A 115,343-nucleotide genomic window follows, 5' to 3' on the forward strand; every position below is an offset into this window, starting at 1 on the left:
TTCTACCTTGCCAATTCCTCGGGATTCAATCCGATTGCCCACAATGTACGGTTGGGTCTTCGTTGGCATAAAAGGCGGGTCCAAACGTCCTCCTACCATATAGCTTGCAAAATTAGCACCACTGGACAACGACTACACCGCCCTTACATAATCAAGAGTCAGATTTTTGAACAAACCATTTTCACGAATAATGCTTCCACGTATAGCGTTTAACGATGGAATATCAGCCTCTTCTTCCATTTCTGCATTCAGGGTTGTGGAGGCTTCAAATTCAATGAAAAATCCGGTCACCTGCAACAGATCGTCCCGATACAGCGTTAGCCGTTCCAGCAAGCCGTTATCATAGGTGTATAGCACTGACGTTACCAATGCAGGATATTGAAGCATTTCACGGGCCACGTCAATGGTCATGACATTGGGCTCCTCCGGAGCCTTTTTTTCCAACAAGTCGTCCGTCTGACCCGCATGTACTCTTTCCTTACGAACTTCACGTCGAATCAGATCAATAATCGGGAATACCTCGTTGGAGTTCGTAAAATTCTGGTTCTCCAAAGTTCACACCTCACCTTCTCCTTCAATATAAGAAAAAGGAAATGACAATTAACGCAGGTTGCGTAATGCCATTTCCTTTTATTATGTTATGGATCATACCGTCAAAATCAGGATGTTGCAGGAAGAGCGGACCAGGTTAGCTCCAGATAGTTAATCATGCCGCATTCATTACCGACCAGCCTGTTGCCCTTAATCAGATAATATCCTGCATTACAGGTATGGTTGTCATACACATAACACCCATCCAAAAGCTCTATGAGGGGGTTACCGCGAATAACAATGTTTTTGGTACGGGCTTGTCTTTTCATATCAAAAAATACTTTATTCGCTATCTGCTGCTTGAGATCACGCATGGATGCACCATCCTGCTCTTCAATCCACGGTAGCTGTAATCCGGCGGTTCTCATATTCCCTTTGGTGGCGACAATCAGGCTTTTATCCAGAAAATGCTCCGTTAACCCCTCAGAACCAGAAATCATCAGATGGTTGCGAACACGCGAGTAGTCGGTAGAAGACGTCATTTCAAGCAAATGATCATCTGTAAATTCCCACTTGGAACGCGCTATCTGATCCCAATCCGGAGTATCCAGAAAATTCATTCGTTTCAATCTAAACGTTCCGTAACGATCGCATCTGACATCATAGGGCAAATCCTGTATGAGCGATTGTATAGCATCTGATGCCCTTGTTCCCGCCTTGAAGGAAGCCGTTGCTACGAAAGGATTTTCCCAGCCTTCTGCTGTTTTCATACGATCTTGATCTTGGGGAATCGTCTGAAGCTCTCCTGACTTGGGATCAAATCTCATGTAGGAGTGCCTGCCCTTCTTCACATCAACATATACCGTTTCGTCTATATCCAAATCGGGATACTGGCAATCTTCACCGTGCACACGCCATGAATCAAGCCCACCTGCGACCACAATATCCTTTACAATACTGGATTTCATCCAGGCAAAGGCGCCGCCGTCCCCAGCATACGCTTCCTCTGGAGGGTAGATCATATCCTTATAAAATATAAATTCTTCCAGCATGTCATAACGGTCTACACAGTGAAACGTAAGCGTTCTTCTTTCGGCATCCTCCTCAATTTCACCCTTGATCATGCCTGTAAATACACGTACCAGCTCATCGCCGTAGCCTGCATAAATACGGATGGGAGTCCCTTCACTAATCAGATGTCGTCGCTCACCCTCCTCCCAATAGGTAAATTCGTTAGGTGGCTGCTTCCTCCCATCAGGAAATGCAGCGTAACGTTCCAGGGATAGGGAGTAGATCCCTTTGGCATTATTTAAAGTTACAGTGGCTGACGTCGAGGACATATCCATGTGAGAATGAACCTCCCAGTTCATCACATCCCGTTCCAGTGAAGCGGTATCCTCATACTGAAACCCTCCGACGTCATACCATTTCTCCTTATACGTATCTGCGATATGGGTGGCAAACTGCTCAATAGAGTAATCATGAAAGGCATATTTTACCTCTGCAATATACAGACCACCGCTGAATACGGAAAATCGAAGTCTGTTCGTCGTATCATCCTCGGATACGCCGCGTACCCGGGTATTTTCCCATTGTTCGTTTCCCCCCGGCAGTATGCTTTTTATATATACATCCATATCCGTTTCGTTATGGCAGGTTACTACATAATCGGTGTACTCGCTCATATGGTTATGGCTATAGGAGCTGACATTCGTAGAAACCCCTTGATCTGTAACCTTGACCACAAAGGCTTTGGAGCCATTGGACATTATTATTTTCCCTTGTGTTCCCTGATCGGCCTTAATTCGGAACTGCATCGTAAATGGAAATTTGTTTATCTTCCCTGTCCGTTCAATACCAGCCTCTTCCCGTGCTGTGGATATCTTCTGCTGATCCCCCAGATCCGTCACCACTACCTGCTGATCGGGAGTCCAATCATTTATTGTGCTCATCGGGTCTTCGAACGTCCAGACTGTTTTGGCTGAGACGGATTTCACATCAAATTCTCTGGCTTTCAGGAAAGTGATCCCGAAATTGCCTCTTGACGCCTTAGAAGGATTGGACATGGAAAATTCGATTTTGTGGTGCCCACCAGGCACCGGAATAGAGGGAGGATAAGCCAGTCCGTTTTTGGCATTTACCCCTTCAATGGTCGCAACTACCTGGTCGTCCACCTTCACCTCTACTCTGTCCTGGATATCCATATCCGACACATAGGCCCAGCTTAAACAACCTGCCTTGAACCAGTCGTGAACAAACGCGAATTTCTTCACCTGACCTGCCCCGTCTGTTCGTTGAAAGCCTAAAACATTACGGACCTGATTAGGCGTTTCATTCGTGAAAAATTGTGTGGCACCCACGATATCCACGTATTTCAAAGGGTCCAGACTTGTTTTTTGGGCCGTAAAATCCTTGCTATACGATACCTTCTCCGTGGTCCGGTCGATCTGGTAGGATGGAATGGATTGATCGACTTCTGAGTTTGCGCTGCGAGTTCTTCCGTCCCCCCACTGCTTGATTTTCACAATGACAGGTTTTCGTCCAAACTGGAGGCATTGCTCCGCATTTTCCATTAAAATTTCAATACGTTTGCCCTTCGTGGAGCCAGCCGTATCATCAGCCACATATTCGCCCCAATTGTTCCCGTCTACCAACAGCTCAACCTTACTTCCCAACGGAATGACAGAGGGATCGACAGCGATAATTTTGTAATCCTTCCACTGCCGTACATCTGTTCCGCCTCTTGTAATGCCTTCAGAGTTTGCAGCATTTACATAATAAGCCCACGCTTCCATACTATATTCCGTGTAGGAATCGACGGCGCTATCTTCCAACGATGGAGTGACTATGCTTTTATTCTGAACAGTCGTATCCAGCAATCGAATGGGCAATTGTATGGATTTTTCCCCGCGCAGGAAAGCTTCGGGGTTCAAATCCTCGCCATCCTTGCGAACCTCAAAATGAAGATGTGCTCCATCCCCACCTCCACTACTACTCTTGTGACCCGAGTTCCATCCTATAGCAATCGGATCTCCAGCCTTCACATGATCTCCAACCTTGACCATCATCGCATTGGGTTTCAAATGAGCATACCGGGTCGTCCAGCCGTTGCCGTGATGAATATATACAGCGTGACCGTAGCCCTTTACAGCACCAGCCGCAGTAATTCTCCCATCCCATACGGCATGAATGGTATCCTCCTTGTCACAATCCAGGTCCACTCCCTTGTGAAGAGGGCGCTTGGAATTCACTGAACGGTGACGGCTGGTAACCAGCATGCCCTGAATATGATTCGAATCGGTAACATGTTCACACATTTTTGAACTTGAAAGAATAGGCATGGACATGGGCAAATTGGAGAGGCGGGCTATCTTGCTAGCCTTTGTTTCTTTCTTTTCACTTGTTAGTTGTGTCACACCATCAATGGACAAAAAGTCTTTAACGACCGTATCTTTTACATATTGAACAACGTCTTGGTTTGGCCGCAAGCTGCGGACATAGGACATTTTGTCCAGCTCTACAATTACGCGTGGCTGATGACCCCGAGCCTGTCCGTGCTTATTCATGGATTCAAAAGTCATTTTCATCACCTATCTGAATTTTTCTAGGGCCCATTCTATGAATCGGTTTAAAAATACGACAGCTTCCGCACGTGTAATACATTTTTCTGGCTCCAGCATATTGTTTTCATAGAGTGGAAATACGTAGCTTTCGTCTAGAAACTGCTCACTCATCAAGTCCATAACATCCTGCTCATACCATTGGCCTGAGAAAGAGCTTCGGTCCTGCAAGGTTCTCGGCGGATACATATTGCTCTCCAATCCACGGTCGGTATATCTGTTATAGATATCCACCCGCATCTGTTGAAGAAGAATAAGAAACTGTGCTCTTTTCATACGAACATTCGGAAAGAAACGGTCATGATAACGAGCGTGTGCAGTGCTTACAACGACCGTCTCCTGTTTAAATTGCACACTTCCGGCTTCACGATAGTTATATCCGACAGTCGCGGGAAATCCGTTATAGTTGAAGGGGAGATACACAATTCCTTGATGAATCACAAATGCATCCTGCCTGAATTCAAATGCTTTCTTAATCACTTCCCTTGGATCTTCCTCCGATTGGATTTTTACAGGCAACCGCTTGAGCTTGGTTCCCAGAACCGTGACCGTCTCCGGCTGATATTTCGTTTGGCTCTGATAATCAGCTGCCATGGACAAGGTCGCAGAAGGCAGGGTAATCAGACTTTCGTCCGTATCCATATAAGGTTTTTGAACACAGCCATCTCCCTGATAAGCGGGTCTGCCATAAGCGATACATACCACCTCAAGTCCGCCGGATAAAGGATGGGGCATCGTTATTTTTTCGTTTTCCATTCTTTCAGGCTGTACCTGAACTCCAGCGACGAAAACAAAAACTGGATTTTCAATATGCATCTGATAGCCGGGAATGGCAAATTCCTGCTGACCATCGAACGTTACAAAGCGCTTGACAATGCGTTCATGTCCTTGTTCAAAAGTGTCGTAGGGCATCCCCTCGATAAAGCTGTGCTCGTTGCGGGCATCCAGACCTAAACGTGCCATATCTAACATATCTCTATAAAACCAATCCAGTGGATCTACATCAATCCAACGTTTCATCTCAATACCCCCTTAGAATCCGGTCCACATACCTGTAGGACCTCATCAAAAAGGTGATTCCCTCTGCCCGGGTACAGCCCTCGTCCGGTCTGAAATAAGGACTGACTTCGCCTTCATCCGCAGGGATGGTAACCATACCACGCTGCTCCATTTCCTCGATATAGCTGGATGCCCAATGGCCATCGAGGTCCATGAATTGGCTTTTGCAGCGGTATTCATCACCTTGCTTGCGAATAAGTGACATTTGTACTTGGATGATATATTTAGTCTCCATCTCCGCCGTTTGAATATCCGGTTTACCTGTCACTACCCCCAGATAGATCGTACCTTTTTCATCATAATATTTGTGCTCTGAGCCTATAAAAGATAGCCAGTCTGCGTATTCCTTTTTACTGTAAAATAAAAGTGTTAGGGTAGCTGTATAATGTGAAGTTCCACGATTGACCAAGCCTGCTGAGTAGGAAAACGTTTCATTAACATGGGATTTTAGAGTCGGAGCTGGTGGCTTATATTCGCTGATTAGCTTGGCCTTAACCTCGACAAAGCGAATTCCATTATCATAAAATAATCGCTTTTTGTAGATCACATCTTCTGATTTATTGGGGCTTTGCTGAGTCAAATGTATACCTCCTGCCATTAAAAATGATGTTTACTCCGGTTCGACAGAGTATGGATTAATATGACGTACTGCTACGATAAGCAGTGGTCGGATTCATAAGAAGCTGATCCCGCAAACTTCCCACTCTACCGTTTTTAAGACCTCTTCCCAGCCTGTTACCCATCGTCTCCAGTTGAGTCGGACTTACGTTATTCGTGACATTAGGCAATGTCATATGGACAATAACGTCACCGGAGTTGATCATATACGATGGGTGCATGTTTGCACGTGTCAGATATTCATTGCTGGTCAGCTCTGTAACGCCCCCTGGCATATGAAACGTTCCAGCTAATGGCTCCACCCCACTCCAAATCCCCAATTGGGCTTGCAGGGACTGCCCTCTCCATTCGCTGTGCTGCTCTTGGAATTCCCATGAAGCTTCCGACTTCATATGAAATGTACGCTGATGACGGAGTACACTTTGCAAGTCCTGAGTTTGGTGCTTGCGCATACGGATATACTCCATAGAGCCTGTTCGTATATCTGCTATTTCAGCGTTTAGCGTCTTCCTGCTTTGATCCCTCTGCACCTTGCCCACGTATTCATTCATGGGGAAGGTCAGGGGCTTCGTTTTACCATTCATATCATGTTGCAGACTTTGACTCTCATCTGCGGGTGGCTGATCTGGTTTTTGCTGGTTTACTTCGGGCCTTGTCCTACAATCTAATAAGGTGCTTAATGTGTGCTTGTGTTCCTCCAAACACCCGAAGCGTAAAACTAGCCCCTGCTTCTCTTCATTAGAAGAATGCCTTAGTGTCTGAATAAATGCCTGTAGCTCCACAAGCACATCAGCCTCTATATTGCCCATACATTCACCGCCTTTTATAAAATGAAACTCCCGCCCCTCCATACGGAGCAGAGCAGGAGTGCCTTTCATCCAAGCATATTAGCCAGAAATGCCATATCTTCTTCGTCCGCTATCTTATAGCTGCCCATATATGAGCCGTCTTCCCTAACTTCTTCACGGCCTGTATGGCGGGTATCCGAACGATCCATTTGATCAGTCCCGCTCCATAGCCCACCGGCAGACATGGAGGATACTTTAATTGTAAATTCGATATGGTCATGACACTGCTCCAGATAGTAACCCAACTGAGGGAGCGTAAGGTCCCAAACCTGATGCTTATCCAGGTGACAATAATGGGCCAGCTTAAAAAAAAGATTCGCCCAGTCAACGGGAGCTTGCCGGTCATACTCCAGCTCCTCATCCTCAGTGGCTACATGGACTTTTTTATTCCATTCAGTCCGATCATGGCATCAATAATTTGCTTGGCCGTTTCGAGGTCAACATACTCCTCCAGATGCTCAGGAGTCATCCAGCTATAATAAGGCTTGAAGCCCATCATCAGCACATCTATCAGCTCATGATAACGATCCGCACCTTCCGGGTCATCTGGAATCAGATTTGCAATAATAAAGCCGGAATCAATAGCATTCAGCTTTTTAATCAGCTTACGAGCATCCTTTAACCCAAGCGGGGGTAAATAATACGTTTTACCGTCACGGAGACGCACCTTTTCATCTTCTTCAAAGAAAGCTTTTTCTTTGATCTGTGCTTCCTCTTCTGTCAAAACCTTCTTTGTACTTTCTACCACCGCATCTGACTTGGAAGGCTCATTTTTAGATGGAACGGTGAACTCTCTTTCATTCATTTCGAAAACACATCCTTACGTATCAGTTGTTAGCAGATGTTGTTGCAATCTCATAACGCTTGATCGTGCCGAGCTTGTTATCAAAGCGTTCCGGGTCAATGACCGTCAAGGTTACACTATGCGTAGACGCCTGCTGGCGTTGAGCATCAATCGTGAAATTGGATTTCACACGACATTGATACAATTCCGTTTGGTATCCTTGCACAGAACCGTCCTTTTGCTCAAAACGGCCATCATGAACCAGGTGAACCGTCAACGGTAAATCCCTGCTCGAAATATCCAGAACATCCACCACTTCATTGCGTTTGTAGTTTACATAAATGGCTACATCCTTCAACGCCGCATTGAAAACCAGCTTTCCCCCTTCAACAAGATATTGCTCCTCGGTAGGGGTTCCGGTGCGCGAACGTTTGAGAAGCTTGTTTCCATTTAGCGTACGCACTGAAATTTCAGGCGTGGTATGCAGCGAGGTACCAAAGACAAGCTCTGCCTCACACTTCCCGTTTACTTCCTGAATAACGTGCTTCTCTTCCAGCTCCCACACAAATCCATCATCATCCTGCTGAATTCCACTCAAAGCGACAGGATAGACAATCACTACTTTTTTCCCGGCCAACGCTGCATCGAACACCGCCTTATTACCTGTCACGGTAACTTCTGTGGTTACATCTGTGCCTGTAATTACATCCTCGTAGGCCTTCATAGCAGGGCTTGTCGCTGCGTCTTCTGTGAGCAGCACCCGGTATGGTGATTCCCCCGGAACCGTCACGGTTTCCGTTGTCAGTCGGTAAGACGCTCCGCTAACACCTTCACGAAGCTTGGAACCGAGGACGAGACGGACCAGATTTAAGTCAAATTTGGCATCTTGAGCTGTAATATCAATCGTTTTTTTACGAAGCAATGCATCCAAGGGCACACTGGAATCTCCACCCTCGATATCCTGCATATCCAGTTGGATGTCCAAAAGCATGTTGTTCAGTGTTCCAATCGTGATGAGTTCATCACTATTCGGAATTTTAGCCATAAACTTGCCCGCACCTTTAATCAACATTTTTTTGTTTTTCGTCATTCCCATCTTCAAAAACCTCCAGTTTATTATTCCATTCTAATGGTATCCCGATTGGAATGGAGTATTTATATGTGATCTCTAGGCCCGCGTCATGATCTGAACCCGTGACAACTTGACCTTTGAGCAAACCACCTTCCTGACGATTTCAATATAAGTGAGGTATTGGATGTTTTAACTGTATCGATGTACTTGATCTCTTCATCGTCCTCGTTTCTTCATACAGGGTCTACACCCCTCAATAGACGACCTCGGAATATGCTGCTGCCGATTAGACTGTTCAACCTCATGAGGATAAACAAGTTTACCGAACTGATCCATTACTTTACCTGTAAGCTCGCAGATACAATGCAGGCATAGCAAGGGTTCTCCTGCCATTTTCCCTGCCATAAAATTTTCTCTAGCCTTTTGTGTCACATAACGAAATTTACACCGGATACATGGGGTTAACTGCATCATTCCTGTAGCCTCCTTCATAGTACAAGGTTTGATTTTTTTCTTTACATGGTGTCCAATATTACAATTCATCTGACGATCTCTATACTGCAATATAAGCAACTGTAAGCTTCATTGAACGATTCATGGGTTATACAAAAAAAAGAGGAGCAACCCCAAGCCAAATTACGGCTTGAGCGTCTGCCCCTCCTCTTCTGCAAAGCGGAAGTTGCGTGCGATGTACAATATCGGTGTACCCGCCGCGGTTAGTACAAATTTTAAGATATAGGTGGTGAACAGTAGCTCCAGCCATATTCCCCATTCATAGCCGTAAAAGGCGATGCTGCAAAAAATGAGCGTATCAATAAACGAGCTAATCATCGTACTGCCATTGCCGCGAATCCAGAGCTGGTGACGTTCCGGGAAAAACTTGCGAATCCACGAGTATAGACGAACGTCCAGCAATTGGCTAACCGCATAGGCCGTCAGGCTGGCAAGCGCAAGTCTGGGTAATAGTCCGAATAATTGCTGCATCGGCGCCTGGGCAAAATCGGTTGCATTAGGCTGAAACACCAGCGCCATCTGCATCGTTAGCGTCGTCATAATTAAGGTGAAAAACCCGAACCACACAGCTTTACGCGCCTCTTTAGGCCCATATTTCTCATTCAGCAAATCGCTGGCCATGTACATAGAGACATACATTGTATTTCCCAATGTCGTCGTAATACCGAGCAAATCAATGGTTTTGGTTACCTGAATGTTGGCAAGTACGGTAGCCACACCAATCCAGGCGTACAACCCTTTTTTACCGAACAAACGATAACATAACAAAAAGAACATAAAATTGACGAGGACAAAGGCTGCCCCCCATAGCAAATTAAACATGAAATCCTCCTAGTTTTGATAGCGCGGGATGGTTGCGAACCGCGGTTCATCCGGAGTAAGCCGGAAAAACATTATTTTAATGTATCACAGATTACGATTCGTGAACAGATATAACTTAAATCAATAAAACAACACAAAGAGCCGGCCTTATGACCGACTCTGAATATTGACATACACGCAGATACTTCTACCCCACACGCCTCTCCCTAAACTGCGAAGAGAGTCCCTATCGTCCCAATTAGGAGCTTAGCGTCGTATCTAGATCCATACCCTGATCGTTGAACACATCCTGATCATTCTCCTTGAGCACCTTGCCTGAAATGAGTCCTGCCGTAATAGAATCATTGACATTCAGCGCTGTGCGTCCCATATCGATCAGTGGCTCAACCGAAATTAGCAATCCCGCCAAGGCTACAGGCAAGTTCATGGTCGAAAGCACGATCAGAGAAGCGAAGGTGGCACCACCGCCTACACCCGCTACGCCGAAGGAACTAACCGTAACGACCAGAATGAGCGTGAGGATAAAATCCCAGCTCGTCGGATTTATGCCCACAGTTGGCGCAATCATGACCGCCAGCATGGCCGGATAAATACCTGCACAGCCGTTTTGTCCAATGGTCGCTCCCAAGGAGGCAGACAGATTCGCGATGCCGTCTGACACACCGAGCTTTTTCGTTTGCGTTTCAACATTTAGGGGAATCGTTGCCGCACTGGAACGGGATGTAAAGGCAAAAACCAGCGTAGGCAATACCTTTTTCACATACGTTACCGGGTTATAGCCGAACAGAGCCAGCAAAATAAGATGAATGACGAACATGACCAACAGAGCCACATAAGAAGCGAGTACAAACTTGATCAGCTTCAAAATTTCATCCGGATTCGTCGTGGCTACAACTTTAGTAATCAGCGCCAAAATACCGTAAGGCGTCAATCTCAGCACCAGCGTCACAATCCGCATCACCACCGCGTACACGGCGTCGATTACTTTACGGAAGGTTTGCGCCTGCTCTGGCTTTTTACGATCCAGTCCAAGCACGGCTACCCCGATAAAAGCCGAGAAAATCACTACTGCCAGCGTCGAAGTACGACGTGCTCCCGTCATATCCTCAAAAGGATTGGATGGGATAAATTCCAGCACCTGCTGTGGAATCGTCATATCCTGAACTGTTCCAAGACGCTCCTCCATCTTCAAACCCTGTGCTTGTTCCTTTTCCCCACTTTGAATCTCAATCGCTTTAAGATCGAACGACAAGCTGGTCACAATACTGACCGAAGCGGCAATAGCCGTTGTAATCAGCAGTACTGCAATAATAGACACGCTTATTTTGCCAAGATTCTGTCTTCCCTTCAAATTCATAATAGCCGAAATGATCGACACCATGATGAGCGGAATAACTACCATTTGCAGCAAACGGACATAACCATTGCCTGCGAGGTTGAACCAATCGACCGATTTTGTAATGACCTCTGAGCCCGCCCCATAGGCGTATTGAAGAATAGCCCCGTAGATCAGCCCGAAGCCCAGCCCGGCAAATACCCTTTTTGTAAAGGAAATGTGCTTTTTCTGCATCCAGACCAACACGCCGAGCAGTGCAAGCAGCACAAGCACATTCAAAATAATAAAGAAGGTATCCATATATTTTTCCTCCAGACAGATGATGTTTTATTAAGTGACCCTTCAATCCGTTAATTACTATATCACAATACCAACTATCTTTGTAGGTTTTGTTTTAATAAATGGGTTGAAGCCAGTATAGCTTTGGGGGATTACATTGAAAACGCAAAAAGGCAAGTCTTCCTGTTTCGAAGACTTGCCTTTTGTTGAATACAACGATTGATCTTAGATTATACGTAAAATCTTTTGTTGTCGTTAGACGATTACTGTATAAAAAAGCTCCTGTTCCTTAATCACTTTATGCTGGTTTCCAGCAGGCTCCAGCTCACTAAACTGAGCTACGTTCGTAACAATAACAGGCGTAATCGTTTCGTAACCAGCCTTGCGAATCTCCGCCAAATCAAACTCCAGCAAGAGGTCGCCTACCTTTACTCGATCCCCTGCTTTCACATGAGAAGTAAAATGAAGGCCTTTCAGCTTAACCGTATCCATCCCAACGTGTATGAGCATTTCAAGCCCGGAATCACTCACCAAACCTATGGCATGTCCACTTTTGGCAATGGAGAATACTGTACCTTCAACTGGAGAAACAACGCGACCTTCAGATGGCTCAATAGCCCAACCTCTACCCATGATTTCCTGAGAAAAAGCAGGGTCATTGACTTCACTGAGCGGCTTCACCTCACCCATAATCGGGCTGTATACGGGGATTTTCTCGCCTTTTGGCAGTGAGGCCACAGGAGATGGTGCTACTTCCTCAGTAGAGATGTCTCCAGCAGCACCTATTGATGAAGCTTCTTCTTCCTTCACATCTTCAAAACCGATCAAATAGGTTGCCACTGTAGCAGCCGCAAATGCGATAATGATACCAAGAATTGCGTACAAGAAAGTTGGTCCGATAAACATTGCCAAGCCAGGCAAGCCAGCCAGTCCACCCATAACATAAGCTTTTGTGCCAAACAAGCCCATGAATCCTCCGCCAACGGCACCTCCGATCAACGCTGCGATAAATGGTTTTTTAAACCGCATGTTTACCCCATACATTGCAGGCTCGGTTACACCCATAATAGCTGTCAAGCTTGTGGAGAAAGCCAACGTTTTGATTTTGGCATTTTTGGATTTCAAGAATACACCCATTGTAGCGCCAGCCTGAGCCAAGTTAGCTGCTGCCATAATCGGAATCATGTAGTCATAGCCCAGCGTGGCGATAGAACCAATCATAATAGGAACCAATGCATAGTGCATACCTGTCATGATGATCAGGGAGAAGGTACCGCCAAGCAGCAGACCTGCAAGTGGACCTGTATTTTCAAACAACCAAGAGATACCGCCCGACAGGCCATCACCAACAATAGTGCCCAGTGGTCCTACAGCAATCAACGTCAAAGGTACAATAATTAATAGAGTCAGTGTCGGAACAACAATCAGCTTCAATGATGCATGCGTATACTTATCGATGAATTTTTCAACATAGGACGCCAGCCAGATGGCGATGACGATGGGAATAACAGTCGATGCATAGGTTGCCGCCGTCACCGGAAGACCGATAAAGCTAACCTTCACATTGGATGCCAGCAATGCCGTAATCGTCGGATGCAAAATAGAGGCACCTATCGCAGCCGCGATAAACATGTTACTTCCCAGTTTTCTAGCAGCACTCACAGCCAGAATAATCGGCAGGAAATAGAATGCTCCGTCTCCTATTGCCGCTAAAATCGTATAGGTTTGGCTCTTATCGGACATCCAGTTCATTGCCACCAATAGAGCAATGATCCCTTTGATCATACCTGCACCGGTGATCGCCGGCAAAATAGGTGTAAACATACCAGCTATAAAGTCAAACAAACTGCTGATCGGGTTTTGTTTTTTCTTAGATGTATTGCTTGCGCCTGTCTCACTTTGCGGCGCCTTGGACATGTTGCTCACCAATGATTTGTACACATTAGCTACATCATCACCGATAATAACCTGAAACTGGCCGCCACTCTCCATCACTCCCATGACGCCATCCGTTTTTTTCAACTGCTCTTTCTCAGCTTTCTTATTATCATGAAGATTGAAGCGCAAGCGGGTCATGCAGTGAACTACCTGCTCAACGTTTTCTTCACCACCAACCAGTTTAAGTATCTCTTTGGATAATTGATTTCGATCCATGAGGGTTTCCTCTTTTCTTTTAAGATATAAAATGTGTAAATTGACAATAAAAAAACCTGAATACAGAAAGCAGACAGCTTTATAAAAAGCCAATCTTCTTTCAGCATTCAGGTTTTGCCTTCTGGTTTAGAAGTAGCAATCCTAAATCCCTGATCATCCATGAAATCATTGATTTTTAATGATACGCTCGATATGAATGGTGAGATATAGCATCTCATCCTGGGACAAGCTCCGACCATAGATTTTAGTCGTATAATCTCTTATTTTTTCAGCACAGGCGTAGGCATTCTTGTACTGCACCTTAACCATATCATGAAGGGAATTATCTGCATTTTGTACAGGGGTCCCATTCATTACCCGTTGAGCAAAAAATTTGAGATGTGTAATAAAGCGGTAGTAGCTTAACGACTCTTCATCCAGCTCCATTACAAAAAAGCGGCTTACAATGTTCATGATATCCTTGACGATATTAGTCAGGGCTATCGTTTCGCGCATTTCGCTGTTGAGCTGAGCATTCACCAGATGCAGAGCAATGAAGGCTCCCTCATCATCCGGAAGCGTAACTCCCAGCTTGTCCTGAATCATGTGCAGTGCTTTGGTCCCAATCGAAAATTCCTTGCGGTACATTCGTTTGATTTCCCAGAAAAGGGCGTTTTTTATATCCATCCCCAAACGATAACGCTCTATAGCAAAATGGATATGATCCGTCAGCGAAATGTAGATGCTGTCATGTAATTCCACACCGAGTATCGTTTTGGCATATTGAATGATCTCATCAGAAATTTCAACATATTCAATAGGGATATCAGACATCAGGGTCATCAGTTTGCGGGAAACCTCGGTGCTTTCAAGCTTAAAGATTTTCTCGATATGCCCTTCATCAATCTCATCGCCTGCGCTTTTTTTAAAAGCAATGCCTCTTCCCATAATGACTAATTCTTTCTGCTGCTCATCAATGACCGTTACGACATTGTTATTCAGCACCTTTGCTATCTTCATTCCATCACCTTAGGCCGCTTGGAGTAGTAAAAAAAGGCAATACCAAAACTGACACTTAGTGCCTGCTTATGGTTTTGCCTGATACAATCAGTAACAATCCACGAATGTGCAGTTTTGAATAACTGCCATCATAATATCATATAAGAACTGAGCTGACAAGTTTTTTTTGTAAACACTTTCATAAGGCCCCTAGGCGATGGGAGCACCAAATTACTGCCTCTAATCTGCACGATAGTGCTGCAGCGTGTCCGCTTTTGGAGTTAGAAAACACGATCCCTCCACTGGGGGAAATGACAAGTCCTTCGATGGTTTATTCGAAGCCGCCTAGTTGTTGGCGCTCTTTTCCACTGCCAAATCCGAAGCAGTGCTGGTGCCAGATGTGGATGGTCCTTTTGAATGTTCCTCTTTTTCCTCCACAAAGCCCATGAGATACGTAATTACACCAGCCGTCACAAACGAAATGACCATCCCCAAAACGGCATACACAAGCGTGGAGTCACTAAACAGCGGTAAAGTCATTAGTCCGAATAAGCTTACCAGAGCAGTGATCGCCGTTTCAAACAGGCACACAAATGCCCCACCAATGGCCCCGCCGATCAACGCAGCAAGAAACGGTTTTTTGAAACGTACATTAACACCATACATGGCCGGTTCAATGATTCCTAGCATGGCTAACAAGCCTGTGGTTGCGGCCAGCGCCTTGACTTTGGAATTTTTGGATTTAATACATACGCCGAACGCCGCCCCCGCTTGAGCCATAACCGTCGCCACCATGACAGGAGCAATGTAATCATAGCCCGTCGCAGCAACGGATTCCAGCATATCGTTCACCAGCATATATTGCATGCCCGAAAAATGAAGCAAAGGTATAGTGCCTCCATACAGCAGACCCGCCAATACTTCCGAATTGAAGAAGAACAATGAAGAAAATTCTTCTGACAATGTATGAGCCAGGGTAGTCCACAGCGGACCAAAAACAAACAGCAATAAAGGCATGATAATGATGAGTGTCAACGTTGGGGCAACCAGCAGCTTAATGGCATAGCGATTTAATTTGCCCAATCCTTGCTCAATCTTCGCTGCAAGCCAAACGGCAATAAGGATCAGTATAAAAGAAGAAATATATTGCGGCTCCGCCACTGGTAAACTGGTCGAGCTGATCTCTTTAGCGGACTTCAGCATTTCTGTAAGGTCGGGAAGAAATGAGCATCCCCCGATGACCATGGCAATGAATATATTGCTGCCAAGCTTTTTGGCCGCACTTACCGCTACCATAATAGGTAAAAGATAAAATACTATTTTGCCAATGTACGATAGAATAATAAAAATTTTAAAATTAGAATGAAGATCCAGATACAACAAGACAGAAGCAATCACCTGAATGATTCCCGCCCCGATCAGTGCCGGCAGGATTGAGGTAAATACGCCCGAAATAAAATCAAACAGTCGACTTACCGGATTCCTTGCTGTGCCAGCTTTTCCATTGCCGGAAGCAAGCTCCTGTTTGTTTTCTCCTCCTGCCTGCGAACTCATTTCTTTGGAAAGTAAATCCTGATTCATAAAAGCCTTTTCCCCTTTTTTATGTATATTGAAGGCCACATTCGTACTTAATATATAACTGCTTACAGGAAGTACATGGAAAGTGACATTCCTTATACTACTTTCATTCCTTCTTTTTTACAATAGTCTTAAAAGAAGGAATGAGATATTCATTTTCATGCTCTGATGATTTCACATCAAGCTTACATCTAATAGCCCACGACCATAGTTACATTTTTTTGTTTGTTTTTGGGCAAATATGACTATTCAACCGCCTGTTAATTATGTAAAATAGGTCTAACCTACTTTTTAGTAATTCATGGATTGCTTCCCTTTCTTGTTCTTGCCCCTTGAATACAACTGAAATATACATAGAATCCGAACATTTTCAGTTTTCTCTTCAAGCAGAAAAGGAAATTAAGTAGATCATGACGTGTCTAATGTAAATTGGACAAGCGACCTACTTCAAGCAGGGAAATCTGTATATTTTCTTTTTAATACCAACTTATCATTATCATGTGAGAGGAGATTTTCCATGCAACGTTTTAATCGTTCCATTGGCGCAAGATTGCGGATTATGATTGTATTGATTCTGCTCTTCGCGTCCCTTCTGTTCAGTGTCAGTTTTTATGTAGTATCCATGAGTATCATTAATAACAGTGTCATTCCTCAGGTGGATCAAATGCTGGAAACCGGGGCCAAGAGTGTGTATCAGGATCTTAATATTTCTTTGGCAGTCCAGGCACAGCAAGGAAATGGTTCGGATTCCGGGTCTGGTATGCAGATGGAATCTTATCTTCAGGATAAGGTTAACACTCTTAAGCTTGAATCGGCATATATCGCAGTGGTGAAAGATGGTAAGGCCGAGGTTATCGCACGAAATGAAAAATCGTTATATAAGGTCAAGGATGCACTGGTTCCTGTGGAGGATATCAAAAAAGCAAAACAAGGCGAGATGAATGTTAGCGATATTTACAGCGATTCATACGGAGTACACAAAACTGCCTTCTTTGCCATATCGGGCAGTAACCTGGTCCTGGGTGTGAACGAGGACGTTGGCTTTGTGCAGGACAAATCCCAACAAATTTTATGGATTTGCATAGGTATTACAATTGTAACGCTCCTGCTGGGTGGAATTATTTCCACCATTGTCGTGCGCAAGGTTGTAGAGCCTATTGCCGAATTGGTTCGTCATAGTGAAAAAATTGCTCAAGGTGACCTGTCACAAGAACCGAACGTTATCGGTAACAACGAAATTGCGCAGCTTGCCCGCAGCTTCCAATCCATGTCTCACAATCTGAAAGAAATGATCGGTCATGTGCTTTCCACATCCGGTGCGGTTGTACAAGGCTCGGACGAGCTGCTTCGCCGGACTGAAGCCATGGGTGTAAAAGTACAGGACTCTACCGTTGCCGCAGAGGAAGTGGCAAAGGGTAGTACCAGCATAGCTTCTGCTGCTGCCGAAAATGCACAGGCTATGGAGGAAATCGCACAAGGCGTTCAGCATATTGCCTCCTCTGCCAATGATGTATCCGATCAGATCAGTGAAGCAACCGAAGAAACAGTGAACGGCAATACACTCGCTCAAAATGCTGTAGCTCAAATGTCGCAGGTAGGACAGGCTGCCGATGAGTCGCTTCGATACATCCATAGTATGAATGAGCGCTCCGAGGCCATCGGAAGCATCGTTTCGGCTATTTTTGACATTACAAAACAGATTCAAATGCTGTCTCTGAATGCCTCCATTGAGGCTGCTCGTGCAGGTGAACATGGACGCGGCTTCGCCGTTGTAGCCGGAGAGGTTCGCAAGCTCGCCGAGCAGTCAAAAGAAGCGACACAGCAAATTTCCGATTACCTGGTAACCATTCAGGAAGTATCGCAACAGTCCGTTGACTCTGTGACCCGGGTCAGCCGTGAAATTCATTCGGGAACGGAAATGGTGCAGCAAGCGAGTACAGCCTTTAATCAGCTAAGTCAGCTCATGCAGACGATCAATGCAACGATTCAGACGGTATCCGCAGCAACAGAGCAGGTATCCGCCAGCTCAGAGCAGGTATCGGCATCCGTGGAGGAGACAGCTCTCATCGCTGCCAATGCCCAGCATATGATTCAGGAAATCGGTTTTAATGCCGATGAGCAACTGAATGAAATGGAAGGCCACAGCGAGGTCGTACGGCAATTAAGCAAGCAAGCGACCGAACTGCAAACAGCCGTACAAAAATTCAAAATCAACTAAGATGAACTACAAGGAAAGAGGTATCTCTCGGCCACGATCACGGCTGTGGAGATACCTCTTTATTTTTTAAAGCGTGATGTTATACGATCATCTATAAAGGTTAAGAGTCCATCCCCATAATGCGGTAGATTCGGTCCATGTCCAAATGGGCCCGTACCACCTCTGCAACACGGTCAAACTCACGTTCCTTGGCTTCACGTACGGTAAAGGTGCTGTCCATCGCTGCCAAACCCTTGGCTTGTCTCAATCCATCCAACCAGGAACGACGAAAACGATCGTTATCAAACACCCCATGCAAATAGGTACCCCATACTTTACCATCCGCTGTTCCCCAACCCTCCTCAAAGGTTGTTCCCTCGCCGCGACGAATATGGAATAACGTGTGCATTGGGTTCATTTCCTCGGCACTATCTGTAGGCGCGTGTGGTTCCGTAACACATTCCGTAACGCCCATATGTATTTCATAGCCTTCAATCATCGTCGCGGGAGCAGAATCCGAATCGGGCGCAATTAGCAACAATGGGCAGTGATTAGACAAGGTTCCCTGTACGCGTACCGTTTGCTTTTCCTTTAAAAAGGTTGTGGATAGCGCCAGCCAACCTAACCCTTCTGCCTGCTGCGGCATACCAGATTCGACGGCTTCGGGATCAAACAAGGCTGTGCCGAGCATCTGATAACCTCCACAAATGCCAACTAACTGCGTGCGTCCCGTAGTCATAGCCTCCCGAATGTCCTGCTCCAGACCTCTTGTTCGCAATTCAAGCAGATCGCCAATCGTGTCCTTCGTCCCCGGTAAAATAATAGCGTCAGGTACACCCAGTTCTCCGGCCTCCGTGACATAACGTACACTCACATCCGGCTCTGCGGCCAAAGCATCCGTGTCTGTAAAATTGGAAATACGCGGATAACGAATGACCGCGATGTCCAGCGCTTTATCCTTTGCAGACAGCTTGGGCTTCTTGTCCAGCACCACAGAATCCTCTGCCTCAATGCGGATATCCGGTAGATAGGGCAGCACGCCGAGTACAGGAATACCGGTTCGTTCCTCCAGCCAGTCCAGTCCCGGCTGAAGCAGGGACAGATCCCCTCTGAACTTGTTAATGACAAATCCACGGATACGCTGCACCTCATGCGGCTCCAGCAGCTCAATCGTTCCTACCAGAGAAGCGAAAACACCGCCCCGGTCGATATCCGAAATAAGCAGCACTGGAGCGTCCGCCCAGCCCGCAAGATTCATATTTACAATATCGCGGTCCTTTAAATTAATTTCTGCCGGACTGCCTGCCCCTTCCATAAGCACAATGTCATAGGTATCACGCAGCCGATTCAGCGCGTCCATGACCGTCTGTTTGGCTTGCGGCAAAAATTTCTTTCGATAATCGGAAGCACTCATATATGCATAAGGCACACCGTGAACAACAATTTGTGAATGCATATCCTTGACCGGCTTGATCAAAATCGGGTTCATGTCAGTCGTCGCTTCAATACCGCAGGCTTCTGCCTGCACACCCTGAGCGCGTCCAATTTCTTTGCCGTCCTCGGTGACATAAGAATTTAGCGCCATATTTTGTGACTTGAACGGTGCAGGATGATAGCCATCCTGCGTGAATATACGGCACAGTGCAGTGGTCACCACGCTTTTGCCCACATCCGATGCTGTGCCCTGAAGCATAAGCACTGCTGCGGGATTCGTGCGGGACGGTTCGAAATTTGACAATTGCCTCTTCTCCTTTTACCAATTCATTTAAAAATCTGCTTACAGTCCGCGCAAAATCACAATAAACAGCAATAAAACGGTCTCCAGCAATTCGTTCAAGGCTCCGTAAATATCCCCTGTCAGTCCACCCAAACGGCGGTTAATACGGCTTGCTGTGAAGCTTCCAACAGCATTGGCCAGCAGCGGCAGCAGCAAAAAGCCTGTCCAGATGGCTAATTCGCCCGGATGGGAAAAGATTGAATGCCCATACGCTGTAAAAGATGTATTGCCCATGTCCATGCCGCCTGTTCCTGTGAACCATCCGGCAATGATACATTGCCCTGCTGCGGCACACACCGTAATGAGTACAGCCCAGAACACAGCCAATCCGGCACGTCTGCTACTCATATCGGCAAAACGCGCTGCCAGTCCATCATCATTACGAGCTTTCGGCCAGCGCTTCATCGCGCTTACCATAAAACAGCGGCTCCAAACCATCGGAAGCAGCAATAAACCGGACAGATCCCGTTCAGCCAGCACCGTATACAGCAAAGAAGCCTTGAGCATAAGCAACAACACACAAGCAATGACGCCCATCGCTCCTACACGGCTATCCTTCATAATCTCCAGCATCCGTTCACGGGAACGGTAGCTGAATAAAGCATCAGCCGCATCCATCCAGCCGTCCAGATGCAGTCCACCCGTGAGCCACACCCAAACGGCAAGAGTAAGAACTGCACATGGCAACGGTGGCAATACCAGAGAGGCAAGCGCTGCAAAGCACCATACGATGAGGCCGATGACCATCCCTACCAACGGATAATAGCTTGCACTACGTTTTAGCAGCTCTGGCGAAAAATCCAGCTCTGCCTTAATTGGAAGACGGGACAAAAATTGAAAAGCAGCCGCAATCGCCTGACGTTCGCCACTCATAGCTTGTATTCCAACTGTTTTAATTCTACGGGAATGCCAGCCGTCACCAAAAATACCTCATCACAAAGGCGGGCGATCCGCTGATTCATCACCCCGCTTAAATCCCGATACAGCCGTCCAAGCGGATACTCGGGCACAATGCCATCACCGACCTCATTGGTCACGATGACGAGTGGCCCCGGATACTGCTCCACAGCTATCGCCAGTTCATCCATGGCGGCACGGGCCGCAGCTTCGTCGTCCTCACCTGCGGCCAGCAGCACGTTCGACAGCCAGAGGGTCAGGCAGTCGACCAGCACCATCGGCGCGGACGCTGGCTGCGGTGTTTGACTGGCGTGCAAGTTGGCAGGATTGCTGCCTTGCGCAGCCAGCCGTGGCTCTACGCCGCCGCCCAGACGCCGCAGCAGCTCCGGCAGCGCCTGCGCTTCCTCCAGCGTCTGCCAGTCGTACCCGGCAGACTCGCGCTGGAGCCGATGAAGGGCGATACGCTCCTTCATCTCCACGTCATAGGCTTGCGCCGTTGCAATGTAGCAGGCGCGCGGGGCGCGCGACATGCACAATCGCTCGGCAAAGCCGCTTTTACCGCTGCGTGCGCCGCCGGTCACGAGCGCCTTCATCGCTGCGCGGCTCCCTGACCGTCCGATACGCCTGCATCGGCAAAGGTCGCCATTTCGCGCATAATGCGGCACGCCGCATCAATCAGGTGCAGGCTAAGCGCACCGCCTGTGCCCTCCCCGAGCCGCATGTCCAGATGAAGCATCGGCTCCAGCTTGAGCTCGCGGAGCACCGCCGCGTGCCCGCGCTCGTCCGAGGCGTGCGAAGCGAGCATGTACGCTGCGCTTGCAGGCGCAAGTGTACGCGCAGCGAGCGCAGCTGCGCCAGAGATAAAGCCGTCCAGCACGACCGGACAGCGATGAGCGGCTGCGCCGAGGATGACGCCTGCCAATGCGGCAATTTCCAGACCGCCGACCTTGGTCAGTACATCTAAGGCATCGTTCCCGTCTGGCTGGTTCACGTCCAATGCGCGGCAGACGACCGCTATTTTACGGGTCAGTCCAGCCGAATCTACACCTGTTCCCCGTCCAACGATCTTTTCCGGCTCCAGCCCGGTAAGGGCACATACGACCGCAGCGCTGGCCGTCGTATTTCCAATGCCCAGCTCTCCGGTTACGAACAGTCGTGTGCCGCCTTTGACTGCTTCCGCCACGGCTTCAGCTCCAGCCAAAACCGCTTGCTCGGCTTCCGTACGCAGCATCGCCGGCCCCTTCGCCATGTTCGCGGTACCCATACGCACCTTACGGTTCACCAGATCCGCATGAGCGACATCTGCGTTCACACCCACGTCTACCACTTTGACATCTGCTCCTGCATGACGTGCCAGCACGTTAATGGCCGCGCCGCCGGACAGCATGTTATACAGCATTTGCTGTGTAACCTCAGCCGGGAAGGCGCTGACCCCCTCTTCACACACACCATGATCCGCGGCCATCACCATAACGGTTTTACGGTCAAACTCAGGCTTGTCCACCCCCGTAATGTCTGCCAGTTGTATAGCCAGACTTTCCAGCTTTCCCAGACTTCCCGGTGGCTTCGTTAATTGATCCAGATGCTCCGAAGCCGCCAAGGCTGTCGCCCCATCCGGCTGTGCAATGCTGTCTATTAACTGTCGTAATTTTTCGTTCATGCCTTCCACTCCCTGCTCCGTATATATGTGTTTAGCGATCTCATCGTAAATTCTGTTGCTTCAGCACTTGACTCAAGCAAGCTACTCAAGTCGCTCACCCTGACCAGATACATCCCGTGCACTTCTCCGCAGTAAAAGCTGCGGCACACCACTATCCGGATGAGGCAACATTACAGGCTCAACACCATACACATGGCGAATTCGTTCCTCCGTTAACAACTCTGATGAAGCTCCTAACCCCTCAACCATCCCGTCCTTGAGCACAAGCAAATCATCACAAAACTGGGCAGTCAAATTGAGATCGTGCAGGACAGAGATAATCGTCACGCCCGTTTCCCGCCGCCATTCCGCCAGCAGCTCCATAAATTCAAGCTGATAGCGTAAATCCAGATAGGTTGTAGGCTCATCCAGCAGCAAAATCTGTGGCTCCTGCACCATCACCTTCGCCAAAGCCACGCGCTGCCGCTGTCCCCCGCTCAAACGGTCTAACGACCTGTCCGACAAGTCGGTAAGATCCAGCCTCTCCAGCACACGATCCGTAATGATTCCCGGGTCCATCCCTTTTTCCTTATCCACCTTTTCTCTACCAAACCAGTCCTGATGGGGAAAGCGCCCCATTTCCACGACTTCCCTTACCGTGTAACCCACCGGGGGGAGCCCCTCCTGCTGGAGCACAGCTACAAGACGGGAAAGCTCTTTTCTGCCATAGCTGCTGACCCTTTTACCATATACAAGAACGTTGCCCGAAGTCGGGTGATCCACACCGGAAAGCAAATGCAGCAGCGTCGATTTTCCACTCCCGTTCGGGCCGATGATGCCCCACCAATCTCCTTCATCCACGCTCCAGCTTATATTTTTCAACGCATGGAATTCCCCAAAATCACGAGTCAGACTGGCAATCTCCAACGCTCGGACCCGCGTCTCCTGTGGTTCATTTGCTTCTTTCACAGCAATCCCCCCCTGCGCAGCTTCTTGTTCCGGTACAGGAGATATGCGAAGAACGGTGCGCCGACAAAGGCGGTCATGACACCAAGGGGAATTTCCGTCGGAGCCAGCAATGTACGCGCCGCAGTATCGGCCCAAGCCATAAAAATAGCCCCGCCCAACGCGGATAACGGAATAATCATCCGATAGTCGGGGCCCGTCACCAGACGGATGATGTGCGGTACAACGAGTCCCACAAAGCCAATCACTCCGCATACCGAGACAGCCGCGGCTGTCAGCAGCGTGGATATGATCAGAACAGATAACTTCGTTGCATCTACATTAACCCCCATATGAGCCGCCTGACGTTCACCCAAGGCCAGAATGTTCAGCACTCGTGCCCGGTTCCACAGAAACACCACCCCAATGACCACATAAGGTAAAAGGATGCCTGTATACGACCAGCCGCGCAGACTGAGGCTTCCCATTGTCCAGTACAATATTTCATTGACCGTCTCCCTGGACATGGCTGTCAGGAAGGAAACGACGGCTCCCAGAAAAGATTGCATCACCACGCCCGACAAAATGAGGCTCTGCGTCGGAATTTTGCCGCCTTCCCTGGCCAGCGTCAGCACCATCCACAGCGTCAGCATTCCGGTCGTAAACGCAACCAGCGGCAGTGTCCATACGCCTACAAATGAAAATTGAAGCCCCCAATAAATCAGTACCGCTGCCCCTACCGAAGCCCCCGAGGATACCCCCAGCGTGTACGGATCAGCCAGCGGATTGCGCAGCACACCCTGAAATCCGGCTCCCGCCAGCGCAAGCGCTGCGCCTACCAGCATACCCAGTAACACACGCGGCAGTCTGACCTTCAAAATAATCTGCTCTGTGGATGGATTCCAATCCGGTGTAACCGTCTCACCTAACCACGGCAGATGGTTGACCAGAATACCCGTGATTTGGCTGACGGGAAGCTTGGCCGAGCCGATGCCGAGACAGAGCAGCAGCGTCAGCAGCAATAAGGCAAGACCTGCCCCTCCAAAGCCAATCAGCCTACGATTCATTTGAAAATTTCAGGATACACGCCCTTGGCCACTGCCTTGAGACCTTCCGTTACGCGCGGACCCGGACGACTAATCAGATTATCATCCACGGCAAACACCCGGTTGAGACGAACAGCCGATATTTGATCCCATCCACTACGGGCTTTGATAATATCGCCGAGCGTCTGGCCTGTTTTGTCGTCCCTGATATTTTTGCTGTATAAAATCACGTCCGGATTGGCCGCAATAATATTTTCCTCACTGATCTGGTACCAGCCCTTTTGCGTTGCAGCCACATTTTCGCCGCCCGCCAAAGAAATCAGCTCGTCCATAAACTCGCCCTTGCCGACCGTCCAGCCGGGTGAAAATTCGACGTAGACTCTCAGCTTTTGCCCTTTACCGATATTTTTAACACCGTTTTTCACTTCCGCTACATCGGCTCTCATCTTGTCGGTTACCGCTCTCGCTTCTTTCTGATGATCGGTAATTTTCCCATATAGTTCGATGTTAGCCATGACATCTTCAACCGTTTTCGGCTCGGTTTTAAAAATCATAATTCCCAGGTCACGCAGCTTGGTCGTCGCCTGCTCACTGAGCGATATCCCTGCAAAAACGACTTCCGGATTCGCGGCGATGATCGCCTCTTCATTCGGCTTCATAATACCGCCCACTTTGGGCTTCTTCGTAGCCGCTTCCGGGTAATCGGAATAGTCGGATACGCCGACAATTTCCTTATCCAGTCCAATGGCGAACAGCGCCTCGGTTTCAGCCGGGGAGACGGAAACGATTTTGTCCGGCGCTTTTTTGAACGTAAACTCCTGCCCGGTCGCATCCTTAATGGTCAGCGGGTAGACCGTTTTGCCCGGAGGCTCCTGAGCGGTTGCTGTCTGTCCCGGTTGCTGTGAGGCTTGATCCCCTTTATTTTCAGCGTTCTTTCCGTTAGCTCCACATGCACTCAGCACAACCGCCAAGACCAGAGCCAATAAGCCTGTTGTCCAGACCTTTATTTTATTCCCTGCCATGATTTACACCCCTCCATATAAATTCTTTAAGAGCGTCACTTGAACATCATCCGATATCTGCTAAATCCAGCCTTCTTTTCCTTTCAAAAAACCCCTGCATCCTCAGATAAGGATACAGGGGTCACGTTAGCGCAGCTCATATGCAGGCGGCAGTTTCTTCCGCATGGACAGTCACTGCGAACACGTCATCCTTTCCTCGAAGGACTATGGTGACAGGCGGACGGGCAGGTATCCTGACTTACAGAACCATGCGACAGCCTGTTGCTCCTTCATGTGCTTTGCGGCACATATAGCTGGGCGGGCTGGCATTTTTCCATTTACAGTGGCGGGACCGCGCCGGATTCAAACCGGCTTCCCTTTTAACAGCACACCGGAAAGAACCCAAGGGTTTCATTCCGCTGCACCGACCTCGTCTGCTGGATATTTGATGTAGTGTTGGTCAAGCCGTTCTTTTACTTGATGATTATAGGTTAAAAAAGACTGGCTTACAACCCAAACCGCCTGTTTGACCTACCCTATGTCTGTGATCATGAGAAGTATAGCGTAGTTAGTTCATCCGGGTTATTCAGGAGTAGCGAATGCGGAGCCAGAGCTATAAACATCATGTCTGCTCCACCAACCATCCGGTGAACTTGTGCCCTGTAGCCAAATCTGGATGTGATTGTGTAGAACGGGTGGCGGTTAAATCTGCAAATGGCTTTTGTGCCAACCTCAACCGAATCGTAATGGCCGCTCCCGGCTTCGGATTCAGGCTCCAAAAATCATGACCCGGTACCAGCATACAAGCCAACTGACGAATCACTCCACCATGCGTGACGACCAGAACAGGAGGTGGAGCATCAGACAAACCTATTTTTTGAATCTCCATCATTTTACGCCACTCATACAAGGAGTCTAGAAATTCACCAAGGCGGTTCACAAAGTCTTTCCAGGGCTCTCCACCCGGCGGCGTAACCCGTTGCGGCTCATCAATCCACGCGCGGTACAACGCCACATCCTTGAGCATATCATACGTTTTTCCATCCCATTCCCCAAAATGAAGCTCTCTCAGACGTGGTTCCATGATGGCAGACCAAGCAGACATATTAGAAAGCAAACGTTCAGAATCCAATTTCGATGTCAGCTCCAACCGCGATTCCGGTTTCGATTCGAAGTGGGCTCCCCCTTCAAGCTCTGGTTTCAATTCTGGCAAAATGATCTGCAAGGTCTGACGACAACGTATCAAGTCACTACAATAGATGCGGGCAAAGGAATGTCTCTGTAATTTTTCCCGCAAAGGCTCTAATTCCTGCTCTGCTCCTGGTAGCAAGCCCAGATCGGAGTGCCCCAGGTATCGACGTTCCCTGTTCCATAAGGTTGTGCCGTGCCGCACCAGCACAAGTTCCAAGTCCCACTGCTGATGTTCTGTAAAATAATGCTTCAAGGTCATATCGCTTCCTGCTCTATTGGCAGCGTTCGGTGTGTCACGCTTCACTGTATCCACCCCAGTGCATAGCATCCGGCGGACACGAACAGACACAATCCCGCAAACATACTGGACACGGCAAACATCAGCCGGATCGTATGCCGGATATCATCCGGCTCCATCGGTCGCACCAGCTCTCCCATATATGCACGAAAAGAGTGCACGCCATGATATACATTATAGCCCCCGAGGCGAATCCCCAATGCACCCGCAACAGCTGATTCTGGAAAGCCACTGTTCGGACTGGGATGCAGCCGCGCATCTCGCCTAACCGTACGCCAGCTACGTCCAGCATCATGCCGATAAACCCACGCCGCTACTACCAGCATCCCCGCTGTCAGGCGTGCCGGGATGTAATTAGCGACATCATCCAGACGTGCCGAGGCCCAGCCCAAATGCAGATACTTTTCATTTTTGTAGCCAACCATGGAATCAAGGGTATTCACGGCACGATAAGCCAGAGCTAAGGGTGCTCCCCCGATCAGGGCATAAAAAAGCGGAGAAATAATCGCGTCCACGATGTTTTCAGCCACCGTTTCGACGGTACCGCGTACAATCTCAGGCTCATCAAGCTGCTGCGTATCCCGCCCGACGATCATCCCCAGCTCCCGGCGTGCCGCAGGCAGGTCACCCGCCTTCAATTCGCGATACACCGCCATTCCGGCATCCTTTAGTCCTTTGGAAGCAATCGTGGTGGCGATCAGCACAATTTCCGTGCCGACAGATAGCCACGGATGAATCCAGGCAAGCAAGCGCAGTAGCGCCCAGGCAAGCGCGAAGGAGCCGCCCACCACAATCAGTGGCAGCAGCAAGCCAGCACGTTTCAAACCACGGTCACTGTGAACCCGGCGGCGAATCGCCTTTTCCAGGGCAGAAATGGCATGTCCCATGCCGATGACCGGATGTGGCAACCACCTCGGGTCGCCGATCAGCCTGTCCAGAAGATATGCAGCCATCATGATCAAGCTAACTGTCACGCCGCCGTTCCTCCTCCAGCACTTCGCCCAATACAGACAGCAGCATGCCGTTGGCTTCCGCGTCCTTGACCGCAATTCGAAAATGGCTCGTCGTCAGCCCCGGGTACATGGCACAGCTCCGTATAAGAATCCCGCGCTGTCCAAGCGCCTGTTGAATGGCCGATGCGCTCCACGTCCCCGGCGCCCGTGCCAGGACGTAATTCGCTTCACCGGGGATGACACCGCAGCCCCATTCCGCCAAAGCGGTCAATAGACGGCTACGCTCCGTAGCAATCAGCTCCTGCGTGCGCCGCTCGTACGCCTCACCACTCCGCAAACACGCCTCTCCGGCCAGCAACGCCAGTCCGTTCACGCTCCAGGTCACCTGCTTGGCGGTCATTCGCCGGATGTAGTCCGGATGAGCAATCGCATAGCCCAAGCGCAAGCCCGGAATCGCATAAAATTTCGTCATCGACCGGATCAAAATCACATGAGGATACCGATCCAGCACAGGCAATAGTGAAATTTGCCGCTCCTGCGGGATAAAATCAATAAACGCTTCATCCACCACCAGCACGGTGTCCGTTTTCCCCGCCGCCTCTGCCAGCTCGCGCAGCTCCTGATCGCCGTATTGCACACCGTTCGGATTATTCGGCTGACCGAGAAACAGAACATCCACCTGCTCCATGAGCTGGATTATGTCTTCCACGTCCGCCTTCCATTGAAGCGAGGCCTTGCCGTACACCCTGCTTACCTCGGCTCCAAATTTGCCTGCCAGCTCGGCATATTCCGAAAAGCACGGCTCCACCGTGCCCACACGCTTGGGAGCCAGTCCCAGTAACAGCAACGCCATGCTCTCAGCCGCACCGTTTCCGATACTCAGCGACTCTGGTGGAACATGAAGTCGCCGCGCCAGCATATTTTTAAAATTCCGGTGTCCGGGGTCTGGATAGCGAACCACAGTGTCCAACGCACTTTGCAGCACCTCAAGCACCTCCGGTGGCGGACCCAGCGGATTAATGTTCGCGCTAAAATCCACAAAATCCGCAGCCGCCCCGCCGAATGTCGCCGCAGCCGTCTCCCTGTCCCCGCCGTGACCGTAAACCTCTATCATTGCCTATCATCCTTTCCGACCGTTCCGAATCATTTAGCTCCATTATGGGGCTGCTTTTCGCGTCCCGTCAATGCAAATGAGCTTTTGTGTACGTCGCTCACTTGGGTTACAATAGAAAGAGCTACACATAAAACTACACAGTTTGTATATACGGAGGAATGGACATGCTGTTCATCGACAACCAGGGCATACACGATCCAGCCATTAATCTTGCCATTGAGGAGTACGCGCTCAAGCATCTTCAGCTGGACGACAGCTATCTGTTGTTTTACATTAATCAGCCTTCTATTATTATAGGCAAGCATCAAAATACCATTGAAGAAATCAACGCCGAGTTTGTCAGAGACAACAACATTCAAGTCGTTCGTCGCCTGTCTGGCGGCGGGGCTGTATATCATGACCTCGGTAATTTAAATTTCAGCTTCATTACCAAAGATAACGGGGAGTCCTTTCATAATTTCCTCAAATTCACGCAGCCTGTCATAGACGCCTTGCGCCAAATGGGTGTGGAAGCCGAAATGACTGGACGCAACGATCTTCAGGTCGGTGAGCGCAAAATTTCAGGGAACGCCCAATTTGCTACGCGCGGACGCATGTTCAGCCACGGTACATTGATGTTTAACCTGAACCTGGACAATGTGGCTGCATCACTGCATGCCAATCCCGAAAAGTTTAAATCCAAAAGTACTAAATCTGTCCGTAGCCGCGTCGCTAACATCAGCGAGCTAATGGACCGTGAGATGACCATTGAGCAATTCCGCGAGGAGCTGCTGCGTTACATATTCGGTGCAGAGCTGGACCAGGTACCCCAATATACGCTAACCGATGCCGACTGGGACAAAATCCATGAAATTTCTGCTGAACGCTACCAATCGTGGGACTGGAACTACGGTCAATCCCCTGAAAGCAATATCAAGCACACACGTAAATTTCCGGTCGGCATTATTGATATCCGTATGGATCTCAAGGAAGGCCACATCCGTGATATTAAAATCTACGGCGATTTCTTCGGTGTGGGTGACGTCGCTGATATTGAAAATATTCTGCGCGGCAAACGCTACGATGAAAATGAGGTTCGTCAAGCCTTGTCCTCTCTTGATTTGAAGCATTATTTCGGAAATATTGAGCTGGACGATTTTGTAGGACTCGTATTTTTGGAAGACTAACAGCCACTTTTTCCCATTGATTCAATCCAATTCTTCAGTGGTTATAAGGGGACAGGCTCTTAAGGGAGTCGTCCCCTTTTCATTGTGATATTGTCATTTTGAATATTATAAGATACAATTTGGACATTGCCCCATGATAGAGATAAAGGAGAGAATACCGATATGTATAAATTAATTGCCATTGATATTGATGATACACTCATTAACGATCAGAAAGAAGTTACTCCTGCAACGCAACTGGCGCTTGAAGCTGCTGTAGCCAAAGGTGTCGTGGTTACACTTGCAACAGGACGTGCTTATGCATCTGCCAAACAACTCGCCCGCCAAACTGGCTTGAACGTTCCGATCATTACGTACCAAGGTGCCTTGATTAAAAACCTGCTGGACGAAAACGTGCTGTATGAGCGTTATGTTCCACTCGTGGCTGCACGTCGCTTGTATGAATTCTGCGTGGAACGCAATCTGCATCTGCAAACGTATATAGATGACAAATTGTACACACGTGAAGATAATCAGAAAATCAAAGATTACACCGCGCTAAACAATACGGAATATTTTGTAGAGCCTGTATTCAGCAAATTGGTAGAACTTCCTACGCCTAAAATGCTGATTATTGACGAGCCGGAAGTGCTGGACAAATTGATTCCAGAACTGCGCGAGCTGCTTGGTGATGAAGTGCATATTACCAAATCCAAGCCTCATTTTCTGGAAATCATGCATCATGAAGGCACCAAGGGTCACGCTCTTACGTTCCTTGCTAACCATTACGGCTGTGATCTGTCCGAAACGATTGCAATCGGCGACTCCTGGAATGATCACGAAATGCTCGAATGCGCGGGTCTCGGCATAGCGATGGAGAATGCCATTCCTGATTTGAAAAAGCTGGCTGATTACATCACTAGCAGCAATAACGAAGACGGCGTTAAGCACGCCATCGACAAATTCGTGCTAAATGCTGAATAATTTGCAATAAATGAAGCAACACAACAAAACCTCCAAACGTCGCATGTTCAGTAACACGCGATAGCTTGGAGGTTTTTTCTGTCATATCATAGGATGCCGAACGGCTTCAAAATATCAGGCAGCAGAACGCACCTTTCGCCTGTTCACCAGACGGATAATTCCATTGTTCATCAGCATTAATCCGGTCACAATGAGCAGCACCCCCGCCAGCATCCACCAGCTTACATGCTCTCCGTACACCAAGGCTCCCAATCCCACCGCAATCGGCGGTGAAATATACAACCACGTCGTCGGGAAAAGAGGATTTGTACGCTCCATGAGCCAGTAAAACAGTGTATGTGCAATCATCGAACCAAACAGAATCAGATACAATAAAGAGCCCATGGCAGGAAGGTACTGCCACCCCTCAGAACTCCACGGCTCCGTGATCGCAGACAGTAACAGCAGCATCCATCCCCCATGGAGCATTTGCGCCGCATTCAGGGCAATCGGGTTCGTTTCCCGAAATACATCCATCACCCGCTTGGAATAAAGAGCGCCCCCGGAATAACACAGCTCCCCCAGCAAAATAACAAGACATCCTGCCAGCCACAGGCCGCTGATCTGAACCGCCAATCCGGGCAGCACCACCAGCACCACGCCAAGAAAGCTGATCATGCAGCCAATGACCGTAATCCGTGACGTTTTTTGCCGCAGCAGCACCGATTGCAAAATAACGATCATCATCGGCCCCGTGGCTGATAAAATGGCTCCGATGCCCGAACTGACATATTGCTCTGCCCAATACAAGGCCGAAAACGTACCGAAGGTCGTTCCAGCTCCAATGAATACCATTTCCTTCCGCCATAATAACGACCAGCGAACTTTTCCCATCAGCTTCATGGCGATAAACAATATAGCCCCTGCTGCGAAAAAACGTACGCCTGCCGACAAAAACGGCGGGAGTCCCGCTTCTACTCCCACTTTTATAGCCAAAAACGTTGTACCAAAAATAAGACACATTATCGTAAACGCGATACCAATCATGATACGTCCCTCTCCCTTCAGTTGCTTTCAAGCATACAGGGAGACGAACAGAACAGATGTATATCTACAGAACAGTTGTATGCGGTTTTGAAATGTTTTATAGTAAAATACACAAAAGGAGTGTGGACCGCGTGGGCAAGAACAACAGCGAATTACTTTTTCCAGCCGATCATGCCTTAAAGCTGTATGAACAGGTCATCCATTATGTGACTGTGCGGATTGATCGCGGGGATTGGCAAGCAGACACGAAGCTGCCGTCCGTACGAAGCCTGGCTCAGGAGTTGGGTGTACATCGGCTAACCGTTTTCCGGGCCTATCAGGAGTTGAAGCAACGGGGGCTGGTCTATGTCAAGGACAAATCAGGATATTACGTTCATGCTTCCCCAGCGACCGGCCATGCGAAATATGCTGGCTACTCGGGGCATTCATCCATTGACCTTACGTTTCACTCCGAATCCGCCCATGCGGCAGATGATCCGTCAGTTTCAGCCTGGAGGGGAATGGATGGACTTAGCCGCGTTCAATCGGTGAATGCGAATTTTCAGTTTTCCAAAGCGCTGATTGACCCGTCTCTCCTGCCCAACCGATATTGGGGTGAGCTGATGATGCAGGTATTTGAAAAGCATCCGAAAGTAGCGGCCACTTATTCCTCTGTACAGGGCGATTCCGAGCTTCGGGATGCGATGGCGCAGCATTTTAGCGTCGATAAGCATTTTGCATTGTCACCAGACGAAGTACTGATTACCTCCGGCGCACAGCAGGCTATCGACCTGATTTCCCGTTCTCTGATCCGGACAGGAGACCGCGTATTGACCGAGCGTCCCGCCTATGGCCCTGCTATGGAAATATTCCGCAGACAAGGTGCGCGCCTGACCATGACCGATATCCGACCGGAAGGCTATGATATGGAACAAATTGAATGGTGCATGAAGACAGAAAAGCCACGTGTGTTCTATATCAATCCAACGTTTCATAACCCGACTGGCTTCACGGTACCCGATGAACAGCGCAAACGTTTGCCCGAGCTGGCCGAGCGCTACGGTTGCCTTATTGTTGAGGACGACAGTACCTATGACATCAGCTTTGGGCAAAAGCCGCCGTTACCTATTTTCGCTTATGATATTTCGGGAAGCGTCGTCTACATTCGCAGCTATAGCAAATATGTCGCGCCAGGTCTGCGAATCGCAGCCGTGACCTGCCGACCACAGCTCATGAACAGCCTACTGAACGTCAAAGCACTGGTAGATAACGGCTCGCCACTGCTGAATCAAAAGCTGTTCCTGCAATACTTTCAATCTCCACGCATGCAGCAGCATCTCAAAAAGCTATGTATAGCGCTCCAGATTCGTAAGGAAACGATGGAAGACAGCCTCCGCGATTCCGGCTGGACATGGACCAGCCCGGCAGGCGGCCTCAGTCTGTGGCTCCAGTTGCCTTCTACGTTGAAACCTAATGAACTGCTCGCCAAATGCGTGCAGGAGTCGGTCACCTTCGTACCAGGTAATGTATTCGATCCGATTGGCGAGGAAGGCGAAACGCATGTGAGATTGTCCTATTCGTATGCCAACGAGCTGCAAATCAAAGAAGGCATCGCGACCCTTCTCCGCATCAGCCGGACGATGTAAGGAACAGCATTATTCCAATGGCAGGCTCATGCCGGTCCGTGCCAGGCTGATCCCTTCCAGAAGCCCGTAGTTGCGTGTGACATCCACATCATGAGACATATGTGTAAATACCGTGCGGTTGGGCTGGAGTCTCCCTATAAGCTCCTGAGCCTCCAGCATGTCATATACCGAGCGGGTTGCATATTCGGCCTCCTCATGATAAAAGCTCGTTCCCAGCACGAGCAAATCCAGATTGTGCAGGGGCAGGATTTCCGCATCATTTAGCCCAATCGAATCCGAGCAGTAGGCCCACGAGAAGTCGTCTTTTTCCAGTCGATAAGCGTAAGCATAACCGTTCTTCCCGTGATTCACACGCCATCCCCGGATATTCCACCCTCCAAGCAAGGCCCCCTGATCGACAGGGATTAGGTCAAGATGCCCCGGAAGCCAGGAAAATTGACGCAGGATCGTGTCGATCACCTCCTGTGGAGCGTACAAACGACCTCTGTTCCCGGTCCAGCGACAGGCATCTGCCCATTCCGGTAGTCCTCCAATATGGTCAAAATGTGCGTGCGTCACGAGGATCGTACCGATGAAGCGAAGCCCGCGTATTTCCATCTGCTTGCGCCAGTCCGGGCCGCAATCAATCATAAAGTCCTCCGTCTCGCTTTCGATCAGCACAGACGACCTCAGCCTCACATTTGCCCCTGTCGTGCGGGCCTCCGTACATACGAGACAATCACAATACACACGCGGAACGCCCATCGCATCCCCCGTGCCAAGAAAAATAAGCCGATTCATGGTTTAGCTCCTATCTATCTGGGTGTTTTTACTACTATTATATCGAACACACCAACCTTGCGTAAATCCTTCACTCCCAACGCCAAAAGGAGCATGCCCCAAACCCCTGAATACAGGCGGACATCCCCTTATGTTTGATCGCGTTAAAATTTTAAATCATAATAGGCATTGGATCTTTCTTGAGACGATTTTCCATCATCCAACTGGACTGGTCGTTATACAGATAAGCCCGATGCACCAGCACGCGCACCTGCTGGCCAGGCTCCAGCGTGGACTTCTCCAGCGAACGGTACGTCATGAGTCGATGATCCCCGACCTGTACTTCAACCATCCATTCACTCCCCCGAAAATGCAAATGCTTCACAATGCCTTCCTCGGTCGCCGACAGAAGCGCAAACTCCTCGCTTGGCCCGACATCAATATACTCCGGACGGATCAAGGCACATGCTCCCGTTCCGGCAGCTTCCTCGAAGCCTTTGAGACTGCCCGCCTGTTCGATCACTGTCGATTCCCCAATAAAGGAAGCTACGAACGGCGTCCCCGGCTTTTTATAAATATCCCAAGGTGTTCCCTTCTGCTCCAGCCGTCCCTGATTAATCACCATAATTTCATCGGCTACTTCAATAGCCTCATCCTGATCGTGCGTGACGAAAATCGAAGTGATCCCCACCCGCTCAATCAACTCCCGTAGCCAGGTACGCAGCTCCTGGCGAATCTTAGCGTCAATGGCTGCAAAAGGTTCATCCAGCAGCAGTAATTGAGGCTCCGGTGCCAAGGCGCGTGCAAAAGCAACCCGCTGCCGTTGTCCACCAGACAACTGATGCGGATAACGATGCTCGAAGCCTTTGAGTCCTGTCAGCTCGACCAGCTCTGTGACGCGTTCCTTGATGCGGGCTTTGGAGCTTTTTTTCACTTTTAGACCAAAGGCAATATTGTCGTACACGCTCATGTGCTTGAACAAAGCATAGTTTTGAAATACAAATCCGATTCCGCGTTCCTGCGGGGCCAGCTCGTTTACCCTTTTTCCGTGAAAATGAATTTCTCCCGCATCCGGTTGTTCCAGACCTGCCAAAATCCGAAGAATGGACGTTTTACCGCCACCACTCGGACCGAGTAAACCAATCAGATGACCCGCTTGAATATCAAAGGATACGTCCTTAACCGCATGAAAATTACCGAAATGCTTGTTTAAACCCCTTACTTCCACATGCATAACCGTACACTTCCTTTCCGCTTCTGAACCTGTGCAGGAACAGCAGTAGCCTTGCTTACCGCAAAGCGCGTACCTCATTCTAAATCATACTATTATTCCAATGTATATACTATGTTTTTCTCATGTGATACTTTATCAAAGGAAAGCTTTCGTCGTCAACTCTATATATTACGTCAGGTGTAAAATGGGTAAAGTAATAAGAAGAAGGGAGAGGGTAAATAATGTTGCATACTTTAGAATTATCCACTAGCGGACGAGATGAGATGCGTGATATTACACGCGAGGTCGCTTCATTGATCGAAAAAAGCGGAGTCCAGGAAGGAACCGCACTGATCTATTGTCCACACACAACGGCGGGAATAGCCATTAATGAAAATGCAGACCCGGACGTCAAACATGATGTGATTTTAAGGCTGGATGAGGTTTATCCGTGGGAGCATCCCCAATATCGCCATATGGAAGGAAATACGGCATCCCACCTAAAATCTATCACCACAGGTCCCTCTCAGACTGTCATTATTCATGATGGAAAGTTGTTGCTCGGACGGTGGCAGGGGCTTTATTTTTGCGAATTCGACGGACCGCGCAGACGCCAGTACCATGTGAAAATCATGAAGGGCTGACCATGTAAAAAAACAGACCATGATGTTCTCCTGCTGGATGCATCATCGTCTGTTACAATCTTAGTCGCTTTCGCAAAGTACCGTAATGATAAGGCACCGTCATGAAGTGAACATATCCAGAAAAGCGCCCTACAGATTCATAGCCGAGGCGTGTGATCGCAGGTACGCTCATAGGTTTCTGCACAGCAGCTTTACATGTGCCAAAGCAGCGGGCCTGATTTCTTCAAATGTCAAACCATCCTGAATATAAAAGGACACAAAGCCGTGCATAGACAAAAACAGACTTTGCGGTACTCGTGAAGAATCTTCCTCTGAATGTCCCTGATCACTCAATTCCTGACGGATCATGGACGCGAATAATTCCACACAACGGTTTTGCTCCGTGCGACAGTAAGCGAACAGTTCTTCATCGTGCATCATGAACATAATTTCGTATTGATAAGGATTTTCCAAGCCAAAACGGATAAACTCCAGCATCAAGTACTCCAGTCTGTTCAGACCATCCTCTGGGGTGCCTGTTGCTCCTTGTAGTAGAATTCCGCGTAACGTATTAAAATCCTCAATTACAATGGCGTAGAACAGTTCAGCCTTCTCTTTAAAATGATAGTATAACGAACCATGACTGTAACCCAGATGCTGGCCAATGCTGCGCATTGAAATAGCACGGTAGCCCTTGGTAATAAACAAGTGCCTGGCCGCTTCCAGAATCCGCCCTCTTGACAACTCCTGTTCTACTGCTCTTCTAGCCATATTTTTTATTCCCCTTCAATAAAGTAAAGCTGCTCTCCCTCCGACACAAGCGATTGCCCCTGTGTCAAGTCTGTTATCCAGTTGCTGAAGGATTCCGCATCACCAGCCAGCGGCAGACAGGTTAAGGTAACTTTATCCGTAAACATGGTTTCTCCTGTACGGATGCTGCGATTTCGCAATTCATTTTCCACTTTGCCCAACCAGGTGTAATCCAATTCCACAAAAATTTCACGATGCAGCACACGCGTAATCGCATCCCCTGCCTCAATGGCTGCAACAGCACCATCTGAATATGCACGAATCAGACCGCCTGCTCCCAGCAAAATCCCCCCAAAGTAACGGGTAACGACAATTGCCACATTTTTCAGCTTCTGGTTACGGATAACCTCCAAAATGGGCTTGCCCGCCGTACCGCTCGGTTCACCGTCATCCGATTGCTTCTGGATTTCGTCTCGTTCCCCGATCATGTAGGCAGAACAATTATGGGTTGCGTTCCAATGCTCTTTTTTAATGCGCTCGATAAAAGCAGCCGCTTCTTCCTCGGTCTGAACAGGCTGGATGTGACCGATAAAACGGGATTTCCGGATCACAATTTCCTTGCTGCCGGAGCCACGTACAGTTCGGTATTGTTCCAACATATCACGTATAACCTTCCTTACTTCATTTTACAAGAAAGCAGTCCCCCGCTTCTGGCAGCCGGTGAACTGCTTTCCTGTACTTTATTTGGTGCTATACGCTATAACGCTCCTATCTGAAATCCTGTTTCAGTCAGGAGTTTACAGCTTCCTTATTCGGACAATCTCGCTTCAAGCTCCGCTTTTTGCTCTTCGAAGCCTGGTTTACCCAGCAGAGCAAACATGTTTTTCTTGTAAGCTTCTACGCCCGGTTGATCGAACGGATTCACACCCAACAGGTAGCCGCTGATGCCGCAAGCTTTTTCGAAGAAATAAGCCAGGTACCCGAAGGAGTAAGGGCTTAAGTCAGGAATGTTCACGATCAGATTCGGTACTTGTCCATCTGTGTGAGCCAGCAATGTACCCTGGAATGCTTTTTTATTTACAAAGTCCACCGTTTTGCCTGCCAGGAAGTTCAGTCCATCCAGATCATCCTCATCTGCTTCGATGGTGATGTGGCTAGGTACATTTTCCACTTGGATAACCGTTTCGAAAATGTTACGGCTACCTTCCTGGATGAATTGTCCCATGGAGTGCAGGTCAGTCGAGAAATCAACAGAAGCAGGGTAGATACCTTTGTAATCTTTACCTTCGCTTTCGCCGTACAGTTGTTTCCACCACTCGGAAACGAAATGCAGGGACGGCTCATAGTTCACGAGAATTTCAATAGCTTTACCTTTGCGGTACAACGCGTTACGAACGGCTGCATATTGGTAAGCCTCGTTCTCAGCTACATTCGGATTGCTGTATTCCTTGGAAGCGTCTGCCGCCCCTTGGAGCATTTCCTCAATGTTAATACCAGCTGTAGCAATCGGCAGCAAGCCTACTGCTGTCAGCACGGAGTAACGGCCACCTACATCATCAGGAATAATGAAGGATTCGTATCCTTCCTCGTTAGCCAGTTTTTTCAGAGCGCCGCGTTCTTTATCTGTAGTTGCATAAATGCGTTTGCGCGCTTCTTCTTTACCGTATTTTTTCTCCAGAGCCGCACGGAATACACGGAAAGCGATAGCTGGCTCTGTTGTTGTACCTGATTTGGAAATGACATTCACGGAGAAGTCTTTTCCTTCAATCAGTTCCAACAGATGATTCACATATGTAGAGCTGATGTTGTTGCCTGCAAAATAAACAGCCGGGCCTTTGCGCTTGTCTTTAGGCAGTGCATTATGGAAGGAATGCGACAGCATTTCAATCGCAGCGCGTGCGCCAAGGTAAGAACCGCCGATGCCAATTACGATCAACACTTCGGAATCACTTTGGATTTTAGCAGCAGCTTTTTGGATGCGTGCAAACTCTTCTTTATCATAATTGGTAGGCAAGTCAATCCAACCCAGGAAATCGGAACCTACACCGGTTTGGTTATGAAGCTGCTCATGAGCCAGCTTGATCGGTTCTGCAAAATAATCAATTTCGTGCTGCCCTATAAAGGAGAGCGCTTTGGTGTAATCGAAAATAACTTTTTTAGACATGTTTGGAACCTCCTGTTTTGTATTGCTAAGACCATGAATACGAACATAAGGACTTAGGAATAGGATACTTTAATTTGCAGGGCCTGACAAGCTTGCGTTACCTGTGCGTCCGGTGCCTTGCCAGACCCTAGTGTAGATAGGGTGGGATACCCATGCTACAATAAATAGAGATCAACCTATATTTAAGCAGTCAATTCAAGCCGAACTCGCATCTGCATCGGACGGCAACCTCCAACAAGAAAGGTGATTAGCTATGAAAAACATCGGATTTATCGGACTGGGCACCATGGGCGCCCCGATGGCATCCAATCTGCTGAAGCAGGGATATGGAGTCACGGTCTACAATCGCACCGCCTCACGCTGTGAGCCACTTGTAGAGCAAGGCGCGCGTACGGCTTCAACGCCCCGTGAGGCGGCTGAAGGCCAGCAACTGGTCATTACCATGGTCAGCGATGATCACTCGATCCGTGATATCTACTACGGCGAGGACGGCGTGTTTGCCGGTCTTACGTCTGGTGTAACCGTGATGGACAACAGCACCATTTCACCTGAGCTGGTCAAACAACTAGCCGCCGAAGCGGACAAACTGGGCTGTTCCTTCATTGATGCTCCGGTAACGGGCAGTAAGCCTGCTGCTGTGGACGGTACGCTCGTGTTCATGGTCGGCGGTGACGCGGAGGCCATTGCCGCACAGTCGGACGTTTTTGATACGCTGGGCAAAAAAGTGCTCCACATGGGACCGAATGGCAGCGGGGCCGTAGCCAAGCTCGCACATAACACGATGGTCGGTATTAACAATCTCGCTCTGGCTGAGGGCTTTGCCATCGCCGCGAAATCCGGCATTCCGGCGGACAGCTTCCTGGAGCTGGTACAGCTCGGATCGGCAGGCAGCAAGGCTGCTGACCTGAAAGGACGCAAAATCATCGAGCATGATTTCAGCAACCAGTTCTCACTGGCCTTGATGCTCAAAGACTTGAAGCTTGCAGCCTCGCTGACGGATAGCCAGTCCATCCCAGCACCTATGCTGTCCATTGCCAAAAGCCTGTTTCAAGCCGGGCAAACGCAAGGCTACGGCGACGAGGACTTGTCCGCTGTCGTGAAAACCTATGAGGCGTGGATCGGCCGCACTATTGGCGGTAAGCCACTCGAATAAGCCGCATCCTTCTTTTTAACCATGTTGCTGTGCTTTTGTACATATCGCATAGCTTATAGGGTAAGCACACTTGGCTTAAAGTCGAGTGTACTTACCCTTTTTTCACTAACTTATTCCGGGTAAGAACAGCAGTAATCCGTTACGCTTCGTACTTCCAGCTTGAAGGAAGATTGCGCAGGCACGTGGAACGTTGCCGTTCCCTGTATTTCCAGCCATTCCTCAGTCCCTGGAAGCAACACCTTCAAATCCCCTGCCAAAATCTCCATAATCTCACGAGAATCCGTTCCGAATTCATACGTTCCCGGCAGCATAATACCCAATGTAACCTTACTGCCGTCACCCAAAATAACTGTACGGCTTGTGACCTGACCGTCGTAATATATATTTGCTTTTTTAACTACGCTGACTCCATCAAACTGTGTCATTCGTTATCCCCTCATCTGCTCATCAATGGTTGAATGAATATTTATGGATCATAACATAGTTTTGATCCAAGCCTCAGTATGAAAATACACAAGGCTACAAATTTCCTCAATCTATTAAACAAACAGCCGTAAGCCTTACTCAGGTTACGACTGTCTGTTTAATAGGTTGTTTTATTTCAACAAAGCTTTTACACGATTAACAACGTTCTCTACCGTAAAGCCATATTCCTTAATGACGCGGTCGCCAGGTGCGGATGCGCCAAATGTGCTGATACCGAGAATGTCGCCTTGGTCGCCGACATATTTTTCCCAGCCCAGTGGATAAGCCATTTCTACAGCCAAACGAGCTTTTACTTCAGGCAGCAGAACGGAATCTTTGTATGCTTTGTCTTGTTTTTCGAACAGATCCCAGCTTGGGAAGCTGATAACGCGTACTTGGATACCTTGCTCCGCCAGTACTTCCTGGGCTTTAACAGCCAGTTGTACTTCAGAACCCGTAGCCAGAATTTGAGCAACCGGCTTGCCTTCTGTCGCATCTGCAACGACATAAGCACCGCGTTTGATACCTTCGCGTGCATGTTCAGCAGTAGCAGCCAGGATTGGCAGGTTTTGACGAGTCAATACCAGAGCAACCGGGTTTTTCTTGTTTTCCAGCGTGTAAGCCCAAGCAGCGGAAGTTTCATTGCCATCCGCCGGACGAATGACTGTCAGGTTCGGGATAATACGCAGGGAAGCCAATTGTTCGATCGGCTCATGAGTCGGGCCATCTTCACCAACAGCAATACTGTCGTGAGTCAGAACGTAAGTTACAGGCAATCCCATCAGAGCTGCCAGACGAACCGCCGGACGCAGGTAATCCGTAAACACGAAGAATGTACCGCCGAATACTTTTACCCCTTGGTGCAATGTCATACCATTCATCGCAGCAGCCATACCAAACTCGCGGATACCGAAATAGATGTTACGGCCGGCATAGTCTTCTGGCGTAAAGTTCGTCAGGTTGTTCAAGTGTGTCATCGTGGAGCTTTCCAGATCGGCAGATCCGCCAGTCAGGAACGGTACGTTTGGAGCCAATCCGTTCAGTGCATTACCGGAAGCCACACGAGTCGAAACTGCTTTGTCTTCAGTTGTGTACTTCGGAAGGTCACGGTCCCATCCTTCTGGAAGGTCGCCGTTTACGGCTGTTTCGAACTGAGCTGCCAGGTCAGGGTGAGCCGCTTTGTATTTCGCAAACTGCTCATCCCATGCTTTGTTCGCTGCGATGCCGTGCTCTTTTACTTTAGCAAAATGCTCGCGAACTTCTTGCGGTACGTGGAAGTCCTCTTCATATACCCATTTGTAAAATTCTTTAGTCAGCTTGGCTTCGTCTGCACCCAGTGGGGAACCGTGAGTACCGCCATGTCCGCCTTTACCTTGTTTGTTCGGGCTTCCGTAGCCGATGACTGTTTTCACTTCAATCAACGTAGGACGTGTGGAGTCCCCTTGTGCTTCCTCAATCGCTTTTTGGATCGCTGGAAGATCGTTACCATCCTCTACGCGCAATACTTGCCAGTTGTAAGCTTCAAAGCGTTTTGCAACACTTTCGGAAGAGGACAGGTTCAGCTTGCCGTCCAGTGTAATGTCGTTAGAATCAAACAATACGATCAGCTTGCCCAATTGCAGACGTCCAGCCAGCGAAGCCGCTTCGTGAGACAGGCCCTCCATCAGATCGCCATCGCCGCAGATTGCATATGTGAAGTGATCCACAACTTTGAATTGATCTTTATTATAGGTTGCACCCAGTTGAGCTTCAGCCATTGCCATACCTACGGCCATAGCTACGCCTTGTCCCAGAGGTCCGGTTGTAGCGTCTACACCAGCAGTGTGTCCAAACTCAGGATGACCTGGTGTAAGGCTGCCCCATTGACGGAATTGTTTCAGTTCTTCCATAGGCAGATCATAGCCGCTCAGGTGAAGCAGGCTGTACAGCAGCATGGAGCCGTGTCCTGCGGACAGTACAAAACGGTCACGGTTAATCCATGTAGGGTGATTCGGGTTATGATTCATTGTTTTAGCAAAAAGTTGGTAGCCCATCGGCGCGGAACCCATCGGCATGCCGGGATGTCCCGAGTTTGCTTTCTCGATAGCATCGATTGCCAACGTACGGATTGTCGTAATGGACAAATTGTCGATCGTGGAGTTTTCATCCTTTTGAATCGCTTGATTCTGGTCAGTCATAGTTAGCCTCCTCATATTGTAAAAAGTATGCCAATTGCATTCGGTCATGCTCTCCAATACCGCCGTCCGATATAGTAACGACGCCCATTGAAGTGAGTGAATCTGCTTGAATGTTTCAATATGACTTATACATCCTTAAATATTGTACCATTTGCCGTGCAGGTTTGCCAGATCGTTTATAAAGATGGTTGTCGAAATGTCGTACCGAGTCCTCATATAAATATACCCGTAAAGTATTAACCTCATGTGAACTACCCTCCACTTACGCTAACGCTTAGAGGTGAGGGCTTCTAAGGTAATCGTACCTAACGGTACGAAATTTACTTAGCTATCAAGCCTGAACCATGCTCTATTGTGGGCTACAATTGTTCTAACAGCCGCAATCCTTCGTTTCTGATATTGATAGAAGCGTTCCCATCCCTATCTGACACAAAACCACATTCACAGTGGAATATACGTTCAGAAAGGGATAGAGATTCCTTTACTTTACCGCAACACGAGCAAGTCTTAGACGATGGAAACCACTTGTCTATTTTTATCAGTTTTTTTCCTTGCTCCTCTAACTTGTATTGGAGAAATGTCGTGAACATTCCCCAAGCATTGTCAGCAACGCTTTTGCCAAAATTCAGGGCTTGCGACATTCCTTTCATATTGAGGTCTTCAATGACCACGCCATCATACCGTTTGGCCAATTTGTGTGATTCCTTATGTAGAAAGTCTTTTCGTTGGTTGGTGATTTTTTCATGAATCTTTGCTACTATCATCCTTTGCTTGTTCCAGCGAGAAGAACCTTTCACACGTCTGGATAAGGTACGTTGTGCTTTCACTAAACGATCTAACATTTGACGGTAGAAACGAGGATAATTGGCTTTCTCACCCTCACTACCGACATATAGTTCAGCCATTGTAAAGTCTAACCCAACAACGGTTTCGACTTGTTTTTGAATACGTTCCGTCTCATATTCAGTGAGAATAGACACGTAGTATTTCCCAGTGGATGTCATCGAGACCGTACATGACTTCATGATATGTTCAGCAGGGATTTCTCTATGTTGTTTTACTTTCACCCGTTTGAGCTTTGGTAATTTGATATAGCCATTCATAAGCATAATGTTTCCGTTCACAACATGGGTTGTGTATGATTTTCTTGCCTTCTTACTCTTGAATGCAGGGAAATTAGTCGTTCCACTATAGAAATTTCTGTAAGCAGTCTGCAAGTTTAATTGGGCATTAGCCAATGCCAAAGAATCGACTTCTTTCAGCCACACAAACTCATCTTTGTACTTAGCAGGGGTAGGGAACTTTCGCTTTTTCAAGGCTTCTTTATCGTCCTTGAATTGTTCGTATACTTCCTTGCGTTCAGCTAACATTTTGTTATACACAAAACGAACACAACCAAAAGTTTTACGCATAAGGTGGGCTTGTTCCTCTGTTGGATACAAACGGAACTTATATGCTTTATTATATTTAGCCATATATTCTCACCTCACTTTTGACCTTGATTTTCTATATACTTCTTTATTACCTCAACAGGCGAGCCACCTGTTGTAAGTAAGCAAAAACTTCTTGACCAAAACATTTCTTTCCAAAGCTTCTTTCTGACTTGCGGAAAATCTCTTTTGATGAGTCGAGAACTTGCACTCTTATACGCATTTATGAACTTTGTCATTTCAGTGTTCGGATGTGCTTTGAACAGAACGTGAACATGGTTATTGTCATGATTCCATTCTATTAGAGTTATGTTGTAACCCTCCGCAAGTCGCACAAACATGTCTTTTGCATAATCGGATATTCCATCATCAAATACATTTCTTCTATATTTCACGACAAGTACGAGATGATAATACAATAGGAATACTGAATGATTATTACTATCTAATTTCATTGATATACCAATCCTTATACTCGATACGACTGATTATAAACCTATCCAAATAATAAGCAAACCTTTTTGGCTACGCCAAACTGAAATTCATCTCCACCTTACCGTTGGAACTAACGTTCCTTAACACGCTTGAAGATGGAGACTTAATTTAGAAAATCGTTTAAAAATCATAAAATTGCGAAAAATAATGCATTTTGTCCGGTTTTGACACCCGCAGTCTGTAGAAAAAAGCAAAAAACCCGTCATTTTGACGGGCTTTGCTTGTAAGAAGTATGAACTCTTATATTTTAAAAAATATAAAAATCAGTTAAAAACGACCGTTTTATTTTCATGAACCAAAATTCGGTCCTCCGCATGCCACTTCACGGCTCTTGCCAAAACGACTCGCTCAATGGTGCGACCGATCCGTTTTAACTCATTGACATCATCACCGTGGCTTACCCGCTGTACGTCCTGCTCGATGATCGGGCCACCGTCCAGTTCTTCAGTTACATAATGCGCGGTTGCGCCAATAATTTTCACACCGCGATTATAGGCTTGGGCATATGGCTTCCCACCCACGAATGCAGGCAGGAACGAATGATGGATATTAATGATCCGGTTGCGGTAATGCTCAATAAACTTGGGTGAAATAATCTGCATGTACCGGGCCAAAATAATGACGTCGATATCTTCACCAATGACCTCTAGTTGACGGCGTTCCGCTTCCGGTTTGGTATCGGCTGTCACCGGAATATGGTGATACGGAATGCCGAACGATTCCACATACTCCTTCATATCTGGATGATTGCTGACCACCAGAGAAATATCCGCGTCCAGATCCCCTGCCTGCCATTGCCACAATAGCTCCACCAGACAATGATCTTCTTTGGAAACGAAAATGGCGAGCTTTTTCTTGCGGCTGACCGCTGAAATCGTCCACTCCATCCGGAATTGTTCTGCAACCACGGCAAAATCCTGCTCCAGTTGGGGCTGGGTTTCACTCAAGTATGGCAGATCAAATTCAACCCGCATAAAAAACATACCGCCGGACGGGTCCATCGTGTATTGATCAGATTGAACAATATTGGCGCCATGCTCGTACAAAAAGCGAGACACGGCCGCTACAATACCCGGGCCATCAGGACAGGATACGAGCATACGCGCACGGTTTTCATGCGCAGATTGAGTACTGTTTGGCTGATGTTTTACGTGAAGTTCCATGTGGCTACAAATCCCCCTTGGCTTATACTGTCACTGGCAAATGACTGCCGGCAAACCAGGCAATCAGACGATGATTAATATGTTCTTCGCTCAGCTCTGGAAACAGGGCTGCTTCCGTTATCATGTCATACAGACGTTCCAGCGGCTCGCGCGGATCGGCCTTTTTCGCTTTGGCATCATTTTTCAGCAGCGTCCAGGTGTCTAGCACAAATTTTCGTACATCCACATCCTGCTTTTTGAAAAACGAATTCAATTGCTCTACCTGACCCAAAAATTCATCGCCAAAACGCTCCTTCATATTCCCGCGAAGCAAAGCGATTTCAACCTCATACATTGGACGCTGAGTTTTGGCTTCCTTTCCGATCCATGGCGTTTCCAAAATAAATGGACGTCCTTGAAGTGCTTCATGATGCACCACATTATGAATGGTCTGATAGCCAATCCAGCCCGATCCAATCGGAGTATGACGATCTTTATGAGCGCCAACCGCATTTTTACTGTCATTAACGTGAACCACAGCGATACGATCCAGCCCGACAATACGATCAAATTGCTCCAGCACGCCGTCCAGATCATTCACAATATCATAGCCCGCATCGTGAATGTGACAGGTATCCATACAGACAGTAAGACGCCCGTTGTGCTCTACTTTATCTATAATGGAGGCAATTTCTTCGAAGCTGCGGCCCATTTCGGTACCTTTGCCTGCCATCGTTTCCAGCGCAATGTTAACATCCGTCTCCTTCACACCGTTCAGTACCTCGTTCAAGCCATCAGCAATACGCTGAATCCCGTACTCTGCATCCTTATCGGTAAAAGCGCCCGGATGAAGCACGATATTTTTCACGCCAATCGCGTGGGTGCGACGAATTTCCTCCTGAAGAAAGCTGACTGCCAGCTCATAGGTATTTTCCTTGTAAGAGCCGAGATTGATAATATACGGGGCATGCACCACGATATCATCCATCCCTTTTTCAGCCATCAACTGCTTGCCTTCCTCCAGATACATGGATTCCATCGGCTTACGACGCGTGTTTTGCGGTGCCCCCGTGTATATCATGAACGAGCTGGACCCGTATGAAGACGCTTCTTTTGTAGCGCTGAGCAGACCCTTGTCCGAAAAGGACACATGAGAACCAATTTTCAGCATGATTCGGTTTCATCCCCTTATCCTTGTTATTCTGTTATGCTTATCTTATTTTGATTTAATCATTTTAACGTGATTATTGAAATCAAACAACATGGCTTTTATGGTAGTCCACACACAAATCAGGATTACACGAAGGGAAACGGGGTAAATGAAAGCATGGATTGACATCCTTTAACGTATACAGGTACATTCGAATGAGGTTTTTTTCTCGAAAAGGGTTATATTCTATAACATACATATTTTTTTGCGAATCGGAAGGAGAGTCAAACTCCATGAACATCGTCATATGCGGAGGTACTGGATTAGTAGGGTGTGCGCTGACCAAAAGCTTGCTCAACGACGGGCATACGGTGAAGGTAATCACCCGTAAACCCATGGTAGGTCACGAAGCGAGCCCACGCTTGCAATATATGAGCTGGAACGAACTGAAACAAAAGCCGGAAGCATTAGAGGGTACAGATGTGGCCGTTAATTTGGCAGGAGAGACGCTGAATCAGCGCTGGACGGACAAGTCCAAGCAAAAAATTCTCCAATCACGCCTGTTGTCTGTTGCCAAATTGGCCCAAGCACTAAATGCTCTGCAAAAAAAGCCGGAAGTTATCATTCAGGCTTCGGCTGTCGCCGCCTACGGTACGTCCCTTACTGAAACGTTCGATGAAACCAGCTCGTGCCGTTCGGAAGACTTTCTGTCTCAAGTGGTCGAGCAGTGGGAGGAAGCCGCCAACGCCTACCCTTCCGATGCCCGGTTAATCAAACTGCGCATTAGTCTCGTACTGGACAGCAAACGCGGTGCATTTCCACTGATGAAGCTGCCTTACAGCTTCGGATTCGGCGGTAAAATAGGCAGCGGCCATCAATGGATGAGCTGGATTCATATTAAGGATATCGTCCGCCTGATCACCCACTGCATCCATGCGCCGGATATCACCGGGGCTGTGAACGCTTCATCACCACACCCGTTGACGAACGACCAGTTTGGTAAAACCGTGGCTGAGGTATACCACCGTCCACACTGGTTTCCCGTTCCCGGCGTTCTCGTACAAAAGCTAGTCGGTGAGATGAGTACCCTCATATTGGACGGTCAAAAAGTAATCCCGCGCAAGGCGCTGGAGCACGGATTTCAGTTTAACTATCCTTCACTGAAGGAAGCACTGGAGGAACTACATTCTCCCCATAAGCGGCATTGAATTGATTTTAAAAAGAGGAACTCTGGACTGATAAGATCTTTATCAGCTTAGGGTTCCTCTTTTATTAGGTATGAAATATTTTCACACAAGATGATTAATTAAAATAAACCATAGAGCCCTTCCTTATTTCGTCTAACTCGCACTTTGTTCCATCTAATTTATCAAAGGTTTTTCAAGTTTATATTGAATGGCTTTTTCACACGTACCATCAGCAGTTTCCCACTCCCAAAACGCAATAATGTCAACGGGTTCAAGGAAATATAAAGTTAAGGCATTCACTGGATTTGCAGTGTACAATTTCATAAACTCTTCGTCTGAAAGTTGATTATACGTAAGATATTGCTCTTGCATCGCTCTTAGGAGAAGAAGCGTACTTTCCTCGTTCACATTAACAATTCGATTAACAAAAGCATTTCGTCTTTCAACCGTATTCAGTATAATTTGCATAGCATTTCGAGTGTGCGAAGCATCAGAACTAATACTGAGCATACTAATTAGATCATTAGTAGTGAGATCAGGATTATATGGGGCTTGCTCTATAATATACGTCCATTTATCGTCACTTCCATTTTAAAATACTCGAATAGCGTCTGAAACATTATAGCCAATCGTTTGCCATTTTCGATTAAGCACGTCAATAATGTGGTAATAATACAACTCTGTTTCTTCACTACTTACTTCTTGTCCCCAAACTTTTAGTATGCAAATAATGTTTTTAATGTCTTGTTTGTTGAATTTATATCTTGTAATCATAAGTATCATCTCCAGTTCTATTCTGGTAAAATGGCCATAGCAAAGCTAAGGGTGTTGTACACCCCATTATTAAGATGATATAATCTTTTGACGGATATAGACATCTAACGACCATATAAACAATATAAGACTATACACATCTATTGTTAATAATAATTCAATATGTTCTTGGAGGCTATCCATTGTCATGAAGATTAAATTCGAATTAACCTGTAACTTGGAAAGAATTCTTAAGAAAAAAAACATTACACCTTATAAGCTATCAAAAGATACAGGAGAGAGAATCGGAACGATCTATAAATTAGTGAATAATCAGGGTCTGGATAATTCACGTCTTTCGACCTCATTGCTTGCCAATATCTGTGGATATTTAGGAATAACTTTAGGGGAATTATTTGACGTTATTCAAGTGGAAGAAACTGAATAAACCTCCTATCTTTTAAAATACAAAAGAAGCCCAGAGCATTAATCGGGCTCCTTCTTTATACATATCAAACTACCCTTCACTCAAGAGGCATTGGAAGAAGATTTAAAAGATTCCAGCCGATAAGTATAGGATACTCCGGCTATTTTAAAAGTATCTCCGTCCTTCATTGCATACTCCTTGTAAGGCACCATCGGCTCTCCGTTCAGAACGCTTCCGTTCGTCGAGGACAAATCCTTGACGATGTGACCTTGTCCTTCTGCATCTATACAAAGCTCAATATGAGAACGGGACGCTCCCTCCGTTTGTTCTACAAACTGGACCAATTGCGGGTCTCTTCCGATGAAGAAGCTGCCTGCAACAAATTGGTCCGACTGCAATCGGATGCGCTCGGCCGCTCCACTTCCCGGTGGCTTACGTTCCAGACAGGCAATCGGTGATTTTTGAACGTATGGAATATGTACCCCTTGATCTGCACGAAGCAGCACCGTTTCCTGCCTTGATGTAGCATTTAGCAGTTCCGTCACACCAGACAAGGATTTATAATATGCCTCGCTGGTATCACTGGCTTCCAAATCATTCCTCCGATCCGCACCTATCTCCTGCGGCTCATGCAAGTCGTGACGTGCAGAAGCTTTACCTCTTTCTCCCGCCTGGCTACCCATATTTTCAGATTCCGGGTCAGGAAAAGACCAGCGCCAGCTTTCCTGTCCTTGATCACCTGAATTGGAAGAGTGCTTATCCTTATTCTGACGTCCTGCTACGAATCCGGTTAGCTTATCGACCTGATAACGGTCATTTTTCCACTGTGCAGGAGAAGCTGCGCCAAGCCATTCCGAATCCAGCACAGGGACTGAATCAGCATAGGTATGCGACGAAGCATCCTTGCGTCCCCATTTTCCTGTCCAGCTCATATAAGCAACGACTGCGAGTACCAAGGTAAGCACTACGGAAATACCAAGCGGCACCGTATCTGGATGGTCCAGATAAATATATCGCCACACGATGGCTGAAGCTAGCATACAGCCTAAAGCAATGTACGTTTTATATTTCTGCAATGCAGGCTCCGTTTCTTCTATTTCTACATCTGCCTCATCATTCTCCTGGGGCTTCACGGACGGCTTGAGCCGATTGATCCGTTTAAGCTCCTGAATCTCCTGTAGCGTATCCTGATCCTCATGCATTTTTTTCTGGATTCTCGGATCCCTTGAGGCGAAAAATTTGTATTCCTCTCCTTGCCCACTTCCTTCTTGACTCGCTGAATAATCACGCGTTGACGAATGACCGGATAAGGATTGATCAGCATACGGAAAAGATTTTCCGTATGCTGTTGAATGCAATCCATCACGCTCTCCTCGAACTCCCATTCGAACACGGGTATCTCTGCTGCGTCCTTCTCCATCTTCACTTTGAGAGCTAAAGCTGTCTGCGCCGACCGCCATCCCTTGCAACAGCAGCTCCTTCAACGCTCCCGGATCAAATTCGTTCCTGTCGCACAGTTCAAATATGCGCTGCATAGGGGCCCCTTGAAAATGAACCACACGTGTCATCAAGCGAATAACCAATTGCTTAAATTGGCTCCCAGCCTGTCCTTCATACAATACACCCTGCAAAGGGACATAGGTTAAACTGACGTTTTCCCTTGAACCTGAACCGCTCATAAAAATATAATCTTCGTGTAAAATAAATTGCCGCATATCCAGCATATACCGCGGACTACGATGGAGAGCATCCACTACTGCAAAAAGAATACGATAGAAATCGGAAGTCGACACTCCCCCTCCCTTCCATACCTGGGACAGCATACGTTGACCCGAAATATCGTAGTGCAGCTCCACCTGAAAATCGACTTCCTTGATTCTCAGCTCCAGAAGACCGGGAATCCGATTGCCAGTCATCATTCCGGTTTGCACGGAATTTAAATCATCGGTCTTAAGCCCGCCTTCCTTGTTTAAAATCATAAATGTCCCGCCGTTGCGGGCAAAATCCCTGCTTAAACCAAACAAATCATGACCTCCTTAGCATTTTCCCGATCTCCGTGAGTACCCTGCTATCTACCTAACCGAACCTGTTATGGCAAAAAATAAAGATAAGCACTGATCGCTCCCGGAATGACGGCGGTCATAAAAGGAAACCTGAGGTGTGCCTCCCTCCCGTTCGTCAGCGCCTTGCCGCTGCGAAACAGAAAGAATCCTCCCAGATTAAAAGCCACACGCCGCAATCTCATTATGGTTTCCCGTCTCCACAGAAGGATCACCAAACCAATAATACCCGCGAAAAAAATCGAATAGAGAGCCGACTGCCATGCAAAAGCAGCCCCCGTCCATGCTCCGATCAAGCCAAACAGCTTCACATCGCCAGCACCTACAGCTCCCATCCAGTACAGAATCAACATGAAGCCGAATCCCGTCCCCAATCCAGCCGCTGCAAATAAAAATCCATGCCATCCCCCAAATATCGTATTAAACAGCAAGCCCATTGCCATGCCGGGCAGCGTAAGCTTGTTAGGAATTTTCATACTACGTAAATCCGTGACCAGCGCAATCGCCAGTAAAGCACCACATACGATATACATCCACGTCAATGCAATTCCCCCTTAATGATAAGCACGAAGCGTTTCAAACCTTTTCCATCGTTATTTTCTCTATCTATTCGCATCGTTCCCATATATCCGTGCTATCGTGATCCATGTGTGTTCCTCTCCCCGTCGGTCGTCTTCTCTACCGAAAATGGAACCTCGATACGTTGTCCATCGTCCGTTTCGATCACAAAGCTCCATTGACCGGGTGTCGTTTTTGTACCTACAAACCAGTTCCATTCAATAATCCCGTCCGCATCGGCAGAGGTCCAGCCCAAGTGTTGAGCCGTGCTTTGGCCCGACTTATAAAGTACAGAAAGATTAGCTGACGTTCCGGGTTCCACTTTGGCCTTGATCAAGTTATATACACCCTTCACGGCAGGCTCAGGCTTGACAAGCAACTGTATGGAGCTCTGGGCATTGTTAGCCGCTGTAGCATCTCCTGTACCTGTTCCCTCTCCCGTGTCACCGATCCAGAGACGTTCCTCTGCCGCTGTCTGGAGTACAATACTACGATACAGAAAAGGAACCTTCATCGGCAGCTCATAAGACAGCTCCACCCTAAAATAAGGGTCCTTAGTTCCCGCAAGAGACGGCACATACACGCTCGTTACGTGTATACGGTCGTACTCGAGAATGCTATCCTCTATAAAAGGCTTTAACAGTGGCTTTAGAACAGGATCAAGCGCGGCTTCTGTCAAGCGCCCACGTAGCTCCTCCATGGGCTTTTTTCCCCCCTGCACAGCGCTTTCTACCCAATCACCGATGGGAGGTGGCAGCTGGGTAGCGAATTGGCTTGCATATTCACTCACAGATAACTTGGGCAGCTCATCCAGCGGTTGGCGAACTGCATCTATTTTCGCAGATGCCGCATCCACCGCCAGAGTCACCGGATAGATTTTAGCCGAAACCTGTTTTACCGCTTCTGAAGCGGTGGTCTGCAAGGCTGTAGATACCAGCGTCATCTGTACCATATAAATTAGAAAAATAATAAAAAATAGAAACAACGGCAACACTAGCGACGCCTCTAAAACGATACTTCCTTGTTCACGGCGACTCCGTCCACCAATCCGCTGTAAATACCGATTAATAAGAAAAATGCGCTGTTTTCGTAACATAGTACACACTTCCCTTAATGCTTTCGCCTTCCTCTGAGGCAGTGCCCAGCATCTTCATCACCCCAGGTAAAAACAACAGCCTCATCCCGTTCTTAACCTCGCCCCTTACATACGTTTGCCGTTCAGCAGGATTGACATCTGTATTCAGGCGGATCAAGGCCAGCATACGGGACATTTTCCGTTCATTATTGCTATGGAGCATGAGGAACAATCTCAAATGATCCTTGTACGTCATTCGAAATTTCAGAAAATCAGACAGAGGCACATACCCCTTCTGAGCCAGCATAATCATATCTTCAATCGCCTTCTCTACCCCATATAAAAGAGCTGCCGCCAAAACAACCAACGGATTGCCCTTGGAGCTATTTTTGACCAAACCCTCCATCGTGCGAATGGCCAGCCTCATAGCAAAAATCTCGCCATAAGCGGAGGCCAGGTTTCCGGTCGGGTTATGGAAACCGTACAGAATGTACTCGACCTCCTGATTATTCAACTCCAGTTGATCTCCCAAAATTTGCGCTGTATTCCCCACCCTCCCACCTGATCCGGCTAAACTGCCAAATCGGCTAAAATCTACGTGATTAAAGTAAGAAAGCGCATATTCATTCTGGAAAAATTCATCCCCTAGTTGCGTCAGCAAGCCGGATGCCGCCCCGTATAGACCATCCATACTGTCCATGGAAGCTCCTGCCGCATCATAGGTATCATAGGACAAATCAGCCGATACAGACGGGCTGGATGCAGACTGGTTAAAGGAGATACTTTCATTGTAATACTGCTCCAGCTTTTGAAATGGTCCGGCACTTTGCGACCCTTTGGAAAGCATTTCAATGATCTGATAGGCTTGCTTGAGCTTGCTCTTCGCCTCTTTTTCCATTTTTTTGCGTTCTTTATCAGGTCCACGTCGCGTGTCCATTGCTCTGGCTTCACCATCAAGTACATTAGAAGGTCCTGACCAGGCATATGCATTCAAATATTGATCCATTTCCTTGAGCGTTGAGATCACTTCTTGTCTGAACATATCTGTATTGAGATTCGGATCTGTATAAAAGGATAATGTGCGGATCATACTCGTTAATCTGTTGTTAACCGTATGAATAGCTATTCGTTGCTTTTCTATAGTCGCTTCCATCTGATCAAATTCCTTATCTGGAATCAATAAATCGTCAGCCTTCTGCCTTGCGCTTCCTATAGACGGATCAGCACTGGAGCTCCCTCCACTCGGAGTAGGGGCTGCGGAAACCTCATCATACCCTGCATTGGCAGCCCTCTGTTTATATTGAGCAATGACTTGACGCATCTCTTCGTTAATTTGCCTTGCTTCATTCAGCGGCTCCTTAGCCTCTACAAGCAGCTCATCATGCTCTTTTCCTACCTTGGTCATGGCTTGGCCCAGACGATCAAGTGCCGATCTCGCCCTTCTCGCATATTTCTCGATCTGCATGATTTTAACGTCGTCTACACTCTTTTTATTATCCTCATACACATGCACGTAATGCTTATATTGGGCGGCAATATCGGCTACAACCTCAAGCGAATCCCAAATATACTGATTGGGGATATACGCGCCCCTCTGTTTAATGATCCGTTTGCGAACCTCTTCCATATAAGCTCCTGCCTCACGCTGCTTCTCCAGCATGTCATCCAGCTTAGCCTCGCGTTTGTCATACAGCTTTTGCAGCCGTTTCAGCAAATCGACCGTGTGCGAAGCCTCTTTCATATTCTGAGAGAGCGGCTTCAGCTTTTCGAGCACTTCCACTGTAAAATCGACAGGCGCTTTATACTTCATTTCTTCACGAATCTGCTCGTTAAATATGGCATATTTACCAAGCTCTCTTTCCATGTGCAAAGAGCTTGAATCCAGCTTCGTGTTCATAAGTGGCAGTGTGTCTGCACGCGGCGTGCGCTTGGCGCTGTCGTTCAGTACTTTGACCATAATTTGCTCTCCGCTGCTCTCACCATAGGCAAACAGACCATAATCCTGTTGTAATGCCGGATCATAGGCAGACATGACTGAACGAACCGCCGCATGGGTCAACCGTTCAGTTTGCACATGTAGCGCGGCAATTCGTGCATAATCAATAAAAACAGCAATAAAGCCAAACATGACCGCTAAAATCAGAATCAAAAAGACCGTGACGGCTCCTAACTCGCTATCCTTAGCATTACGTCCTTTTCCAAACACTCGCTTCCTCCCTTCCAGTCCATTCGTGTTCTCCGCTTCTTACGGACCGTTCTGTCCATATTGCGTTAATACTTGTCCTGCAACTGCCGGATTTATCTTTTCACCTGAGCCTCTGCCCATAAATTTTGCTCCGTAATATCGAACCAGCTCTACCGTGCGAATCCATTCCACAGGCTCTACCACACCCGAGCTCATTGTTCCCTGTAAATCTGTCTGATCCAGAAACTGATTCAGCAAAGGCACTTTCACTATTTTATTCAGCTCTGTCGTCACCTTACGGTTGATCAGGCTGTTCTCATATGTCATCTGTCCCTGCATACCGGCAGGCATGCCACTCTCGGCGTGGGACAGCTTCTGGGCGGGCAAATCGCCTCCTCCACCGCCACCGGGCACCTGCACACTTACCTGATTATTGGCTCCAGCCCAGCCAAACAAGGCACCCAGCATGGCATCATCCTTCAAGCGCCAATAAAGCGAATCTCGTTGTCCTTGGGTGAATGCGCCTGTACGCGGTTCCTTGAAGCTGTTATCCCAGCTATAAGCGGCTCGTTCCGAAGCTGTAGAAGCAACCTGCACCAAGATGGATTTTTGATATATGTACAGGCAAAAAAATAACATCACAAAAATGACCAGCAACAGTATGGGAAAGACGAGGGAAGCTTCCAATGAGAAGCTCCCTTCCTCTTTGTGTGCCAAATTGCGCAGCATTATGAATCCATGAAGTCGTTACTCTTTTTATCCGCTTTTTTCAACAGACCTTCTACAATCTTCTTGATCTGATCCTTGAAAATAATCGCCACCGCAATCAGAATCGCGATAATCAGAATCATTTCCAACGTACCCAAACCGTCCTCATCCTTGTACAATTTACGAATACTACCTGTTACTAATGTCATCATCGTTGTATTCCTCCTACATATTCATCATCATTAAGGCGGGAGCACCCACCAGCACAATAACCGTTAGCAAAATCAGCGCCATCGGAAATACCAGCTTAGACGAAGCCTGCTCCCCTCTTGTGCGGCTAATCGAAGTCCGCTTGTTCCATAACGTCTGGGACAACTCACGTAAAGCCATTACAAAATCGCTCCCGCCGCGTCTCATATTCAGCAACACTGTTGTCGTAAACACCGTCATTTCCTGAATGCCGCAGCGCTTGCTCAAATGCTCAAATGCCTGTTGAAAGGAATAGCCGCTTTCCCATTCCCCCACCGTCTGACGCAGCTCCCGGTACAACGGATGTACCGTATCCGCCCCTTTGCGCTCCACGCAATGAAGCAATGCCCGCTGTACCGTCTCGCCTGCGCCGACCAAAAGCATGATTTTACTCAGTAATTCAGGCAATTCCATTAAAATTTGCTGATCCCGCTTCTGTACCTTTCCGTGCAGATCCTTGACCAGCGCGATGGGTACCAGAATACCCAGCCCCAATCCGAGCACCAGCCCGGTCGCATCCCCGCCCATCATGAGCGATATTAAAGCTCCACCAGCCGCCATCATGTATCCGTAACCCACCATTTCGGCCAGAAAAAGCATCGTTTTTTCCCCACTGTTGCGCATACCGTACAGCTTTTGTACTGAGCGCTGGAGCTTGAACATCAGCAAAGGCAGTCTTTGGGCGGCACGTGAAGCATGGATCATGTGTACGAAAGGAACCGAGAGCCTTTGCAGCCGCAGTCCTTCCAGCTTCATATGGCGAAAGCTCGCATACTTAGCACCGTATATCTGGTTCAGCACCACCCAACCTCCCACTTGCAGAACCAGCATGACCAGACAAACCAACATCACCACGCCTATCTCTCCTTACACCTCAATTTTCATAATGTGGTTAATCCATACGAGGCAGCCACCAAGCACCAATAGGCAAAAGGTAGACAAAATCATACCTGTCCCGCTGTATAACGGCATCATGTAATCTCCCGCAGTCATGGTCATAAACAGTACAAACAGAAAAGGCGCCGCAAACATAACCCTCGATTCAAAACGTTTCTGCGCGATCATCACACCGATCTCTTGCTGAATTTCCAGCTTCTCCCCTATAACACTTGAAGCCCGTCGCACGACCTCCACCAGATCACCCCCGGTTCGTTTGCAAGCTGCAAACACGTCCGCAAAATTCGTAATGTCCTCCATCTGCGCCCGACGAGCAAAATCCTGCAAAGCCGTCTCCACGGGTTGTCCAATTTCCAGACAGGCTGTAATAATGTTAAATTCAAAAATCAGATCATGATCTCCATCCGGGCTAAGCAGCCTCAAATCCTCTACGGCCTCACGAAAGCCGTTCTCCACCGACCTCCCCGCCGAAAGGGAAGACGAGAGCGAATATAAAGCCTGCTTGAATTGAATGCCCAGAGCCGACCTGCGCCGTTGCAGCAAAAACTGACGAAAATAACGAGGCGTCACCAAAGCTCCAGCAGCGCACAGCAACGACAGTATCCATTGATGATAAAAAAGATAGCCGATCATCGCGAAGAGCACACCACTAAAGAGAATACACAGGCTTTTTTGCACAGGTGACAATGTATATACCGTATAGTCCGGCAGGGAAGTAGCCTGACGGGATGCTTGCTCCGGCTTCACAGCCGCTTTTCCTGGCTTCATACCGACTCTTCCCCCCTGCTCCAGCTTTCCGGCTTCATCCCGGCCATTTGCAGCTTCAGCGTATGTTGCAGACCTTCACCGCAACGCTCCAGCCCTCCGACGATGCGTCCTTTACTTTCGCCCCGTTCCTGAAAACGATAGAGCGGATTGAGCACCACTTCACCATTTTCAAAGCCAGTTACTTCGCTAATTTCCAGCACCCGTCTGGATTTGTCCCGCAATCGTGACAAATGCACGAATATATCAATGGCCGAGCTGATCTGCTGCCGTACCACACCTAGTGGCAGCTCAGCCCCGCCCAGCACCATCGTCTCCAGTCTACTGACCATATCGCGGATATTATTTGCGTGTCCCGTCGATAGCGATCCATCATGTCCTGTGTTCATCGCCTGTACAATGTTTATAATAAGGTCATTAAAAAAACAAAAAAAGTGAAGGATACCCCCTCACTCTCCATACTGCTCCATAAAGGCTATTTCCTCCTCATAGAGCATTTCCTCTTCGTAAATCTCTTGCTTTATAGTTGGGTTGTTATTTATAATGTCATCCTCATCAGAATCAAGAAATCTCCAGTTGATTTCTCTAAAAGTTTCATCCTCATAAGTTGTTATAGTAATTCGTTGAAGAAATTTACGTAATACCACATTACTCAAATCATTCAAATCGAGGCTATTCAACTCTTTATTGAAATCTTCAAATTTTAACTTTAAACTATATATTTCATCATCAATAAAATTCAATCTTTTAATTTCATTTTGTAACTTTTGCATTTCCGAATCAATAGATTGATTTCTGGTATTATATTCTTCGTCAGAAATAAATTTTTTAACTACCAACCTAAAGTTAGTCTCCTTCTCTTCAGCTAATTCAGTCAACCTTTCAGTATGTTCCTTTATTGTTTTAGCAAAGTCAACTGTTTGATATCTATTTTCAATTAGCTTTGTGTAGTACCAATCATTTATTTCTGGAGCATTGACACGTTCCTTTATCTCTTCTTTTATCCATTCAAGCATTTCTTCTTCTCTTACTAAATTACGATATTCACATACAGAATTTCCGTATTGTTCATGATTACGACAATAATAATAATGGTGTGTCTGACGAGTTGTTTTTTGTACTTTTTTTCTCATCATCCCACCGCAATTTCCACAACATAATAAATTACTAAATAAATGAGAGGTTGAATATCTTCCCCTACCATTTGTCTCAGCACCTGTTCTAACTTTTTTCCCATCATCATGTTTTGTGTTGTATGTGAAACTCTCAATATGCGGTCTACTAGCCATTTCAGCCTTTGCCCTAAAGAAAATCTCGTCATCTATAATTCTAAGTAGTTGATCATCATAAATAATCTGCTTATCGATTGGTATTTTCTCAATTAGATTAGAATTAATATCAGACTTTCTTGTTCTATGCTGTCTAACTTTACCTAAATAAATTTCATTTTTTAAAATCTTAGCAACATGTGATCCAGTCCATTTACCTCCACGCTTAGTTGGTATTTGATCATCTACATACAGTTTTTTAGCTATTTTATTCACTCCATATAAATCATTAATGTATAACTTATATATATTTCTGACTACTTCAGCTTCATACTCATTAATAACTAGTTTGCCCTTAATAATATTATAGCCGTATGGTTCTCTACCTGACCAAATGCCTTTTTTAGCCGCTTCTTTCTTTGCCCACTGTATACTATCACTTTTCGACGTACTTTCCGCTTCAGCTAAAGTCGCAAACAGTTGAATCTTAAGCATATCGGCGTTGTTTAGTGAGAAAGATTGTATATCTTCAAACCACACGCCTACACCAATTTTTTTTAATTCGTCAATGTGAATCAGCATCTCTTTTACATTACGACCAAATCTGCTGACAGATTTAGTTAATATAACATCAAAGAATCCAGCTTTAGCATCTTTCATCATTTGAAGAAAAGCTTTACGGTACTTAGTTGATTTAGCACCGGAAAAACCTTCATCGACGTATCCCTTATATGGAATATTTCCTCCATCCCTGCTACTGAAAACACCAGATTCAGACAATATATAGTCATGATCCTCTGCGTACTTCATTAAGCCACTAATTTGATTATCTATTGATTGCTTTTGCTCTTCTTTGTCTGTTGAGCATCTAGCATAATATGTAGCAATTCTCTTCATAAGCACCTTCCTTATAATGAATACTATGTTTATATAAAGGTTATCATTAAAACAAAAAAAATAATAGCTTAATTACGTATCAGACACACTACAGCATGTTAATTGTAGATATTTTTTTTATTACCACATAAAATGTATTTATCAAACATAAGGAAGTGTACCAATGAAATCATTAAATCAGCAAACAACGGTAATTTTATTATTACTCTTATTATCTGTATTCGGAATTTTTATATTATTTTTTCCCAAATTCGAAATGGCACTCTTTATCTTCTCATATGCTACTCCTGTTCTTTTTTTAATAATACAACTACTACAAATTTTTTATTCTAGGAAATTCATTAAGCTTCCTGCCAAGTGTCAATACAACTGGTTTAACCGAATTGAAATACACATTGGAAAAAAAATAAAATACCGAAGAGATTTCATTAGGCAAATGCATAAACTATTAGTTATATCGAAAAAAAGAAAAGCGAAAGTAACTGCATATACTTGGCTAGTTTCATCTAAAAACATCAAAAATTTATTAGGAGATTGCGCAACAGTAACAACACCTAGTCCTTTCGAAGAGTTTTCCCAAAAATTTTTAAATAAGATATATAGAAAAGTTCTAAAAGAAAAGAAGAATATCCTCCTACCTTTCATAAAGGTTGAGATAGATACTAATAAAATAACTCAAAATCAGTTAGATGACATTGCGCTTAAATATAAATTATAACCTGCGATATCCTTCTATTCTATTTGTTAAAAAGTTCAGACAAGATTACGAGGAGATAATTTATATGACATTTACTGCTTGGATAATTCTCACAATCATTATTCTGATTATAATTGACATTAATGTTCTCGACAGTTTTGAAAAGACACTTATACAACCAATCAAACAGAAATTTAAATCTAAATCCACATTTTATAATTACAGAAAAACCAAATTGCTGTATCAGGCATATCAAAGTGAAGCACCCTATGACTTGAAGCTTCATAAAGATTATTTAGAATATATCACCCCCAAAAGTAATTTCTTTTTAATCCTTATAGATTCTTTTATAAAGCTGATCTACCCTCTATTCACCTTTATTATTCTATTTCTTTTAACGTCTAACAGCACTTTATTTCAAATGAGGATTAATAAATCTGATAACAATGATACTCCTACTCTCATTGAGAATTTCATTAAAGTAATCAATAATATTGTTGAGAATAACGTAACAAGCATCTTGCTTATTACTCTTTTTGTAGCCCTCTTATTCATTTGCACAAGCTTAATTCATGACAGAAAATCAAAAATTGTTGAGCTTCACAAAAATCTTATTGACCGAATAATTGAAGAAAAAGAGAAAGATGATTCTTTAGATTAAGATAAAAAAGTAAAATCCCAATTCTTCAGGTAGAAGAGTTGGGATTTTATCTATAGAAAAATATATAGATATTTATAAATGGACTAAATAATATCCAACTTATTAAAATATTCATCAATATTTAGGCGTAAACTTATGATGTTACCCGCAGTATTTCCGTTTTGTATTTCTAGATTTTTCACAAATCCTATACGTTCATTAGTGTAGAACGCTAATCTATGTGGAAAACAATCGAGAGTAATAAATTTGACTCCAGCAATTTGTTCTCTCATATCGAATGCTTTTAAAATAGCATACTGTATTAGCCATTTACCAATGCCTTGCTTTTGGAAGTTCTTATGTACCGCCAATCTAGCTATTTTTACGGAAGGAAAAATCTCATAGCCAATTTCTCCGTTATTTCTTTCTGAATAATTAAGTCGAATTCCATCAGCACATAAAGACAAGTAACCTATAATAACTCCATCATTGTTTTTAGCTAAAAAAGTTGTGTTATAACCTTCAGCTTGTTCAGCTAAAGATTCGTCCGCTAAGAATTTATTCATGTCTTCCGAATGGCGACGAAGCTCTTTTCTTTTTCTGTTATGGATCGAACGATATTCATCTTCATTGATACAATCAAAATTAGATAGGTTATCTAAATCATCCTCAGATAGCCTATCTATAGTATATCCTTCATAAGACATATTATTTTCCTTTTCCTTCAAAAGACTTAAAATATTCTTTAAGTTTAAGGGCATTCTGTCTGGATTTTTCGGTTGGTTTATTTTCGAGTGATTTAAGCAATCTTTGTGCATCACGTCCGTACAGTGTCGGGGTCGCAGCCATTTGAGTAGCCATCTTTTTTCCCTTCTTTCTTTTGTCCACTTTTCATGTCATCTCCTATCAACTTAGATAGAAGATATATATGACGAAAAACAAGAAAATATGTTTAATAGGTTTACTAAGTAAACTCTATTGAATTTCATTGTATCATATTGCACGTGTTATATGCTACGTGAAACGAAGAAAAAATGGTACGATTTTCGTCTGAAAATAGACGATACTTTGAGGTATATTTCAAGTTAAAATAAGTCACAAAAAAGTTGGAAAGAAAAACGCCTAGAAATAGGAGCTTGGAGTCAATCAAATCCATTAAGTTTTGGACTAATTTTAAGACAAAATATCTAACAATCAATTAGTTTGTGAATTCTTTTATTCTTATACATAATTTTTAGGATTCCTAACCTAACTCTAAACTTTCTTAACACAGCCTTTACGTTCGTCTGAAGCTACTTTTATGTACATGCTCACTCTGCTGGTAGCTTTTTAATACAACCACTAATGTTAAAATGCCAATTTTATAAACTATCCATTGAATACTAGCCAGATGAATCCGTAGATTAAAGCCATTAGTCCTATCATGCACGACAAGCAAAAAAGTAAAAGCATGAGAACAAATTTTTTACCTTCCATAATAAACACCTCATTAAAGAATATAAAACAGCTAGAAGAAGTCGGCTACGATCCAATCAACTTTACATAAGAAAGGAATATGTAAAGGATACTATAGGTCGTTGTGTCCAAACACGCTAACCAATCAAGCGCATCACCTCCCCAATATATCAAAATCTCATATTATAAGCTTTTTATCTATTTAAACTAATTTTAAATTTGGCTTATTCATTTTCATGTCTGTGATATTCCCAAACTCGTCCACTGTACTTGTGAATGATGGTAGCGGCTTGCCAATGATCTCCTGAACCATATCCAGAACGTCAAAGCCCTGTTGCTTCATCAATTTAATACATTCATGCATGAGGTATCCCGATACAGCACTGTCATTCAATAAAACACTATCTGTAGCAGCAAAATCTAAGAATGCACTTCCATCAATTACATCTGGCAAATCCTCAATTGCTTCAATCGTTCCTTTATAGTTCAATCTGCTCCAATCGTCCCTATCTTTATCCCGATTGAAGGAAAACAATCCAAGGAATTCGTCTTTCGTAAGAGGGTGCATATCGAAAAAGATTATATAGTGTTGTAGGCTAGGATAATTCTTCTCAAAAGCTTCCTTTAAACTGGAATCAATCTCAAGCATCATGGCCTTCTTATTTTCAAAATCATTCTTAACCTGTTTGGTTACTTCATCCAAATTATCACGAATATATGTACAAATACGTTTAGCTTCATTTGATGCCTTTCTAAAAACTCTTTCATATTGATTAACTTTATTACCCATATTATTCAGATAAATGATAGCGCTAGTCGTCTTTATTTTTGGTATTCTATAAGATACATCTGTCATTAATTCTACGGCTTCCTTGGATGTTCTGATTAAACCAGATTGAGACACTGTGAACTTACGATCTGCCTTTAAATCCTCAAAAGCACTAATCATCTGCATCATACAGTCATCAAGCTCGTTGAGCTTTTGTTTAATCTCAAAGTTTTTGTCCATTTCTACTTTCTCCCTTTAAATATGTATTGGTATAACCGATCTATTATTTGATTTTACTTCTCAACCTATTAAATTATTTTCTACAAAATTTATTCATTAAATCTAAGTAATCATCTATGAGCTTTTCTTGTTCATCAATATATTTATCAAAAACTCCTGTAAAATTCTCCAAGTCGTTTAGAGTTAAATTTAAATCAATTGATCCTTTAATCATCTTCTTCAATTGAACGGTCATGCTTTCTGCCACTTGTTTCCCTTTGTTGCGTAGCATTTGCAATTCATCATTAATAGAAAAGTCTGCCTTTTGCATAACATCTTCTGTTGTTTCAATAATTCCCAGGAATTTCTCATACATCACACCAGCATCGACCTGCATTTTAACAGGAATTTCAACTGTATTATTCATTTAATCGCTCCTTTTTATATGTATTATTTTATATAATTCTGGCTGTATTTCATGTGAAGACAATCCAACACTAGCTCAATCCACATCACCCCTTTCAAGCCACTTCATTCAATGAACAATCGTTTGCGAATGTACACCCTCAATTTCGCTGATTTTTAAACTAGCCATGTCAAGGCTAGAGCGCATTGAATCTAGCCTTTTAGTGGTATCATCGGTTATTTCTTTAACATCACTAATATGCGCTCTTGTCATAGCTTGAATAGTATTTTTGACCTCCTCTACATATTCCCTAATCATCTGCTGGCTCTTCTTTGTCTTTAAATGAGAACTACACATCAAATCGACACCTTTCTCAAGTACTTTTTCAGCGTTATCAAAAGCCTCATTAAATTTATTCATCTCATATTTTCTCCTCGTATATGTATTGGTGTTAATTCTGTTGCTACTTTTATGGCTCCTACTTTAAGCATATGACAAAGGAAATAAATCGTTAAGGTTTGTTATACTTTTTTTATTTTCCGTGCCTTCATCATCTAATTAGACGTGCATCTAATTAATTCAATCAATCTATTTGCTACTTCTGCAACGGGTAACGATTAGAAAACTCCCCTTATCGGGTCGTGTTCTAACATTTACAGCATGGCATACGCCACATTGTTCATCTCATACACTGTTAACCTTATCCAAATCAAACGACTCAGATAATTAAACCAATTTTTACATCTCACCAATCTCGTCAGTGTATTCAAGAGTTTGATCGAAATATAGGCGAAAAAGGCATGTTTTTGACTATAACTTACAAAATTAAATGTGCAAAAAGCATAGGTAAACATTGAGTTTTTCATCAATCTCGTCAAATTTCTATATATTATATATAGGGAGATTGGATAGATTAATATCTGACAAGTTCAAGAATCTCAATTAGTATATCCTCGTATGAGGAGAGACAAGGTATTGGAAATGTTTTCTCCAATATCCTTCCCTCGCATAAGTAGTTGAAAGATCACAATCTAATGATTGAGCGGTATTCAATTCGAATCTGCTTTGTGTTTATGTACGTTTGGACGAGAATTAAATCTTTATTAAAGTGTCTTGCAAAATTAGTGCTGGAAATATTGAATTGCTTACCAATATCTTTCTTTAGATACGTTCCCGGTGGCTGTTTAAGTAACCAATCAACAATTTTCTCTGTCATTGTATCTTCATTTGATGATCCTGAAACACCATTTAATTCATGTCTGCTAACAAAATCATCTACAGCTAATAGGATTGGTTTGGCTATCTTGATATGTTTCAATTGTTTGGCTACCCCTCCATAAACCTCTTCTTCATTTGTCACAATATATATTTCTGCTTGAGGTTTGGGATTGCGTTGTACCCGTTTCACTGTCTGATACATATCAGATATGATTGTGGATTGCCTAATTTTCTCTAGGTCAGCATTTTTGAAAGACTTAGTTTTCCCATTCTTAACAACACCAAATCCAATTCTCCAATCATGCCTATCCGTGTATTGGCATAAATGTATTACATGGGCCTCAAACCGTGAATTAGGTGTACCAAGCAAATAGCAACAGTCAAAGTCACGCCAAGTATTTTTTCCAATTAGATTCCCATACCAGTTAACCGATATAGATTCGCCATTATATTCATCCCCTATGGCAATATCCGTGAATTCAATTTGTCTGAGTTGACGAATAAAATCACCTTCATCACCGTTAGCAGATAACACGAACTCCTTATGTAAGACAATCAAATAGCGCTTATCAAGCTTAAAGTTACGCTTAATGAAATTTGATACTTTCTCGAAATAACCATTGTTGCCTGTCTCAGTGTTCAGCTTCTTATGAATGCTGGTTTTGCTGGTGCTGCATTTAATGTGCGTTATCGTTGAGCCTGAATGGTCAATAAGCTTGGATTGTTTATCCAAAATAAATTTGATATTCCCGTTCTTCACACCGTATAGGTGATCTATCTGCCCGTTAGCGTCTAGTATTACATTGTTGTCTAGACAAAACAATCTGTGCTTTCTGTTATATGTACTGAGCGAATGATAATTATAATAGCATGTGTTTTTATAAAATAATTCTAGTTTTTGTACGATGCCTTTGAGATTATTATAGACTGGTAATCCTTTGTCACGGATAATCTCTGCATTGTTTTTATTTATGACATTACACAACTCATAGACAGGCTCCAAGCTATCTATTTTGGGATGACACCTTATGATCCCTGTGCTTGAGAGCTTTTTCCCTTCACTCGTCTTCATTCGCTCACATGCATTAACCTGATCAAGCAAGCCTTTGGTCGCATCATACAACAAGGGATGAAGAGTATGCGGTAAAATAGAAAATAGATTATTATACTCCGACCTACTGAAACTGGCAATATCAAAGTCGATACGTTCATCTATAATTTGTGTATGTCTGCCCTCTGTGAACGATTGCCTCAATTCATCATCTTCACACAGCATTTTATAGCGTGAATGCGTAATAATGAGAACATCCGAATCACGTACAACCTCAAGATTATGGCGATAATGCTTCTGCCAACTTTCACTTGTAATCCCAATAACATGCTGACCTTTGCCTATAATTCGTACGCTACTGTCTCCAAATCCTTGGTACAATCTGTCTACATTTTCACCTATGTACTCTTCTGAATCTTCAACGTCCTTAGCAAACCGCTTCACCAACAGAAACTTCCTGTGTGGTTGCCCATAATTGATACCTGTAAACTGATAGGACTCTATATAGTCTCTCAAAATCTTATTTGTTTCCACAGACTTCCCTAATGAAGCCTCCAAATCAATGACCACAAATGTATTCGGGTCTGTTTCACCATCTAAAATCCTCCGTTTCATATTTAAAATTTTATTTGTATACTTCTCACCATAAACGTCAGAAAATGTTGGAATAGAACGATTGGAATGTATTAGTTTAGCCCCTTACTGGCATTCTGCTGGCATACTCATGAAACTCATGATCGGTTTTATAATCTGCCATTGCCTGTTGTAAGCGTTCACTAGAGCAAAACAAATAAACATTCCTGTCACTCTTTAAATCATCACCAATCGCAACCAGCATAAATCCCTTTAATTGAAGGTAAAGAGATAGTTTGCGCGAATGAATGACAGTTGTCTCCTTAGATATATAGACCACTCCCGTTGTTTTTCAGTTTTCAAAGATCACACAACAAATAAACTTAACGATTCATATCAGAAAGAAAAAATAAAACAATATTAAGTTGCCAATCCTAAAAATAATTTCATTTCTTCTATCTAATCTAGTATTCATCTCATCTACTTACTGTGTTGTAAATCTACTTTGTTGATTGTATTCGTGGTAATGCATATGTATTGTCTACTACTTAACTTTCATTCCCTTTGATCCCGTTTCATCTTCGCTTCATTTTGCGTCTCCTTTTCTTTGTGATTCCAACTGAATTCGCTACGTTCAAATGGTGTGTTTATAATATAGCACCGTCCTACAATACTGTCAAGAATATTTTTCAAAAAAAAGATATTGGAGGAAACTTACGTTTTACCAGCAAGTACAATCAGAGATACTTATAATGAAGAAATAAATTTGATCCGCTATTATTTCAGTCTAATTGATCCTACTCTATTCATTTTCGCCAATAGATTCTGCAATGTCTTTCAGATGGACATTTCGCCATTTTATCGGGCGCTCTGATCGCTTATCCAAGTACAACAATTTGTCACGGTTTGAAGCATGGTGTATGCAAATATCATCCCCCTTATTCTTATAGGCTAGCTATGAAAAAGCTCACTCCCATTTTAAGAAGTGAGCTTAGTTGAAAAAGTAAATTCACAGAAGTTATAATTTATTCCAAGAGACCTCAGCAGCCTCAACAATTAATACCACTACATCTTCCTCACCATTAAGAATAATTTTTATACGCTCCTCTTTGCTGTCAGATGCAACTAATTCAACCTCTAATATTTCATTACTATCTAATGAATAATTATCAGGTTGAATTTCATAGAATACCACTTCGGTAAATTTTAGAATACCAAGCTGCATCTCTGGTTCTGTTTCAATATAATTAGGCTGTTTCCACTGACACAATTCTAACGTCAATTTCAGGTGTTTCTCTTCTTTATCATATAATATATCTTCTACAAGGCTATCATGAAGCGTGTAAGATTCGATAAATTCTGATGATTTCATTCTTATCCTCCTAAGGTACTATGTGAGATGCTTTTGAGCCTTTTGGTACAGGGTTTCCATCAACATCTAAATAGTAATCATTTTTTCCAGTGCTATTTGGATTGTGTATATGGTAATGGTCTTTGCCTTCAAATCCATTTGCTCCCGGTTTTCCCGGATCAAATCTTACCTTCAATCCTGTTTCAGGATCAATATACTCTCTGGATTGAGTGTTTTTAGCCATACCTTCCGGTGTCGCATCTCTCCATCCACTACTCATCAATTCTTTTGGATCTTTTGGCAAATTGTTTGTAGATAACTTACTATCACCAGTCCCCTCAGTCACTTTCACTTGTAACTTGCTAGGTTTAACAGGATGAGCAGCTTCCGCAGCCTTAATCAAATCAGTCTTTGAGAACCTATACGATCCCGACTTAAGTTTAAAACCTCTATTGATTTTAACACGACCACCGCCATATCTCCCAATCGCCGCAAAGCTGGAAAATACGCTGCTGGCAACCAATAAGTTGGCATGCCATCTAGGCAATTGTTCTCCCGTCCAAGGATTATATCCTTCTTTGAAGGCTTCCATTTGCACCAAGTTAATGTCTACATCATCTGATCCATTATTAATCTTGATGTCCCCATTTTTGAGTGCTTCATTGTAGGCAAGGGTTGCTTTTGCTGCTTCCTGATCTGTCTTACCGTCTTTACTGAGAATCCACATATTCCCCACAAGATTTTTGTCATATTTATCAAAATTGTAAGATGGTTTGCCTTGTTCAGAACCTTTTGTAGCCATCATTCCTAACGTAGTGGCAAGTGGAGGAAGACCAGCACTGGCTAAGGACATACTCCCTTGTTCAACATCAGCTAATCTAAATTTATCTGCATGGTGGCGTAGTTCTTTAGCAATGGAGTCCGTAAGTGTAACAAAGTCATTCATATTCTTCTGAGAGATCTGGAAGGAATAGTAAAAATGTTCTTTAGTCAGTCCTTCCCACAATTGCCCCATAGATGAAATTTGTTGTACTAAATTACTATTCATTTGAGTTGCCGTTTGCTGTGCTAACTTAAATTTCTTAGAAATGGATATAAGCTGTTCAGGTGTCACTTTAATGGTTGTCATAATATACCTCTGTTTGAGTTCGTTATGACATAATAACACTATTCAAATTTATGGAAAACGACCTTAATTCCTAATTGTTATGAGAAGGATTAACCTTTCTACCTACGCCTAAAGACTTAAATCCTCTCTAACTCAACAATACATTTAGCAAGCTCCAGCCATACAAATCAAAAAGGCTAGACGGACAATCCCATCTAACCTCTTCCTAAACTGATTATATGATTTAGTGTTCTGCCTTGTTTCTCAATGTGAATGATTAAATTCCCCCGTGGTGACCTGTTGGTTCGTAACTAGATCCTTTGTCTTGAAATTGTGTGGGTGTGGTCACCACTGCTACTAGCATAAAACTGGTCACGAATAAGGTTAGAATTACTTTACGTTTCATCTTCATCCACCTCATTAATCAAATTTCTGTATGCTGCCTTCGTCTCAGATGATGCATACTGCTTATAGGACTCATACAGCTTTACACATTTAATTATATACGATTTATTATTGATTAATGTAGATTTTGCCAAACAACTTAATAAAAAAATAAAGCCAACTGAATATATCCCTTTATTTAAATAGTAATTTGCTAATTCCTTGGAAAAATGCATAAAGCGTTCTGAAATAATTTGTTTAGTGTATACGCCTACCTGACTTTGTTCATTCAAAAAAGATTGAATTTCTACTTCAAACAATTCAAGGATGTGATCTACATTTATATTATACAGATTAGCCGCCTCAACTATGTTATCTATTGCTGAAAGTACTTCATCTTCCTTTGTAGAAAAATAAGCTACATAATCAGGGAGTACACTTAAATCACCTGACATAAGCCTATTCACATAAGTATTAGCGCTTGCCCATTCCCTAAATTGATTTTTCCATTTTAGAGTCTTTTCATCTTTTTCTTCTACCCAACTTAAATCAGCGTATTTTTGGATATGCTTAAAGCTCGTTGCATAGTCTTTTTTAGCATCACAGACTTCTGCTTGAATTAAATGAGCAAATGCCCAGTACACAAATAGAGGGTAAACCGGCTTTTTTGTATTTTCTTTCTGTGTTTTTTGCTGCTGAAGTTCCAACTTGTATTGAATCTCTGCTTTAATCCCCAAAGCTTTAGCCATTTCGTCAACCTTGTCCCATTCACGCAAAGAACGGTACACATTCCCCAAATCTTTCAGAGCATCAAGTTGTACTACTTCGTCCAACCGTTCGACAAAAGATTCAAAACGTGTAGCTGCCTTGAGATTTCGGTTTTGATCGTCTCCAACCTGAATCATAAACAAACGATACTGACAGGTGGCTAGACGTTCGGAGTGTTGCTGCTTCTCACCCTCAGCGATATTCTCGTATAGGTAAGCCGCTGCTTCCTGATAACCTTCTTCATAACAATCCTCAGCTAATTCAAAGAGATAATGGAGATAGTTCGGTTTATCCAGTAGTATACTTACTACTTTTTGCAAACAGTCTACGCGCCGAAACTGCACACAGCGATACAAGAACGGACTAATTCTTTTCCAGTTCAGCGGTTCTTCCATAATGCACTCTTCAATGTAACGTTCATAAAAATAATCCGGTGGTAAATCCATTCCTAATGTGATGCGATCCAATTGGTGCATCGAAATGGTACGATTGCCCGTCACAATGCTACTAACTGTACCTACATTCAAATCAATAATGCGACCAAACTTGGTCATACTCAATCCTTTCCGTCTCAGGTAGGTTTGAATTTCTGTGCGTATCGTGGGTGTGATTTTCATGGATAAGCCACCCTTTCAGCATAAAATCGTCATATTATGCATAGTAAAATAAATTATGTAATTGAGAAACAAGTAGTAAAATAGGTTTGTTTTATTGCTCATGATTGTACCATCTTTTGGAACAAAATCATATACCTCTCAGATATTTACTTAAGATACCTTTTCAGATAGTTTTCAAAGATTTCTTGATTAAGGGTATCATCATGTAGCCAAGCGATTTGTTCTATACTTGATAATCTATAGTAGAAAATAGCGGTACTACTCAAACCATACAAAGTTACCTGATTGAACATTGATACTCATTTTCCTTTGTAATTTATCTATAGATTCACCTTAAAATTGATGTGTGGAGCAGTTGAACAACCGTCCACAATTTGTGTAAGCTATTGAGTCAAAAAATAGGCTAAGTCGGGGAGTGGAAGTGCTATGCCATTATTTGTGGAAAATGAATGTTAATTTGATTTTAAATACCCCCCCGTTCCGGAAAATTTTCCGTATCGGTAAAGATGTAACCATGTCATTACAATAATCGAATAGCTGAATCGTTCGCTTATAAAATAACTTCAGTGTGTAGCTGGATGTGCTAGGGGCAATTCTGGAAATTAAATAGGCGTTTTAGGTGTAAATACACCCCCCTCATTTAATTATTCACCAACATATGGATGTTAATAACAAAGAACCCAGACATAATCATCTAGGCTGTAACAGTGTACGTAGTGTACACATGTTTATTATTTTATCCTACTTGTTGCTGCTGTTCATATTCTTTAACTCTACGGTAGAACGTGTTAGGCTTCATATCTACACGTTTCATTGCTTCAACTGCTGTTATGCTGCCTTCCTTCCATTCCTCATATACCATAATGAAGTCATCACTTATTGCCTGTTTAGGACGACCAAACACAACGCCATTATTCTTAGCTGCTGCTATGCCTTCAGTCTGTCTGCCGTTGATCTTCTCACGTTCACGTTCAGCCATGTAGCTAAGCAGTTCAAGTACAATACTGGATATAACTTTCTCTAAGCCATTATGATATTGTCTAGTATCAAGGATAGGCATATCCAGAATAACAATGTGAGCGCCTATCTCGTGCGTTATGTCTTGCCATTCACGTTTGATTTCTTCTGCATTCCGTCCAAGTCTGTCCAGTTCCTTGATGAACAGGATATCACCTCGCCTAATTACACTCTTCAATGCCTGATATTGTGGTCTGTCAAAATTCTTGCCGCTTTTCTTATCAATAAAGTAATCACGTTCCATGATGCCTAAGTCTTGCATTGCTTCCAATTGCCTAGCTTCATTCTGATCTTTCGTTGATACTCTTATGTAACCATAGTGTCTAATCTCACTCATATGGATCATCCTTTGCTATGTCATTGATTATATTATAGCAAAAATATGTCAAAATGTATATCTATATATATGAAATGTTTCAAAATATTTTATATACTATTTGACATGTATCATAACCACTTATGACATACACCAGACTACTATTGCAAAAGGTATACTTTATGACATAGAGTTAAAGTCTTTCTGCTGGATCAATTCACCATGTCTGAAATAACCATCTTGAATTTCAAGACAGTATTAACCAAGTTGGTTAGCACTGATATGGATAGTTGGACACAGCGTCCAACCCAATGTGCAACTTAGAAAATATCGAACTCGATATGTGTATTAGGTTGACGCTGTGTCAACCATTATAAGGGTATGCCCAATTCTGGACATACTATAGAGGATAACCTATATCGACACCCATATCGAAATTCAATCGTAATATTTGACCATATACTCATAAATACTATATTCCATATAGCTTTTTGAGTCATCGTGGTTCGAATTTGTCTGAGAATATATTTACATCGTGCTGCATCGAGAAAACAACTAAAACATAGATAAATAAAGGGATTTGTTAAGAATTGCTTTGCATCGTGGTTTCAATCGTAGGTATCGAGAAATAATGTGTAAAAAAGCTTGATGCATCAAAGGATATTTAAGTTTTTACAGATTAAATTGTTTAAAATATAAAATCGGAAAACCCTCTATTTATCTATGTTTTTGAAAACAGCAAACACGTATCGTAATCGTAACAAAAATCGCGGAGTGGAAGACATATTTTCATGTTTTTTCACTCTATCAAGTTGGTTCTATATAAATAGAAGAAACCCAACTTTATCTCACACAGCTCACGCACAGTCATTTCATCCACTGTTTTCTGTTCACCAGTCGATGGGACAGTGTGTTCTTGATTAACAAACTCCAGACGATCAATCGATTCAGGTAATGATAGCATCTCAAATATTTTGCCCATTGGCAAATCGTACGACGTCGGATGGTTTCCAAACTGTTCGTAGACTTATAAACTTTCAATCCTGCTCCTCAGCCATTAATGTCCAACTTTCACATTTAATTTCATCCGATTTGCTGCCTACACAGTAACACCTTTAATTGATATTACCTTTTCACCAAATTTCATTTCATCTTTCCTTTGAGTCTTTATACGCCTCTACAAGCTCTTCAATATACACCTTGCGATGATTATTCTTTATTGATAGAACCGAAAGGTCAAAGTGAGACATTTTAGCTAAGTACTCCTCTGGTAAGTTCTCGCAGACTTCATCTAGTACTTCATCAAGAATCTTATCAAAGTCATACTTTTCATCGTGGCGGTTGTCATGGAACCATGTTCTATAATAGTCCTCGTAAAGCTGTCTATCTTTTATGTCAAACGGCACACTTCCCATTAGATCATATGCAGAGTAGCCTTCAGAGTACTTTCCGTTTCGAGTATCCTCGTCGGATTTCCATTTAATTTTGTCATGATATCTCTCTTTAAGCTCATCCAATCTTGAATCATCATTCCAGTACAAACACAAAACATAACCACTTGAGGGTGTCTGAGGTTCATCGACTACTTTGGCCCAATAGAATCCATTATGCCTTATTTCTGTTTCAGCTATCTGAGTCAGTGAGCCTCTATCGTTTGAGAAGAATAGATACTTTCCATGCGTTGCTTCATTGATATTCTTGTCTTTATAACTGCCAGAATAAATGTGCTGCCATCTACCATATTGCTTATATTTCAGCACCCTCGTCGCTTCCTTTGCGATAAAATGTATGATTTATATCAAAGACAATGACTTAAGAAACCTATTTCTTTCTTTTTCGGCCTCCACCATCAAGTCCATCTTTTCCTTATCTTCCGACTCACCTTCGGAATTTATATAATTGTTTCTTGCTATAAGATAGGCACAGTTACTATTGATCACACCTTCTTGCTGGTTTTTAGTTAATTTACTCAAGTCAATTATTAATGATACCTCGGCCTTAATCTCTTTAACTTCTTCTGTTCTACTGTAATAAGCACGATGATTTCCTTCGCCATCAACAATTAAATCGCCATTGGGTAGTTTCCACAACAAAATTGTTTGCGGGTTTATATCCGTCCAACCATCGTCCTTTACACTTTTACGCAATCGTTCCAATTTTCTATCGTCGATAGGTCTTGAGAGGGCTACTATCTTCTTTGGTTCAACTTTTTGAATTCCTAAATCCACCTTATAATATTTTTGTTCTTTGCTCTCGGTAATCTTTTTTTGGATTTTCTGAGTGCTCTTCCATTTAATTTCTTTCATTATGTAAGTCCCCCCAAATGAAATATTTGTTTCATTCAATTAACTCCAACTTGACTAGAACTTCTTTTAATTGCTCAGGATACACCAACCTAACTGCTCCGTTCTTCTGAACCCATAACCTTACTATTCCCAAGGCATCAAGCGCTTCCGCTAATTCATCAACTCGCTTATGTATTCTGGGTATGTCGGGATTAGCCATAAACAAAATGCTGCTGTTATACTTACTTTGATATTTCTTCATAAGATAATGTACTTGTTGACTAACATGAGTAGTTAACTGCCCATGCTCGAATACAAATTCATGTTGATTGTTTACCATAGAGCCTTTAGACTCAATAATCAATGTCTGGCCCATCTTCAGCCCAAGCACATCTATTCCAGTCTCTTTATCAACTAGAACGTTTTTCACTTCTACTCCTCTTTGAAAGAGATATTCTGCAACTGCCAAATTAACTTCATTTTCGTTCATAAAAAATGGATCGGTTGATTTACTGATTGGAATTTTTCTCATGGATCTTCTCCTCTCTTTTAAAAGTCATATTTTACTACATTGGATCATAAAAATTTCTTATCTTGAGACATTTTTCTTCTGCTTCATTCAAAAACTTTCTAATTTTATATTGTTCGGAACTATCTATAACTAACTCAGCACTACCAATTAGCTTTTCGATTTCAATAACTAATTTCAACACTTCTTTCATCTTGCCGTTTGGTTTCATTCATATAGAATCCTTTCTTTATAAATCTACATTTCACATTCAATTAAACCTTAATTGAATAGTCTTCTATATTATCTAAATCAATGACAACATGGCTTGGATACTTGTCAGATAAATATTCTGAGAAAGAACCTTTGTTCACATCCTTTTCTAGCCAATTGATGTATTCAGATTTAACAACTATTTTATCAATATCACTAATAAGCTCTACGTCATCCCACTGATCAATTGTTCTTTTCAGTATGAATCTCATCATTTTTATATCCCCTCCCCTGATAAATCTCACATTTTACAAAGTTTCATTAAGACTATTTCTCCAATTCTGATTTGCCAATCTCTTTCTCTAACAAAACATTTCTGCCATTTTCGGAATAAAGATATCCATTTTTTTGTAGTGTTCTGCTAATAACCTCTAAAAAAGGGTTCGTTTTTTTAACTACAGCCAATATTAGTGTGGCTTTTGTATAATCACTCACCACTAAACTACTTACCTGTTCAATTAAGGAATTTAACATTCCTTTTCGACGATAATCTTTCCTAAAGCAAAATGAAATTTCTGCGATTTCTGCTTGTTCCTCATAAAACATTTCGTCTTCTTCACATACTATCCATAAAAGACCAGCAATCTCACCATTAATTTTCAAATACCACCAATCTGCCCCCATTTGGTCATTTTCATCAGCATCAATGTTAAAAATACCATCTTCTACATCTTCCAATATACTTTTTATCTCTCCAGACCACGTTGGATTATCTATTTTTTCAATATCTATGTCATTCACCCTCCATATAAGCGTATCTACTTAAGTTTGACATTTATTTTGCCATAAAAGATTCGGTTTACATAGAGTTTTCGTTTGACTTATTCCGTGTTCGTCTTAATATTTCCCGTTTGATTTTATTGCGATATTCCTCATGTTCCCATTCACTTAAGTTCTTTTTGAAACCACAATGTTCACATTCTAGTGTATTAATATGATAGGAGTGTCTATTGTCTATAAGATATCCATTGCAATGAATACATACCGCGTCTATTCTGTTTGAAATGCTGTATTTTCCATAATAACTAAACCATTCCCATTCCCAACGGATTCCTTCAATGATATCACTTTTGTAATTCAGAAAATCAGGGCTACTATTTTTATTAAAAGAATTTGATATCGGATTAATAAGTTTGAAGTAGATTATGAGAATTAACAGTAACATCCAAACAGGGACACCAAAGGTCAAAACTGAGTGAAACAATGATATGACCCATTTCCAAACCGTTATAGAAGCACTCATAAAGGATTCCGATTTTATGTAGGCTACTATAAGAGCACTAATTGTTGAGCTGATAACACCGGAAGAAACAGCAATTCCGATTGGATGCTTAAATATCTTCTTGAAAATCTTCTTCAATTAAACTCCCCATTCCCACTTAAACTCACATCACTGAATTACTCGTCAATCTTCGCCTCTCTTGATGAAAGACTAATTTGATTTACAAAATATGAAATCAAAAATGCTTAACCATGCATTCGTGACCCTTGTACTCAAGTTGATTTCTCATCGTTCCCTCTTCTTCAGAGGCATGCAAAGAACCGACAATGATAATTCCCCACTCACATCTATTCTCTTCAACATAAGCAAAGATTGTGCTTGCAAACTTAATATCTCTTTCTATAGTCGGAAGATCCGAGCACTCGCTCTTTTTTAAATTTCGACTCAGTTCTTCAATAAAGTTAAACTTCGCATCGTTGTTACAATGCATTTTCAAAGTCTGAAGTCTCAGTTTTGCAAAATTGTCAACAGCTTCTTGATCCACGACTCTCGAATCGTCAAGCCATAGAACATTTACATTATCAAAGATACCTTTGTGGCTATCTCCTTCATAAGCCAATGTTTTTGAGATAGATTCAATTTGTTTTTGATTTAAATCTGGCCACTCCTTTTCTAATAATTGTGAAAGATATGGCCTTTGAGCAGCTACCTTTGTATATACCTCTTCGTCCCATTCTGAAGCAATAAAGTCGGGCTTAGTTTGGTTTTCAGCTTTAATCTCGTGTAGCCATTGAATTAGCCCTGTCCTTGAAACAGGGTCATTGTGGTTGATCCCAGCAATATACAACTTCATATAGACATCTCCTATAAAAGAATTTTTTTATCAATCATTTAACATATCTATTAAATAACAAATCAATTATTTCCATATAAAATGCAAATATCACTGATAGAAGTGCTAGCCCCATACCCCACGTTAAAATAAGTACAACAAAAAATAAAAAAGAGAGATCCAAATTAAAATTCTTCGGAGTTGATGCATAAACCATACCGCCGATAATTAGTAATGAGAATACTATTAAAAGTGTTGTCAGTAGAAATAGAATAGAAAGTTGAAAAAGATCTAAATTTAATATTTTTCCTATCGAAAGATTTGTGTAAAAGAAAGCCCCAGATACACCCGATACAGTAAACAAACTACTCACGATTCCAAGTTTATTCGACGAAGTCCCGTTAGAAAATTCTGTCCATAATTCTTTGAAAAATCTTGCTTTTTTTGTTTCCACATTCATATGTTAATTCTCTTTTCTTTAATTTTAAGAATCTAAATTTCGATTTACTCCATTGAGTTTTAAAATTAAATAATCAAAAAACAAAATACATCTCAAAGCATTCATTTTATACCCATATTTAGTATCCGCTCCATGCAAGATAGCATGTCTACTTAAAGGTGACTTAATTATCTGACCATGTTTAAATGAATCCAACACACAATCTATATAAAAAAGTTTAACCGCATCATCTAATGAAAAACTACCTGTATCTTTTAGAACTTCCTCACCTAATCTTTTCATTTCCTTTTGAGAGACATAACCTGTAACATTGCCCCTTTCTATAATTATCCCTTCAATTTGCGGTAATAATGTTGAGATTGCACTGTGATATCTGCCTTCGAGATAATTAGTAATTGATTCATCTAATATTGCTATCCTTTTGTCTAACCAACCTATTGTTTTCCAATTTTCATAATAAGACTTAATTTTCGAGTCAAAATAGTTATTAAGTATTAGTTGATATATTTTTTCTTCCACCTCTTCTTCGCCATTTGCGATATAAAATTCATAAATCCCTTTAAAATCTTTATAATCCATATCATGATGAGGGGGGAAATTCAGTTTTATCATTAGCTTCTTATATTGTTCAAAATCTTTAGAGGCCTTTTTTAAAAGCTTAGGTAATGTTCCAAAAGATCTTTGGATAATATCCTGTTGCTGATTTAAATAATCTGCAATAGGTTTCATATTTCTCAGCAACTGTAAATGTTGCTCTTGCAAATCTCTAAACGGACTCTCCATTAAACTCTTAAACTCTCTTTGTTGTTTCATCATTTTTCTCATTGAAATATTTAATACATTCTCTAGCGCTTGTTGCTGCCTTTTCCATTCTCTAACTGGGTTTTTAAACGCTTGACGTATTACTGCTTGCTGCCTTCTAAATTCCTTATACGGATCATTTTGATCCCAGTTCAATTCGTTCACTCCTTATGATTTACTTCAAAAGTCTTCAGTATCTAGTTACCTGAAGCGATAAGCTTTTCAGCCTTGCGATCCTTTTTAATCACTTTACTGTTATTCCTATAGTTGTCCCATGAATCCAGACTCAAGTAAGGCTCTGCTTCGATAATATCTTTTACTTTGCTGTGCTGTTGTTCTTTGAATAGCTCAATCATTTCAATTAAATCATTGCGATCCAGCAGCTTCACTCCATTAAAACTGGCCAACTGTTCACACGAGATTGTGTATTTGCTTGAAGTAATGACAATGGACTTCTTAGCTCTGTAATATCGCATAGAGCTATACACTTCCTGAACTGCGCTCAAACCAACAGGATTGCTTATTGCATACCGTTTAGCCTGAATGACATTGCGGTAGCCTTCTCTATCCGTAAATACCAAATCTGTTCCAAAATCTCTACTGTCTTGTGTTTTAATCGCATCACTATAGCCTAAACACAGGAACAGCTTGCACAAATAAATTTCAAAATCCTTGCCATCTTCCATACGATCTATTTCGTTAATGCCGATTTTGTAAGGATCAATATCCTGCGTTACTTTATATGGTTCCTGAACTCTAGGCTTCTTAAATAAGCGTAGCAGCACCAAAGCAATCAATACAGCAACGACACACGCTATCACAAATATAGACAAAAATGCTCCTCCTTAGCTGCTCTGACTCTTTTTCATACGACCTTATAATACAACAGATAGGGACAATTTCCCATATATTTTGGATAATCATAGTAGATACATCGGTATAATTATTTACTGTTTCCTAATTCATTGCAAGCAATAAAAGAACTTCATTAAATCTTTCACTTTCATTTTTCACCATTTAATTTCCAGTTCTTTTGCATCAAAAACATAGTATATATGGACTATAATTCCTTTTTCATGTTGACTATAAGTATATAAAATAAATATACTAGCTGTATATTGAAAAAGGAGGAAAAAAATGAAGAAATTAGTAGCAAAATTTTCAAGCCTGCTTTTAGTTGGATTAATGTTACTCCCTACAGGTGTACACGCCTCATCTAGTAATGATTCTGTATCAGCAAAACCAGCAGTTGAAGGTGAAATTGTACAGGCTTATCGTGTAACTGACAATGGGTTAGTTGAACTCAGCCAAGATGAGCTACAAGCTTATAAAGCTCAGGAAGAAGAGGCAAACAGGAGCGCACAATTAGAATTAGACAAAGATTCTAGCCAAAAAAATTCACAAAATAACGGCGCTATTACACCAAATGCAATTAACGAATACTACTGGCGATATGAACAATCCACATTCAAATCTGCTGTACCTATGGATTCTCTTAGAAAACGTGTTTCCCCATATGTATATAACCGCACTCAAGATAATGCTACAAGAGCAATTTCCTCTTCTACAAGTCAGACATGGCAAGCCAATATTAATCTTTCGTATGAGCACAAAAATGCTGTTACAGGAACTTTAGGAGGTGGCTGGTCTAAAACCACTACTTTTAATGATACAACAACCACTACTATAAGACCTAATTATATGAGTTGGGCTGAATTTACGCCTATTATGGATAAATCTTTCGGTTATTTGAAAGAATATTATTCATTGAATGGTTCAGTAAGAACAAATAATTACACTGAGATATATATTGCCAGAAAAGTTAATGATCAAACAGATGGTATCTTAACTGTTAAAACTGCCCCTATTAATTAACCTAAAGGAGGTAGCCCACAGAGGGATGCCTCCTTTTCTTATTGTTTCCCTATATAGTTCATAATAAGTATAGCGGTTATTTTTCCTTATCAATTTCACCTTTAATAATGTATATAACTCCAATTATTAAAGATACTATACTTAATATAAGTAAAATATCATAATCCCCCAATCGAACCAATGCCCTTTTAAGAGGTACATCTGCGTAGTTTACTACACCACTTGTTACAATAAAATATCTAGAGACAAACAATATCGTTGCTATAAAACAAAATGAGACTCCAGCCGCTCTTCTATTCATTAATTCAGCTCCTTTAGTGGTATTGTAAAAATATCTATTTATGTTTAATTATACATCATCATTTTTTTATCAGCAACGAACTATAATATTGCTAACAAAAAAGCACCTATCCCTAGGCGCTTATATTCATATCAAAGGGGGGGCTAAATTTGACGCTCCCTGAACTATATACACATTCCCTCTTGTTTCAGCTTCTTCTTCATGCGTCGAATCACAGTGAGTTGCTTCCTAATCTCCAGCCTTCTCTCAAGCTCTATATCCTTCCCTGCTGCCTCTTTAACCAACTGCCTATACATTAAGTCAAGCCAGTCCATGTCCATGTTACATAGCCTTTCCGTTGGCCTGAACCAGCAGCTTGAGATTGATCCATTCATTATTCCACGTTTTCACATACAGTCTTCCTTTAATTAACCGTCCAGCTTTGTACATGTCGATTGCTCCTTTATTTTTTGAATGATAGCTATATGAAAATTAGTATTATTTAATCAATGATTCAAACCTCATTCATTCGTACCCTACCGTTCCCATTAACCAGACACCAAATAATTTTATATCAATAGATTAATCAGTGTTTTGAGTAATAGAAGTCAAATTAACATTAACCTCAACCAACAAAAAATCAGAAGCCAAGAGTTGGATAAGCGCCAGCGCAGACATGCTCTAAATACTGTATATACACATCTAAAGATATAAAGATCTAAGAACTACTAACTAGACCTCAAATCGTGCAGCATGAATTGAGGTAGACTCTTGCATAAATTGAGGGTGAACATTGCACGATTTGAGGTAAGATGTTGCATGAATTGCGGTTAGGTAAAATAGGCTGATTTATCAATAATCTGAGCTATTGTAATGTGCCTTTGCTTCCAGAACACTTACCTCATCGAATACACGATACATTGCGCCTATCACACTTTTAATCTCTTTCTCGTAGAAATTCAACCTTTCCATTGCCATGATTGCATAGCCCATAGCAACATTGTTTGACCATTCATGGAAACCGAATATAGATGTTTGTTCATAACCAGCCTTGTATGCTTCAGCTAATCGTTTCTCTATATCATCCAGCAGATTAATTTGAGCAGCGTTGACACCATTAGGAAAGTAACGACGTTCAATCTCTATACGCTGTGACATTGGAAATGGTACTTGTGTCATGCAAATATCCTCCTTTTTTATTGTTAATACGTTGTTAGGTGATTAATATGTTGAATGGTTTGTGTATTTACCAGCCATTTGTACGGTTAGGCGAACAATGCAATTTTCGTCATAGAAGAATACTTGCCCTGCTCTACGTAGGTATTATAAATGCGTTCAGGATCATCACATGTGAAACGTTCCATCTTCCAGTCATGCGCTGGTTCTTGGAACAACTTTTCGAATGCGGCTTTCTTATCACGATAGTAATCATGTACGAAAGTGAATTTATCAGTATAGCTATGTGCGTTCACATCTTCTTTCCACATTTTCACGATCAAGGAAAAAGGCGAATCTTCATACAACATCCGATTAGCAAACTCGTTCATACGTGAAACAGACTTAAGGTGGAATCTCATCAGGTCGATAAGGATAACGGCTGTAGGCTTGATTTCAAATTCGATCAGCAGTTGTTCAAATACAGCGTTCATGGCAGACACCTCTTTGTTGTTAGTGGTGGATTGAGTTGGTTGCAGTTTTCTCAGTGCGATTGTCATATATGTATCTTCCCCATTCGGTTTATAATTGTGTCATGTGACACATTAGCAGCCACAAGCCATATTCATAGCTTCATCCTCAGCACGCTCAATCGCCTGAATAAAAGGCATCAAAGGTTCATCATGTTTGTACTGGATAATCTTCTCAGCATTACCTCCAGCGTCACGCCATTCCCAATATGCGATGATATCAATGGATTGTAGGAAATACATAGTCAGAGCTTCCACGGGATTTACACTGTACAATTGCATAAAGTGTTCATCTGTCAGTTGATCATGCTGGAGGTATTCATCTTTCATTTGATGGAGTAAAAGAAATCTACTTTCACGATTAACATTGACGATACGACTTACATATTCATTGCGGCGTTCAACTGTGTTCAAGATGATTTGCATGTCATTACGGATACGCCAAGCTTCAGGGGAAATATCGAGCATATTGATTAGGGCATTGATGGACAAGTTAGAATTGTACGGTGCTGGCGCAATAATACGAGTCCAATTGTCATCATTACCTTGCTCAAACACTTGAATTGCGTCTGAGACATTCAGACCAATAGTTTGCCATTTGCGATTTAAAGCGTCTGTTATGTGGTAATATTGTAGCTCTTTTTCAGCAGCTTCTTCTTCTGATTCCCATACTTGATTCATGCGTACAATGTCGATGATGGTTATCTCATTAACTTTTTTGGACATTGGGTATCTTCCTCCTCAGGAAATTGGTAAAATGACACTAGCGAGTGCCAAAGAAAGTACTTTAAACTCCCTTGCAAAATAACACTATACGCACAGGCGGTTAATTTGCACAAATCAATCATAACCGCTTGTACGTATTTTTTCAATAGATTTTTATCTGGAGGATGTCCATTTAATGAGATTAACAATAAAATTGAAAGAAGTAATGAAAGAAAAAGGAATTACCCAATTGGAATTGGCTAAGAAAGCAAATGTGCGACAAGCTGCAATATCCGAGCTATGTAGAAATGCTCGTGAAGAAGTTAATTTAGCAATGCTGACTAGGATAGCAAAAGCATTAAATATTAATGATATATCTGTATTGTTGCAGTTCGAGGAAACAGAAGAATAAATCTACATTCCACTAAATTTAACTACATAGACACAGCAAAGAGCCTAGACATGTTTAGTCATCTAGGCTTATTTGTTGCATATCATAGTCATTATGATATTGGTATTTTAAAGCTGGATTTTGGCTCTAAAGGAACAAACGTTGATAGTTTAAAATCTACATTTCAGCCAAATATCTAATGAATTATACAAGTTCAATTTTTAGAACGTCTGATGCAGGTACTTCCCTACCTTCACCATCAAAACATGTATTGGAGTATACAGAAAACTTTTCATTGTGAATTACTTTGTAAAGATAAAATAAAATTGGTTCTATGACATGGTAATCGGTATCGTTTGATCTAAAATGTACTATACAGGGAACAGTACTTTGTGAATAAATTTTAAGAAGATCTACTTTATATCTTGATTCAAATGCATGACAAATATCTTCGATTATTTCCGGTGATTTAAGGTAATCATGATTTCTTATCTCGCTTGCTCTAAAAGCAACTTCCTTAATCAACATAGCATATGGTCCCCAATGCACTGAATTAGATGTTTTAAGTTTGTACAGGTAACCAGAGTGCCCGATATTAGAAATTGTGTTTTTAAAGTCGTTCCAGTTGGTCTCCGAGATGGAGCCTTTAGCCAACGAATATAAGAACTCCCATAAATGTTCTATTTGACCCCCCAATGGTTTTATAGCTCCCTTGAATTTTTCATTCAAAGGCATTCTTGTTAGATGAAACCAGTGTATCTCTGTAATTTCCCTTCTATCACTAAATTTTTCATTGAATATCTTATATAAACATCTGTCCCCAGTTTGCTCGTAGTTATTTTTTTTATAGTATTCATCCATATCAAAATCACGCAAAGTCTTATGAATCTCTTCTGACGAGACATTATAATATTCAGATATGGTTTCTAATGAGGACTCAAATGAATTACAATTAATAATCATTATTTTTTCACTACCCTTCTTAATTAAACTTGCATTTTATCATTGATTTTGCAAAACATAGGCGAGGACAATATAGTCTCTGTCTTCTTCGTCATTGTGTAAGAATTCCCACAGTAGATTAAACATAGTTCTTACTGCAAACATATTAGTGACCTCTGGAGGGACGGCACTGCCTATAATGTACAATCCATCCCTATAAAACTGTGGTAAATGACTAAGTACTAAGTTCAGATTACTCCAGTCACCTTTAATAATTTCGCTTACAGGTTTTGTTGCTGGACTGATCTCACCAGTGATATTATTTCGTTTTAGTTCAAGTGTATCAGTCATATGTACAATAACACCATTAGATACAAGTTTATTCTTTAACTGCGAAAACAATTTTTGGTGAATTCTTTGCGATAAACCGTGTAAATCCTCACCTAATTTATGAGAAACATTTCCTCCCTGGAATTCATTTGTTCCATAAAAATAACTTGTTAACAATTGTGTTGAAAAACAACAGTTCACTACTAAATCGTATTTCTTATTAAGTTTTGATAGGTCAATAACAGGTTGAATGTTAGTTGCTTTGTTAATTAATTCTTTTGCACTTTTCACTTGATTACTTATCCCCGATAAATCAATTATTTCTTTGTTGAATTTATTCTTATCACTAACCCTTGACATAAATCTATCCAGTGCACTTTCGTCAAGGTCAACAATCGTAATACTATTAAATAAAGATTCAAGCACCTCCACTGGAAGATCGTTACCGTTCCCCACTCCAAGCAAAAGCAGATTCCCATTGTTGACTCCATAGCGTTCAATGCATGTCTGAATCACTTGCCCAATAGACCTTCTATATTGAGCCCATTCTTCCCATCTATCTTTTGTATCAAAATTCATCAGAGCAAGTTGTGTAGATACCATTTATTTGTGCCTCCATGATTAAAGTGAATTTTAATTCCTGAATACTTATACTTTGTGATTGGTTAATGCCCTCATCAAAAAATCCTCTGCGTTGCGCTGCAAACAATGTCTTGTACGTATTCTTACGTCCCACTGGGGTTATGCATGTAAACTCACGCAAGAAATGCTCAAAAAAGTATTTCACTTCATTAGGAAATCTTTGTCATCTGTATCTGTATTGCTTCGTAGTATGTACGAGCGACCACAAAGCCATCTGGACAGTCTCTGAGGTCGTCTACGTAAAGGTTAATTTTATTTGCCATTATACACCTCATTCAATAAATATTTTAATCGAAACCTTGCACTTCAATTGCAATCAATCTGTCATAGTCATCTCTAAATCTGATAATCAATGTTCCAATATCATGTTCAATTGAATCCAACTTTTCCTTCGTAATAATTTCTCTTGTGATCAGTCTATCTAATGGGCCATCTTTTTTTATAAACAATTCTATAGCATCAAGACGGAATTCAGCTTTCACTATAATATAATTACTTAGATTGCTATTCGACTGAATATACTTAAGTTTTTTTAAATGGAAATTGTTTATTTGTCCAACAAGACAGTCAAATTTGCGTTTCGCTTTCTTTTTAAGAAGAAGCACATAAAGAACAGATCCCCCACATATTAAAAAAAGATATATAAAGGCTGCCCAGAGTGAGCCACTTCCAAGGACAATTCCAATTGACGGAACGATCAAAAAGACAAACACTAGTCCTTCATTCGCACTTATATTTACAGGCCCTCCACCAAATCGACCAATCATAGCCCTCTCACCCTTCAGAAAATCTTCGTGATAAACACATTTTTTATCGAATATTTTTAACTTTAATCGACTGTTGTACACCATCAACATTTAGTCTATCTCCGCTTTGTGAGGCATAAATAATTACATTTGGTCTATAAGCATAGTGGTATAAATAGTTATACTCATCTTGCTGCCAAATTTGGCCGTTTGTTAATTCAAACTTAGTATCTCCTGACCAACCCTCAAAAATATTATTTATTTGACACTCTATTACGTCATTTACTCTTTTAACAGCTATTCGATCATTCATGCCTTCAACTTCAAGATAATATACATTGTTTTCCTCTACTACTCTTGCTTTGGGACGATATGCATATTTGTATCTGTATGCATAACTCGACTGAATCCAATAGTGATTAGCCCCCAATTTAAATAGTGTTTCCCCGTTCCATCCGTAAAATGCACCATTAATATAACTATCTACAATAACATTAATCGTAATCGCCTCCTTTTTAAGCTAGCCATTTTATATGAAATTCGCTCTTGTTAGAGTGTTTTCCAATCGTCATAATATGCATCCATTGTAATTGGCATTACGAACTTATCTCCCTGAGTCTTTGATCTAATTTGTTCCTCTCTATTAACTAATAAAGATAGCAAAATAATTGCCTCACGAGAGTATTTCATCAATTCCAATGTCGCGGATTTAAAATCTATAAGATGTACTGACTGGGCAAGGGTATCTTTGAAACTGTCGGTTCTGTGAATAAACGGATCGTGGATTTTAAGGTAGCGATGTTCCAAAGCATTTCTTATTCCAGATAAAACCTCGATAGATGGGTCTAGATATTTATGTTTAACCTGCTTTTTTGCAATATCTTTACATAGCCAATAAAACCCTATTCCCGGAAAATTATAAGTATCCTGGTCAGTTATTCGCTTTTTTAAATCAATCTTAAAATCATATCCCTGCCGTCCAAATTTTTTATTCTGCCAAATTGATTTATAAGATACATCTTGTTCTTTTATCCCTATATCAAAGTAATCATTAATAAAATAAGCTATTCTATCAAATATTGAGTATAGACTCCTATATCCAAATTTTATTTTCTCAATTCCAATACCATAAATAGGATAATCCAATGTGTTATATATAAAAACTTCTTTATCTGAAAAATGCGGGGTATTATCATTAATTCCTTCATAAATCATAAATCTTGCAGATACATATTCTTGTTTTAACTGATTAAACAATCCATGATATTTAGGGCCTATATTTATGTCTGTTACAATATCGGGGAGATGGAGGCAGTCACTTGCAACCATTGATACATTGAAATAATCGTTTAATGTATTCAAAAATAAATTATTATCTAGACACCATTTTCTATAATCTTGTTCTTGCTCAGTTGTGCCTAGTGAAAATTCATCAAAAATATTCTGGCTTACCCAATCTCTTATGCGCTCAACTTCAATATTGAAGGATCTTCGTGCATGATCATCTAAATCGGGACTATCTAGAGCTTTGAGTAGTAACTGCTGTGCTTCATTAAGCAAAACTTGTTTATGTCCATCATCATAATCATATTGAGCATATGTTATTAACTTTAACCCCATATTTGCTATAGCCATTGGAAAACCTTGTGAAACTCCGAACTTTAGTTGATCAATTGACTTAATCAAACGTCCACTGCTATATAATTCATTGGCATAGTTTGTAGCGGTCATTAACAAATAGCTAGAATAATGAAGCTCATCTTCCTCTGTTGCAGAATCCCATTGTTTCTTATCATTTTTATACATATTAAAAAGCTCTAAAGATATCCTAAATAAATACAAACTTAACTCAAACTCTTCTTCATTGTTTTTCTCATCTGAATATTCCAGTAGTCCTTTATAAATTAGCCCAATTTTGTTTCCTTGAGATGTTGCTCCATGATAAGCGATTATTGCCTTCTCAAGATCATTATATTCGGATGAATTTACATGTCCAAGGCATTCTTCTACTATCGTTTCTAGTGTTTGAATATCTTGATCGTCAAACGCTTTATCTGCCCTAATAGCAATGCTAAGCACATTTGAATTCATTTACGAACTATCCTCCTCTTATATCTTTTCTAATAACAAGTCATTTTACGGCTATTTTCTCAAATCTTTTTCAGTATAATATTTAAAACCGCCACCATTTTCTAACTTCACAGTGTATCAGTAATCACGATACTCATATATCATTCCTTTTCCATCCGGTGTAATAACAACTTCCCCCACCACATATCTGTTCACTATTTAACCTCCTTCGATTTTAGATCAAATGAAATAGTTATTTCAATTGATCTCATACCTTAAAAAGAGCTTACTAAAAAAATCAAATACCATTTTATCTACACTGTTTTCATTTATAAATTCAAATCCTCCGAATCTGAAAACTTCATACCCTAAAAGTCTAAGATCTCTATCAGCTTTCATCATCTCAGCATATTTCTTAGGGTTTGGTTTATTATCCTCAGAAGAATAGTGTTGTTTACCATCAATCTCGATTACGATTCGAACGTTATTTGGTAATAGCAATAAAAAGTCCATTCGTTGTCTCACTAAGCGTGTTTCATTCGGTACTATTTTAGTAACATAGGGGTCATAATGAAGATATACCTGAGGTATCAAAGCAGGTAAACTATTACCCATTCTTTCTCTAAAGTGCTTGAAATAAAATTTAAAAAAGTTTCTTTCTGGCCCTTTATCTAATGACCTAATCAAACGCTTGTACATCGCTCGTTCAACATTTATTCCTTGCTCCTCAGATTGCTTATCTCCCCACCAAGTTACTAATTCTCTCCACAATAATCCTTCCAAAATTGGCAGATCATACACTAGACAAAACTCTTGATTTTTAACTATAGCTATCTCATTGTTAATCGAATCGCTTATAACAATTTCAGGTTTAGGGCCATCTGCAGCGAATATAAGATTTTTAAATTCTCCTTTAACACCTTTAGTAGTTTTTATAATGGTGTATAATGGATAACCTGATATCTGTGAGGTCACTTGCATTTTGTATCCATCTTTAACTAAATGATAATTCAATTTTTCAATAAATTGAGGATCAACCTCGCTTCTGACACGCGGATGGACAATTTGTTCTGTGAAACGAATGAATTTTTCATCTGTAATATTATAAATCTCAAGAACATCTTCAAATAATTCTTGAAATGACCAATCATCATTTGCTATCATGTGCTGAGTTATGTCCCCAGTTGCATTAAAAAACCTCGAATCTGTTGAAGTCATGGAATCTAAATCCCATGTTCTCTTCAGAAAGTCAATTAAATTCATATCACCTTCAATGTACCCTAGCGACAATATTTCTTTCACAATGTTTTTTCTTGTTATCTGTGTGATATTAAATATTCCCCTTGGAGAGATCGTATTTAGCATTCTATTTAAATCAACAGAATTATAATCTTTTGCCACTCTCTTGGCTAAATCAATTAGAAATAATTGATCTTTACCTCTTAGTCTACGTTCTACATATTTAGACTTACCCGCAAAGGCCTCGCTTTCTTCACCATCGTCTAAGCCGTAACTAGAACAGATGTCTGGTATATCGTATGATTTCACCTCAGATGCTAGAAAAGATGCTATATGTTGAACTAACTCTATATGATTCATTTTTCACCTCGAAATCTGAATAATGATGAAATAAACCTTTAATAATAGGAACAATATACCATATATCAGCACACGTTCGAGTATAAATTTTTTGATTCCTTACACTTTACAATGACATACTCCTTAGACGCTCTCACGTTCGTTCTAAAGCTGTTATTCACGTTATGAATATGGAAGTCTCAAAATTCCAGTAACTCTCACCTGTGTTGTCTTAACGCTCTCTTTTGAGCTTATCTCATTTACTATACTCTCCTGCTGATATTCGTAATCTTTCAATCTAATTTCATAATTCATAGTTGCAGTTTTTTTCTCCATAACAAACTTTCCAAAGCCATTGTTACGAAGAATGCTATACCGTACAATCATTTTGCCCATAAACATCTGTCTCCTTTTTAATAACCTTTTAATAGATTTGTCATGTAACATATCCAACGCCTCACTCCCCCTGACCTCACCCACCACAATGCGATTGGGACGCATACGCAGGGAGGAACGAATCAGATCACGAATCGTGATTTCGCCCTTCCCCTCGGTGTTGGCATTCCGTGTTTCCATGGAAACCAGATTAGGGACAGTTACAATTTGCAGCTCTGCTGAGTCCTCAATCGTAATAATCCGTTCCGATGGCGGGATAAATTGGGATAATGCATTCAGAAAGGTCGTTTTACCAGAGCCCGTACCACCGCTTATAAAAATATTGTACTTGCTGCGTACCAGATCCTTGAGCATATTGGCGGTTTCTGTATCCAGTGCGTCCATTCGTATCAAGTCATCCATCGTCATCGGACGCTCGGGAAACTTCCGTATCGTCATCGTCGGTCCCTTGAGAGCAACTGGCGGTAGCACAATATTTACACGTGACCCGTCCTTCAATCGGGCGTCGACAATCGGTGAAGACTCATTCACAATCCGATTCACTCCGGCTACAATCGTTTGGATCAAATCCTCCAGTCGCTCACGGGATTCAAATTGATCGGGTGCCTGGATCACCTCACCCGCCCGCTCCACAAAAATTTCCCGATGACTATTAATCATAATTTCCGTAACCGTGGGGTCATCAATCAACGGCTGGAGCACATCCAGCCCACGGAAGGAATTAAAAATTTTACGGACCAGCGCATGCTTCTCTCTGGAGGTCAAACCTGCCAGCTCTGTGTCATGCAAAATTCGATTTTCAATATGCCGCACTAACTCTGCATCCCCTACCGAGGACGTGACGTCCAGGCCTCCCCGGATATCCGCTCGTAGTGCACGAAACCGTTCTTCATTCATGTTCATCGGCCCCCTTTAAGACCAAGCGGCGGGCGGCTGTGTTACAGTCTCCACATTCAGCAGCTCGCGGCACAGCTGGCGAATTTCCCGCTGATAAATCGGCGAACTAAGCAGCAGCTCACGATGCTGCATCTGCTTCCATGAAGGAATGTAGGGCAGCGCTCCGCTCAGCTCCATAAAGTCCCGAGGCAAGGTGTTAACCATCGTCCCCATATAACGGTTCACCACAAAACGGGTTTTGGTCAGCATGACTTCAAGTCCTTCAGGCTGCATGGCTTCCAGAACATCCAGCCATAGCCCGCACTTGTGCATGCTCATTAAATCGTCCGCCAGCAGCCAGATCAGCTTATGGCTGGCTTCGAGTACAGCCTGAGCCCGGTCGCCATTTTCGGATTCGCCATCTACGATTACAACATCATACTGTCCGCTCTCGGCAATCGTCCGAATCAGCTCTACCGCCTCATCAGAGGTCATGTCCATCAGTTCCTTGCGATTATCAACAGGTTGAAAGGTGTCGGCCTGGATTTCAGAACGGCGCACACAATACGAAGCAATAGATAAGGGATTTCCGTCATGCCCCGCCTTGAGGTCATATAGCAGTCTGGACAGTCCTTCCCCTTCTGCTCCATTGGAACTGCCGGAACCTGTGAACAACGAGCTTGAATCCATCGTTTCCAAATTCAAATAAAAAACCGAATAGCCCTCGTTTCCCAATTGCTTGGCTATATTAAGTGCGGCCGTTGTCTTGCCCAGACCGCCGGAAGCCGCTACCATGCCAATAATCATTCCGCTTTCCCGGCTGTTCACGCTCTGCTGCCCACTTGTTCGCTGTCTCGCCGTTTCCAAAATAAAACCCACCAGCTCAGACAAGGGCTGATATTTTAATAAAGGTTGTCCGTATTCTCTCACCTGCTCTCCCTCGTGCAGCACCAGACAAGGAATATCAGAAGCCTCCCGATCTGTCCAGAGATTCAAAAAAGCCGCTTCACCCACCACCACATCCGGCTTTTTCATCCCAGCCGTTTCCATCATGTATTGGCGAAATGCCTCTGGCTGCGAAAATGCCGTTACTCTCAGCCTCCTGGCGTACTCGCTTCCGTGCACATAATTCAGCAGCGGCTCGATATAATCCCGGCTCTCTACAGCCAGAACCACCTTTACCGGAATCATGATGCTCATCCCCTTTCCTATCACAACAACGCAAAAAAGCACCGTTCATCAAACCGTACATACATACGGTTGGTGAACGGTGCTTCCGTCACGTGCAATCTATTTATTGGTAGAATAGCACAGCGCCTATTTTAGAGCAAGCATTTTTTATGTTAGAATTTCTTCACAATCCTTATGTAGCAAAAGGCGGGCATTCAAGCCCGCCTCCATTGCCTTAATCTTAGAAGAATTTGTGGTGACGACGATGACATTCATGATGACGATGATGGCGATGTTTCCGATGATGATGACATCTTTTCACAAAGTCTTCATGAAAAAAATGATGACGTTTAACTTTAGGCTCAAACTTAATGACAGTCACCTTAATAATCTTCTTAGTAATGCGTTTTCTTGGCTTAGGAAAATGACAATGACGCGGACGATGTTTAAACATATTCGAATTCGCCTCCAATTCTTTGAGATAGAATATACTATGGAAGCACAGAACAACCGGAAACCAGCATCTGACTATTTATTAAAGGATTGGGCGATTCAATCCCCCTCCTCCAGCTTGATGTCCGGGTCATAGTCCGCCACGATCAGAACGTCCATATGACGTGCTTGACGAAGAATTTGCGGAACGACCGCATCCTTTCCCCAACGGCTGCTTCTGGAGGACTGCCCCACAATTAACTGCGTACCCGTATACCCTTCCACCGGAGTAATCAATATGTCAGCAATCTCTCTCCGACTGGAAACAAGCCGGATTTCGAAGGTTCCTCCCAGACGGTGGGTTAGCATTTTCAACTGTTCCACCCGGGAATTTAACTTCTCCGGAATGCTTATACCGACATGAACATAGGTCACGATCCACACCGCCTTCAGACGAAAAGCAATACGAAAGCCGCGTCGAATCAGTCTTTCAGCATTATTACTGAGCGTAACCCCTACGAAGATTACTTCCTCTCTACGCCACGGCCCTCTAAGCGATTCGTGCCGATCCCAGGATTCCAGCCGTTCGTCTACATCATCTGCCAATTCCCGCAAAGCAAGCTCCCGCAGGGCAATCAGATTACCTAATTTAAAAAAATGGCTAAGCGCCTGCTCCACTTTGGCAGGATCGTATATTTTGCCATCACGCATACGCTGCTGCAATGATTTGGGAGCCACATCAATGAGCTGTACCTCATCGGCCAGCCGCATCATACGGTCGGGAACCGTCTCCCTCACCCGAATGCCGGTAATCTGCTCGACCGCATCATTCAGGCTTTCCAGGTGCTGTACATTCATTGTAGAAATGACAGAAATCCCTTGATCCAAAATCATCAATACATCCTCATAGCGTTTGGATCTCGAACTGCCGGGAACATTGGTATGTGCCAGTTCGTCAATTAGGACCACCTCGGGATTACGCCTGAGAATCGCTTCCGTGTCCATTTCCTCCAAATATACGCCATGACGCTCGATAATCTGACGGGAAACGGTATCCAGCGAGCCTACTTGTGCCAGCGTTTCCGCCCTTCCATGCGTTTCCAGCAGTCCGATAACTACATCAATCCCGCTTGTCAGCAGATCATTTCCCTCTCTGAGCATCGTGTACGTCTTGCCGACACCGGGAGCGGCACCAATATATACCTTGAGCTTGCCACGCCGGATTTTGGCAGCCTCAGCCTGCGCTTCCTCGTCGCTCAGACGATGGTATGGATCATTGTCTTCTTCCTGCCTCATCGTCGGCAAAATACGTTCACCCTCCTGCTCGGCGCGGTCGGCAATAAGCAGCAGGTCCATATTTTTCATCCGCTTAAAAATCCCGTTTACCAGCGAACCTCTAACCAGCTCCTGCCACCGGGTCTGCCGGGAATGTCCCATAACGATCCGGGTAACATTACGCGCCACTGCATAATGGATAAGCTGCCGAGGCAATCTTCTGCGGGAAATGAGCGGGATTTCTTCAAATTCCGATCCTACCTTTTCAACCAGTTGCTCAATCGAGCGCTTGAAGGCCGCCGATTCCTTGGACAGCTTGCGCTTCGGATCGACAAAGGAGGCCACCAGCATATCTCCACCCAGCCGCTTGGCGACCTGCTCTCCCCTGCGTACATATATGGACCCGTTCCAGTGATACTGGACAGGCACCAAAATACGCTCTGCGGCTCCTGACGCCCCGTGCAGACCCAATTCCTCCCGATGCCGCTCCAGCGAATCGTTCACATCCTCCGCCACCAATCGCAGAGCCAGCTCACGCAGCTTACCCAGATTCCCCCGGTGAAACATCTCAGGATTGGGCGCATACATGTATCCTTTCGCCAGCCGCTCCAAAATCGTTTCCGGTGTAACATCAATCAGACGAATTTCATCCGCCAACTCCAGCGTATCGACAGGAACTGTATATTCCGCTTCTATCCCTGTTAGCTGATAAACCCACTCCGTAATTCCTTCCAGCTCATAGACATTGACTGTCGTAATTACACTAATCCCCAGCTCCAGCAGATATTGAATATCCTCCAGCCGCGTTGGAAATGGGGCGCCTTCCCGGTTGCGATGTGCCAAATGATCCACCAGCACCACCTCGGGATTGCGTTCCTCCAGTGCTTTCAGATTTAAATCCTTCTGCTCTATCCCATCCTGAACCCAATGGATACTGGGTATCCGCTCCAGCGTGCCCACCTGCTCCACCGTCTCGCGCCGCTGCATGGTCGACACTGCACAAATCACAACGTCGATACCTTCATGCTGAAGCGATTGTCCTTCCTGAAGCATATGATACGTTTTGCCCGATCCACTGACCGCTCCAATGTATATTTTGAGTCTGCCCCGATGCAGTTTGTTAATGGAATCCAATATTTCCTCTGGTGATTTACGTTTAAAGCTCTCCATCTTCGTGCCTCCCTGCAACGTGACAGATCGTTCCGTCCGTTCTTGTATCGCTGTAATGAATGTACTCCCGTGTCCCCAACAATTCAAGACGATCCGCTCCAGCTTGCGCCAAATAAGCCACACAGGGCAGCATACGCGCAAAAAAACGCGCATTCAGGCATTTTCTACCTGTCTGCACGCTATTTTAGGCACTCATAGATGATCGCTTTCTGCGAATTACTTGCTGTCTTCACGAACCAGTCCTCGTTGCTGGAACAACTTTTGCCACACCACCCCATGGGACGGGGATAAGAGAAAGGCCAATAACAGCAGCAAACCCGATACACACAGCATACATGCGGCAATAGAGGCATCCAGTACACTTGCTGTGTAAAAGCCTGCTACCGAACTGATCGCCCCCAACCCGACGCTGTACACAATCATACGGGATAGCTTCTCCGTAAGCAGATAAGCCGTAAGAGGCGGTACCACGAGCATTCCGACCACCAGAATCGCACCCACGCTCTCAAACGATGCCACCGTCGTAAGCGAGACGAGACTCATCAGCAGATAGTGAAAAAAAACAACCGGAATACCTACCGAAGCCGCCAGTGCGGGATCAAAGGAAGTGATTTTAAATTGCTTAAAAAATACACCTACCACGAGCAAATTAATCAAAAACATCGCACCCGTAATCCACACCGCTCTCGGACCGACATCTACGCCGGCAATCTCCAGCGTATTCCATGGCACATATGCAATCTCACCATATAGCACGTGATCCATATCCAGATGGACATCGGAAGCAAACACGCTAACCAGCAGAACACCTATGGCAAACAATGTCGTAAACACCACACCAATGGCGGCGTCACTTTGCAGACCGCTTTGCTGGAACAACTGAATCAGATACACCGTCAGGAGTCCCAATACCGCTGCACCAAACATCATCCACACCGAATCCCTGGACCCGCTGATCAAAAAGGCAATGACAATCCCCGGCAACACGGCATGGCTGATGGCATCACCAATCATGGCCATTTTTCGTAGCACGAGAAAACAACCGACAATGCTGCATCCCCCTGCCACTAACATTCCAGTCAAGATCACGTAAAATGTACTCACAGGGCACGCTCCTTTCCCGGCTGCGTCCCGATTGCCTGCTCCAGATTATTTCTGACGTTCCACCGAACGATAGCTTTGGAAATCATTCCACGCTGCGGCGCAAAAATCAGGCTCATACCGAACACGACAGTCGCACACAGCACACACAACGGCCCTGTGGGCAGATTTTGCCCCAGAGAACTAATGACCGTTCCACCGAAGCCCGCTATAGCACCAAACAAACCCGATAGACACACCATGACACCCAGCTTCTCCGTCCAGTATCTTGCAGACACCGCGGGTGTAATCAACAAGGCCGCCATCATGATGACACCCACCGCCTGAATACCGGCAACCACCGCAATAACAATCAGCAGCATCAACAGCTTATCCAGCAAGCCTGCCGGAAAACCAAGTCCACGGGCAAAGCCGGGATCAAAGCTAAGCAGCTTAAATTCCTTGAAGAACAATATACAGATCCCGATCAGTACCACCGAAATGGCCGCCATCGTGTAAACATCAGACAATACCATCGCCGCTGCCTGACCAAACAGAAATTTATCCAGCCCGCTCTGATTCCCCGCCCCGCTGTGCTGGATTTCCGTCAAGAGCATAATGCCAAAGCCGAAAAATACAGACAGCACCGCTGCAATCGCCGAATCGCTTTTGATTCGTGAGTACCGGGTCAGCGCACTGATGGCAAAGGTCGCAACAATCCCTGCAATGGCGGCCCCGATCATAAATCCAAATACGGATTTTGTGCCCGTTATCATAAACGCTACACATACCCCCGGCAAAGCCGCATGTGCCAAGGCATCCCCCATGAGCGACTGCTTGCGCAAATACATAAAGCTGCCAATCACGCCGCTGCTTAAACCGAGCAAGATGCAGCCCAGCAAAATCCACTGCATATTCGGATCGGTCAAAAGCGTAGCCAAACTTGTCATACCGCTCACCTCACTCCGAGTATCGTGCCGGAATCCGGGCCTGTTTTGAGTATACTCAGACGTCCGCCATATGTACGTTGCAGATTTTCCTCGGTGAAAATATCTGCCGTCTCTCCGAACGCCATCAGATGCCCGTTCAGCAGCATGACCTGATCAAAATATTCTGTGACCGTAGACAAATCATGATGAACGACAAGTACGGTTTTTCCTTGCCGCTTCAGGTCTGTGAGCAATGAAATAATGGCTTTTTCTGTTGCAGCGTCTACACCTACAAACGGTTCATCCATAAAATAAAGCTGAGCATCCTGCGCAAGTGCTCTGGCCAAAAAAACACGTTGCTGCTGCCCGCCGGATAACTGACTGATCTGCCTGTCCGCATAGTCGCTCATGCCTACCTTGTCCAGACTTTCCAGCGCAGCCTGACGATCAGCGGCTCCCGGCCGCTTGAACCAGCCGAGTCTGCCGTATCGCCCCATCATGACCACATCCAGCGCGTTCGTCGGAAAATCCCAATCTACCGACTCACGTTGCGGCACATAACCAACCTTGAGCAATTGCTGTTTATAAGGCTTGCCGTAAACCAACACCTCGCCCCTGAGCTTTGGTATTAGCCCCAGCGCAGCCTTGATCAGCGTGGACTTCCCAGCCCCGTTCGGACCGATAATACCAATCAGCTTGCCTTCCGGCACCTCGAAGGAAACGTCAAGCAGAACGGGCTTTTTTTGATAAGCTACAGATAAATCACGAACCACAAGCGGTGAATACCTCATGTGTTGCCTCCTCCTTTAATTAAGAGCTTTAACAATCGTATTGACGTTATGCTTGACCATTCCAATATACGTACCGTCCTCCGTGCCTTCTTCACCCATCGCATCCGAATACAACTCGCCGCCAACCTTGATCGTATGATCCTGCTGAGCCGCTCCCTGAATGACCGCATCTATGGCCTTTCTCGGAACGCTGGATTCTACGAAAATAGCCTTTATTTTATGTTCAACCAAATAATCACGCAGCTTGGTCACATCCTGAGAGCCCGCTTCTGATTCTGTACTCATTCCTTGAAGCCCTTTCACTTGAATGTCGTATGCATCTCCGAAATAGCCAAAAGCATCATGGGCCGTGACGAGCACGCGCTGGGCTTCCGGTATACTGGAAATCTGCTCCCGCGTGTAATCATCCAGCTTCCGCAGCTCAGCGAGATAGGCTTCTGCATTGGCCTTATAATCCTCCACATGAGCAGCATCCAGCGTCGACAATTCATCTCTGACGGTTTCTACCGCAGACATCCAGTTTTGTACGTTAAACCAGATATGCGGATCATGCTCCGACCCCATTTCCGGGCTACCTGAGCGCAACTGATCCTGAGCAATATTTTTGGATACAGGTACGACAGGTTTTTGCTTGCCGATCTTCTCCAAAATGTCCTGCATTTTTCCTTCCAGATGCAACCCGTTATAAAAAATAATATCTGCCTGATCCAGTTTGCGCATATCTCCCTGAGAAGCCTTGTACAAATGCGGGTCAACGCCTGATCTCATAATGCCTGTGACCTCCACATGATTACCGCCTACCTTGCCGACAATATCATAAATCATGCCAATAGTAGCTGTGGCCTTTATTTTTTGCCCCGCCTCCCCGGCAGCTCCCTGCTCCGCCTTCTTACCATTAGTACATGCACTTGCTGCAACTAAAATCAGGAACAATGTCCCTGCAATCAAAGCCCAACGCGGTACAGCCGCCTTAAACTGTTTATTCATATTTCTACATCCTCCTCTATTTATATGTATTTGGGACAAACTATTTCATGATGTCAATTATTTTTTCCTAATACTATATTTTAGAGTATACACTAAAATGTTTCCCCAAGGAAACATTTTAAATATAAAAATCTATTTATACTGTCAGCTCGTTCGATTTTAGCTCTCGGAATGTGTAGTATATAGAAGATATCCAATCGTTAAATAAAAGAACATATATAAAGCAGGTGAAGATCATGGAGCAAACAGGATACGACCCTTACCGGGACAAGCATCAACAAAATCGAACACGGAAAATGCTGCTCATTTTTGTGTTGCTGTGCTGTCTGATCCCTCTCACTTCCTGTGCACGTGGGGATGTCCATGTAGACGTTCATCTGGATCAGAGCGTGGATATGGATGCTTCGTTCAGTGTGAACAATCAGACGCTGTTGATGCTGGATAATCCAGGACTGCTGGACCGCTTGGCCAAGCGGATTCAAGGCAACAATAATCTAAATGTTCAACCAATGTCCGAACAGGGAAGAAAGGGATATCAAATCAAGGGGCACTATCAAGGAGATTGGAGTACAAGCGGAAAAAATCCCATTCTGGGTTTAAATCTACCTGAGGGATTAGAATTTAAAAGAGCTGTGACTCAACATTTTTTCACAACGAATGTTGATCTTACGATGAAGCTCGATCTGCCACGAATGCTTCCTGAAGAAGCTCGGGGACTGAGTGACAAATTGGAGCAAATGAATGTGTTCGCACGCAAAATACTGGAGCGGCAGCTTGATCTTAATTTTAGCCTGTCCTTACCGATCCAGCCTGCTGCCAGCAATGCTGACAGTGTTTCGGCAGACGGGAAGATACTACATTGGGATATTGCCCCATTAGAGCCTAATGAGCTAAAGCTATCCGTCAACGTACCCAATGTGCGTCATATCATATATGTAGCCGTTGCGGGCCTGATCCTCATTGCGGCAATTGTGATATGGCTGATCCGTCGTCATCGCTCCAAAAAGGGCTCTAATAAGGAAGCTGCTCCTCCGAAACCTGAATCCTGAACAGTTAAAAAAATCGTTGCCTCATTTCTGGTGGGGGGATCTGACATTGATCCTCCTCATCCTTGCCAAACCAGCGGTATCGGTTACGTGCCACCCAGCTATAGACTGCATTGCGTATAAAGCGGGGGACGAGGATGAAGACATAGGCCAGCGGATATGGAAAACGAAGATGTCTGGCAATCCGCAGAGCTGCGGTTGACCTCGTGTAATACATACCGCCTTCAATTAGTACGAACGTATCCAGCTTATCCGTTGACAATCCTCCTGCACGCAATAGTTTTTGTCCCTGCTCGGATTGCAAGGAACCAAAATGAAACGTCCCCTTCGGGTCACGCTTAATAATGAAGCGGGCCGCCCCCTGACAAAAATGGCATACACCATCCACCAACACAATTGAATAATCTTGCTGAGAAGGATTTTGATAAGCATCGTCAGATTGCTTCATAAATGCATTTCACCTCCAGGAAATAAACAACAGAATACAATCAGCGATATAAGTATAAACAAAAAAACGCCGAAATCATCCGACGCTTGTTTAGCAATGTATAGGCTTTTACCTGTTTTGAGAACTAGCTCAATGCTTTCTCAAACAGTTGTTTCGATTTAATTTGCTCTAAAAACTCATCATGGAACTTATCCATACACTTGCAGATAAAATCCTTATGACATACCGGGCAAGGCGTCGTTAGCAATCGACTGATATTCGTCAAGATCCACTCCGGATTACGTTGAGAAAAAACGCGGCACTCCGTTCCATCGGCCAAACTCATTTTAAACTCATAAAGCCTTTCTTTTTCGTTACTGCCAGCCAGCGTGAAATTAACAATATTCGGTCTGTAAGACATCATATCACCCGTATTTTTCAAATTTGTTTCGTACCTGATGACCAGAATCACCTAAGCCATCTTAATGAATTTTGGCGATGATGTCAAATGGTCGCGGATCTCGGCGAATCAAGGTCTATATGCAAAAGCCGCCGATCAATCAGCGGCTGGAACATAGAGATGATGTGTTTCGTGATCAAATGACGTTCAGCTCAACGTCAATGTTGCCGCGAGTCGCTTTGGAGTATGGACAAAAATCATGCGCCTGACGTGCCAAATCTTCGGCCTGGGAACGCTCAACACCCGGTATTTTCACGTCCAGACGCACCGCCAATTGGAAGCCGCCGTCGCTCGGGTCCTTGCCGATGGACACGTGGCTGGTGACCTCAACATGATCCACCTTTACCTTGGCTTTGCGGGCTACATTAGCCAGTGCGCTCTCATAACAGGCACCATAGCCTGCCGCAAACAATTGCTCCGGATTCGTAGCCCCTCCACCTGCGCCACCCAATTCCTTCGGCGTACTGAGCTTATGCTTCAAAACTCCGTCCGAGGAAGCGACAGAACCGTCTCTTCCACCATGTACCGTTGCTGATGCTGTGTATAATGCTTCCATGATTTCATCTCTCCTTCTTTTATGTTTTACATTCTGCTGGGATCATCGTCATATTAATGATGATTTCCTTCTCGTATGTACTTTAAACGAACCACACAAAATGAATCATTTGAAATATGGATGAAGGGAAAGCTTGGTTTTTTCATTATATCTATAAAGTAAGAATAATTTGCTTGGCCACACAAAAGTTGTACTAGACAAAAACTATTGTGGGTGTACAATATGGATAAGGCAATCGTTATGTCACTAATAATATATTTCAACATGGATAAAGAAGGTGAAGCGTATGGAAAATACAAAAGGTAACTTGGCGGAAATCGCTTCACTTTCGGAAGTGAATCGTTCCTTGAACGTCCCGAAGGACGGCACCTGGTTTCGAAAATTCCTCGCCTTTGCCGGACCCGGCTATATGGTCGCTGTCGGCTATATGGACCCCGGCAACTGGGCTACAGACATTGCAGGCGGATCGCAATTTGGCTATACACTGCTCAGTGTCATTCTGATCTCTAATCTGATGGCCATCTTGCTGCAGGCCTTATCCGGCAAGCTCGGCATTGCCACAGGCAAAGATTTGGCTCAGATGTGCCGCGAAGCCTATAGTCGCCCGGTGGCGATCGGCTTGTGGCTTTTATGCGAAATCGCCATTGCAGCCATGGATCTGGCCGAGGTCATCGGTTCAGCCATTGCACTAAAGCTGCTGTTCGGCATACCCCTATTGTACGGTGTCCTGATTACTGCATTCGATGTCATGCTCATTTTATTGCTGCAAAACAAAGGTTTTCGTGCTTTGGAAACGCTGGTCATTGTACTCATGGCGACGATTGCTGGCTGCTTTGGCATCAATCTCATTTTGGCCCAGCCGCAATGGAGCGGCGTGTTAGGTGGCTTTGTGCCGGACTCGCAAATCTTGACCAACCCAAGCATGCTGTATATCGCCATTGGTATTATGGGTGCTACCGTGATGCCCCATAACCTGTACCTGCATTCGTCCATCGTACAAACTCGTAAATTCGAGCAGACGTCAGCAGGCAAACGGGAGGCTATCAAATTCGCGACATGGGATTCGAGTATAGCACTCATGTTCGCCCTGTTTATCAATGCCGCCATTCTGATCGTGGCCGCAGCTGTGTTCCATACAGCAGGAAAAACCGATGTGGCGGAAATCAGCGATGCTTACTATCTGCTGTCGCCATTGCTCGGAACCACACTCGCGAGTATCCTGTTCGGGGTGGCGCTTCTCGCTTCCGGTCAAAATTCAACCATAACCGGTACCTTAGCTGGGCAAATCGTCATGGAGGGCTTTCTCAGCCTTCGTCTCGCGCCTTGGCTGCGCCGTCTCGTGACCCGACTCATCGCTATCATTCCAGCGGTGATCGTCACAGCAATCGCGGGTGAAAAAGGTGCCGAAGAATTGCTCGTGCTAAGTCAGGTCATTCTGTCCATCCAGCTTCCCTTTGCCATCATCCCGTTGCTGATCTTCACCAGCGACAAAAAGCGTATGGGTGAGTTTGCGAACAAAACATGGCAAAAAGTATTAGCCTGGATCGTGACCGCCGTCATCATTGTTTTGAATGTGGTGCTCATCGTTCAAATGATTTCAGGTCATTGAGAGATAAGCAACACTTTAAAATCAAGAAAAAGGTATCTCACTAGCCCAAATGGCTGCGGGATACCTTTTTTTAATCACTCTATTCCAACCTCTAGACTTACCGCTTGGCAGGCTGTACCTGCGTTTGGGCTTCAAGCGCGAGGTTCAGCTTGAGCACGTTCACACGTGGTTCACCGAACACCCCGGCACTGCGGCCTTCGGTCTGATCCTGCACCAGTACCTTCAGCTTATCCTGCGCAATACCCGTCAAGCCGCTAATACGCGGGATCTGAGCCAATGCCGCCTGTGGCGAGATATGCGGGTCCAGACCGGAGCCGGAGTTCGTAATCAGGTCCATCGGAACCTGACTGATCGGTACATCCGGGTTATTTTTTTGCCAATCCGCTATGGAATCCTTGACCCGCTGTATCAAGGCCGGATTGGACGGTGCGTAGTTACTAGAGCCTGAACCGGCCCCATTATAATCTATGCTCGATACCCGCCCCTGAAAAAACGCCGGATTGGCAAAGGACTGCCCGATCAGCTCGGAGCCGACTACCTGACCCTCGGCATTACGAAGCATACTGCCATTCGCCTGCTGCGGAAACAATACCTGTGCCACGCCCGTGCTAACCAGCGGATAAGCGAGGCCGCAAAGGAGGATCATCAGTACCGAGGTGCGCAAGGCTACTCCTATAATGGTGCCTCCCCGCATCTCTTCTCTCTCCGGCTGTCCATTCGGCACAGCCCCTGTCTCTGGACGCTTGTTATTCCCCTGCCGGGCAGACCCGGCTTTTTCGTGGGCAGCAAATCTGCGTCCAGACATCATCCGATAAAAGCCACTCATGTTGCTCACCCTTTCCGCTTCCATTCAGTATCCAAAATGCACACCTTCACAGGCTGCGTTAAATCCACAAATGCACCAGCAAATCAATGGCTTTAATGCCGACAAACGGCACCACCATACCGCCCAAACCGTAAATCAGCAAATTCCGTCCCAGCAGGCGATCCGAGCTCATGGGCTTATACTTCACGCCCTTCATTGCCAGCGGGATCAGAAGCGGAATAATAACAGCATTAAAGATCAGCGCCGACAAAATAGCGGACAACGGAGAGCCAAGCCCCATCACGTTTAATGCGCTCATTTGCGGAATCGCCAGCATGAACATCGCCGGAATAATGGCAAAATATTTGGCAACATCGTTCGCGATACTGAATGTCGTCAAAGCACCGCGTGTCATGAGTAACTGCTTTCCGATAGCGACCACTTCAATAATTTTGGACGGATCGGAATCCAGATCCACCATATTGGCGGCTTCCTTGGCTGCGACCGTGCCACTATTCATGGCAAGCCCAACGTCAGCCTGCGCCAGCGCAGGAGCATCATTCGTACCGTCTCCGGTCATGGCAACCAGCTTGCCCAGCTCCTGCTCACGACGAATAACCGCGATCTTATCCTCCGGCTTACTTTCAGCCACAAAATCATCCACACCCGCTTCTCGCGCAATCGTCGCAGCAGTCAGCGGATTATCCCCGGTACACATGATCGTACGGATACCCATTTCCCGGAGCTGATCGAACCGCTTCTTCATGCCCGGCTTCACCGTGTCCTTCAAATAAATAATGCCATACATCTGATCATCCAGCGCGACAGCCAGCGGCGTACCTCCTTCAGAGGCCACCTGATTCGCTTTTTCCTCCAGATCGGCTGGGACGCTACCGTTTTGCGATAGTACCCACTGCCGGACAGAGTCCACCGCGCCCTTACGTACCTTTCGTCCATCGGCCAGATCCAGACCACTCATCCGGGTTTCCGCCTTGAACTCGATAAAGGTCCCTCCTGCTGCCAAGGATTCATCCAGTGTGTACTCCTGCTTGCGCATCAACTCCAGAACTGAGCGCCCCTCGGGCGTCTCATCCTTCATCGAGCTCATCGCAGCCCACTTTACTAACTCTGTTTCCTCTACGCCCCCTACAGGCACGAATTGGCTCGCCATCCGGTTACCGAAGGTAATTGTACCCGTTTTGTCCAGAATCATTGTATTGATGTCTCCAGATGCTTCTACCGCCTTGCCTGACATCGCCAGCACGTTAAACTGGGTGACCCGGTCCATACCGGCAATCCCGATGGCTGACAGCAGTCCTCCAATCGTCGTCGGAATCAGACAGACTAGTAACGAGATCAGCACGGGAACAGGCAGGTCAATGTTAAAATGACGGGCAATCGGTGCCAGTGTCACTACCACGATCAGAAAAATAACCGTTAAGCTGATCAGCAGGGTATTCAGCGCAATTTCGTTCGGCGTCTTTTGCCGCTGTGCGCCTTCCACGAGCGAAATCATTTTATCAATGAACGTCTCGCCCGGTTCTGTCGTAATCCGGACCTTAATCCGGTCACTAACCACACGCGTCCCGCCGGTTACCGAGCAAAAATCACCACCCGATTCCTTGATCACCGGAGCCGATTCTCCCGTAATCGCCGATTCATCCACTGAGGCAAGACCTTCAATCACCTCACCATCGCTCGGAATCATCTCGCCCTGGGACACCATCACAATGTCACCTTTGCGCAGCTCGGTCGAGCTGACCACCTGAATCTCATCCCCGACAAGCTTGTTGGCTTGTGTATCCTGCTTAGATTTTTTCAAAGAGGCAGCCTGTGCTTTACCCCGCCCCTCTGCGAGCGCTTCGGCAAAGTTAGCAAAGAGCAACGTGAATAACAGGATGATAAAAACAGCCAGGTTAAAGCCCATTTCATTACCCGTTCCAAAATAACCGGGAAACAGAAGCATGAGCAGCACAACCAATGTGCCGATCTCCACGACGAACATGACAGGATTTTTCATCATGATCATCGGATTTAATTTCATAAAGCTATCCTTGATCGCATGCCTCAAGATGCTTTTGTCCAGCATGCGTTTGCGTTGTTCCTTCATGATCAAGCACCCCGTTCATCCATTCTCATTTTCTTCTTCATGTTCATCTTCTTCACATGGTCAGAAATTCAGCCACAGGTCCCAATACGATGACGGGCAAGAAGGTCAAAGCACCAATCAGCAGCACAACCCCGATCAGAATCGCCCCAAACAGCTTGTTGTCCGTACGAAGTGTGCCCGTCGTCACTGGAGTCGGTGCTTTGGCATTCAATGAAGCCGCTACAGCTAACAGTGCAACAATCGATACATATCGTCCGAAGAACATAACAATCCCTGTTGTCGTGTTCCAGAATACGTTGTTATCCGCAAGACCTTCAAATCCCGAACCGTTATTAGCCGCAGATGACGCATATTCATATAACACCTGAGTCAACCCGTGATATCCGGGGTTTGTGACCGCATCGTATCCCCAATGACTCATAAAAGCGAGCGCAGTCGGCACCAGAATGAGAAACGGATGTACCAAAATGGCAATTGCGATCAGCTTCATTTCCTTGCCTTCAATTTTCCTGCCCATAAATTCCGGGGTCCTGCCGACCATCAATCCACATATAAACACACCCAGAATCGCATACATCAGCATATTCATCAGCCCGACGCCCTTACCGCCGAAAATGACGTTCAGCATCATTTCACCCAAAGCAGCCATACCGCCCAGCGGGGTCAGCGTATCGTGCATATTATTCACCGAGCCTGTGGTTGCCGCCGTCGTTACTGCCGTGAACAACACCGATTGTCCAATGCCGAAGCGAACCTCTTTCCCTTCCATGCTTCCCTGAGAAGCATCCACACCCAGTGCATGAATCAACGGATTGCCCGTTTTCTCCGACACATACGTAATGGATAGGAAGACGAGGAACAATACCATCATGGAGCTAAAAATAATCCAGCCCTGCTTGCGATTACGGGCGAACAGTCCAAAGGTATACGGCAGCGAAGCCGGCATTACCCACATCGCCAAAATTTCCAGCACATTCGTCCAGGGATTTGGATTTTCAAAAGGATGCGCCGAGTTGGCCCCATAGAAGCCGCCCCCGTTCGTACCCAAATGCTTGATCGATTCCATCGAAGCAACGGGTCCCAAAGCAATCTGCTGCTGTGTTCCGCTTAGCGTCGTGATATCCGCCGTAGGCTGAAGTGTCTGCGGTACTTTCAATCCGACCAGCACCAGCGTAAGTACAAAGGCCAACGGAAGAAAAATCCGTATAATCGCTTTGATAAAATCCTGAAAAAAGTTGCCCATCCCTTCACCGCGCCGCGTCAATCCTCTCATAAAAGCCGCAGCAACCGCAAAACCGGAAGCAGCCGAAGTAAACATCATCATCGTAACGAACGCCATCTGCGTCAGATACGTAAGTCCACTTTCTCCGCTGTAATGCTGGAGATTCGTATTGGTCATAAAGCTGCTCACTGTATTAAAAGCCAGTGACGCTTCCATATTGCCATTTCCAGTCGGATTACCGGGGAGCAGTCCCTGCAAGCGCAGCAGCACATAGCTGATCGCCACAAGCACGACATTCGTAGCAATGAAGCTCATCACGTACGTCGTCCAACGCATGCTCTCCAGCTTTTTCAATCCTATAACCTTATAAATCAGCTTCTCCGTACCGCCAAACACCCGATCCGTCCGATTCGGTTCATTTGAGAATACATGATATATATAGGTGCCCACTGGTTTCACCAAGAGCAGCAATATCACAATCACAATTCCAATTTGCAGCAGCTCCATCATCTATTCCCTCCTTCAAAATGCTTTTGCGTTTGAAACAACAGACGGGGTCATAGCACCAGAGTGCACACGTTTGCGAAAACCCGCTGCCTCTGATGTCTCATCCACGATCTGCTATCCCCCGCCCGCTTGATCCTGTTTAGCTGATTAGAACTTTTCAGGATTCAGGAGTGCGTAGATTAAATACACAAACACAATCGCCGTAAGCGTAAGCACAACCATCATCCTTTTCGCCCTCCTTTGGAGGTCTGCGCATCACACCAGCGTACAAACAGCAGTATCACTCCATAACTCACAGCCATCACGAGCAGCATGTATATATCCATCATGTTCATACCCTCCCGTATCGGTCCTCAGATCGTCATTCTTACACCCTCGTAGAATCACCATACAATGAATTCGAAAATTTTAATTTATATTAGCCATACCGTAAGCGACTATCCGTTCAGCAGAAAACCCACCTCTCCATTCAAAGTGTAGATCACATGGTCTGCTCCCAAACCTCGATAAATCCCTTGAGGATTACAGCCTTGTGTAATGACATAGACCGAATCTGATGTCAGCGGCCGGCATATTTGCAGAAAACGGCACGTCAGATTCAAGCTGTTCTCGAACAAATACACGCAGCCAATTTCTTTTTTGGGAAAATTCCATTTCCCCGCTTGCATCGTATTGATGCGCACAACATGCTCCACACCCATTTTTTTGAGCTGTCGTTCCTCCTGAGCGCTATTTGTAAGAACCGCAAACGCCAGTTTTTTGAACATAAGCAATTTCACAAAATTTCTGCCCGATTCATTCGGTGCAGTGACAATGATTAGCCGACCTTCCATCAGTAGCTCCTCTCCCGGTATAAAAAGACAACAAAAAGAAGCCAAAGGAAAAAGGCTTTCCTCCGGCTTCTTACGTAACCATGATAAAATAAACCATGGCTGCACACGGCGGTTTGTTGCCTCTCCCTGTACGCTTGCGAGGTTAGCTGTCGGATTCGGACGTGAGAGTCGCCCTATTTCTGGCACTTGGCCAGAAAATTCACCCCATGAGACACACGGCCCTTTAAAAGCCGCATACATCTCCTTTGGTTCCCCCGCTTTTGCAACTGCAAAATTCAGCGCTATAGACAATTCGTTGCTGCTTCATTCACTTCATTTGAAATTACGTCTTGAATCATACACCCGCGCAAGGAACACTGTAAAGCTCACCTGCGGGGTTATAAATCGGTCTTTGGAGCATAAAAGATTAATAATAGCGCTTACAACACAAATATCCTTCTCCCAGCTCCTTCAAGCTCGGTTTTTCATCCCTTTTCGAAAATGAAGAGGCATGTCAATATTGGCGTATGGGGAGCATTTTTTGTCCTTTTTTTGTAAAAGAGAAAGAAAAAGCGCTGTATATACCTGATAAACGCCGATTGAACCTGTTTTTACCATGAGAAACACCGCTAATTGACCCATTTGCAGTGCCATTTGCCGTTTTGGACAAAATACGGTTTTACAGCAGCAGACGGCGCATTACATCTATTATAGACTTGCAGCTCTTCGTTAAATTGCTTACAATTTAATTGTAGAATATCAAATTAGGAGGAAAACCATGACCGTTTATAAATATGATGCACAAACCCTGCAAGGGAAAGAAATTCCGTTGTCCACATACGAAGGAAAAGTACTGCTCATCGTGAATACAGCCAGCAAATGCGGGCTAACCCCCCAATACAAGGCGCTACAAGAACTATATGACCAATACCATGAGCAGGGTCTTGAAATCTTAGGGTTTCCCAGCAACCAGTTTGCCAAGCAAGAGCCGGGCTCCAGAGAGGAAATTTCGGAGTTTTGTCAGATCAACTACGGAGTTACATTTCCGATGTTTGCCAAAATAGATGTCAATGGCGATCAGGCGCACCCTTTATTCCGCTACCTCACCCAAACAGCTCCGGGCGTATTAGGCTCCAAAGCGATCAAATGGAATTTTACTAAATTTTTAATTACACGCGAAGGTAACGTATTTAAGCGCTATGCCCCACAGACAGCTCCAGATAAATTGGCGGGGGATATCGAGAAGCTCTTGCAGCAAAGCTGACAGGTCCATCCCTGTTCACAAGCAGCCAATCCCAACGGCTGCTCCTGTGCCTAGGAAAACGGGATATTTTAGTTCAGCTTATATAACAAAAAAAGCATCCAATCACGTCAAAAACGTGTCAGGATGCTTTTTTAACTTGTCTTGCAAGTAATGCGGTCGAGAGGACTCGAACCTCCACGGGCGTACGCCCACTACCCCCTCAAGATAGCGTGTCTGCCATTCCACCACGACCGCAAATTCTAATGTTTTGAGGCAACAGATTTATTATACTCCCTTGTATTCTATTTGTAAACATAAATACAATAATTATTTTTATGTGTTAAATAAACTAACATATAAAAGCTATAAAAATATTTAATTTGACATATCAGCACTATGAGTGTAAATATATATTACATAATATCTCTAAATTTTTTCTGTATCCGTTTTTAAAGTCATTTAATATAACATAAACATTCTACTCCAAGGAGGCGAACCGCATTGCACAAAGGCAATCGTTTGCTGAACTACGCATTGCTGTTGGACCCCTCCCTGCCTGTCGGTGGCTTCACTCGTTCCTACGGGCTGGAGGAGCTGTTTCGTAATGGCCGCTTAACCTGTTTACAAGACCTGGAACACTATGCACGCACTGATCTGCTTCCTCAGTTCACATCCCTCGATGGCATGGCTATCAAAAGCCTTTATATCGCCGTTCAGCAAAATGATGGTTGGCGTATCGCCCTCATTGATAAAATGCTGCACGCCCAGCGCTCTTCCCTACAGCATGTGAAAGAGTCACGCCTATCCGGTCAACGCCTGCTTAAGCTCGCCAAAGCCTTGTACCCTTGGCTTGAATTCGACCAACTCGAAGCTACACTCATCCAATACAATGCGATTGGTACACTTGCAACCGTTCATAGTTGGATTAACGTTTCCCTTGGAAATGATGTAGAGCAGACCATTCACGGCTACCTTGCCGCAGCAGTGTCCTTCTGTGTCGAAGATGCTTCCAAGCTGCTTAATCCCCCTTATGAGGAAAAGAATCCTGTTATTCAGCGAATGACCAACGAGCTTCTAACCGCATGGAAACAATTCAACACCCCAGAGTCTGAGCCAACCGCATTTCAGCGTGGCCTTCTGCATAGGCATTGGTCCAGCCCCTACATTGCTCAGCCACCCTATATGAGCAGCAACCACCAGCGCGGGTGAAATTCACCAATTCCTTCGTCCAGCCCCATTATACGCCTCCAGCATCCCCCTGATGCCTGCTTTCACCATTCCAGCACCAACGACAAAAGCACTCCACCACTTTTTCTAGTGGCAGAGTGCTTTTTTATCCAGAATACAACTGCAATTTCGTACAATTAACAGGCTCCAGATGGATTATCCAGACATTCATCACTTAATTAAGTTATATTTTTATCCGAATTACGTATTTTAGATTGTAAAAACACGTATAAACGTGTATCATGGTTTCAGATGGTTAATTCTAACATGTTTACTGATGATTATTATAACACACCAATTATTCCGCAAGAATCCGTAAGGGGCGATTTCACTTGAACAACAAAATGCCTGTCACCTCCTTCGGGTGGGCCATCAAACAAAGGCTTGTCGAACTTCGGCTGGATCAGAAAACATTTTGTGAAACGCATAACATCCCGCCTTCACGCTTGTCCAATCTGGTTCACGGCACCCGCAAAGCACAAAGGTACAGAAAACAAGTTGCTGCAATCCTCAACATCGACGATAACGATTATAAGGAGGCGCCACCACTCTGAAACCAACGATGTGAGCGTCCCCCCAAGTATACGGCACGCTACAACATCGACAACCCAAATAAACTCGTCAATCGAACCCGCTGGTCCGTTTTACGGGTTTTCAACCTGAGTGATCTTTAGCGAGAAGATCATTCAGGTTGTGTTTTGTCATTCTCACCTTTTTGCTTACGATATTTCGCAAATTCCACATATTCTAATATGAAATTCTGTTCTTCTGTATCCAGATCCTCTGCCTGGCAATTCAATGGCCCCATCACTCCAAAAAAATAAGCAGCCTTCTGCTCCTGAAGTACACCCTGACCAGGCTTGACGCCTTTCATTAACCAATCCAGCGATACATTAAAAAAGTCCGAAATCTGGATTAAATGCATCGTTCCCGGTGTTGTTTTGCCTCTTCTCCAGTCTCCAAGATTCCCCGAGCTGATTTTGAGCTTTTCACAAAACGCCTTCTTCGTCATTCCCCGATCCTTAATCAAAGCTTCAATTCGCTGATAAATCGTTTGGTCTCCCAAAATTATCCCCTCCGACACCCTAACTTTTTCTTGAACTATTCCCAAAATTTCAACCATCATTGCAACCATACTTATTCGGTAATCATTACTTTAATATTCTGCACCCGTTTATTCTGTCGTTGAATCTTCCTGCTTTTTCTCTTTACGAAAGCGGGTAAATTCAATATACTCAAGTATAAAATCCTTTTCCGCCTCACTAAGCGATTCCCCCTGGCAATCCAGTTGCCCTGAAACTCCAAAAAAATAAGGGTCTCTCGACTCCCTCAGCGCCTCACCCTGCACATCGCGCCCCAACATGATCCAATCCAGACTGGCATTAAAAAACGAAGCGATTTCAATGAGTTTATTCGTGCCTGGCGTCGTTTTTCCTCTTTTCCAGTCCCCAAAGTTCCCTGTACTAATACCCAACTGCTCGCAGAACGCTTTTTTTGTCATTCCACGTTCCTTGATAAGTTCTTCAATACGTTGGTAAATAGATTGCATAGAAGTTCCTTCCTCCCCAGCAGACTCTCAAATAACGATATCATGTCCCCTGTTCCCATTTCAAAGATCACGTGTGCCAAAATTGCCGAATTATGTATGTTGGCTTTCATTATACCACAATATGCAACAAAAACCGCCTATTTTCCGAAGAAAATGGCGGCCTCTCAGTCAGCTCGTATACACCCATTACAAAGTATAGTTGTCGATTTTAAGTAGAATCCGCTTCAATTCATTCAAAGTTTCACCCAAGTGCAATAAATCTTCTTCTGGCAGAAGCACCAGTCTCTCTTGAATTTTATTGGAAAAGGCATGAAATACCTGTTCACAAAAAGCATCGCCTTCTTCTGTAATTGCCACGTTCACGACTCTGCGATCCGAGTCACACGACTGGCGGTCAGCCAATCCAAGCTCCACCAGTTTGTCCAGAAGAGGAGTCATGTTCGGGCGTGAGACGTTAAGTTGTTTGGACAAATCAGATACCGTAGACAAACGCACTTCTCGCAGCAACAGTAATGCCTGAAAGTTATTAGGCGACAAATGTAATGGGAAATCGAGCGGACCGTAGGTGAAAAATTTCTTCTTCACCATTGGAAACAAGCCCAAAATATTTTCTGATATATTCCCTAACAGTTGAGTGTCCATATTTTTCACCATCACTTCATCAGTTTATACTTATCATTCTATAACATTATGGCTTTATATTATACTATGAAATCATTATTTCTTCATAATAATTACTTTATTACATTACTGCACAAACAAAAAAAGCCTCTACTACCAGAGACTTTTCCGTTTATTCATTGATGCGGTCGAGAGGACTCGAACCTCCACGAGCATACGCTCACTACCCCCTCAAGATAGCGTGTCTGCCATTCCACCACGACCGCATAATAAAATATAAATGGTGAGCCATGAAGGACTCGAACCTTCGACACCCTGATTAAAAGTCAGGTGCTCTACCAACTGAGCTAATGGCTCATGCTGTTCATCCAAGATGTCCGCCATCAGACTTCACGAATTTCCCTTAAGCATTTAACATGTAGTCCATAAAGACAACAATGACCCGTAGGGGAATCGAACCCCTGTTACCTCCGTGAAAGGGAGGTGTCTTAACCGCTTGACCAACGGGCCGCATTTTTATACACCAACTTGGCGACAAGAACGAGTATATCAAATAGAAGAATGAATGGCAATACTTATTTTTAAAAATTTAAAACAAGTAGTTTACCGAAAATTAAACCGCATTTCCACTTACGTAAATTTGCTTATTTCACGTAAATCAGAAGTATAAAAAGAGTTTATATTGCAAAATAACTTAACTTTACTTATAATCACTTACAGAATACCGAAATCATTTTGAACAGAGGAGCTTTTTATGTATCAAGAAGAACGAATGCTAAAAATTGTGGATTACCTACAGCTTCACAAGCGTATTTCGGTGGATGATATTTGCGAATTTTTTAATGTATCACGAGATACGGCCCGCCGGGATTTGGTAAAGCTGGAGGAGCACCAGAAGATTATTCGAACCCGTGGCGGTGCCCTTCTGCCTACACTGGATCATGAATTAACCAGAAACTATAAAGAGAGACTGCTCACCGTATCCGCAGAAAAACAAATTATCGGACAAATAGCTGCCAATATGGTTCGTGACGGGAATCGCATCATTCTCGACTCCTCCACCACTGTGCAGGCATGTGCCGAAAGACTCCATGTACAGGAGTGCTCGGTCATTACCAATTCGATCAATCAGGCTGATGTTCTTTCCGAAAAGGACGGCGTTTCCATTCATCTGCTCGGCGGACGCTTGCAAAAGGAGCACCGTTTTGTCTACGGTTCTTCCGCCATCGCTACCCTGTCCCGCTATTTT

At 44.1% G+C, this 115,343-nt stretch carries 115 protein-coding genes, 4 tRNA genes, 2 pseudogenes and 2 riboswitches (2 of these 123 cut by a window edge); of the genes and pseudogenes, 18 read left to right on the plus strand and 103 right to left on the minus strand.

Annotation, left to right across the window (positions count from 1 at the left end):
- The 15 genes from QD47_RS02625 to QD47_RS02695 form a co-directional block, all read right to left on the minus strand.
- On the minus strand, positions 1-129 hold the 5' portion of the coding sequence (locus QD47_RS02625; RefSeq protein WP_044644655.1) for a hypothetical protein. 258 nt of this gene lie to the left of the window's left edge; only the first 129 of its 387 coding nucleotides appear in the window; its start codon is at positions 127-129; its stop codon lies off the left edge, out of view.
- Positions 130-132: 3 nt separating this feature from the next.
- Entirely contained in the window at positions 133-552 is a 420-nt protein-coding gene (locus tag QD47_RS02630) for a hypothetical protein (protein WP_044644656.1), read from the minus strand.
- Between the two features lie 107 nt (positions 553-659).
- The gene (locus QD47_RS02635) at positions 660-4,112 is read right to left on the minus strand and encodes a peptidoglycan DD-metalloendopeptidase family protein (protein WP_235332166.1); all 3,453 of its coding nucleotides are present in this window, start codon (positions 4,110-4,112) and stop codon (positions 660-662) included.
- Positions 4,113-4,121: 9 nt separating this feature from the next.
- On the minus strand, positions 4,122-5,171 hold the full coding sequence (locus QD47_RS02640; protein WP_044644657.1) for a hypothetical protein: 1,050 nt from the start codon (positions 5,169-5,171) through the stop codon (positions 4,122-4,124).
- A gap of 1 nt (position 5,172) precedes the next feature.
- Positions 5,173-5,790, minus strand: coding sequence for an S-layer homology domain-containing protein (locus QD47_RS02645; protein ID WP_044644658.1), 618 nt, complete (start codon positions 5,788-5,790; stop codon positions 5,173-5,175).
- Between the two features lie 55 nt (positions 5,791-5,845).
- Positions 5,846-6,637: a hypothetical protein gene (locus QD47_RS02650; RefSeq protein ID WP_044644777.1), complete on the minus strand. Its 792-nt coding sequence runs from the start codon at positions 6,635-6,637 to the stop codon at positions 5,846-5,848.
- Positions 6,638-6,702: 65 nt separating this feature from the next.
- Positions 6,703-6,921: a hypothetical protein gene (locus QD47_RS02655; protein WP_044644659.1), complete on the minus strand. Its 219-nt coding sequence runs from the start codon at positions 6,919-6,921 to the stop codon at positions 6,703-6,705.
- Between the two features lie 125 nt (positions 6,922-7,046).
- Positions 7,047-7,481 carry a hypothetical protein gene (locus tag QD47_RS02660; protein WP_044644660.1) on the minus strand — a complete coding sequence of 145 codons (435 nt, stop codon included), beginning with the start codon at positions 7,479-7,481 and terminating at the stop codon, positions 7,047-7,049.
- 22 nt (positions 7,482-7,503) lie between these two features.
- Positions 7,504-8,556 (minus strand): hypothetical protein, encoded by a 1,053-nt coding sequence (locus QD47_RS02665; protein ID WP_044644661.1) that lies wholly within the window; start codon positions 8,554-8,556, stop codon positions 7,504-7,506.
- Between the two features lie 192 nt (positions 8,557-8,748).
- Positions 8,749-9,006 carry a hypothetical protein gene (locus QD47_RS02670; protein WP_044644662.1) on the minus strand — a complete coding sequence of 86 codons (258 nt, stop codon included), beginning with the start codon at positions 9,004-9,006 and terminating at the stop codon, positions 8,749-8,751.
- Between the two features lie 162 nt (positions 9,007-9,168).
- A complete protein-coding gene (locus tag QD47_RS02675; RefSeq protein ID WP_044644663.1) occupies positions 9,169-9,867 on the minus strand; it encodes a queuosine precursor transporter in 699 nt (232 codons plus the stop codon).
- 238 nt (positions 9,868-10,105) lie between these two features.
- Positions 10,106-11,503: an L-cystine transporter gene (locus QD47_RS02680; RefSeq protein ID WP_044644664.1), complete on the minus strand. Its 1,398-nt coding sequence runs from the start codon at positions 11,501-11,503 to the stop codon at positions 10,106-10,108.
- 234 nt (positions 11,504-11,737) lie between these two features.
- The gene (locus QD47_RS02685) at positions 11,738-13,636 is read right to left on the minus strand and encodes a beta-glucoside-specific PTS transporter subunit IIABC (RefSeq protein WP_044644665.1); all 1,899 of its coding nucleotides are present in this window, start codon (positions 13,634-13,636) and stop codon (positions 11,738-11,740) included.
- 165 nt (positions 13,637-13,801) lie between these two features.
- Positions 13,802-14,635 (minus strand): BglG family transcription antiterminator LicT, encoded by an 834-nt coding sequence (licT, locus tag QD47_RS02690; RefSeq protein ID WP_044644666.1) that lies wholly within the window; start codon positions 14,633-14,635, stop codon positions 13,802-13,804.
- Between the two features lie 324 nt (positions 14,636-14,959).
- Positions 14,960-16,195: a PTS transporter subunit EIIC gene (locus QD47_RS02695; RefSeq protein WP_044644667.1), complete on the minus strand. Its 1,236-nt coding sequence runs from the start codon at positions 16,193-16,195 to the stop codon at positions 14,960-14,962.
- A gap of 514 nt (positions 16,196-16,709) precedes the next feature.
- Between QD47_RS02695 and QD47_RS02700 the strand changes: the two genes are divergently transcribed.
- Positions 16,710-18,410: a methyl-accepting chemotaxis protein gene (locus tag QD47_RS02700; RefSeq protein ID WP_044644668.1), complete on the plus strand. Its 1,701-nt coding sequence runs from the start codon at positions 16,710-16,712 to the stop codon at positions 18,408-18,410.
- A 100-nt stretch (positions 18,411-18,510) separates the two neighbouring features.
- Here the strand turns inward: QD47_RS02700 and QD47_RS02705 are convergent, their stop codons facing one another.
- The 10 genes from QD47_RS02705 to cobD all read right to left on the minus strand — a co-directional run bounded on the left by QD47_RS02705 (position 18,511) and on the right by cobD (position 29,250).
- On the minus strand, positions 18,511-20,127 hold the full coding sequence (locus QD47_RS02705; RefSeq protein ID WP_044644669.1) for a cobyric acid synthase: 1,617 nt from the start codon (positions 20,125-20,127) through the stop codon (positions 18,511-18,513).
- A 39-nt stretch (positions 20,128-20,166) separates the two neighbouring features.
- Positions 20,167-21,039 (minus strand): adenosylcobinamide-GDP ribazoletransferase, encoded by an 873-nt coding sequence (gene cobS / locus QD47_RS02710; protein ID WP_044644670.1) that lies wholly within the window; start codon positions 21,037-21,039, stop codon positions 20,167-20,169.
- On the minus strand, positions 21,036-21,656 hold the full coding sequence (locus tag QD47_RS02715) for a bifunctional adenosylcobinamide kinase/adenosylcobinamide-phosphate guanylyltransferase (protein ID WP_044644671.1): 621 nt from the start codon (positions 21,654-21,656) through the stop codon (positions 21,036-21,038). Before QD47_RS02715 ends, cobS begins: the two co-directional genes overlap by 4 nt.
- Positions 21,653-22,723, minus strand: a complete 1,071-nt coding sequence (gene cobT / locus QD47_RS02720; protein ID WP_044644672.1) for a nicotinate-nucleotide--dimethylbenzimidazole phosphoribosyltransferase — start codon at positions 22,721-22,723, stop codon at positions 21,653-21,655. Before cobT ends, QD47_RS02715 begins: the two co-directional genes overlap by 4 nt.
- A gap of 81 nt (positions 22,724-22,804) precedes the next feature.
- On the minus strand, positions 22,805-23,671 hold the full coding sequence (locus QD47_RS02725; protein WP_044644673.1) for an ABC transporter ATP-binding protein: 867 nt from the start codon (positions 23,669-23,671) through the stop codon (positions 22,805-22,807).
- Positions 23,668-24,714 carry a FecCD family ABC transporter permease gene (locus tag QD47_RS02730; protein ID WP_044644674.1) on the minus strand — a complete coding sequence of 349 codons (1,047 nt, stop codon included), beginning with the start codon at positions 24,712-24,714 and terminating at the stop codon, positions 23,668-23,670. The genes QD47_RS02725 and QD47_RS02730 overlap by 4 nt, the downstream gene beginning before the upstream one ends.
- Positions 24,711-25,715, minus strand: a complete 1,005-nt coding sequence (locus tag QD47_RS02735) for an ABC transporter substrate-binding protein (RefSeq protein ID WP_044644675.1) — start codon at positions 25,713-25,715, stop codon at positions 24,711-24,713. Before QD47_RS02735 ends, QD47_RS02730 begins: the two co-directional genes overlap by 4 nt.
- A 206-nt stretch (positions 25,716-25,921) precedes the next feature.
- A riboswitch (cobalamin riboswitch) is annotated at positions 25,922-26,115 on the minus strand.
- 201 nt (positions 26,116-26,316) lie between these two features.
- Positions 26,317-27,144, minus strand: coding sequence for a histidine phosphatase family protein (locus QD47_RS02740; RefSeq protein ID WP_235332173.1), 828 nt, complete (start codon positions 27,142-27,144; stop codon positions 26,317-26,319).
- 41 nt (positions 27,145-27,185) lie between these two features.
- Positions 27,186-28,157 (minus strand): adenosylcobinamide-phosphate synthase CbiB, encoded by a 972-nt coding sequence (gene cbiB, locus QD47_RS02745; protein ID WP_044644677.1) that lies wholly within the window; start codon positions 28,155-28,157, stop codon positions 27,186-27,188.
- On the minus strand, positions 28,147-29,250 hold the full coding sequence (cobD, locus tag QD47_RS02750; RefSeq protein ID WP_044644678.1) for a threonine-phosphate decarboxylase CobD: 1,104 nt from the start codon (positions 29,248-29,250) through the stop codon (positions 28,147-28,149). The genes cbiB and cobD overlap by 11 nt, the downstream gene beginning before the upstream one ends.
- A 164-nt stretch (positions 29,251-29,414) precedes the next feature.
- Between cobD and QD47_RS02755 the strand changes: the two genes are divergently transcribed.
- Positions 29,415-30,416, plus strand: a complete 1,002-nt coding sequence (locus QD47_RS02755) for a lipoate--protein ligase (RefSeq protein WP_044644679.1) — start codon at positions 29,415-29,417, stop codon at positions 30,414-30,416.
- A 162-nt stretch (positions 30,417-30,578) separates the two neighbouring features.
- Positions 30,579-31,379: a Cof-type HAD-IIB family hydrolase gene (locus tag QD47_RS02760; protein WP_044644680.1), complete on the plus strand. Its 801-nt coding sequence runs from the start codon at positions 30,579-30,581 to the stop codon at positions 31,377-31,379.
- A 114-nt stretch (positions 31,380-31,493) separates the two neighbouring features.
- Here the strand turns inward: QD47_RS02760 and QD47_RS02765 are convergent, their stop codons facing one another.
- Entirely contained in the window at positions 31,494-32,405 is a 912-nt protein-coding gene (locus QD47_RS02765) for a DMT family transporter (protein ID WP_044644681.1), read from the minus strand.
- A 131-nt stretch (positions 32,406-32,536) separates the two neighbouring features.
- Here QD47_RS02765 and QD47_RS02770 point away from each other — a divergent pair, with 131 nt between their 5' ends.
- On the plus strand, positions 32,537-34,030 hold the full coding sequence (locus tag QD47_RS02770; protein WP_044644682.1) for an aminotransferase-like domain-containing protein: 1,494 nt from the start codon (positions 32,537-32,539) through the stop codon (positions 34,028-34,030).
- 9 nt (positions 34,031-34,039) lie between these two features.
- Here the strand turns inward: QD47_RS02770 and QD47_RS02775 are convergent, their stop codons facing one another.
- Both QD47_RS02775 and QD47_RS02780 read right to left on the minus strand, forming a co-directional pair.
- A complete protein-coding gene (locus QD47_RS02775; protein ID WP_044644683.1) occupies positions 34,040-34,810 on the minus strand; it encodes an MBL fold metallo-hydrolase in 771 nt (256 codons plus the stop codon).
- A 151-nt stretch (positions 34,811-34,961) separates the two neighbouring features.
- On the minus strand, positions 34,962-36,023 hold the full coding sequence (locus tag QD47_RS02780; protein ID WP_044644684.1) for a sulfate/molybdate ABC transporter ATP-binding protein: 1,062 nt from the start codon (positions 36,021-36,023) through the stop codon (positions 34,962-34,964).
- A 221-nt stretch (positions 36,024-36,244) separates the two neighbouring features.
- On the opposite strand from QD47_RS02780, the gene QD47_RS02785 reads away from it, so the two are divergent.
- The gene (locus QD47_RS02785) at positions 36,245-36,646 is read left to right on the plus strand and encodes a secondary thiamine-phosphate synthase enzyme YjbQ (protein WP_044644685.1); all 402 of its coding nucleotides are present in this window, start codon (positions 36,245-36,247) and stop codon (positions 36,644-36,646) included.
- Between the two features lie 168 nt (positions 36,647-36,814).
- On the opposite strand, the gene QD47_RS02790 is transcribed toward QD47_RS02785, so the two are convergent.
- The 3 genes from QD47_RS02790 to QD47_RS02800 form a co-directional block, all read right to left on the minus strand.
- Positions 36,815-37,396 carry a TetR/AcrR family transcriptional regulator gene (locus tag QD47_RS02790; RefSeq protein ID WP_044644686.1) on the minus strand — a complete coding sequence of 194 codons (582 nt, stop codon included), beginning with the start codon at positions 37,394-37,396 and terminating at the stop codon, positions 36,815-36,817.
- Positions 37,397-37,401: 5 nt separating this feature from the next.
- Complete coding sequence (locus QD47_RS02795; RefSeq protein WP_014280426.1) at positions 37,402-38,034, minus strand: YigZ family protein; 633 nt, start codon at positions 38,032-38,034, stop codon at positions 37,402-37,404.
- A gap of 149 nt (positions 38,035-38,183) precedes the next feature.
- Positions 38,184-39,539 (minus strand): glucose-6-phosphate isomerase, encoded by a 1,356-nt coding sequence (locus QD47_RS02800; RefSeq protein WP_044644687.1) that lies wholly within the window; start codon positions 39,537-39,539, stop codon positions 38,184-38,186.
- A 253-nt stretch (positions 39,540-39,792) separates the two neighbouring features.
- Between QD47_RS02800 and QD47_RS02805 the strand changes: the two genes are divergently transcribed.
- The gene (locus QD47_RS02805) at positions 39,793-40,692 is read left to right on the plus strand and encodes an NAD(P)-dependent oxidoreductase (RefSeq protein ID WP_044644688.1); all 900 of its coding nucleotides are present in this window, start codon (positions 39,793-39,795) and stop codon (positions 40,690-40,692) included.
- Positions 40,693-40,802: 110 nt separating this feature from the next.
- On the opposite strand, the gene ppnP is transcribed toward QD47_RS02805, so the two are convergent.
- The 6 genes from ppnP to QD47_RS02835 all read right to left on the minus strand — a co-directional run bounded on the left by ppnP (position 40,803) and on the right by QD47_RS02835 (position 47,572).
- Positions 40,803-41,117, minus strand: coding sequence for a pyrimidine/purine nucleoside phosphorylase (gene ppnP / locus QD47_RS02810; protein WP_044644689.1), 315 nt, complete (start codon positions 41,115-41,117; stop codon positions 40,803-40,805).
- 171 nt (positions 41,118-41,288) lie between these two features.
- Positions 41,289-43,334, minus strand: a complete 2,046-nt coding sequence (tkt, locus tag QD47_RS02815) for a transketolase (RefSeq protein ID WP_044644690.1) — start codon at positions 43,332-43,334, stop codon at positions 41,289-41,291.
- A 359-nt stretch (positions 43,335-43,693) separates the two neighbouring features.
- Complete coding sequence (locus QD47_RS02820) at positions 43,694-44,809, minus strand: RNA-guided endonuclease TnpB family protein (RefSeq protein ID WP_044644691.1); 1,116 nt, start codon at positions 44,807-44,809, stop codon at positions 43,694-43,696.
- Between the two features lie 11 nt (positions 44,810-44,820).
- A complete protein-coding gene (gene tnpA, locus QD47_RS02825) occupies positions 44,821-45,219 on the minus strand; it encodes an IS200/IS605 family transposase (RefSeq protein WP_044644692.1) in 399 nt (132 codons plus the stop codon).
- A 303-nt stretch (positions 45,220-45,522) separates the two neighbouring features.
- On the minus strand, positions 45,523-46,422 hold the full coding sequence (purU, locus tag QD47_RS02830) for a formyltetrahydrofolate deformylase (RefSeq protein ID WP_014280421.1): 900 nt from the start codon (positions 46,420-46,422) through the stop codon (positions 45,523-45,525).
- Between the two features lie 22 nt (positions 46,423-46,444).
- Positions 46,445-47,572, minus strand: coding sequence for a deoxyribonuclease IV (locus QD47_RS02835; RefSeq protein ID WP_044644693.1), 1,128 nt, complete (start codon positions 47,570-47,572; stop codon positions 46,445-46,447).
- A 272-nt stretch (positions 47,573-47,844) separates the two neighbouring features.
- On the opposite strand from QD47_RS02835, the gene QD47_RS02840 reads away from it, so the two are divergent.
- A complete protein-coding gene (locus QD47_RS02840; RefSeq protein ID WP_044644694.1) occupies positions 47,845-48,759 on the plus strand; it encodes a TIGR01777 family oxidoreductase in 915 nt (304 codons plus the stop codon).
- 570 nt (positions 48,760-49,329) lie between these two features.
- Here the strand turns inward: QD47_RS02840 and QD47_RS32895 are convergent.
- Entirely contained in the window at positions 49,330-49,512 is a 183-nt protein-coding gene (locus QD47_RS32895; RefSeq protein WP_044644696.1) for a hypothetical protein, read from the minus strand.
- Between the two features lie 187 nt (positions 49,513-49,699).
- On the opposite strand from QD47_RS32895, the gene QD47_RS02855 reads away from it, so the two are divergent.
- Positions 49,700-49,939, plus strand: a complete 240-nt coding sequence (locus QD47_RS02855) for a helix-turn-helix domain-containing protein (RefSeq protein ID WP_044644697.1) — start codon at positions 49,700-49,702, stop codon at positions 49,937-49,939.
- An 80-nt stretch (positions 49,940-50,019) separates the two neighbouring features.
- Here QD47_RS02855 and QD47_RS02860 read toward each other — a convergent pair whose 3' ends face one another.
- From QD47_RS02860 to QD47_RS02905, 10 genes and pseudogenes are all read right to left on the minus strand, one after another.
- Positions 50,020-51,942 (minus strand): DUF6382 domain-containing protein, encoded by a 1,923-nt coding sequence (locus tag QD47_RS02860; protein ID WP_044644698.1) that lies wholly within the window; start codon positions 51,940-51,942, stop codon positions 50,020-50,022.
- Positions 51,943-52,007: 65 nt separating this feature from the next.
- A complete protein-coding gene (locus tag QD47_RS02865; RefSeq protein ID WP_044644699.1) occupies positions 52,008-52,520 on the minus strand; it encodes an A24 family peptidase in 513 nt (170 codons plus the stop codon).
- A 92-nt stretch (positions 52,521-52,612) separates the two neighbouring features.
- Positions 52,613-53,632: a TadE/TadG family type IV pilus assembly protein gene (locus QD47_RS02870; RefSeq protein ID WP_044644700.1), complete on the minus strand. Its 1,020-nt coding sequence runs from the start codon at positions 53,630-53,632 to the stop codon at positions 52,613-52,615.
- Complete coding sequence (locus QD47_RS02875; RefSeq protein WP_044644701.1) at positions 53,601-55,817, minus strand: hypothetical protein; 2,217 nt, start codon at positions 55,815-55,817, stop codon at positions 53,601-53,603. Before QD47_RS02875 ends, QD47_RS02870 begins: the two co-directional genes overlap by 32 nt.
- 39 nt (positions 55,818-55,856) lie before the next feature.
- Entirely contained in the window at positions 55,857-56,525 is a 669-nt protein-coding gene (locus QD47_RS02880; RefSeq protein WP_044644702.1) for a TadE family protein, read from the minus strand.
- Positions 56,525-56,716, minus strand: a complete 192-nt coding sequence (locus tag QD47_RS02885) for a Flp1 family type IVb pilin (RefSeq protein ID WP_013309278.1) — start codon at positions 56,714-56,716, stop codon at positions 56,525-56,527. The genes QD47_RS02880 and QD47_RS02885 overlap by 1 nt, the downstream gene beginning before the upstream one ends.
- A 13-nt stretch (positions 56,717-56,729) precedes the next feature.
- Positions 56,730-57,602 (minus strand): type II secretion system F family protein, encoded by an 873-nt coding sequence (locus tag QD47_RS02890; RefSeq protein WP_044644778.1) that lies wholly within the window; start codon positions 57,600-57,602, stop codon positions 56,730-56,732.
- 18 nt (positions 57,603-57,620) lie between these two features.
- Positions 57,621-58,418, minus strand: coding sequence for a type II secretion system F family protein (locus QD47_RS02895; RefSeq protein ID WP_044644703.1), 798 nt, complete (start codon positions 58,416-58,418; stop codon positions 57,621-57,623).
- Positions 58,415-58,822 (minus strand): annotated as a pseudogene (locus tag QD47_RS02900) (ATPase, T2SS/T4P/T4SS family); the annotation flags it as partial. The pseudogene QD47_RS02900 and the gene QD47_RS02895, both read right to left, overlap by 4 nt.
- Positions 58,823-58,864: 42 nt before the next feature.
- On the minus strand, positions 58,865-60,580 hold the full coding sequence (locus QD47_RS02905; protein ID WP_044644705.1) for a recombinase family protein: 1,716 nt from the start codon (positions 60,578-60,580) through the stop codon (positions 58,865-58,867).
- A gap of 163 nt (positions 60,581-60,743) precedes the next feature.
- Here QD47_RS02905 and QD47_RS02910 point away from each other — a divergent pair, with 163 nt between their 5' ends.
- Together QD47_RS02910 and QD47_RS02915 are read left to right on the plus strand one after the other, a co-directional pair.
- On the plus strand, positions 60,744-61,298 hold the full coding sequence (locus QD47_RS02910; RefSeq protein WP_044644706.1) for a hypothetical protein: 555 nt from the start codon (positions 60,744-60,746) through the stop codon (positions 61,296-61,298).
- A 64-nt stretch (positions 61,299-61,362) separates the two neighbouring features.
- The gene (locus tag QD47_RS02915) at positions 61,363-61,938 is read left to right on the plus strand and encodes a hypothetical protein (protein ID WP_044644707.1); all 576 of its coding nucleotides are present in this window, start codon (positions 61,363-61,365) and stop codon (positions 61,936-61,938) included.
- 83 nt (positions 61,939-62,021) lie between these two features.
- Here the strand turns inward: QD47_RS02915 and QD47_RS02920 are convergent, their stop codons facing one another.
- The 21 genes from QD47_RS02920 to QD47_RS03020 form a co-directional block, all read right to left on the minus strand.
- Entirely contained in the window at positions 62,022-62,624 is a 603-nt protein-coding gene (locus QD47_RS02920; protein WP_044644708.1) for a GNAT family N-acetyltransferase, read from the minus strand.
- A gap of 1 nt (position 62,625) precedes the next feature.
- Positions 62,626-62,805 (minus strand): hypothetical protein, encoded by a 180-nt coding sequence (locus tag QD47_RS32375; RefSeq protein WP_044644709.1) that lies wholly within the window; start codon positions 62,803-62,805, stop codon positions 62,626-62,628.
- Positions 62,806-63,574: 769 nt separating this feature from the next.
- Positions 63,575-64,381: a hypothetical protein gene (locus QD47_RS02930; protein WP_044644710.1), complete on the minus strand. Its 807-nt coding sequence runs from the start codon at positions 64,379-64,381 to the stop codon at positions 63,575-63,577.
- Positions 64,382-64,454: 73 nt separating this feature from the next.
- Positions 64,455-64,787, minus strand: a complete 333-nt coding sequence (locus QD47_RS02935; protein WP_044644711.1) for a hypothetical protein — start codon at positions 64,785-64,787, stop codon at positions 64,455-64,457.
- A 108-nt stretch (positions 64,788-64,895) separates the two neighbouring features.
- Entirely contained in the window at positions 64,896-65,186 is a 291-nt protein-coding gene (locus QD47_RS02940; RefSeq protein ID WP_044644712.1) for a hypothetical protein, read from the minus strand.
- Between the two features lie 604 nt (positions 65,187-65,790).
- Complete coding sequence (locus QD47_RS02945; protein ID WP_235332167.1) at positions 65,791-67,479, minus strand: hypothetical protein; 1,689 nt, start codon at positions 67,477-67,479, stop codon at positions 65,791-65,793.
- Positions 67,480-67,726: 247 nt separating this feature from the next.
- Complete coding sequence (locus tag QD47_RS34020; protein WP_412177955.1) at positions 67,727-67,948, minus strand: DUF5659 domain-containing protein; 222 nt, start codon at positions 67,946-67,948, stop codon at positions 67,727-67,729.
- Between the two features lie 678 nt (positions 67,949-68,626).
- Positions 68,627-68,980 carry a hypothetical protein gene (locus tag QD47_RS02950; protein ID WP_044644714.1) on the minus strand — a complete coding sequence of 118 codons (354 nt, stop codon included), beginning with the start codon at positions 68,978-68,980 and terminating at the stop codon, positions 68,627-68,629.
- A gap of 10 nt (positions 68,981-68,990) precedes the next feature.
- Complete coding sequence (locus QD47_RS32900) at positions 68,991-70,088, minus strand: WXG100 family type VII secretion target (protein WP_235332168.1); 1,098 nt, start codon at positions 70,086-70,088, stop codon at positions 68,991-68,993.
- A 374-nt stretch (positions 70,089-70,462) separates the two neighbouring features.
- The gene (locus tag QD47_RS02965) at positions 70,463-71,836 is read right to left on the minus strand and encodes a helix-turn-helix domain-containing protein (protein WP_044644715.1); all 1,374 of its coding nucleotides are present in this window, start codon (positions 71,834-71,836) and stop codon (positions 70,463-70,465) included.
- A gap of 736 nt (positions 71,837-72,572) precedes the next feature.
- Positions 72,573-73,190: a recombinase family protein gene (locus QD47_RS02970; protein ID WP_044644716.1), complete on the minus strand. Its 618-nt coding sequence runs from the start codon at positions 73,188-73,190 to the stop codon at positions 72,573-72,575.
- A 1,127-nt stretch (positions 73,191-74,317) separates the two neighbouring features.
- Positions 74,318-74,929, minus strand: coding sequence for a hypothetical protein (locus tag QD47_RS02975; protein ID WP_044644717.1), 612 nt, complete (start codon positions 74,927-74,929; stop codon positions 74,318-74,320).
- A 33-nt stretch (positions 74,930-74,962) separates the two neighbouring features.
- Entirely contained in the window at positions 74,963-75,475 is a 513-nt protein-coding gene (locus tag QD47_RS02980) for a hypothetical protein (protein WP_044644718.1), read from the minus strand.
- 31 nt (positions 75,476-75,506) lie between these two features.
- On the minus strand, positions 75,507-75,986 hold the full coding sequence (locus tag QD47_RS02985; protein WP_044644719.1) for a hypothetical protein: 480 nt from the start codon (positions 75,984-75,986) through the stop codon (positions 75,507-75,509).
- Positions 75,987-76,020: 34 nt separating this feature from the next.
- The gene (locus tag QD47_RS32380; protein WP_200893380.1) at positions 76,021-76,194 is read right to left on the minus strand and encodes a hypothetical protein; all 174 of its coding nucleotides are present in this window, start codon (positions 76,192-76,194) and stop codon (positions 76,021-76,023) included.
- A gap of 43 nt (positions 76,195-76,237) precedes the next feature.
- Positions 76,238-76,450, minus strand: coding sequence for a hypothetical protein (locus QD47_RS02990; protein ID WP_044644720.1), 213 nt, complete (start codon positions 76,448-76,450; stop codon positions 76,238-76,240).
- 52 nt (positions 76,451-76,502) lie between these two features.
- Positions 76,503-76,976 (minus strand): hypothetical protein, encoded by a 474-nt coding sequence (locus QD47_RS02995; protein ID WP_044644721.1) that lies wholly within the window; start codon positions 76,974-76,976, stop codon positions 76,503-76,505.
- A 716-nt stretch (positions 76,977-77,692) separates the two neighbouring features.
- On the minus strand, positions 77,693-78,310 hold the full coding sequence (locus QD47_RS03005; protein WP_235332169.1) for a hypothetical protein: 618 nt from the start codon (positions 78,308-78,310) through the stop codon (positions 77,693-77,695).
- Between the two features lie 34 nt (positions 78,311-78,344).
- Positions 78,345-78,749, minus strand: a complete 405-nt coding sequence (locus tag QD47_RS03010) for a hypothetical protein (protein ID WP_044644723.1) — start codon at positions 78,747-78,749, stop codon at positions 78,345-78,347.
- A 24-nt stretch (positions 78,750-78,773) separates the two neighbouring features.
- Positions 78,774-79,706, minus strand: coding sequence for a hypothetical protein (locus tag QD47_RS03015; RefSeq protein ID WP_044644724.1), 933 nt, complete (start codon positions 79,704-79,706; stop codon positions 78,774-78,776).
- Between the two features lie 41 nt (positions 79,707-79,747).
- Complete coding sequence (locus QD47_RS03020) at positions 79,748-80,383, minus strand: restriction endonuclease (protein WP_044644725.1); 636 nt, start codon at positions 80,381-80,383, stop codon at positions 79,748-79,750.
- A 304-nt stretch (positions 80,384-80,687) separates the two neighbouring features.
- On the opposite strand from QD47_RS03020, the gene QD47_RS03025 reads away from it, so the two are divergent.
- A complete protein-coding gene (locus QD47_RS03025; RefSeq protein WP_044644726.1) occupies positions 80,688-81,425 on the plus strand; it encodes a hypothetical protein in 738 nt (245 codons plus the stop codon).
- A 76-nt stretch (positions 81,426-81,501) separates the two neighbouring features.
- Here QD47_RS03025 and QD47_RS03030 read toward each other — a convergent pair whose 3' ends face one another.
- The 4 genes from QD47_RS03030 to QD47_RS32390 all read right to left on the minus strand — a co-directional run bounded on the left by QD47_RS03030 (position 81,502) and on the right by QD47_RS32390 (position 84,116).
- The gene (locus QD47_RS03030) at positions 81,502-81,726 is read right to left on the minus strand and encodes a hypothetical protein (protein ID WP_044644727.1); all 225 of its coding nucleotides are present in this window, start codon (positions 81,724-81,726) and stop codon (positions 81,502-81,504) included.
- A gap of 831 nt (positions 81,727-82,557) precedes the next feature.
- Positions 82,558-82,884: a hypothetical protein gene (locus QD47_RS32385; RefSeq protein ID WP_044644728.1), complete on the minus strand. Its 327-nt coding sequence runs from the start codon at positions 82,882-82,884 to the stop codon at positions 82,558-82,560.
- A gap of 86 nt (positions 82,885-82,970) precedes the next feature.
- Positions 82,971-83,420, minus strand: a complete 450-nt coding sequence (locus QD47_RS03040; RefSeq protein WP_082067096.1) for a hypothetical protein — start codon at positions 83,418-83,420, stop codon at positions 82,971-82,973.
- Between the two features lie 45 nt (positions 83,421-83,465).
- Complete coding sequence (locus QD47_RS32390) at positions 83,466-84,116, minus strand: hypothetical protein (RefSeq protein WP_200893381.1); 651 nt, start codon at positions 84,114-84,116, stop codon at positions 83,466-83,468.
- Between the two features lie 175 nt (positions 84,117-84,291).
- Here QD47_RS32390 and QD47_RS03050 point away from each other — a divergent pair, with 175 nt between their 5' ends.
- Positions 84,292-84,507, plus strand: coding sequence for a helix-turn-helix domain-containing protein (locus QD47_RS03050; RefSeq protein WP_044644729.1), 216 nt, complete (start codon positions 84,292-84,294; stop codon positions 84,505-84,507).
- Positions 84,508-84,690: 183 nt separating this feature from the next.
- Here the strand turns inward: QD47_RS03050 and QD47_RS29965 are convergent, their stop codons facing one another.
- From QD47_RS29965 to QD47_RS03120, 15 genes and pseudogenes are all read right to left on the minus strand, one after another.
- Positions 84,691-85,362: a hypothetical protein gene (locus QD47_RS29965; RefSeq protein ID WP_152643757.1), complete on the minus strand. Its 672-nt coding sequence runs from the start codon at positions 85,360-85,362 to the stop codon at positions 84,691-84,693.
- 126 nt (positions 85,363-85,488) lie between these two features.
- Positions 85,489-86,361 (minus strand): hypothetical protein, encoded by an 873-nt coding sequence (locus tag QD47_RS03060; protein ID WP_044644730.1) that lies wholly within the window; start codon positions 86,359-86,361, stop codon positions 85,489-85,491.
- A gap of 188 nt (positions 86,362-86,549) precedes the next feature.
- Positions 86,550-86,675 carry a cyclic-phosphate processing receiver domain-containing protein gene (locus tag QD47_RS34025; protein ID WP_412177956.1) on the minus strand — a complete coding sequence of 42 codons (126 nt, stop codon included), beginning with the start codon at positions 86,673-86,675 and terminating at the stop codon, positions 86,550-86,552.
- 12 nt (positions 86,676-86,687) lie between these two features.
- Positions 86,688-87,257, minus strand: coding sequence for a hypothetical protein (locus QD47_RS03065; RefSeq protein WP_044644731.1), 570 nt, complete (start codon positions 87,255-87,257; stop codon positions 86,688-86,690).
- The gene (locus tag QD47_RS03070) at positions 87,211-87,576 is read right to left on the minus strand and encodes a hypothetical protein (protein ID WP_052646712.1); all 366 of its coding nucleotides are present in this window, start codon (positions 87,574-87,576) and stop codon (positions 87,211-87,213) included. The genes QD47_RS03065 and QD47_RS03070 overlap by 47 nt, the downstream gene beginning before the upstream one ends.
- A 119-nt stretch (positions 87,577-87,695) precedes the next feature.
- Positions 87,696-89,237, minus strand: coding sequence for an LA2681 family HEPN domain-containing protein (locus QD47_RS03075; RefSeq protein WP_044644732.1), 1,542 nt, complete (start codon positions 89,235-89,237; stop codon positions 87,696-87,698).
- A 237-nt stretch (positions 89,238-89,474) separates the two neighbouring features.
- Positions 89,475-90,815 carry an AbiJ-related protein gene (locus QD47_RS03080; protein ID WP_044644733.1) on the minus strand — a complete coding sequence of 447 codons (1,341 nt, stop codon included), beginning with the start codon at positions 90,813-90,815 and terminating at the stop codon, positions 89,475-89,477.
- Between the two features lie 405 nt (positions 90,816-91,220).
- Positions 91,221-92,087: pseudogene (locus QD47_RS03085) on the minus strand (CpaF family protein); the annotation flags it as partial.
- 15 nt (positions 92,088-92,102) lie between these two features.
- On the minus strand, positions 92,103-93,257 hold the full coding sequence (locus tag QD47_RS03090; protein ID WP_044644734.1) for a nucleotide-binding protein: 1,155 nt from the start codon (positions 93,255-93,257) through the stop codon (positions 92,103-92,105).
- Positions 93,258-93,788: 531 nt separating this feature from the next.
- Positions 93,789-96,113 (minus strand): histidine kinase, encoded by a 2,325-nt coding sequence (locus QD47_RS03100; RefSeq protein ID WP_044644735.1) that lies wholly within the window; start codon positions 96,111-96,113, stop codon positions 93,789-93,791.
- Positions 96,100-96,291, minus strand: a complete 192-nt coding sequence (locus QD47_RS31435; protein WP_152643759.1) for a hypothetical protein — start codon at positions 96,289-96,291, stop codon at positions 96,100-96,102. The genes QD47_RS03100 and QD47_RS31435 overlap by 14 nt, the downstream gene beginning before the upstream one ends.
- A 38-nt stretch (positions 96,292-96,329) precedes the next feature.
- Positions 96,330-97,217, minus strand: coding sequence for a metal ABC transporter permease (locus QD47_RS03105; protein ID WP_044644736.1), 888 nt, complete (start codon positions 97,215-97,217; stop codon positions 96,330-96,332).
- Positions 97,214-98,143 (minus strand): metal ABC transporter permease, encoded by a 930-nt coding sequence (locus QD47_RS03110; protein ID WP_044644737.1) that lies wholly within the window; start codon positions 98,141-98,143, stop codon positions 97,214-97,216. The genes QD47_RS03105 and QD47_RS03110 overlap by 4 nt, the downstream gene beginning before the upstream one ends.
- A gap of 5 nt (positions 98,144-98,148) precedes the next feature.
- A complete protein-coding gene (locus tag QD47_RS03115; RefSeq protein ID WP_044644738.1) occupies positions 98,149-98,913 on the minus strand; it encodes a metal ABC transporter ATP-binding protein in 765 nt (254 codons plus the stop codon).
- A 15-nt stretch (positions 98,914-98,928) separates the two neighbouring features.
- Complete coding sequence (locus QD47_RS03120) at positions 98,929-99,900, minus strand: metal ABC transporter solute-binding protein, Zn/Mn family (RefSeq protein WP_044644739.1); 972 nt, start codon at positions 99,898-99,900, stop codon at positions 98,929-98,931.
- 236 nt (positions 99,901-100,136) lie between these two features.
- On the opposite strand from QD47_RS03120, the gene QD47_RS03125 reads away from it, so the two are divergent.
- Positions 100,137-100,949: a DUF3153 domain-containing protein gene (locus tag QD47_RS03125; RefSeq protein WP_044644740.1), complete on the plus strand. Its 813-nt coding sequence runs from the start codon at positions 100,137-100,139 to the stop codon at positions 100,947-100,949.
- A 4-nt stretch (positions 100,950-100,953) separates the two neighbouring features.
- On the opposite strand, the gene QD47_RS03130 is transcribed toward QD47_RS03125, so the two are convergent.
- The 3 genes from QD47_RS03130 to QD47_RS03140 all read right to left on the minus strand — a co-directional run bounded on the left by QD47_RS03130 (position 100,954) and on the right by QD47_RS03140 (position 102,389).
- The gene (locus QD47_RS03130) at positions 100,954-101,394 is read right to left on the minus strand and encodes a thiol-disulfide oxidoreductase DCC family protein (RefSeq protein WP_044644741.1); all 441 of its coding nucleotides are present in this window, start codon (positions 101,392-101,394) and stop codon (positions 100,954-100,956) included.
- A 124-nt stretch (positions 101,395-101,518) separates the two neighbouring features.
- Complete coding sequence (locus QD47_RS03135) at positions 101,519-101,845, minus strand: hypothetical protein (RefSeq protein WP_044644742.1); 327 nt, start codon at positions 101,843-101,845, stop codon at positions 101,519-101,521.
- Positions 101,846-101,969: 124 nt separating this feature from the next.
- Positions 101,970-102,389: an organic hydroperoxide resistance protein gene (locus QD47_RS03140; protein ID WP_044644743.1), complete on the minus strand. Its 420-nt coding sequence runs from the start codon at positions 102,387-102,389 to the stop codon at positions 101,970-101,972.
- Between the two features lie 286 nt (positions 102,390-102,675).
- On the opposite strand from QD47_RS03140, the gene QD47_RS03145 reads away from it, so the two are divergent.
- On the plus strand, positions 102,676-103,998 hold the full coding sequence (locus QD47_RS03145; protein ID WP_044644744.1) for an Nramp family divalent metal transporter: 1,323 nt from the start codon (positions 102,676-102,678) through the stop codon (positions 103,996-103,998).
- Positions 103,999-104,095: 97 nt separating this feature from the next.
- Here QD47_RS03145 and kdpC read toward each other — a convergent pair whose 3' ends face one another.
- From kdpC to QD47_RS33675, 5 genes are all read right to left on the minus strand, one after another.
- Positions 104,096-104,824 (minus strand): potassium-transporting ATPase subunit KdpC, encoded by a 729-nt coding sequence (gene kdpC / locus QD47_RS03150; protein ID WP_044644745.1) that lies wholly within the window; start codon positions 104,822-104,824, stop codon positions 104,096-104,098.
- A gap of 58 nt (positions 104,825-104,882) precedes the next feature.
- Positions 104,883-106,913: a potassium-transporting ATPase subunit KdpB gene (gene kdpB, locus QD47_RS03155; protein ID WP_044644746.1), complete on the minus strand. Its 2,031-nt coding sequence runs from the start codon at positions 106,911-106,913 to the stop codon at positions 104,883-104,885.
- 52 nt (positions 106,914-106,965) lie between these two features.
- Positions 106,966-108,642: a potassium-transporting ATPase subunit KdpA gene (gene kdpA / locus QD47_RS03160; protein ID WP_044644787.1), complete on the minus strand. Its 1,677-nt coding sequence runs from the start codon at positions 108,640-108,642 to the stop codon at positions 106,966-106,968.
- Between the two features lie 147 nt (positions 108,643-108,789).
- Positions 108,790-108,867 (minus strand): K(+)-transporting ATPase subunit F, encoded by a 78-nt coding sequence (kdpF, locus tag QD47_RS34030; RefSeq protein ID WP_082067099.1) that lies wholly within the window; start codon positions 108,865-108,867, stop codon positions 108,790-108,792.
- A 212-nt stretch (positions 108,868-109,079) separates the two neighbouring features.
- The gene (locus tag QD47_RS33675) at positions 109,080-109,475 is read right to left on the minus strand and encodes a hypothetical protein (RefSeq protein ID WP_044644788.1); all 396 of its coding nucleotides are present in this window, start codon (positions 109,473-109,475) and stop codon (positions 109,080-109,082) included.
- A 115-nt stretch (positions 109,476-109,590) separates the two neighbouring features.
- Positions 109,591-109,766, minus strand: a riboswitch (cyclic di-AMP (ydaO/yuaA leader).
- A 466-nt stretch (positions 109,767-110,232) separates the two neighbouring features.
- On the opposite strand from QD47_RS33675, the gene QD47_RS03170 reads away from it, so the two are divergent.
- Complete coding sequence (locus QD47_RS03170) at positions 110,233-110,718, plus strand: glutathione peroxidase (RefSeq protein WP_044644747.1); 486 nt, start codon at positions 110,233-110,235, stop codon at positions 110,716-110,718.
- A gap of 151 nt (positions 110,719-110,869) precedes the next feature.
- Here QD47_RS03170 and QD47_RS03175 read toward each other — a convergent pair.
- A tRNA-Leu gene (locus tag QD47_RS03175) sits at positions 110,870-110,952 on the minus strand.
- Between the two features lie 264 nt (positions 110,953-111,216).
- Between QD47_RS03175 and QD47_RS03180 the strand changes: the two genes are divergently transcribed.
- Both QD47_RS03180 and QD47_RS03185 read left to right on the plus strand, forming a co-directional pair.
- Positions 111,217-111,906: an urease accessory UreF family protein gene (locus QD47_RS03180; protein WP_044644789.1), complete on the plus strand. Its 690-nt coding sequence runs from the start codon at positions 111,217-111,219 to the stop codon at positions 111,904-111,906.
- 350 nt (positions 111,907-112,256) lie between these two features.
- Complete coding sequence (locus QD47_RS03185; protein ID WP_044644748.1) at positions 112,257-112,478, plus strand: hypothetical protein; 222 nt, start codon at positions 112,257-112,259, stop codon at positions 112,476-112,478.
- Positions 112,479-112,606: 128 nt separating this feature from the next.
- Here the strand turns inward: QD47_RS03185 and QD47_RS03190 are convergent, their stop codons facing one another.
- The 6 genes from QD47_RS03190 to QD47_RS03215 form a co-directional block, all read right to left on the minus strand.
- Positions 112,607-112,990, minus strand: a complete 384-nt coding sequence (locus QD47_RS03190) for a helix-turn-helix domain-containing protein (protein ID WP_044644749.1) — start codon at positions 112,988-112,990, stop codon at positions 112,607-112,609.
- A 108-nt stretch (positions 112,991-113,098) separates the two neighbouring features.
- Positions 113,099-113,473: a helix-turn-helix domain-containing protein gene (locus QD47_RS03195; protein ID WP_044644750.1), complete on the minus strand. Its 375-nt coding sequence runs from the start codon at positions 113,471-113,473 to the stop codon at positions 113,099-113,101.
- 186 nt (positions 113,474-113,659) lie between these two features.
- Positions 113,660-114,115, minus strand: a complete 456-nt coding sequence (locus tag QD47_RS03200; protein ID WP_044644751.1) for a MarR family winged helix-turn-helix transcriptional regulator — start codon at positions 114,113-114,115, stop codon at positions 113,660-113,662.
- A 162-nt stretch (positions 114,116-114,277) separates the two neighbouring features.
- Positions 114,278-114,360: transfer RNA gene (locus QD47_RS03205), tRNA-Leu, on the minus strand.
- A 15-nt stretch (positions 114,361-114,375) separates the two neighbouring features.
- A tRNA-Lys gene (locus QD47_RS03210) sits at positions 114,376-114,451 on the minus strand.
- Positions 114,452-114,532: 81 nt separating this feature from the next.
- A tRNA-Glu gene (locus QD47_RS03215) sits at positions 114,533-114,604 on the minus strand.
- 244 nt (positions 114,605-114,848) lie between these two features.
- Here QD47_RS03215 and QD47_RS03220 point away from each other — a divergent pair.
- On the plus strand, positions 114,849-115,343 hold the 5' portion of the coding sequence (locus tag QD47_RS03220; RefSeq protein ID WP_044644752.1) for a DeoR/GlpR family DNA-binding transcription regulator. Its footprint extends 264 nt past the window's final position; 495 of the gene's 759 nt are visible here — the first part of the coding sequence; its start codon is at positions 114,849-114,851; the stop codon falls past the right edge of the window.

The organism is Paenibacillus terrae, from assembly GCF_000943545.1.
Lineage (GTDB): Bacteria > Bacillota > Bacilli > Paenibacillales > Paenibacillaceae > Paenibacillus > Paenibacillus terrae_A.

Bases quoted from the DNA above. Each gene is read 5' to 3' on its own strand.
- QD47_RS02635 (WP_235332166.1), bottom strand. From the start codon at position 4,112: ATGACTTTTGAATCCATGAATAAGCACGGACAGGCTCGGGGTCATCAG.
- QD47_RS02640 (WP_044644657.1), bottom strand. From the start codon at position 5,171: ATGAAACGTTGGATTGATGTAGATCCACTGGATTGGTTTTATAGAGAT.
- QD47_RS02650 (WP_044644777.1), bottom strand. From the start codon at position 6,637: ATGGGCAATATAGAGGCTGATGTGCTTGTGGAGCTACAGGCATTTATT.
- QD47_RS02660 (WP_044644660.1), bottom strand. From the start codon at position 7,481: ATGAATGAAAGAGAGTTCACCGTTCCATCTAAAAATGAGCCTTCCAAG.
- QD47_RS02665 (WP_044644661.1), bottom strand. From the start codon at position 8,556: ATGGGAATGACGAAAAACAAAAAAATGTTGATTAAAGGTGCGGGCAAG.
- QD47_RS02670 (WP_044644662.1), bottom strand. From the start codon at position 9,006: ATGATGCAGTTAACCCCATGTATCCGGTGTAAATTTCGTTATGTGACA.
- QD47_RS02675 (WP_044644663.1), bottom strand. From the start codon at position 9,867: ATGTTTAATTTGCTATGGGGGGCAGCCTTTGTCCTCGTCAATTTTATG.
- QD47_RS02680 (WP_044644664.1), bottom strand. From the start codon at position 11,503: ATGGATACCTTCTTTATTATTTTGAATGTGCTTGTGCTGCTTGCACTG.
- QD47_RS02685 (WP_044644665.1), bottom strand. From the start codon at position 13,636: ATGGATCGAAATCAATTATCCAAAGAGATACTTAAACTGGTTGGTGGT.
- licT (WP_044644666.1), bottom strand. From the start codon at position 14,635: ATGAAGATAGCAAAGGTGCTGAATAACAATGTCGTAACGGTCATTGAT.
- QD47_RS02695 (WP_044644667.1), bottom strand. From the start codon at position 16,195: ATGAATCAGGATTTACTTTCCAAAGAAATGAGTTCGCAGGCAGGAGGA.
- QD47_RS02700 (WP_044644668.1), top strand. From the start codon at position 16,710: ATGCAACGTTTTAATCGTTCCATTGGCGCAAGATTGCGGATTATGATT.
- cobS (WP_044644670.1), bottom strand. From the start codon at position 21,039: ATGAGTGGCGAACGTCAGGCGATTGCGGCTGCTTTTCAATTTTTGTCC.
- QD47_RS02715 (WP_044644671.1), bottom strand. From the start codon at position 21,656: ATGAAGGCGCTCGTGACCGGCGGCGCACGCAGCGGTAAAAGCGGCTTT.
- cobT (WP_044644672.1), bottom strand. From the start codon at position 22,723: ATGAACGAAAAATTACGACAGTTAATAGACAGCATTGCACAGCCGGAT.
- QD47_RS02730 (WP_044644674.1), bottom strand. From the start codon at position 24,714: ATGAATCGTAGGCTGATTGGCTTTGGAGGGGCAGGTCTTGCCTTATTG.
- QD47_RS02735 (WP_044644675.1), bottom strand. From the start codon at position 25,715: ATGGCAGGGAATAAAATAAAGGTCTGGACAACAGGCTTATTGGCTCTG.
- QD47_RS02740 (WP_235332173.1), bottom strand. From the start codon at position 27,144: ATGACCTTGAAGCATTATTTTACAGAACATCAGCAGTGGGACTTGGAA.
- cobD (WP_044644678.1), bottom strand. From the start codon at position 29,250: ATGATAGAGGTTTACGGTCACGGCGGGGACAGGGAGACGGCTGCGGCG.
- QD47_RS02755 (WP_044644679.1), top strand. From the start codon at position 29,415: ATGCTGTTCATCGACAACCAGGGCATACACGATCCAGCCATTAATCTT.
- QD47_RS02760 (WP_044644680.1), top strand. From the start codon at position 30,579: ATGTATAAATTAATTGCCATTGATATTGATGATACACTCATTAACGAT.
- QD47_RS02765 (WP_044644681.1), bottom strand. From the start codon at position 32,405: ATGATTGGTATCGCGTTTACGATAATGTGTCTTATTTTTGGTACAACG.
- QD47_RS02775 (WP_044644683.1), bottom strand. From the start codon at position 34,810: ATGAATCGGCTTATTTTTCTTGGCACGGGGGATGCGATGGGCGTTCCG.
- QD47_RS02780 (WP_044644684.1), bottom strand. From the start codon at position 36,023: ATGCATGTGGAAGTAAGGGGTTTAAACAAGCATTTCGGTAATTTTCAT.
- QD47_RS02785 (WP_044644685.1), top strand. From the start codon at position 36,245: ATGTTGCATACTTTAGAATTATCCACTAGCGGACGAGATGAGATGCGT.
- QD47_RS02790 (WP_044644686.1), bottom strand. From the start codon at position 37,396: ATGGCTAGAAGAGCAGTAGAACAGGAGTTGTCAAGAGGGCGGATTCTG.
- QD47_RS02795 (WP_014280426.1), bottom strand. From the start codon at position 38,034: ATGTTGGAACAATACCGAACTGTACGTGGCTCCGGCAGCAAGGAAATT.
- QD47_RS02800 (WP_044644687.1), bottom strand. From the start codon at position 39,539: ATGTCTAAAAAAGTTATTTTCGATTACACCAAAGCGCTCTCCTTTATA.
- QD47_RS02805 (WP_044644688.1), top strand. From the start codon at position 39,793: ATGAAAAACATCGGATTTATCGGACTGGGCACCATGGGCGCCCCGATG.
- ppnP (WP_044644689.1), bottom strand. From the start codon at position 41,117: ATGACACAGTTTGATGGAGTCAGCGTAGTTAAAAAAGCAAATATATAT.
- tkt (WP_044644690.1), bottom strand. From the start codon at position 43,334: ATGACTGACCAGAATCAAGCGATTCAAAAGGATGAAAACTCCACGATC.
- QD47_RS02820 (WP_044644691.1), bottom strand. From the start codon at position 44,809: ATGGCTAAATATAATAAAGCATATAAGTTCCGTTTGTATCCAACAGAG.
- tnpA (WP_044644692.1), bottom strand. From the start codon at position 45,219: ATGAAATTAGATAGTAATAATCATTCAGTATTCCTATTGTATTATCAT.
- purU (WP_014280421.1), bottom strand. From the start codon at position 46,422: ATGGAACTTCACGTAAAACATCAGCCAAACAGTACTCAATCTGCGCAT.
- QD47_RS02835 (WP_044644693.1), bottom strand. From the start codon at position 47,572: ATGCTGAAAATTGGTTCTCATGTGTCCTTTTCGGACAAGGGTCTGCTC.
- QD47_RS02840 (WP_044644694.1), top strand. From the start codon at position 47,845: ATGAACATCGTCATATGCGGAGGTACTGGATTAGTAGGGTGTGCGCTG.
- QD47_RS32895 (WP_044644696.1), bottom strand. From the start codon at position 49,512: ATGATTACAAGATATAAATTCAACAAACAAGACATTAAAAACATTATT.
- QD47_RS02855 (WP_044644697.1), top strand. From the start codon at position 49,700: ATGAAGATTAAATTCGAATTAACCTGTAACTTGGAAAGAATTCTTAAG.
- QD47_RS02870 (WP_044644700.1), bottom strand. From the start codon at position 53,632: ATGTTACGAAAACAGCGCATTTTTCTTATTAATCGGTATTTACAGCGG.
- QD47_RS02880 (WP_044644702.1), bottom strand. From the start codon at position 56,525: ATGCTGCGCAATTTGGCACACAAAGAGGAAGGGAGCTTCTCATTGGAA.
- QD47_RS02885 (WP_013309278.1), bottom strand. From the start codon at position 56,716: ATGATGACATTAGTAACAGGTAGTATTCGTAAATTGTACAAGGATGAG.
- QD47_RS02890 (WP_044644778.1), bottom strand. From the start codon at position 57,602: ATGTTGGTTTGTCTGGTCATGCTGGTTCTGCAAGTGGGAGGTTGGGTG.
- QD47_RS02895 (WP_044644703.1), bottom strand. From the start codon at position 58,418: ATGAAGCCAGGAAAAGCGGCTGTGAAGCCGGAGCAAGCATCCCGTCAG.
- QD47_RS02905 (WP_044644705.1), bottom strand. From the start codon at position 60,580: ATGAAGAGAATTGCTACATATTATGCTAGATGCTCAACAGACAAAGAA.
- QD47_RS02910 (WP_044644706.1), top strand. From the start codon at position 60,744: ATGAAATCATTAAATCAGCAAACAACGGTAATTTTATTATTACTCTTA.
- QD47_RS02915 (WP_044644707.1), top strand. From the start codon at position 61,363: ATGACATTTACTGCTTGGATAATTCTCACAATCATTATTCTGATTATA.
- QD47_RS02920 (WP_044644708.1), bottom strand. From the start codon at position 62,624: ATGTCTTATGAAGGATATACTATAGATAGGCTATCTGAGGATGATTTA.
- QD47_RS02930 (WP_044644710.1), bottom strand. From the start codon at position 64,381: ATGGACAAAAACTTTGAGATTAAACAAAAGCTCAACGAGCTTGATGAC.
- QD47_RS02935 (WP_044644711.1), bottom strand. From the start codon at position 64,787: ATGAATAATACAGTTGAAATTCCTGTTAAAATGCAGGTCGATGCTGGT.
- QD47_RS02940 (WP_044644712.1), bottom strand. From the start codon at position 65,186: ATGAATAAATTTAATGAGGCTTTTGATAACGCTGAAAAAGTACTTGAG.
- QD47_RS02950 (WP_044644714.1), bottom strand. From the start codon at position 68,980: ATGAAATCATCAGAATTTATCGAATCTTACACGCTTCATGATAGCCTT.
- QD47_RS32900 (WP_235332168.1), bottom strand. From the start codon at position 70,088: ATGACAACCATTAAAGTGACACCTGAACAGCTTATATCCATTTCTAAG.
- QD47_RS02965 (WP_044644715.1), bottom strand. From the start codon at position 71,836: ATGAAAATCACACCCACGATACGCACAGAAATTCAAACCTACCTGAGA.
- QD47_RS02970 (WP_044644716.1), bottom strand. From the start codon at position 73,190: ATGAGTGAGATTAGACACTATGGTTACATAAGAGTATCAACGAAAGAT.
- QD47_RS02980 (WP_044644718.1), bottom strand. From the start codon at position 75,475: ATGAAAGAAATTAAATGGAAGAGCACTCAGAAAATCCAAAAAAAGATT.
- QD47_RS02985 (WP_044644719.1), bottom strand. From the start codon at position 75,986: ATGAGAAAAATTCCAATCAGTAAATCAACCGATCCATTTTTTATGAAC.
- QD47_RS32380 (WP_200893380.1), bottom strand. From the start codon at position 76,194: ATGAAACCAAACGGCAAGATGAAAGAAGTGTTGAAATTAGTTATTGAA.
- QD47_RS02990 (WP_044644720.1), bottom strand. From the start codon at position 76,450: ATGATGAGATTCATACTGAAAAGAACAATTGATCAGTGGGATGACGTA.
- QD47_RS03005 (WP_235332169.1), bottom strand. From the start codon at position 78,310: ATGAAGTTGTATATTGCTGGGATCAACCACAATGACCCTGTTTCAAGG.
- QD47_RS03010 (WP_044644723.1), bottom strand. From the start codon at position 78,749: ATGAATGTGGAAACAAAAAAAGCAAGATTTTTCAAAGAATTATGGACA.
- QD47_RS03025 (WP_044644726.1), top strand. From the start codon at position 80,688: ATGAAGAAATTAGTAGCAAAATTTTCAAGCCTGCTTTTAGTTGGATTA.
- QD47_RS03030 (WP_044644727.1), bottom strand. From the start codon at position 81,726: ATGAATAGAAGAGCGGCTGGAGTCTCATTTTGTTTTATAGCAACGATA.
- QD47_RS32385 (WP_044644728.1), bottom strand. From the start codon at position 82,884: ATGACACAAGTACCATTTCCAATGTCACAGCGTATAGAGATTGAACGT.
- QD47_RS03040 (WP_082067096.1), bottom strand. From the start codon at position 83,420: ATGACAATCGCACTGAGAAAACTGCAACCAACTCAATCCACCACTAAC.
- QD47_RS32390 (WP_200893381.1), bottom strand. From the start codon at position 84,116: ATGTCCAAAAAAGTTAATGAGATAACCATCATCGACATTGTACGCATG.
- QD47_RS03050 (WP_044644729.1), top strand. From the start codon at position 84,292: ATGAGATTAACAATAAAATTGAAAGAAGTAATGAAAGAAAAAGGAATT.
- QD47_RS03060 (WP_044644730.1), bottom strand. From the start codon at position 86,361: ATGGTATCTACACAACTTGCTCTGATGAATTTTGATACAAAAGATAGA.
- QD47_RS34025 (WP_412177956.1), bottom strand. From the start codon at position 86,675: ATGAGGTGTATAATGGCAAATAAAATTAACCTTTACGTAGACGACCTC.
- QD47_RS03065 (WP_044644731.1), bottom strand. From the start codon at position 87,257: ATGTTGATGGTGTACAACAGTCGATTAAAGTTAAAAATATTCGATAAA.
- QD47_RS03075 (WP_044644732.1), bottom strand. From the start codon at position 89,237: ATGAATTCAAATGTGCTTAGCATTGCTATTAGGGCAGATAAAGCGTTT.
- QD47_RS03080 (WP_044644733.1), bottom strand. From the start codon at position 90,815: ATGAATCATATAGAGTTAGTTCAACATATAGCATCTTTTCTAGCATCT.
- QD47_RS03090 (WP_044644734.1), bottom strand. From the start codon at position 93,257: ATGATTCCGGTAAAGGTGGTTCTGGCTGTAGAGAGCCGGGATTATATC.
- QD47_RS03100 (WP_044644735.1), bottom strand. From the start codon at position 96,113: ATGGAGAGCTTTAAACGTAAATCACCAGAGGAAATATTGGATTCCATT.
- QD47_RS03110 (WP_044644737.1), bottom strand. From the start codon at position 98,143: ATGACAAGTTTGGCTACGCTTTTGACCGATCCGAATATGCAGTGGATT.
- QD47_RS03115 (WP_044644738.1), bottom strand. From the start codon at position 98,913: ATGAGGTATTCACCGCTTGTGGTTCGTGATTTATCTGTAGCTTATCAA.
- QD47_RS03120 (WP_044644739.1), bottom strand. From the start codon at position 99,900: ATGAATAAACAGTTTAAGGCGGCTGTACCGCGTTGGGCTTTGATTGCA.
- QD47_RS03125 (WP_044644740.1), top strand. From the start codon at position 100,137: ATGGAGCAAACAGGATACGACCCTTACCGGGACAAGCATCAACAAAAT.
- QD47_RS03130 (WP_044644741.1), bottom strand. From the start codon at position 101,394: ATGAAGCAATCTGACGATGCTTATCAAAATCCTTCTCAGCAAGATTAT.
- QD47_RS03140 (WP_044644743.1), bottom strand. From the start codon at position 102,389: ATGGAAGCATTATACACAGCATCAGCAACGGTACATGGTGGAAGAGAC.
- QD47_RS03145 (WP_044644744.1), top strand. From the start codon at position 102,676: ATGGAAAATACAAAAGGTAACTTGGCGGAAATCGCTTCACTTTCGGAA.
- kdpC (WP_044644745.1), bottom strand. From the start codon at position 104,824: ATGAGTGGCTTTTATCGGATGATGTCTGGACGCAGATTTGCTGCCCAC.
- kdpB (WP_044644746.1), bottom strand. From the start codon at position 106,913: ATGAAGGAACAACGCAAACGCATGCTGGACAAAAGCATCTTGAGGCAT.
- kdpA (WP_044644787.1), bottom strand. From the start codon at position 108,642: ATGGAGCTGCTGCAAATTGGAATTGTGATTGTGATATTGCTGCTCTTG.
- kdpF (WP_082067099.1), bottom strand. From the start codon at position 108,867: ATGATGGTTGTGCTTACGCTTACGGCGATTGTGTTTGTGTATTTAATC.
- QD47_RS33675 (WP_044644788.1), bottom strand. From the start codon at position 109,475: ATGGAAGGTCGGCTAATCATTGTCACTGCACCGAATGAATCGGGCAGA.
- QD47_RS03170 (WP_044644747.1), top strand. From the start codon at position 110,233: ATGACCGTTTATAAATATGATGCACAAACCCTGCAAGGGAAAGAAATT.
- QD47_RS03195 (WP_044644750.1), bottom strand. From the start codon at position 113,473: ATGCAATCTATTTACCAACGTATTGAAGAACTTATCAAGGAACGTGGA.
- QD47_RS03200 (WP_044644751.1), bottom strand. From the start codon at position 114,115: ATGGACACTCAACTGTTAGGGAATATATCAGAAAATATTTTGGGCTTG.